Origin of the sequence: Thioalkalivibrio sp. HL-Eb18 (assembly GCF_000364985.1) — a bacterium.
Lineage (GTDB): Bacteria > Pseudomonadota > Gammaproteobacteria > Ectothiorhodospirales > Ectothiorhodospiraceae > Thioalkalivibrio.
Window position 1 is genome coordinate 1 of the sequence record NZ_KB822972.1, and the last position, 94535, is coordinate 94535.

The 94535-nt window shown below is 65.1% G+C and carries 83 protein-coding genes, 1 tRNA gene, 3 pseudogenes and 1 riboswitch; of the genes and pseudogenes, 52 read left to right on the forward strand and 35 right to left on the reverse strand.

The window, feature by feature from the left end:
• Positions 1–65: 65 nt before the first annotated feature.
• From F813_RS0110110 to F813_RS0110120, 3 genes and pseudogenes are all read left to right on the forward strand, one after another.
• Positions 66–1219, forward strand: a pseudogene (locus F813_RS0110110) (IS3 family transposase).
• Positions 1220–1338: 119 nt separating this feature from the next.
• A complete protein-coding gene (locus F813_RS13660) occupies positions 1339–1770 on the forward strand; it encodes a hypothetical protein (RefSeq protein WP_017926450.1) in 432 nt (143 codons plus the stop codon).
• Positions 1767–1952 (forward strand): annotated as a pseudogene (locus F813_RS0110120) (hypothetical protein); the annotation flags it as partial. The gene F813_RS13660 and the pseudogene F813_RS0110120, both read left to right, overlap by 4 nt.
• A gap of 380 nt (positions 1953–2332) precedes the next feature.
• Here the strand turns inward: F813_RS0110120 and F813_RS0110125 are convergent.
• The 5 genes and pseudogenes from F813_RS0110125 to F813_RS13665 all read right to left on the reverse strand — a co-directional run bounded on the left by F813_RS0110125 (position 2333) and on the right by F813_RS13665 (position 12399).
• Positions 2333–3418 (reverse strand): phospholipase D family protein, encoded by a 1086-nt coding sequence (locus F813_RS0110125; RefSeq protein ID WP_017926452.1) that lies wholly within the window; start codon positions 3416–3418, stop codon positions 2333–2335.
• On the reverse strand, positions 3412–6678 hold the full coding sequence (locus F813_RS0110130; RefSeq protein WP_017926453.1) for a hypothetical protein: 3267 nt from the start codon (positions 6676–6678) through the stop codon (positions 3412–3414). Before F813_RS0110130 ends, F813_RS0110125 begins: the two co-directional genes overlap by 7 nt.
• The gene (locus F813_RS0110135; protein ID WP_155995128.1) at positions 6668–8803 is read right to left on the reverse strand and encodes an N-6 DNA methylase; all 2136 of its coding nucleotides are present in this window, start codon (positions 8801–8803) and stop codon (positions 6668–6670) included. Before F813_RS0110135 ends, F813_RS0110130 begins: the two co-directional genes overlap by 11 nt.
• On the reverse strand, positions 8796–10661 hold the full coding sequence (locus tag F813_RS0110140; protein WP_196793826.1) for a DNA methyltransferase: 1866 nt from the start codon (positions 10659–10661) through the stop codon (positions 8796–8798). Before F813_RS0110140 ends, F813_RS0110135 begins: the two co-directional genes overlap by 8 nt.
• Positions 10662–11531: 870 nt before the next feature.
• Positions 11532–12399 (reverse strand): annotated as a pseudogene (locus tag F813_RS13665) (IS481 family transposase).
• Between the two features lie 284 nt (positions 12400–12683).
• Here F813_RS13665 and F813_RS0110155 point away from each other — a divergent pair.
• Entirely contained in the window at positions 12684–13808 is a 1125-nt protein-coding gene (locus tag F813_RS0110155) for a Fic family protein (RefSeq protein ID WP_017926457.1), read from the forward strand.
• Positions 13809–13952: 144 nt separating this feature from the next.
• On the opposite strand, the gene hslU is transcribed toward F813_RS0110155, so the two are convergent.
• The 8 genes from hslU to F813_RS14140 all read right to left on the reverse strand — a co-directional run bounded on the left by hslU (position 13953) and on the right by F813_RS14140 (position 20658).
• On the reverse strand, positions 13953–15287 hold the full coding sequence (gene hslU, locus F813_RS0110160; RefSeq protein WP_012981530.1) for an ATP-dependent protease ATPase subunit HslU: 1335 nt from the start codon (positions 15285–15287) through the stop codon (positions 13953–13955).
• A 41-nt stretch (positions 15288–15328) separates the two neighbouring features.
• On the reverse strand, positions 15329–15871 hold the full coding sequence (gene hslV / locus F813_RS0110165; protein WP_012981531.1) for an ATP-dependent protease subunit HslV: 543 nt from the start codon (positions 15869–15871) through the stop codon (positions 15329–15331).
• A gap of 178 nt (positions 15872–16049) precedes the next feature.
• Positions 16050–17000: a tyrosine recombinase XerC gene (gene xerC, locus F813_RS0110170; protein WP_017926458.1), complete on the reverse strand. Its 951-nt coding sequence runs from the start codon at positions 16998–17000 to the stop codon at positions 16050–16052.
• The gene (locus F813_RS0110175) at positions 16972–17712 is read right to left on the reverse strand and encodes a DUF484 family protein (protein WP_017926459.1); all 741 of its coding nucleotides are present in this window, start codon (positions 17710–17712) and stop codon (positions 16972–16974) included. Before F813_RS0110175 ends, xerC begins: the two co-directional genes overlap by 29 nt.
• On the reverse strand, positions 17709–18545 hold the full coding sequence (gene dapF, locus F813_RS0110180; RefSeq protein ID WP_017926460.1) for a diaminopimelate epimerase: 837 nt from the start codon (positions 18543–18545) through the stop codon (positions 17709–17711). The genes F813_RS0110175 and dapF overlap by 4 nt, the downstream gene beginning before the upstream one ends.
• Positions 18545–19219 (reverse strand): trans-aconitate 2-methyltransferase, encoded by a 675-nt coding sequence (locus tag F813_RS0110185; RefSeq protein ID WP_017926461.1) that lies wholly within the window; start codon positions 19217–19219, stop codon positions 18545–18547. Before F813_RS0110185 ends, dapF begins: the two co-directional genes overlap by 1 nt.
• Complete coding sequence (gene lysA, locus F813_RS0110190; RefSeq protein WP_017926462.1) at positions 19216–20520, reverse strand: diaminopimelate decarboxylase; 1305 nt, start codon at positions 20518–20520, stop codon at positions 19216–19218. Before lysA ends, F813_RS0110185 begins: the two co-directional genes overlap by 4 nt.
• Positions 20521–20658, reverse strand: a complete 138-nt coding sequence (locus tag F813_RS14140) for a lipoprotein (protein WP_017926463.1) — start codon at positions 20656–20658, stop codon at positions 20521–20523.
• A gap of 312 nt (positions 20659–20970) precedes the next feature.
• Here F813_RS14140 and soxY point away from each other — a divergent pair, with 312 nt between their 5' ends.
• From soxY to F813_RS0110255, 12 genes are all read left to right on the forward strand, one after another.
• Complete coding sequence (soxY, locus tag F813_RS0110200; RefSeq protein ID WP_017926464.1) at positions 20971–21444, forward strand: thiosulfate oxidation carrier protein SoxY; 474 nt, start codon at positions 20971–20973, stop codon at positions 21442–21444.
• A 46-nt stretch (positions 21445–21490) separates the two neighbouring features.
• The gene (gene soxZ, locus F813_RS13670; RefSeq protein WP_038060179.1) at positions 21491–21775 is read left to right on the forward strand and encodes a thiosulfate oxidation carrier complex protein SoxZ; all 285 of its coding nucleotides are present in this window, start codon (positions 21491–21493) and stop codon (positions 21773–21775) included.
• A gap of 150 nt (positions 21776–21925) precedes the next feature.
• Positions 21926–22519, forward strand: coding sequence for an imidazoleglycerol-phosphate dehydratase HisB (hisB, locus tag F813_RS0110210; protein WP_017926466.1), 594 nt, complete (start codon positions 21926–21928; stop codon positions 22517–22519).
• 28 nt (positions 22520–22547) lie between these two features.
• Entirely contained in the window at positions 22548–23204 is a 657-nt protein-coding gene (gene hisH / locus F813_RS0110215; protein WP_017926467.1) for an imidazole glycerol phosphate synthase subunit HisH, read from the forward strand.
• A 10-nt stretch (positions 23205–23214) separates the two neighbouring features.
• Positions 23215–23946, forward strand: coding sequence for a 1-(5-phosphoribosyl)-5-[(5-phosphoribosylamino)methylideneamino]imidazole-4-carboxamide isomerase (gene hisA, locus F813_RS0110220; RefSeq protein ID WP_012981542.1), 732 nt, complete (start codon positions 23215–23217; stop codon positions 23944–23946).
• 1 nt (position 23947) lies between these two features.
• Positions 23948–24739 carry an imidazole glycerol phosphate synthase subunit HisF gene (gene hisF / locus F813_RS0110225; protein WP_017926468.1) on the forward strand — a complete coding sequence of 264 codons (792 nt, stop codon included), beginning with the start codon at positions 23948–23950 and terminating at the stop codon, positions 24737–24739.
• Positions 24739–25116: a phosphoribosyl-ATP diphosphatase gene (locus tag F813_RS0110230; RefSeq protein ID WP_017926469.1), complete on the forward strand. Its 378-nt coding sequence runs from the start codon at positions 24739–24741 to the stop codon at positions 25114–25116. The genes hisF and F813_RS0110230 overlap by 1 nt, the downstream gene beginning before the upstream one ends.
• Before the next feature lie 73 nt (positions 25117–25189).
• Entirely contained in the window at positions 25190–25492 is a 303-nt protein-coding gene (gene tatA, locus F813_RS0110235; protein WP_017926470.1) for a twin-arginine translocase TatA/TatE family subunit, read from the forward strand.
• Between the two features lie 44 nt (positions 25493–25536).
• Positions 25537–26241, forward strand: coding sequence for a Sec-independent protein translocase protein TatB (gene tatB / locus F813_RS0110240; protein WP_017926471.1), 705 nt, complete (start codon positions 25537–25539; stop codon positions 26239–26241).
• A complete protein-coding gene (tatC, locus tag F813_RS0110245) occupies positions 26238–27422 on the forward strand; it encodes a twin-arginine translocase subunit TatC (RefSeq protein WP_017926472.1) in 1185 nt (394 codons plus the stop codon). Before tatB ends, tatC begins: the two co-directional genes overlap by 4 nt.
• Positions 27423–27560: 138 nt before the next feature.
• A complete protein-coding gene (gpmI, locus tag F813_RS0110250; RefSeq protein WP_017926473.1) occupies positions 27561–29111 on the forward strand; it encodes a 2,3-bisphosphoglycerate-independent phosphoglycerate mutase in 1551 nt (516 codons plus the stop codon).
• Between the two features lie 8 nt (positions 29112–29119).
• The gene (locus tag F813_RS0110255; RefSeq protein WP_017926474.1) at positions 29120–29476 is read left to right on the forward strand and encodes a cupin domain-containing protein; all 357 of its coding nucleotides are present in this window, start codon (positions 29120–29122) and stop codon (positions 29474–29476) included.
• A gap of 16 nt (positions 29477–29492) precedes the next feature.
• Here the strand turns inward: F813_RS0110255 and F813_RS0110260 are convergent, their stop codons facing one another.
• Both F813_RS0110260 and F813_RS0110265 read right to left on the reverse strand, forming a co-directional pair.
• Entirely contained in the window at positions 29493–31181 is a 1689-nt protein-coding gene (locus F813_RS0110260) for a serine/threonine-protein kinase (protein ID WP_017926475.1), read from the reverse strand.
• Positions 31182–31195: 14 nt separating this feature from the next.
• Positions 31196–31729 carry an FHA domain-containing protein gene (locus F813_RS0110265; protein WP_017926476.1) on the reverse strand — a complete coding sequence of 178 codons (534 nt, stop codon included), beginning with the start codon at positions 31727–31729 and terminating at the stop codon, positions 31196–31198.
• Positions 31730–31860: 131 nt separating this feature from the next.
• Here F813_RS0110265 and F813_RS0110270 point away from each other — a divergent pair, with 131 nt between their 5' ends.
• Together F813_RS0110270 and F813_RS0110275 are read left to right on the forward strand one after the other, a co-directional pair.
• Entirely contained in the window at positions 31861–32232 is a 372-nt protein-coding gene (locus F813_RS0110270) for a DUF5362 family protein (protein WP_017926477.1), read from the forward strand.
• A gap of 119 nt (positions 32233–32351) precedes the next feature.
• Positions 32352–33449, forward strand: a complete 1098-nt coding sequence (locus F813_RS0110275; protein ID WP_017926478.1) for a diguanylate cyclase — start codon at positions 32352–32354, stop codon at positions 33447–33449.
• A 30-nt stretch (positions 33450–33479) separates the two neighbouring features.
• On the opposite strand, the gene thiC is transcribed toward F813_RS0110275, so the two are convergent.
• Complete coding sequence (thiC, locus tag F813_RS0110280) at positions 33480–35369, reverse strand: phosphomethylpyrimidine synthase ThiC (protein WP_017926479.1); 1890 nt, start codon at positions 35367–35369, stop codon at positions 33480–33482.
• Between the two features lie 81 nt (positions 35370–35450).
• Positions 35451–35548, reverse strand: a riboswitch (TPP riboswitch).
• A gap of 100 nt (positions 35549–35648) precedes the next feature.
• On the opposite strand from thiC, the gene F813_RS0110285 reads away from it, so the two are divergent.
• Both F813_RS0110285 and F813_RS0110290 read left to right on the forward strand, forming a co-directional pair.
• Positions 35649–36329: a TIGR00153 family protein gene (locus F813_RS0110285; protein ID WP_017926480.1), complete on the forward strand. Its 681-nt coding sequence runs from the start codon at positions 35649–35651 to the stop codon at positions 36327–36329.
• Positions 36330–36356: 27 nt separating this feature from the next.
• A complete protein-coding gene (locus tag F813_RS0110290) occupies positions 36357–37613 on the forward strand; it encodes an inorganic phosphate transporter (protein WP_017926481.1) in 1257 nt (418 codons plus the stop codon).
• Positions 37614–37723: 110 nt separating this feature from the next.
• On the opposite strand, the gene moaA is transcribed toward F813_RS0110290, so the two are convergent.
• The gene (gene moaA, locus F813_RS0110295; protein ID WP_017926482.1) at positions 37724–38728 is read right to left on the reverse strand and encodes a GTP 3',8-cyclase MoaA; all 1005 of its coding nucleotides are present in this window, start codon (positions 38726–38728) and stop codon (positions 37724–37726) included.
• Positions 38729–38957: 229 nt separating this feature from the next.
• Here moaA and F813_RS0110300 point away from each other — a divergent pair, with 229 nt between their 5' ends.
• The 3 genes from F813_RS0110300 (at position 38958) to F813_RS0110310 (ending at position 43703) form a co-directional block, all read left to right on the forward strand.
• Positions 38958–41864, forward strand: coding sequence for a molybdopterin oxidoreductase family protein (locus F813_RS0110300; RefSeq protein WP_017926483.1), 2907 nt, complete (start codon positions 38958–38960; stop codon positions 41862–41864).
• A gap of 67 nt (positions 41865–41931) precedes the next feature.
• Entirely contained in the window at positions 41932–42627 is a 696-nt protein-coding gene (locus F813_RS0110305) for a 4Fe-4S dicluster domain-containing protein (protein WP_017926484.1), read from the forward strand.
• 26 nt (positions 42628–42653) lie between these two features.
• The gene (locus F813_RS0110310; RefSeq protein WP_017926485.1) at positions 42654–43703 is read left to right on the forward strand and encodes a DmsC/YnfH family molybdoenzyme membrane anchor subunit; all 1050 of its coding nucleotides are present in this window, start codon (positions 42654–42656) and stop codon (positions 43701–43703) included.
• Between the two features lie 134 nt (positions 43704–43837).
• Here the strand turns inward: F813_RS0110310 and F813_RS14600 are convergent, their stop codons facing one another.
• Entirely contained in the window at positions 43838–43972 is a 135-nt protein-coding gene (locus tag F813_RS14600; protein ID WP_017926486.1) for a hypothetical protein, read from the reverse strand.
• Positions 43973–44174: 202 nt separating this feature from the next.
• Between F813_RS14600 and rfaH the strand changes: the two genes are divergently transcribed.
• Complete coding sequence (gene rfaH / locus F813_RS0110320; RefSeq protein WP_017926487.1) at positions 44175–44681, forward strand: transcription/translation regulatory transformer protein RfaH; 507 nt, start codon at positions 44175–44177, stop codon at positions 44679–44681.
• A gap of 529 nt (positions 44682–45210) precedes the next feature.
• Here the strand turns inward: rfaH and F813_RS0110325 are convergent.
• Positions 45211–45287 (reverse strand) — tRNA-Arg (locus F813_RS0110325).
• Between the two features lie 189 nt (positions 45288–45476).
• On the opposite strand from F813_RS0110325, the gene F813_RS0110330 reads away from it, so the two are divergent.
• On the forward strand, positions 45477–46340 hold the full coding sequence (locus tag F813_RS0110330; RefSeq protein ID WP_017926488.1) for a c-type cytochrome: 864 nt from the start codon (positions 45477–45479) through the stop codon (positions 46338–46340).
• A gap of 66 nt (positions 46341–46406) precedes the next feature.
• On the opposite strand, the gene F813_RS0110335 is transcribed toward F813_RS0110330, so the two are convergent.
• From F813_RS0110335 to F813_RS0110345, 3 genes are all read right to left on the reverse strand, one after another.
• Positions 46407–47912, reverse strand: a complete 1506-nt coding sequence (locus tag F813_RS0110335) for a YifB family Mg chelatase-like AAA ATPase (RefSeq protein ID WP_017926489.1) — start codon at positions 47910–47912, stop codon at positions 46407–46409.
• Between the two features lie 62 nt (positions 47913–47974).
• Positions 47975–48229 (reverse strand): accessory factor UbiK family protein, encoded by a 255-nt coding sequence (locus F813_RS0110340; RefSeq protein WP_012981566.1) that lies wholly within the window; start codon positions 48227–48229, stop codon positions 47975–47977.
• Positions 48230–48286: 57 nt separating this feature from the next.
• A complete protein-coding gene (locus F813_RS0110345) occupies positions 48287–49009 on the reverse strand; it encodes a pteridine reductase (protein ID WP_017926490.1) in 723 nt (240 codons plus the stop codon).
• 133 nt (positions 49010–49142) lie between these two features.
• On the opposite strand from F813_RS0110345, the gene F813_RS0110350 reads away from it, so the two are divergent.
• Positions 49143–50276, forward strand: a complete 1134-nt coding sequence (locus F813_RS0110350) for a class I SAM-dependent methyltransferase (protein ID WP_017926491.1) — start codon at positions 49143–49145, stop codon at positions 50274–50276.
• Between the two features lie 70 nt (positions 50277–50346).
• On the forward strand, positions 50347–51357 hold the full coding sequence (gene tsaD / locus F813_RS0110355) for a tRNA (adenosine(37)-N6)-threonylcarbamoyltransferase complex transferase subunit TsaD (RefSeq protein WP_017926492.1): 1011 nt from the start codon (positions 50347–50349) through the stop codon (positions 51355–51357).
• 9 nt (positions 51358–51366) lie between these two features.
• Here the strand turns inward: tsaD and plsY are convergent, their stop codons facing one another.
• The gene (plsY, locus tag F813_RS0110360; protein ID WP_017926493.1) at positions 51367–51987 is read right to left on the reverse strand and encodes a glycerol-3-phosphate 1-O-acyltransferase PlsY; all 621 of its coding nucleotides are present in this window, start codon (positions 51985–51987) and stop codon (positions 51367–51369) included.
• Positions 51988–52092: 105 nt separating this feature from the next.
• Here plsY and F813_RS0110365 point away from each other — a divergent pair, with 105 nt between their 5' ends.
• From F813_RS0110365 to ccoS, 10 genes are all read left to right on the forward strand, one after another.
• Positions 52093–52839, forward strand: a complete 747-nt coding sequence (locus tag F813_RS0110365) for an alpha/beta fold hydrolase (protein WP_017926494.1) — start codon at positions 52093–52095, stop codon at positions 52837–52839.
• A 10-nt stretch (positions 52840–52849) separates the two neighbouring features.
• A complete protein-coding gene (gene bioC, locus F813_RS0110370) occupies positions 52850–53722 on the forward strand; it encodes a malonyl-ACP O-methyltransferase BioC (RefSeq protein ID WP_017926495.1) in 873 nt (290 codons plus the stop codon).
• Between the two features lie 206 nt (positions 53723–53928).
• Complete coding sequence (gene ccoN / locus F813_RS0110375) at positions 53929–55416, forward strand: cytochrome-c oxidase, cbb3-type subunit I (RefSeq protein WP_012981573.1); 1488 nt, start codon at positions 53929–53931, stop codon at positions 55414–55416.
• An 18-nt stretch (positions 55417–55434) separates the two neighbouring features.
• Entirely contained in the window at positions 55435–56169 is a 735-nt protein-coding gene (gene ccoO, locus F813_RS0110380) for a cytochrome-c oxidase, cbb3-type subunit II (protein WP_017926497.1), read from the forward strand.
• Positions 56170–56198: 29 nt separating this feature from the next.
• The gene (locus F813_RS0110385) at positions 56199–56417 is read left to right on the forward strand and encodes a cbb3-type cytochrome c oxidase subunit 3 (protein ID WP_012981575.1); all 219 of its coding nucleotides are present in this window, start codon (positions 56199–56201) and stop codon (positions 56415–56417) included.
• Complete coding sequence (gene ccoP, locus F813_RS0110390; protein WP_017926498.1) at positions 56414–57337, forward strand: cytochrome-c oxidase, cbb3-type subunit III; 924 nt, start codon at positions 56414–56416, stop codon at positions 57335–57337. The genes F813_RS0110385 and ccoP overlap by 4 nt, the downstream gene beginning before the upstream one ends.
• A gap of 160 nt (positions 57338–57497) precedes the next feature.
• Positions 57498–58898, forward strand: a complete 1401-nt coding sequence (gene ccoG / locus F813_RS0110395) for a cytochrome c oxidase accessory protein CcoG (protein WP_017926499.1) — start codon at positions 57498–57500, stop codon at positions 58896–58898.
• A gap of 271 nt (positions 58899–59169) precedes the next feature.
• Positions 59170–59997, forward strand: a complete 828-nt coding sequence (locus F813_RS0110400) for a FixH family protein (RefSeq protein WP_012981578.1) — start codon at positions 59170–59172, stop codon at positions 59995–59997.
• Between the two features lie 15 nt (positions 59998–60012).
• Complete coding sequence (locus F813_RS0110405; RefSeq protein ID WP_038060184.1) at positions 60013–62574, forward strand: heavy metal translocating P-type ATPase; 2562 nt, start codon at positions 60013–60015, stop codon at positions 62572–62574.
• Between the two features lie 31 nt (positions 62575–62605).
• Entirely contained in the window at positions 62606–62827 is a 222-nt protein-coding gene (gene ccoS, locus F813_RS0110410) for a cbb3-type cytochrome oxidase assembly protein CcoS (RefSeq protein ID WP_017926501.1), read from the forward strand.
• A gap of 292 nt (positions 62828–63119) precedes the next feature.
• On the opposite strand, the gene rpoH is transcribed toward ccoS, so the two are convergent.
• The 4 genes from rpoH to ftsY form a co-directional block, all read right to left on the reverse strand.
• Positions 63120–63989, reverse strand: coding sequence for an RNA polymerase sigma factor RpoH (gene rpoH, locus F813_RS0110420; protein WP_017926502.1), 870 nt, complete (start codon positions 63987–63989; stop codon positions 63120–63122).
• Positions 63990–64092: 103 nt separating this feature from the next.
• The gene (locus F813_RS0110425; protein ID WP_017926503.1) at positions 64093–65022 is read right to left on the reverse strand and encodes an ABC transporter permease; all 930 of its coding nucleotides are present in this window, start codon (positions 65020–65022) and stop codon (positions 64093–64095) included.
• On the reverse strand, positions 65019–65690 hold the full coding sequence (ftsE, locus tag F813_RS0110430; protein WP_017926504.1) for a cell division ATP-binding protein FtsE: 672 nt from the start codon (positions 65688–65690) through the stop codon (positions 65019–65021). The genes F813_RS0110425 and ftsE overlap by 4 nt, the downstream gene beginning before the upstream one ends.
• Positions 65687–66739 (reverse strand): signal recognition particle-docking protein FtsY, encoded by a 1053-nt coding sequence (gene ftsY / locus F813_RS0110435; protein WP_017926505.1) that lies wholly within the window; start codon positions 66737–66739, stop codon positions 65687–65689. The genes ftsE and ftsY overlap by 4 nt, the downstream gene beginning before the upstream one ends.
• Positions 66740–66828: 89 nt before the next feature.
• On the opposite strand from ftsY, the gene F813_RS0110440 reads away from it, so the two are divergent.
• From F813_RS0110440 to F813_RS0110460, 5 genes are all read left to right on the forward strand, one after another.
• The gene (locus F813_RS0110440; protein ID WP_017926506.1) at positions 66829–68217 is read left to right on the forward strand and encodes a pitrilysin family protein; all 1389 of its coding nucleotides are present in this window, start codon (positions 66829–66831) and stop codon (positions 68215–68217) included.
• Entirely contained in the window at positions 68217–69551 is a 1335-nt protein-coding gene (locus F813_RS0110445) for a pitrilysin family protein (RefSeq protein WP_017926507.1), read from the forward strand. Before F813_RS0110440 ends, F813_RS0110445 begins: the two co-directional genes overlap by 1 nt.
• Positions 69552–69579: 28 nt before the next feature.
• The gene (rsmD, locus tag F813_RS0110450; protein ID WP_255324805.1) at positions 69580–70146 is read left to right on the forward strand and encodes a 16S rRNA (guanine(966)-N(2))-methyltransferase RsmD; all 567 of its coding nucleotides are present in this window, start codon (positions 69580–69582) and stop codon (positions 70144–70146) included.
• Positions 70147–70328: 182 nt separating this feature from the next.
• On the forward strand, positions 70329–71954 hold the full coding sequence (locus F813_RS0110455) for a BCCT family transporter (RefSeq protein WP_017926509.1): 1626 nt from the start codon (positions 70329–70331) through the stop codon (positions 71952–71954).
• Between the two features lie 9 nt (positions 71955–71963).
• On the forward strand, positions 71964–72845 hold the full coding sequence (locus F813_RS0110460; RefSeq protein ID WP_017926510.1) for an NAD(P)-dependent oxidoreductase: 882 nt from the start codon (positions 71964–71966) through the stop codon (positions 72843–72845).
• A 4-nt stretch (positions 72846–72849) separates the two neighbouring features.
• Here F813_RS0110460 and F813_RS0110465 read toward each other — a convergent pair whose 3' ends face one another.
• The 3 genes from F813_RS0110465 to purH are packed head-to-tail and all read right to left on the reverse strand — an operon-like array spanning position 72850 to position 78245.
• Positions 72850–75336 carry a glycogen/starch/alpha-glucan phosphorylase gene (locus F813_RS0110465; protein WP_017926511.1) on the reverse strand — a complete coding sequence of 829 codons (2487 nt, stop codon included), beginning with the start codon at positions 75334–75336 and terminating at the stop codon, positions 72850–72852.
• A gap of 40 nt (positions 75337–75376) precedes the next feature.
• Positions 75377–76666 (reverse strand): phosphoribosylamine--glycine ligase, encoded by a 1290-nt coding sequence (gene purD, locus F813_RS0110470; RefSeq protein WP_017926512.1) that lies wholly within the window; start codon positions 76664–76666, stop codon positions 75377–75379.
• A 13-nt stretch (positions 76667–76679) separates the two neighbouring features.
• A complete protein-coding gene (gene purH, locus F813_RS0110475) occupies positions 76680–78245 on the reverse strand; it encodes a bifunctional phosphoribosylaminoimidazolecarboxamide formyltransferase/IMP cyclohydrolase (RefSeq protein ID WP_017926513.1) in 1566 nt (521 codons plus the stop codon).
• Between the two features lie 756 nt (positions 78246–79001).
• Here purH and F813_RS0110480 point away from each other — a divergent pair.
• On the forward strand, positions 79002–79820 hold the full coding sequence (locus F813_RS0110480) for a class I SAM-dependent methyltransferase (RefSeq protein WP_012981594.1): 819 nt from the start codon (positions 79002–79004) through the stop codon (positions 79818–79820).
• Positions 79817–80665: a methyltransferase domain-containing protein gene (locus F813_RS0110485; RefSeq protein WP_017926514.1), complete on the forward strand. Its 849-nt coding sequence runs from the start codon at positions 79817–79819 to the stop codon at positions 80663–80665. The genes F813_RS0110480 and F813_RS0110485 overlap by 4 nt, the downstream gene beginning before the upstream one ends.
• Before the next feature lie 24 nt (positions 80666–80689).
• Here the strand turns inward: F813_RS0110485 and F813_RS0110490 are convergent, their stop codons facing one another.
• Positions 80690–81430 (reverse strand): arginyltransferase, encoded by a 741-nt coding sequence (locus F813_RS0110490; protein ID WP_017926515.1) that lies wholly within the window; start codon positions 81428–81430, stop codon positions 80690–80692.
• A 150-nt stretch (positions 81431–81580) separates the two neighbouring features.
• Here F813_RS0110490 and metH point away from each other — a divergent pair, with 150 nt between their 5' ends.
• Entirely contained in the window at positions 81581–85372 is a 3792-nt protein-coding gene (gene metH / locus F813_RS0110495) for a methionine synthase (protein WP_017926516.1), read from the forward strand.
• Between the two features lie 75 nt (positions 85373–85447).
• On the opposite strand, the gene F813_RS0110500 is transcribed toward metH, so the two are convergent.
• The gene (locus F813_RS0110500; RefSeq protein ID WP_017926517.1) at positions 85448–86209 is read right to left on the reverse strand and encodes a sulfite exporter TauE/SafE family protein; all 762 of its coding nucleotides are present in this window, start codon (positions 86207–86209) and stop codon (positions 85448–85450) included.
• On the opposite strand from F813_RS0110500, the gene F813_RS0110505 reads away from it, so the two are divergent.
• Positions 86208–86864: a DUF4124 domain-containing protein gene (locus F813_RS0110505; RefSeq protein ID WP_231289550.1), complete on the forward strand. Its 657-nt coding sequence runs from the start codon at positions 86208–86210 to the stop codon at positions 86862–86864. The two genes, F813_RS0110500 and F813_RS0110505, sit on opposite strands and share 2 nt — an antisense overlap.
• Before the next feature lie 39 nt (positions 86865–86903).
• On the opposite strand, the gene argB is transcribed toward F813_RS0110505, so the two are convergent.
• Positions 86904–87782 carry an acetylglutamate kinase gene (argB, locus tag F813_RS0110510; RefSeq protein WP_017926519.1) on the reverse strand — a complete coding sequence of 293 codons (879 nt, stop codon included), beginning with the start codon at positions 87780–87782 and terminating at the stop codon, positions 86904–86906.
• Positions 87783–87951: 169 nt separating this feature from the next.
• On the opposite strand from argB, the gene hmpA reads away from it, so the two are divergent.
• Positions 87952–89133: an NO-inducible flavohemoprotein gene (hmpA, locus tag F813_RS0110515; RefSeq protein WP_017926520.1), complete on the forward strand. Its 1182-nt coding sequence runs from the start codon at positions 87952–87954 to the stop codon at positions 89131–89133.
• Here hmpA and F813_RS0110520 read toward each other — a convergent pair whose 3' ends face one another.
• Together F813_RS0110520 and F813_RS0110525 are read right to left on the reverse strand one after the other, a co-directional pair.
• Positions 89134–89928, reverse strand: a complete 795-nt coding sequence (locus F813_RS0110520; RefSeq protein WP_017926521.1) for a gamma-glutamyl-gamma-aminobutyrate hydrolase family protein — start codon at positions 89926–89928, stop codon at positions 89134–89136. It lies immediately after the preceding gene.
• 10 nt (positions 89929–89938) lie between these two features.
• Positions 89939–90931 (reverse strand): amidoligase family protein, encoded by a 993-nt coding sequence (locus F813_RS0110525; RefSeq protein ID WP_017926522.1) that lies wholly within the window; start codon positions 90929–90931, stop codon positions 89939–89941.
• Positions 90932–91042: 111 nt separating this feature from the next.
• On the opposite strand from F813_RS0110525, the gene folB reads away from it, so the two are divergent.
• The 5 genes from folB to F813_RS0110550 form a co-directional block, all read left to right on the forward strand.
• The gene (gene folB / locus F813_RS0110530) at positions 91043–91408 is read left to right on the forward strand and encodes a dihydroneopterin aldolase (RefSeq protein WP_017926523.1); all 366 of its coding nucleotides are present in this window, start codon (positions 91043–91045) and stop codon (positions 91406–91408) included.
• A 254-nt stretch (positions 91409–91662) separates the two neighbouring features.
• Positions 91663–92376, forward strand: a complete 714-nt coding sequence (locus F813_RS0110535) for a TorF family putative porin (protein WP_017926524.1) — start codon at positions 91663–91665, stop codon at positions 92374–92376.
• A gap of 65 nt (positions 92377–92441) precedes the next feature.
• The gene (locus tag F813_RS0110540) at positions 92442–92780 is read left to right on the forward strand and encodes a P-II family nitrogen regulator (RefSeq protein ID WP_012981610.1); all 339 of its coding nucleotides are present in this window, start codon (positions 92442–92444) and stop codon (positions 92778–92780) included.
• A 37-nt stretch (positions 92781–92817) separates the two neighbouring features.
• Entirely contained in the window at positions 92818–94071 is a 1254-nt protein-coding gene (locus F813_RS0110545; protein WP_017926525.1) for an ammonium transporter, read from the forward strand.
• A 226-nt stretch (positions 94072–94297) separates the two neighbouring features.
• A partial coding sequence (locus tag F813_RS0110550) for a transposase family protein (RefSeq protein WP_017926526.1) occupies positions 94298–94535 on the forward strand: 238 nt, incomplete at its 3' end.

The window sequence follows — 94535 nt, forward strand, 5'->3', positions numbered from 1 at the left end:
TGAAGTGGTCCAATGACAGCGGACACCCCAGTTAAGCCACACTAGATGGGTAACTGGAGGTGAATGTGAGCAAGCAGAGACGAGCGCGATACAGCCGGGAGTTCAAGGCCAACGCGATTGCGATGGTCGAGAGCCAGGGCTATGGCTGCACGGAGGCGGCCCGGCGGCTCGGGATCAACCGGAGCATGCTGTCCCGCTGGCAGCGTGAGGCGCGGCGCAAGGCGGCCGGCGAAGCCGTTACTGAGCCGGCCTCGAACGGTCAGGAACAGGAGTTGCGGCGGCTGCGCGAGGAGAATCGGCGGCTGCGGGAAGAGCGGGCCATCTTAAAAAAGGCGGCGGCCTTCTTCGCCAACGAGTCGGACTGAGATATCGGTTCATTGAGGCGGAGAAGGCGAACCATGCGGTGACCCTGCTGTGCCGGACCCTGCGGGTCTCCCGGAGTGGATTCTACCAATGGCGCCAGCGCGAGGATGCGGCTGATCCGATCCATGCCGAGCTGCTGTGGCATGTGCGTTCGGTGGACCAGCACTTACGCCACCGAGCGGGGAGCCGCCGGATGGCATATGAGCTGCGCCAACGGGACTTTGCCGTGGGACGGCACCGGGCTCGGAGCCTGATGCGGGAAGCCGGTCTCGAGTGTCAGCAGCGCCGTCGGCGGTGGATCTCGACGACCGACAGTCAGCACCGCTTACCGGTGGCCCCGAACGTGCTGCGGCGCCAGTTCCGGGCTGAAGGGCCCAACGAGATCTGGGTGGCCGATATCACGGCGCTGTGGACCTTCGAAGGCTGGGTCTATCTGGCGGCGATCCTGGACCTGTATGACCACCAGGTCATCGGTTATGCCCTGGCCGACGGCATGCCGGTGGAGCTGACCCTGGAGGCGCTGGAGATGGCGGTCCGGCACCGGCGACCGGCGCCGGGGCTCATCCATCACTCGGATCAGGGTAGCCAGTATGCCGCCACGCGCTACCAGGAACGGCTGGATGCGTTGGGCTTCGTGCCCTCCATGAGCCGCAAGGGCAACTGCTGGGACAACGCGGTGATGGAGCGCTTCTTCGGCGCACTGAAAAGCGAGTGGACCGACGCCCGGACCTACCGTACCCGCGAGGCCGCCCGACTGGATGTCGTGGAGTACATCGAAATGCAGTACAACAGCGTCCGACCCCACACGGCCCTGGGCCAACTTACCCCCCGGGAGTGGGAAAAGGCTGTTGCTTAGAATGGGTGTCCGTTCTCACTTGACCAGAACACCTGGTTTCGCAGGTGGCTCTCGCAGGGGAGACAGGTATCGCTACGGCCGTTTGGTGGCTTTCTGAAGGGGTTGCCGGCCGGCTTCCAATGATCGACACGATTGCCGAATCCCGTCGCGACACCGCGGGCATCCGGGCGGCCCTGGTGGCAGCCATCGGATTTCAGCCGTTTCTGTTCGTTTACCTGCTGTTCAAGATGTCCAGATCCGTGCGCCCCGAGCGGCCTACCGGTCTGGCGCTTCTGAAGCTCATTGGATCGCTCACCTGGTTTATTGCGTTTTTTGCTTTTGTCGTCTTCGCCCAACTGTATGCCGTTCTGCCAGCGGCAGGGCCCGAGCTATCGGGGCGCATGATCGAAACCTATGATCCCCTGTTCGAGATTCCGGCGGTCGCGGCGACTTCCTTTTTTTTCGTGCTGTACATATCCACGACGCTGGCTTCCGCGTGGCTCTGGATGCTGGGAACCCTGGCGAGCGATTCGTTTTCGGCGCGCGGGCAGAACCGGGGCAGGGGCGCATGAGCGGCGCCGGCCGGCTGGCCCTGATCGTGGCCGTCCTGGCCGCGATCTGGCTGGCGGGTTCCGCTCTGTGGTCGGGCCTCGCACGGCCCTGGCTCGCCAAGGTGGGGGTGTTCGACGCCCAGCACGAGATCTATGGCGACCCGCCGAGGCTCGAGATCCAGGAATTTGCGCCCCCGATCCGTTAATACCCGCTGCCAGAATGCACTGATGACCTGCGTGGCACGGCACATGGCCCATGTGCCCGAGTCCCGGCGTACTACGACCGCAAACGTGTTCAAGGCAAGACGCACAATCAAGCGGTACGAGCCCTCGGGCGTCACTTGATCCGAATGATCTGGACGATGCTCCGTCAAGGACGGGAGTACCACCGCCGCCCCACACGCGAGACGCCCAAGCCTTGAAAATCCGAGAGGGATGTTCAGGTCTTGCCTTTTGCCCTCTTCGGGCTCTGACGGGCGGCAAGAGGCAAGACCTAACCCCGAAAGGCACGCATTCGTCGAATGTCACTCGTAAGCCACCCCTGAACTGGCGCACCGACGCGCACGAGCGGTACGCCACGCGTCTATAGCAGCCCGACTACCCTGTTGGTCGCCACTGTCCCGAGGCGGAAGAGCGTCTGCCGCTGGGCGGATGCTTGCCTCCATGAGCGAGCAAGGTCGGAGTCCCACGGAGTCACGATCAGCTCAAACGAGCCGTTCGTTAGACGGCGGAACATAACAGCCGTATCGGCGTAATTGAATCCGCCCTGCGTAGCTGTGGGCAGGTTCATCCGTTCCATCTGATTATTGCCGTGCCACGTCAGACGGCGGTCATCCCAGACCCTCGAGGCGCTGCGGAGTATGGGCTGGCCGATTGTGAGATTGCGCGGGTATTCATACTGGTCAAAAATAAAGCCGAAGAACCGGTGGCCCCCGCGGGGCAGTTCCAGCTGGTTGCTTGATCCGCCCTGAAGGGCCTCGCCGTGAATCCACATGGCTGCGTAATCGGCAGGATCGACCTCGCGGCTTTCAATTGCGTGCCTGAACGCGCGCAGCTTGTGGCCTCCCACCGGCGCCGGTGCAGCGACGGGCTGCGCCTCCTGTTGAATTTCGGGCGGCGGCGGCTGAGCCTGACGGAGAGCCGCGTAGGTCGCCAGCAAGTTATCCGTGAGAGCGGTCGTTTCAAAACGTGCTTTTTCAAATGCTGAATCGATAGTGTCGCGCGGGACGCCATGCTGAATCCAAGCGGCCTCCGTGTTTACGCTGAAGCCGCGGCTGGTCAGGTTCGCAGAACCAACCATCATGCTGTACGTCTCGAGATTGTTGCTGATGGCATAGAGCTTGGGGTGGAATGCGCGCTTTGGCATAAGGGACCTTTGCGCCAATTCATGCGCACCTGATACCAGGACCGTGGAATTCTCCAGCCCACGCCAGTGTTGCAATGCTTGGGGGTCGGTGAGACCGAAGTCGAAGGATGTCACGAGGGTTTTGGGCATGGCAGCGAAGGCTGCCTTGCCTACCGATTTCTCAACGGCATCCAGGAGGATTTCTGCACCCGCCAGCGTGACATAGGCGGAAGCCACATGGATATCGGTGGTTCCTTCCGTGACCATGTCGACGAGCGCATTGCGCATGCTCGCCGGCTCCGTTGCGTTTTGTACGATCAGCATGTCGCTTCGGGCTCTTCACCGTCATCCCTGCCAGAGATCTCGAGGGGTGCAACCCCAAGAGCGGCTTCGGCAAGCGCCTCGAGCTGCGGTAAAAGCGGTGATCCTCCGATTAACTCGCGCAATTTCCGGCGTCGCGCCGGCAGAGCCTTTGCAGGGTTGTTCAGATAAGCGTCCGTTGTGCAATGGCCCTCGGCAATGGCAGCAAGCTTCTTTGCAAGATCGGCAATCTTCTGGTGGTCGGCATTTTCGGCGTTGTATTCGGGCATCATTCTGTACGGCAGGGTATGCAGATGTCTTTCACTGAAATCGCCCTTTGGATTGAACGGAAGGGTGGCCTTGGTCAGGGCTGCGCTGTTGAGCATGCCGACTTGGAACCACGCTTCCTGCTCATCCGCTAGGACCTTCCAGTAGAGAGTCTGGTCAACGACAATTTCCTTTGCCTCCGCGAGCGGAATGCAAGCAGCGCATATGTTTTTCCCCCCAGCGCCTGCCAGTAGGAGATAGCCGTCTGCGCCGAAGACCTGCTTGGACAGTTTGCCCCTTTCGTCGATCCGCTCTTGCAGCGACTTCCCCTTTCCGACCGTTCTGAGCTTTTGGTCTATCGCGGCGAATCGACGCGCGGTTTGGATAAATCCCTGTCGGCGTATGTCAGACTCTTCGAGGACATTCCATGTTCCATCAGGCCTGCGCAACGCAGGCAGGGCCACAGGTGCGCGATGCGTGCCGAGAACAAACGGAAGCAAATTTTCCGACTGAGCCATTTCGAAGATAAAACGGGGAGCAACATGGCCTGGGAAACGGTCAGCGGCCATCTGTTTGGCTGATTTGATTGTAAAACCCCATGGGGACGTGCGTGTCGGTGTATCGACTCGATATTCCGCCCCTGTACCCTGAATAATATCTAAGCACACCGCTGTGCGCGGCATGAGATCGGCCCCCTGTTGCGGCAGGGGGCCTTCGCCACCAGTTGCCGCCGGACTGCCGCCCTTTTCTAGCACCCAAGCGCTTCGCGCAGAACCAATATTGCGGACGGAAAAATCGGCCGATTCAAGGCCCACATCGGTCGCGACGAGGCCTGTAAAGGCACTCCGCGGAAGCCCGGTCGTGTCTGTCCTCTTATGGCCGATCAGTGCCGCGCCGGGATATTTGAATGTTCCAGGCGCGACCTGCCATACCTCGGCGATATCGAAAGGCACGGCGCGTTGGCTAGTCAGGAATGCATGTTGCCGCAGCCGCTCGTGATGGTCTCCGTTCAGCACTGTGCCCGGCACGAGGCAGGCGACGGAGGCATTCGGCCCGAGATAACGGTCGATGGCATGAAGGAGATGCATCGTTCCCAGCTCAAGATGGAGAAACGATTGCCCCCCCGGCTGGATACCATAGAGCTTTGCTCTACCTTTCAATAATTCTCTATACGGATTGTCGGCCAGCCCGCTCATCGCCAGCCACGGCGGGTTGGAAACAAGCCCGTTAAATTGACCGGACAATAAGCCCGGCCTATATGTGTTCCGTAATATAAATGCCCAAATGCCGTTGCGGCCATTGACGGCAAGTTCGGCCATACGATGCGCCAAGGGGTAAAGCGCGTCAGAGATCTGACTGTGAAGCTCCGGCGATAGGGTGACGCTGAACGCCGCGATGGCGCCGTCCAGGAAGGTGTCCGCATCCGCCTTGCTTAATCCCGTAACGGTACCGCGTTGCTGCGCTTCGCGCGCTTCGTCGTAGGCCCAGTCTACAATGCGATCAAAAAAGTCGCGGTATGCCGGCTGCACCAGCGCCGTGGGCAGCTGAATCGTGGTGCCGTCAAGCGATACGGGAATGGTATTGCTCTCTCCGGCCAGTGGCACGGATGCCGAAACTGGTGTGACGGCGAACAGTGAATCCGCATGATAGACGGGGATTACGATCGGCTTTGTTGCGGCCTTGATCTCTACCGAAAGGCTGACGACCCATGTGGCCTTGGCTAGGCTGACCGCTAGGGGGTCAATATCAAAACCGGTCACGACATCTTCCAGCCTGTCGATGGTGGCAAAGTGGAAACGGGCCTTTGTTGCCTTGATGACCTCAGCGAGCATCGTGCCGGATCCGCAGCACATATCGACGATCCGGGGGCTTTCACCATGAGGAAGACCATCGAGACAGCGATCTGCCAGTGAGCGGGCGAGCCAGTGGGGCGTCCATTCCTGACCGAGCAGCTTGCGGTGGCTGCGTCGGGCGAGCTGCGCCATAAGGCGGCCGAACAGGTCTTCCTCGGGATGCCAGCCGAAATCATAAGCATAGAGGTCGCGCTGTAGGTCGCGGGCTACATCCACAAGTCTGTCAAGGTAAGATGGGCCTAGAAGCCAGCCGAAATAGTCCTGCTCTACGACATTCTCCAACTGAAAATTGTGGCGGAAGAAATCGCCGTTGAGAATCGCGCGCAATTCGTCGTCCGTGCTCAACAGCGCCTTTCCCACAAGGACATTCGCGCTCAGTAGCCGCGCAAGAATGGTCACGTAAGCTTCGTCTACATACGCGACGGTCCGGAAGGTGCTGCCCGGTACTTCAAGGTGATCGACAAATCGCGACCAAAGTTCAGTGGCCAGACTTGCTGACGAATCGGATGTGCGCCCCTCGTCCACCAGTGACGACAGGCGAGCGGCACTTCTCTTGTACGCCACCGAGTCCATCCCGAGATCGGAAGCGAGGAATTCCGCGCGCAAAGGCCGGGATTGTTCGCGCGCGAGATGCTTGCGGATAAAGGCGCCGAGCTGTTCGGCGGAGACGGTGCTTTCATCGGTCAGCTTTAGTTGGTCGATTACAATCAGTGAGATGTCGGATGCTGTGCAGGCGACAGCATCAACCCCGGACGCTAGCACGGCATCATATGCATACCATTCGACGGTATCGGACAGCACACCCCTGACCGTTGAAATCGGTATACCGGCGCGTACGAGCCCCGCAGCCTGCTCTTGTACCTGCGCGTACCCGGTTTCGCGTTTCACGTTGTTGCGGAGGTCGGATTCGTATTCGATCGTGGTTGAGCCCACAAGGTTGTCGATGAATCGGGAGGCGGCCTTACCTGAAGCCGTGCCGACCTTGGTGTGCGCTTCCGCGCCTTCGGTATAGTTGTTGATCCAGGTTTCGTGCGTGATGTCTGGAAACATGAGCCGCAGCCGGCCTTGGAATTCCGCGCGCAGCACCGCTTCGACATGACCAGCATCGCGTAGCATGCGGCAGCGTCCGATGGTTTCACTTATGCGGGTTATATCAGCGGGCATGGGCGATCCTTTGGCGGGCCGCGCAAACGGCCTGAAGACGGGACTCGATGTGCTGCGTCGCCGCATTCAACTCATCTTCGTTGAGGTCGGGCAGCGCTGCGGCCAGGACAAACATGTCGATCTCGTGTTGGGCTGCCGGCGCGGATGCCGCAAGCTGCTGCCCGAGGGTCTCGAGTCTCTGGCAGTCCCGTTCAGAAAATGGCGGAACGGGGACTTGACGGATGTGCGTCGCTTCCAATTTGAGAGCGCCGCCACCAAGCGGCGTTCCGGCAGATTCCATGGCTGCACGGCACCAGCAGCTGTTAAACAGGGCATAGAGCGCGTGACGCGTCCATCCCTTCTGCTCCGCCCACACGGTCGAGAAATTGGCGTCAATCAGGATTGGTGGCTGCCTATTTAGCGTGACGGCCGGCGTCCCGTGATTGATGCGCGGAGTAAAGATTGCGGGCAGGTGACGGGCGCCAAAAGCTGGCAGCATGTACCAGAAACGCGGGATGCCAAGTCCGTTGGCAGGCTTGCGGATATTAGTGCGAACGGCCGATAGATCGGGAATGAGACGTGCCGGGTTTTTCGGGTCCGGTGCGTGGTTGGCTGCTAGCCGTACGAATGCCGCGAGTTCGGCGGGCATGACGCCGGGAACCAATTCGCCGCGCTTGTGGTAGGCCTCAGCCGCCTTCGCGACGACACCCTGGTGTTCCGGCAGAACCCAGTTCGACAGATCAAGTGCGCGTGTCGGTGGTAAGGCCCCCTCCCTAAAGGCTTGCATATCAGCCTGCCGATGTAGAACCGGCCGCAACGCTGCCGCTGGAACACGAAAATGCATATTCTCAAAGCTGTTCGAAGCTCTGACCGTTACATTCTCACCGTCACCGTCACCGTCACCGTCACCGACAAGCGAGACATAGAAGAACCGGTTGCATCCTGTGCGCAACCCTTGGCTTACCCAAATTCCTACTTGGTCGAGTGTTTGAAGGTGTCTCGGAACAGCTCCGAGAGGAAGTATGTTCTGCAGTCCTTCTGGAACTACAGCCGAACTTTCATCAACGCGCAGATAAAGCGGCAGCGTGGCGCACCGGTTTTCTGCTTTTTGAAACCAGGGCTTGCGGTCAAGGCGCTGCTCGAGGGTTCGCCATTCATCTTGCAGCGCGAACGGGCGTCTCTCGATGTCGCGTACGTGGCGAGTCTTCGCGACCGCCCATGCAGCGAATTCTCGCTCTGGTTCCGGTCCGGGAAAGGCGTTGCCGACAAGAGATGCCTCGCCGGCGGCTTCTGGCGCGATTTGCAGCCAGCATGCGGACGGCCAGGAAGACCGTTCAGCCAAGGGCACCGCCGCTTCATCCCAAGTTAGCCTCCGCGCGATCACAAGGTGCGTCCGTACCAGCGCATCGGAAAACCAGCCCGGCTGAGTGTCGGCGACGATGAGCTCAAGGCGAAAGAATCGCAGCAGCAGGTAGCGCACGACATCGGCGTAGTCTCGCGAACGCCAGGTGGCGGGAACGACCAACGCCAGGCGGCCGCCTGGGCGCGTCAGAAGAGCAGAGAGAAGCCAAGCCGGTACCGAGAGATCAGCTAGACCGGAGTAACCGGCAACAAGCGTTTGCCAGAGCGCGCGTTCGTCGCCTGACAGGTGCGCGTCCACGATCGTCGAAAGGCCGCGGCGCACGTCAGCAACACCTGCGCCGTCACCATTTTGCGACTGATATCTAACGTAAGGAGGGTTGGTGATGACAAGATCGTAACCGGGAGCATTGAGAGCGGCTATTTTGGAAGGGTCGAACGCGCTGCCCGTGACAGTGCGGGCAGCGGCGACGGCACCGTCTTCCTGCAATGCAGCAATCCTGCGATCACAGAAGGCGGAAGTCTCGGGGTCGAGCTCTATGCCATCTAGCCGGTCAAGCGAAATTCCCTGCTTCTTCGCTGTCGTCGCGGCAGCGTCAAGCAGGTCGCCATGGCCTGCCATTGGGTCAATTACGGAACGGCAGTCAAATTCAAGCGCAAGGTGCGCCAAAAGCGTTCCTAGCGGCAGGCCAGTAAAAAATTGCCCCAAACGTTTACGCTGAACCGGCGACAGGCTTGACTCGAAGGACCGGGGCGAGGGCCTAGTCGCGCCGGAACCGTCAATCATCGGCACTCCAAGAAGCTCCGGGCAGGGGTTGTTCCGCATACCAGCGGTAGAACGCTTCAGCATCGAGCGGGACTTGCTTATGACGGCTGAGGAAATGCGTCACAAGCCGCGAATAAAGCCTTTGCGCAGTTGCTTCGGCCGGATCACGCGCGGCGAGCGCATCGCGGTGCAAGGCCGTGGCGACGGTCCAGACGCTGTCGCCCGCGTCAGGTTTTTCTTCGACTTTGCGACGCGGCCCCAATAAAAGCACGGGGTCGCCCCGCACCGCCCCTTCCGTCGTGACTTGCTTGAAGCTGCCCTGTTTCTTGTCAAGAACCCCTGCATACTCGACGTCGAAACCCGCATCCTGATAGGCACGCTGTAACGCGTTCCAGACATCCGCAGATGCAGAATGAAACACCATCGTGGCCTTGCCGGAAGGCTTCAATATGCGGCGTGCTTCTTTGAATGACTGGGTAAGCAGTTCCCGGTACTCGTTGATAGATTTTTTCTGATCTGGACTGACGATGGCTTCGTCTGTCCGGTCAGTAAATGTCTTGAGCCACGCTTCGTTTATGAAGCTAAGTTCTGCATACGGTATATTGGCCCCGAAGGGTGGGTCGGTGAACACATAGTCGATGCTGTTTGAAGGAAGCTCGATTTTGCAGCTTGAACCGTTGACGACGTCTACCTTTCCGCCGCTTCTGTGAATGGTTTCGAATGCTTGTGAAATAGTTGTGAGTTTGCGCCGCAGGCCTGCAAAGAAGTTTTTCTCTACCGGAAGTCCACTAACATACAGAACGCCGGGTTGGGCGCTCGTGACAACCATGTCTTTCTGACCGGATTTTGCCACGACGCGCGTCATGAGGGTGCCGTGGGCCGCGTTGTAGCTCAAAAGCCAGAATCGCAAACCCTCGCGGAGCGCACCGCTATAGGATTCCACACGTTCCCACATGCGGGCGAAAATAATTAGATTCCGCCGCGTATAGAAATGATGAACGTGCGTGATTCCTTGATGGTAGCCTTTCCGGTAGAGGTCGCCCCAGGGGATGGGTGCCTGGGGTACGGAGGACGGGATCGGTTCAGCATCTATCTTCTTGAGAAGGGCTAGATCGGTGGTGGTGGCTGGTCGCGACCAGCGTTCTTTCCCGGTCGAACCGTACACACGGGCCATGGTGCGTCCGCGTAAAGCGCGCGTATCGCCCAAAACGTCATCACGTTCCTGAACAGAGACTCGCTGCAGGCCATCCGTGGACGTTTCATGACCGCATTTCGGGCAGGAGAAGGTCGAGGAAACATTCGCCGGATCAAGTGAAACGCACGCATCCCACAATGCAATAATGCCGCCGCAACGGGGGCAGCGCAGGTTGTCGCTCCAGATTACATGCCGGATCGAACCCTTCGCTCCGGAAGGGTCCTGAGCCTCATACATCCAGCCATCTTCGCTCTCGGCTGCGGCTAGCACGTCGTCGGCTGCCTTCCTAAATGCAACGGGATCAGGTGGGTTGGTCAGTGTTCGGCCTACAAATGCGCCGAGAGCACCCAGTTCGTACAGCACCGCATTGCGGGCGCCCCATTGTACGTTTAGGCCTAGTCGGACCGCTTCGGCGCGTAGTTCATCTGTCGGCTTCTCACATAGTAATGCGGCAAGGCCGGTGGTCCCGCTTCCCCCAAATCCATCGAATACGGTGTCGCCGGGATTTGTGTGTGCGGCGATATATAGGGCAATTGCTTCCGGCGAGATTTTTGTCGGATAGGGAAAGGCCCCGTAAAGGGCACCCGAGCGCTTGGCGGCCAGCGGCCGCCGGTACAGGGCGTCCAAGGACTTTTCTGGCATTGGCGGCGCTGACTTCCGTGGCTTGGACTTGGTGTGAAGCATGCGGTCGATTCCCCTCCTGGATTTTGGTTTGCCTCAAGTCCGCTATGGGATGGCTAGCCGATCTTCGGGGCCGGTCTCCGTGTTGTCCGTGCCAGTTGGTGATGCCCCCGCAGATCTGCGCGGACGGCCCACCGTAGCACCCGCCAAAGAGGCGCGTCGTTAGGTAACGTATCTAGTGTAATTCTCATGCGCGGGCCGAGGAAGAGGCCTTGTCCACCCAAAGCAGAGTTTTCCGCTTTCCTGGATCAGGTTCGCGGGGGAGGGGGGCCGCCCTGCCGCCGGGCGTGACTGGGTGCGGGCTTGTGGGTCGTTGGGCGGGAGTATGGCCGAGTCGGTCGTTTTCCAGAAGGCGACCGGCGGATGTGGTGCGGGGAGTTCACGCAGGACGCGAAAGGGCAGATCCTCGACGTCGAGCCGGAGCCGGAGCCGGAGCCGGAGCCGGAGCCGGAGCCGGAGCCGGATGGCGACATGGCGGTGGCCCCTGATGTGGACCCCGGTGCGCAGGGATCCGCGGGTTTTTTAAGGCGCCGCCGGAGATGCTTCCGTAGAAGCGCGAGGCCCTTGAGCCAAGCGCCAGTCTGCAGGATTGTTCGAGGGATTTCAGCGCAGCGGCCGAGGATTCAGTGGACTTGTGTCCGATCCAGATACGTCCGCACCAACCGCAAGCCCGGGAAGCCGTACTCGCTGATCATCTCGGCCGGCGCGCGCTAATCGAAGGCGCGGGTGCGGGTCCATCGGTAAGCCCGATCGCGTTCGTGCGGGAACATTAGGCGCAGGGCCTTGTATATGGCCAGCAGCTGCCCGGCCCGATCGGTTGGGGGACAGGGGCTTGCCTTTGCGGTAGCGCGCCAGCCAGGGGCACGGGTGGCTCTAGATGTGGAGTCTCACGAGGTTGTCCTCAGGTGGACCGAGGACGCTGATGGGTGGCTGCTTGTTCAGGCTACCGTGTGGGCGGTGCCAGTTGTATTCGTGGATCCATCGGGGGAGATGGTGTTTGCGTTCCTTTGACGTGGCGTAGGTGAAGGCGTAGGCCCACTCGCGCAGGGCGGTCTGGATGAAGCGCTCGGCCTTGCCGTTGGTTCTCGGCGTGTAGGGCCGGGTCCGGCGATGGCGGGTGCCCAGCGGTCGGCAGGCCTGGCTGAACGCCCGGGCGTGGTAGCAGGGTCCGTTGTCGGTCAGGACGCGCCGGATGGTGATGCCCAGGGTGGTGTAGTAGTGCACGGCCGCTTCCAAGTGTGAGATCGCATCCTGGGCCCGCTCGGCGGGATGGATCGCACTGTATGCGATGCGCGAGCGGTCATCGATCGCGACATGCACGTACTCGTAGCCGGCGCCGATCGAGTCCTTGGCGCGGACGCCGGTCACGCGGTGGCTCGGCCGGTTCCAGAGCACTCAGGCAATTCAGGCCCTCGCGCCGCAGGATGCGGCTGACGCTGGCCCTCGAGATTCGCGTAAAACAGGCGATGCGATCCATGGTCCAGCGCTGGCGCCGCAAGGCGACCACCTGGCGCTGGATCCGTTGCGGGGTTCGCCGCGGCTGGCTCCGCGGCCGGGACGAACGATCCACAAGACCCGAACGGCCGGCCTCCTGGAACCGCTGGACCCAGCGCTGCACGGTCTTCGGATCCACGCCAAAGGCGCGGGCCGTGGCCCGAAGGCCTCGGCCGTCATCCAGGACCCAACGGGCCATCTGCTCTCGACCGCGGGGACCCATTAAGGCATTTTGGTGAAGGTTCACGGGACGCCCTCCTTAGGAATGGCTCAGTCCGCAAACTCAGCATCCTTCGGAGTCGTCCCGTGGACAACCTATTGAGAGATCACACCTAGCGCCACTTGTTATCCGCAATTTCGGATGAGTAGTTAACAAGCTGGGTTGATGTTAGCGGAGCGTATCCAAGGTCGTTTGAATTTAAGATTCATACACTTATTGAACACAAGCGCTGTTTGGGGCGATTCATTGACGTCAACGGAGTTTGATGCTCACAATCAATCCAATATTAACTACTAATTGGGTTTCGAAGGATGAACATCGACTGCACTCGCGCCGTGCGTTATCACACGGGCGGGTTCCCGCCGCGTAACCTCGACTACAGCCGGCTCATGTCGCCGTTGCTGGCCGCAACCGATGCGCTGGCGCGCTACGATCAGACCCTGCAGAGCATCCACAACAGCGAAATCTTCCTGGCTCCGTTGCGTAGTCAGGAGGCGGTGATCTCCTCGCGAATGGAAGGAACCATCAGCACGCTGGACGAGATCCTGGAACTGGAAGCACAGCAGGGCGAGAACGACACCGGCGCTACCGGTCTGTACCGCTCGGACGTCGTGGAAACCGCTCTATATCGGCGAGCCCTCAACGTGGCACAGGCGCAACTCGAAGAGGGATATCCTCTCTCCGAAGGTCTCCTCCGGAGCATTCACCAGCAACTGCTCTCATTTGGGCGGGGGGCTGACAAATCGCCCGGCGAATACAAGGCGGAACAGAATTATGTCGGTGAACGCGGCAGCCGGGAGGCAAGCTTCGTCCCCGCCACGCCGGAACAGCTCCTCGATAGCATGCAGGCACTGTTCGAGTTCATGACCTCCGAGGACGTGCCCTTGTTGCTTCGTACCGCTGTGGCGCATGCGGAGTTCGAGGCCCTCCATCCGTTCAAGGATGGCAACGGCCGAGTAGGGCGGATGCTGATCCCGCTGATGCTGTGGAACGGTGGCGCAATATCCGCACCGCATTTCTATGTCAGCCGTTATTTCGAAGAATACAAGAATGAGTACGTGGCCCGGCTGCGGGAGATTTCGGCCAACGGCAACTGGGACGGTTGGTGCTGTTTCTTCCTGGACGCCGTACGCGAACAAGCCCAAAGCAACACGCACGTGGCCCGCTCCATCCGCGATCACTACGAGGCGATGAAGGTGCGTTTTGCCGAGGTGCTCGGCTCGCGGTATTCCGTCCTCGCCCTGGACTATGTATTCACCTGGCCGGTCTTTCGCAACAGTCACTTCACGCGAACCGCCGGGATTCCCCGACAAACGGCCGCGCGGTTCACCCGCGTGCTGCTTGAAGAAGGCCTTCTGCAGCCTGTACGCGAGGCTGCCGGCCGGCGTTCGGCCGTCTACCGTTTCGAGTCGCTCATGCAGTTGGTCCGTGTGTGAGGGCCTCGCACGAGAGCCCGGCGCGGACTGAAGCCGGGCTGCTGCGCGCCGCCCGCGAAAGCCTGAACGAGCGCTAAGGCGCCCTTCCCTTGGGAAGGCCGAGGTGGTCCGGCCGCTCGGAGTGGCGGGCGGCCGGGCCGGGCTTTAGAGGATGTAGCGCGAGAGGTCTTCGTTTTCGACCAGGTCGGCGAGGCGTTCGTCGACGAAGGCGCGGTCCACGATGACGGCGCCGTCGACGTCCGGGGCGCGGTAGGCGACGTCCTGCAGCAGGCGTTCGAGCACGGTGTGCAGGCGACGGGCGCCGATGTTCTCGGTGCGCGCGTTCACATCAAAGGCGATCTCGGCGAGGCGGCGCACGCCGTCTTCCTCGAAGCGCAGTTCCACGCCTTCGGTCTTCATCAGCTCCACGTACTGCTCGGTCAGCGAGGCGGTGGGCTCCGTCAGGATACGCACGAAGGCATCGGCGGACAGGGCATCCAGTTCTACGCGGATCGGCAGGCGTCCCTGCAGTTCCGGCACGAGGTCGGACGGCTTGGACAGGTGGAAGGCGCCGGAGGCGATGAACAGGATATGGTCGGTACGGACCATGCCCAGTTTGGTGGAGACGGTGGTGCCCTCGATCAGCGGCAGCAGGTCGCGCTGCACGCCCTCGCGCGAGACCTCGCCGCTGCTGCCCTTGTCGCTGCCCTTGGCGACCTTGTCGATCTCGTCGAGAAAGACAATGCCGCTTTGCTCGACACGTTCGATCGCGCGTTCCTTGAGTTCTTCGTCATTGATCAGGCGCGCGGCCTCTTCCTCGATCAGCAGTTTGCGTGCCTCGGCGATCTGCAGCCGGCGCGAACGGGTCTTCTGGCCGCCGAGGTTCTGGAACATCGACTGCAGCTGGCTGGCCATCTCTTCCATGCCCGGCGGGGTCATGATCTCGACGCCGTGCGGGTTCTGCTGCACCTCGATGTCGATCTCGCGCTCGTCCAGGTCACCCTCACGCAGGCGTTTGCGCAGCTTCTGGCGGGTTTCGCTGTTGGAGTCGTCCTGCGCGGATTCGGTGAAACCGGCGTTGCGCGGGCGCGGGAGCAGGGCATCGAGGATGCGCTCCTCCGCCGCGTCTTCGGCTTTGACGCGGTTTTCCTTGATGGCCTCGTCGCGCAGCTGCTTGACCGCGGCCTCGGCCAGGTCGCGGATGATTGACTCGACGTCCCGGCCGACATAGCCGACCTCGGTGAACTTGGTCGCCTCGATCTTGATGAAGGGAGCACGCGCTAGCTTCGCCAGGCGGCGGGCGATCTCGGTCTTGCCGACACCGGTCGGGCCAATCATCAGGATGTTTTTGGGCGTGACTTCCGGCTGCAGCTCCGGCGGCAGCTGGCGGCGGCGCCAGCGGTTGCGCAGGGCGACGGCGACGGAGCGCTTGGCCTCGTCCTGGCCGATGATGTAGCGGTCCAGTTCCTGGACGATCTCGCGGGGGGTCATGTCGGTCATGGCAAAGGGGCCTTGGTCGAATCAGACGGGGCCGGGGCGCGTTATTCGGCGTCCAGGCTCTCCAGGGTGATGTTGTGATTGGTGTACACGCAGATGTCGGCGGCGATGTTCAGCGATTTCTCCACGACGTCGCGGGCCGACAGGTCGGTATTCTGCAGCAGCGCCTGCGCGGAGGCCTGGGCGTAGGGGCCGCCGGAGCCGATTGCGATCAGGGCGTTCTCAGGCTCGATCACGTCGCCGTTGCCGGAGATCACGAAGGAGTTGTCGCGGTCGGAGACGGCCAACAATGCCTCCAGCCGGCGCAGGGCGCGGTCGGTGCGCCAGTCCTTGGCCAGTTCGACGGCCGCGCGGGTGATGTTGCCGGAGTGCTTTTCCAGCATGCCCTCGAAGCGTTCGAACAGGGTAAAGGCATCGGCGGTGCCGCCGGCGAAACCGGCGAGGATGCGGTCGTGATAGACGCGGCGCACCTTGCGCGCGTTGCCCTTCATTACGGTGTTGCCAAGGGATACCTGGCCGTCGCCCCCGAGGGTGACGGCGCCGTCCTTGCGGACGCATACGATGGTGGTGCCGCGAAACTGTTCCACGGGCGCTCTCCTTTGTGCTGCGGTCGGGGCCGGCCGCCTGCCGTGTGGCTTGCGAGGCCGCGTCGGGCGGCGCGCAAGGACCAAGGGACAGGATGTGGCGACGTCCGGCGTTTTTTCGGTCCGGACGCGATTGGGTCCCGGTCGTTTTTGTTGGTTCCCCGCCCGGAGAAAGCTGGACTCAGCGTTTGCCTGGCGAACGGTCTCTCCGGGCACGCGGGTGGGCGGCATCATACACCTGTGCCAGATGCTGATAATCGAGATGGGTATAGATCTGGGTAGTTTCAAGGTTGGCGTGACCCAGAAGCTCCTGAATGGCTCGCAAATCGCCGCTCGACTCCAACAGGTGGCTGGCGAACGCATGGCGCAGACGGTGCGGGTGCAGGCGTACGTCCAGCCCGGCACGGCGGCCGGCTTCGGCCACGCGACGCTGCACGGCGCGGTTGCCGATGCGCTGGCCGCGCCGGCTGACGAACACGGCATGCGTGTCCGGCGCGGCCCAGTCGCCGCGGCACTTCAGCCAGTTCCGCAAGGCGTCGCGCGCCATGCGCCCCACCGGGACGCTGCGCTCGCGGCGGCCCTTGCCCAGCACGCGTACGAGCCCGGCATCCAGGTCGAGATCGGTGAGGTCCAGTCCGGTCAGCTCCGAGAGGCGCAGCCCGGAGGAGTACAGCAGCTCCAGCATGGCCTGGTCGCGGGCGGCCAGGATTGGATCGAGATCCTCGGCCGGGGTCAGGGCCTGCTGGGTCTGGTCGACGTCGAGATCGCGTGGCAGGGCGCGCCCCGCGCGCGGTCCGCGCAGGCCGGCGGCCGGGTTGGCCGGCATGCGGCGGTGCTCGACCTGATGGGCGAAAAAGCCGCGCGCGGCGGACAGAAAGCGCTGGATCGAGCGCGGGTGGTGACCCTGGCGAGCCAGCTGCCCGGCGATACGCCGCATGTCGGCGGCCTTCAGCTGATCCCAGGGCCCGCTGTGCAGGCGGCGCAGGTGAGCCAGGTCGCGCTGGTAGGCTTTGATGGTATGCGGCGAATGGCCGCGAACATCGCGCAAATGGGCCAAAAAGGCCGCGATATCCGCATCATGGGCTGTGGTTTCGGCCGCCGCCTCAGGCGGCGGATTGGGTCCGCTCGACATGGCAGCGGATCGATTCGGCCAGCAGGTCGCCGATGTGCGTGACGAAATAGGTGCCCATGTCGGGCTGGAAGCGATCCACGGAGTCGCTGGCCAGTCCGAGCACGCCGATGCGGTCGGACTCGTCGCCCAGCGGCATCAGGATGGCGGAGCCGATACCGTCGGCGGAGTCGAACAGCACGTCCAGCATCTCGCCCGGCACACGGCCGCACTGGGCCTTGCCGCGCGCGAACAACGGGTCGAACGTGCTCAGCTCGCTGGATTCCAGGGCGTGCAGGTCGTCCACCTCGCGATCGGCCAGGCGGATGCTCACGCGCTCCGCGCCGAGTTCGTTGCGCAGGGCGTCCTGGGTCAGCGCGAGGACCGCGTCCAGGTTTTCGGCGCGCATCAGGGTCTTGGCCAGTTCGTGCAGGTGCTGGCCCATGCGCTCGTTGTCGCGGGCGCGCTCGACCAGCTCGCCCATGTGCTGCTCCATCGCGCGGTGCTTTTCGCGCAGCAGGGCGACCTGGCGCTCCAGCAGCGACACCGCGCCGCCGGCCGGGTGCGGCAGACGCAGGATATCGAGGAGCGGCAGGTGGTCCTGGAAGAAATCCGGGTGATCGCGCAGGTAGGCCTCGACGTCGGCCGCGCTGATCGTTTGGTTGTTCTTGTCGTCCGTCGCCTGCGGGTTGGGGGTCTTCGGAGTAGCAGAGGCGTTGGAGGATTGCCCAGTCATAGATCGATCCAGCCGTTGAAAACCGTGGTGGCCGGTCCGGTTAGCCAAACCGGGGCTTCGGCCTGTGCGTTCCAGCTTAGCACAAGGGTACCGCCCGGCAGCGAGACTTCAACCTCGTCGTCGACGAGGTTGCGTCGGCGCAGAATGGCCATCGCGGCGGCCGCGCCGCTGCCACAGGCCAGCGTCTCGCCGACCCCGCGTTCGAATACCCGCAGGTCAATATGGCCGCGGTCGCGCAGCGCGGCAAAGCCGACGTTCACGCGGCGCGGGAAGCACTCGTGCCGCTCGATCAGCGGCCCGACCTCGGCCACGGGCGCGCTCGCGACGTCGTCGACCAGTAGCACCGCATGGGGGTTGCCCATGGACACCGCGCCCAGTGTGATCGCGTGGCCCTGCACGTCCAGGGTGTAGGCATCAGCCTCGTGTTCGGCGACCAGCGGGATCTGTTCGGGCGTGAACACGGGCTGCCCCATGTTGACCCGCACGCGCTCGTCGTCCTCCACATGCAGCACGATGCGTCCACCCAGGGTCTCGACCGGGATCTCGCGGGCCTCGGTCAGGCCCTGCTCGCGCACGAAGCGGGCGAAGCAGCGCGCGCCGTTGCCGCACTGCTCCACCTCGGAGCCATCGGCATTGAAGATGCGGTAGCGGAACAGGGCCTGTGCCGGGTCGCCCGGGGGCTCCACCAGCAGGATCTGGTCGCAGCCGATGCCGAAGTGGCGATCCGCCAGATGGCGCAGCGTCGCCTCGTCGAGCCGGACGTCCTGGCGCGTGCCATCGATGACGACAAAGTCGTTGCCCAGACCGTGCATCTTGGTGAATTCCAGGCGCATCAGGCGGCCTCCGGCAGGTGCCCGAAGATGATCATGTGCCGGTCCGTGGTGGCGCGGACGGCGAAGCCGTCGAGTCCGGCATCGGCCAGCTGCTCGCGCACCTCGTCGGGCGTGAAGGCCGCGTGCAGGGAGTGTTCGAAGTCGCGGCGCAACACGTCCGGGTCCTCGGCTGCGTACTCCGCGACCAGGGCCTTGACCGTTTGCTCCGAGTCGGGCCGGCGCAGGTCCATCACGAACACGGCCGCGCCGGGTGCGCCATCGCGCCGGATGGTCTGCCACAGTACCGCGGGTTCATGCAGGTGATGCAGCAGGGAATTGCTGATGATCGTGGCATACGGGGCGCGCGGGCCGCGCACCTCGGGCAGGCAGCCCTCGGCCAGGTGCACGCGCGGCGCGGCCGGGTGGCCGGCCATCAGCGCGTCACCGGCGGCCAGCATCGCGGGCGCGCCGTCGAGCCCGTCGACCTCGCAGGCCGGGTAGCGTGCGGCGAAGCGCAGCGAGACATCGCCCGGCCCGCAGCCGAGATCCAGTACGGGGCCGGTGACCGGGCCCGGGAAGGCCTCTGCGAAGGCGTCCACGAAGCCTTCGTGCGGGGCGGCGAAGTCGGCCTCGGCATAGGCCCGGGCCTGCGCAGGCTCCAGCATCAGCTCCGGTTCCGGACGGCGCGGGATCACGGGCCCACGCTCCCGGGCGGGTTTTCGTCGTCCGGGTCTGCGTCTTCGGGGTCCCGGGGCAGCATGCTCTCGCGCATCATCAGGTGGTCGACCTGCTCGCGGCGGTTGATGATCTGGAAGTGGTCGCCGTCGACCATGATCTCCGGCGGGCGCGGGCGCGAATTGTAGTTGCCGGCCATTACATAGCCGTAGGCCCCGGCCGAGCGCACGGCGAGCACGTCGCCCGCGGCCAGTGCCAGTTCGCGTTCGCGGCCGAGGAAATCGCCGGTCTCGCAGACCGGGCCGACGATGTCGTAGGTGCGGGTCTCGGTGTTCTTGCGCTGCACGACCGGGATGATCTCCTGCCAGGCGCCATAAAGGGCCGGGCGCAGCAGGTCGTTCATCGCCCCGTCGACGATCGCGAAGTCGTGGGCCTCGGTGTGCTTGAGGTATTCCACGCGGGTCAGGAACACCCCGGCGTTCGCCGCGATCGCCCGGCCGGGTTCCAGCAGCACCTTCAGCGAGCGCTCGCCCATGACCTCGCGCAGGGCACTGGCCCAGGCGTCCGGCTCCGGCGGGGTCTCGTCACGGTAGCGCACGCCCAGCCCGCCGCCGACATCGATATGTTCGAGCTCGATGCCGTCGTCGGCCAGCTGGTCGACCAGCGCCAGTACGCGTTTCAGGGCGTCAGTGAACGGGTCGATCCGGGTCAGCTGCGAGCCAATGTGGAAATCGACGCCGGTGGCCTCCAGGTGCTGGCTGTCACGCACTCGGGCATACAGTGCCGGCGCCTCCTCGATCGCCACGCCGAACTTGTTCTCGCGCAGCCCGGTGGCGATATAGGGATGGGTCTCGGCGTCGACATCCGGATTCACGCGGATCGAGACCGGCGCGGTCACGCCCATCTCGGCTGCAACGGACTCCAGCCGCTCCAGCTCCGGGGCGGATTCGACGTTGAAGCAGTGGATGCCGACCTCCAGTGCCCGGCGCATCTCGGCCGCGGTCTTGCCGACGCCCGAGAACACGACCTTCGCCGGGTCGCCACCGGCGCGCAGCACGCGCTCCAGCTCGCCGCCGGAGACGATGTCGAAGCCGGCGCCCAGGCGCGCGAGCACGTTCAGTACCCCCAGTGCGGAGTTCGCCTTTACCGCGAAGCAGACCTGGTGCGGGGTGCCGAGCAGGGCCTCGCTGAACGCGCGGTAGTGGCGCTCCAGCGTGGCGCGCGAATACACGTAGGCGGGCGTACCCACCAGCTGGGCGAGGTGGTCCAGCGCCACGCCTTCGGCATGCAGCGTGTCACCGTGGTAGTCGAAGTAATCCATTCAGCGGCGCTCCTCGGCAGGGTCGTCGTCATCGGGCAGGTAGAGGTCGCCCTTCTGCCCGCAGGAGGCGAGCATCTGCATCGTGCCGAGCACGACCACGACCGCAATCAGGAGCCACTGGGCCTTGCATGAGCGCATGTTCGTTCCGGGGTGTCGTTGCAATGAAGGGCGATAGTGTGCCATTGATACGGCGCTGGCTTCAGGTTCATCCGCTGTCATTCACCCGATTTTGGACCCTTGGTGATTCGTTCATCATCGATTCAGCGAACTTTGGGAGGATGAACCTGCCAGACCAGCAGAAGACCACTGAAGCTGGTCAGCGATGGAGCCCGACCCCAAGGAATAGATCCCCGGGGGTCGCCGTCCAAAGCAACAGGCGTAAACGCGGGCAACCGCGAAAACGCCGCCGGATAACCCGGAACTGACCCAAAAAGATGAGAGGAGATCTCCATGATTAGCACCAAGCGTCGTGTCTTCCTGAAAGGCACTCTCGCCGCCGGCACCGTCGGCGTGGCCGTTGGGGCTGGCCTGCTGGCTCCGAGCAAGCTGCTGGCCGCCTGGCCGTCCTCCACGTTCGAGGCCCAGGGCCTGGACGCCGCGATGGAAGCTGCGCTCGGCTCCACCGACATCCCGGACAGCGACGACATCGATCTGAGCGCCCCGGAAATCGCCGAAAACGGCGCCGTGGTCCCGGTTTCGATCGAAACCAGCCTGGATGACGTCACCGAAATCGCCCTGTTCGCCGAGGAAAACGACTTCTCCGCGACCGCCCACTACATCCTGGCCTCCGGCACCAAGCCGAAAGTGTCCAGCCGTATCCGTCTGGGTGAGTCCTCGAACGTCGTGGCCGCCGTGAAGTCCGGCGACAGCTGGTACAAGGCGGTCCGCGAAGTGAAGGTCACGGTCGGTGGCTGCGGCGGTTAAGCCGCGCGTCCCTATCGCTGATCGAACCCTATTGGAGGAATAAGATATGTCTATTCGAGTTCGCGCCCAGGAAAGCAACGGCGTTGTTAACGTCCGCGCTCTGATGAGCCATAACATGCTGGTCCCGGATGATGACGGTGGCCCGCACTTCATCGAAACCGTGGAAATCAAGCGTAACGGCGAAGACGCCATTACCGCCTACTGGAACTTCACCGTCTCTCGTAACCCGTTCCTGCAGGTCGAGTTCGACGGTTCCGCCGGCGACACCGTGTCCATCTCCTGGACGGACAACAAGGGCGAATCCGATTCGACCGAAGTCGAAGTCGGCTAAGGAAGCCTCGCTTCCTGACGTCCAGCCGGGGCCTTCGGGTCCCGGCTTTTTTTTGCCAGTTACATGACAAGCGAATGCCCCGATCCGGTGTGCGTACCGGGCCGTGGCCAGCCTTGCTACACTGGGCCTTTGTCGTCTTGAATCGGAATCATGACTGAACGTACCGCTAGCGTCCGCCGCGACACCCTCGAAACCCAGATCACCGTCGAGCTCAACCTTGATGGCAAGGGCACAAGCCAGCTGGAAACCGGTGTCCCGTTCCTCGATCACATGCTCGACCAGGTGGCCCGCCACGGCATGGTCGATCTCTCGGTGCGCGCGCAGGGCGACCTGCACATCGACGCGCATCACACCGTCGAGGATGTCGGCATCACGCTCGGGCAGGCGCTGGCCAAGGCCCTCGGGGACAAGAAGGGCATTCGTCGCTATGGCCATGCCTACGTCCCGCTGGACGAGGCCCTGGCGCGGGTAGTGATCGACTTTTCCGGGCGCCCGGGGCTGGAGATGCACGCGGACTTTCGGCGGTCGCACATCGGCGAGTTCGATGTGGATCTCTTTCACGAGTTCTTCCAGGGGCTGGTCAACCACGCCTGGATGACCCTGCACATCGACAGTATTCGCGGAGACAACGCGCACCACGTGGCCGAGACCATCTTCAAGGCCTTTGGGCGCGCGCTGCGCATGGCGGCCGAGGCCGACCCGCGCGCGGAGGGGATTACCCCGTCGACCAAGGGCAGCCTGTAACGCGAATCACGGAAGGGATTTCCCGGCCATGGAAACAGTTGCCGTCATTGACTACGGCATGGGTAACCTGCACTCGGTGGTTCGCGCGCTCGAACACGAGTCCGGTGCCGATCAGCGCATCCTGCTGACGGACGACCCCGACACCCTGCGCGAGGCGGATCGCCTGGTCTTCCCGGGGCAGGGGGCGGCCGGCGATGCGATGCGGGCGCTGGCCTCGCGGGGGCTCGATCGCCTGCTGCCCGAGCTGACTTCGGATCGGCCTTTCCTGGGTCTGTGCCTGGGGCAGCAGATCCTGATGCAGCACAGCGAGGAGAGCGGCGGGGTCGATCTTCTGGGCATACTGCCGGGGCGGGTCGCACGTTTCCCGGAACGCGAAGGCCCGGGCGGCCGGCGCCTGAAGATCCCGCACATGGGATGGAACCGGGTCCTGCCGACGGGCGAGCACGCCCTGTGGCACGGCCTGCCCGAGACGCCGTGGTTCTATTTTGTACACAGCTATCGCGTGTTGCCCGAGAACGAGGCGGATATCGCCGGGCGCACCGATTATGGCGAGACCTTTGCCTCGGCACTGGCGCGCGGCTCGCTGTTCACCATGCAGTGCCACCCGGAGAAGAGCGCCGCCTGCGGGCTGCGCCTGTTGCACAACTTTCTGCGCTGGGACGGTGAGGGTCCCGGGGCTGCGTGAGGAGTCGAAGATGCTGGTCATTCCTGCAATCGATCTGAAGGAAGGCAAATGCGTGCGCCTGCGCCAGGGCAAGATGGAGGATTCCACCGTGTTCGGCGAAGACCCGGTCGAGATGGCGAAGCGCTGGGTGGATGCCGGGGCGGAGCGCCTGCACATCGTCGACCTGGATGGCGCCTTCGCGGGCCATCCGCGTAATGCCGAGGCCGTGCATGCGATCGCCGAGGCCTTCCCCGACCTGCCGATCCAGATCGGCGGCGGGATTCGCGACGAGGACACCGTGCAGGCCTACCTGGATGCGGGTGTCGAGTTCGTGATTATCGGCACCCGCGCGGTGAGCGCGCCGCACTTCGTTAATGACCTGTGCCTGGAGTTTCCCGGGCGCATCATCGTCGGGCTGGACGCGAAGGACGGCAAGCTGGCGGTGGATGGCTGGTCGAAGCTGTCGCACCACGATGTAATCGACCTCGCCCAGCATTTCGAGGCCGATGGCGTGGTGGCGTTCGTCTATACCGATATCGCCCGCGACGGGATGATGAAGGGTCCCAATGTCGAGGCCACCGCCCGCCTGGCCAGCAATGTGCGCGTGCCGGTGATCGCCTCCGGCGGGATCAGCTCGCTGGATGACCTGCGCCAGCTCGCCGAGAACGAGGAAGAGGGCATCACGGGGGCCATCGTCGGACGCGCGCTGTACGAGGGCGCGTTCACGCTCGAAGAGGCGCGCAAGGCGGCGTCCGGGGGCTGAGATGCTGGCCAAGCGCATCATCCCCTGCCTGGATGTCGATGCCGGCCGCGTCGTCAAGGGCGTGAACTTTGTGGGCATCCGCGATGCTGGCGACCCGGTGGAGATCGCGCGGCGCTACAACGCGCAGGGCGCGGACGAGATCACCTTCCTCGACATTACGGCCTCCAGTGACGACCGCGACACCATCCTGCATGTGGTCGAGGAGGTGGCGCGCGAGGTCTTCATCCCGCTGACCGTGGGGGGCGGCGTGCGAGCGGTGGAGGACATCCGCCGCCTGCTGAACGCTGGAGCCGACAAGGTCTCGATCAATACCGCCGCCGTGCATCGTCCGGAGCTGGTGCGCGAGGCGGCCGACTGGGTCGGCAGCCAGTGCATCGTGGTGGCAATCGACGCCAAGCGCGTCAGCGCGGACGGCGAGCCCCCTCGCTGGGAGGTGTTCACCCACGGTGGGCGTCGCGAGACCGGTCTCGAGGTGATTGAGTGGGCGCAGCGGATGGAGTCCCTCGGGGCTGGCGAGATCCTGCTGACCAGCATGGATCGTGATGGCACCCGGATCGGGTTTGATCTGGAGCTGACCCGGGCGGTCAGCGACGCCGTGGGTATCCCGGTCATCGCCTCCGGTGGCGTGGGCGAGTTGCAGCACCTGGTCGAGGGCGTGACCGAGGGGCATGCCGATGCAGTGCTGGCGGCCAGCATCTTCCATTTCGGTCAGCACACGGTGGGCGAGGCGAAGGACGCGATGGCCGCGGCGGGTGTACCCGTGCGGCCGAACGACGCCGGGGTGGCCGCCTGATGGCCGGGCGTGCGTCCGATACCCCGGCGGGTGCCGAGCTCCTGAGTGCGCTGGCCGAGGTGATCGAACAGCGGCGCCAGGCCGACCCGGAGCGGTCCTATGTGGCGAAGCTGCACGCCCGGGGGCTCGACGAGATGCTGAAAAAGCTCGGCGAGGAGTCGGCGGAGACCATCATCGCCGGGAAGAACGACGACAGCGACGCGCTGGTATCGGAGATGGCCGACCTGTGGTTTCATAGCCTTGTTGTCCTTGCCGCTCGGGGCCGTCACCCCGACGACGTCCTCGACGAGCTGGCGCGGCGGTTCGGATTGTCCGGTATCGCGGAAAAGGCCGCGCGCCGACGCAGTGGGCAGCGCTCCGATAAAAACGATAAATAAAACGCTGCGTATTGATTATGGGCCTGACGCCGTTCAGGCTTGTTTCAAAGTCGAATGATCTTGGAGAGAGTCCATGGGTATTGGTGGCATCAGCATCTGGCAACTTCTAATTATCCTGCTCATCGTCGTGCTGCTGTTCGGCACGAAGAAGTTGCGCAACATGGGTGGCGACGTCGGCTCCGCGCTGAAGAACTTCCGTCAGGCGGTCAAGGATCCGGACGGCGAGAACAAGCAGGGTGAAAACGCGGAAGGCCAGGATGGCGAGACCCCCGAAGTCGAGGACCAGACCGGCGACAAGGGGCGCGTGGTCGACGGTGAGGTGAAGAAGAACTCGGAGCAGGAAACCGAGGCCTCGCAGTCGGACAAGAAATCCTGATCCGCGCCCCGCGCGGAACGACCGGACTCGGGCGGCGCTAGCGCATGTTCGACATCGGTTTCTGGGAGATCATCATCATCGTGCTGGTCGCGCTCCTGGTCGTGGGGCCGGAGCGGCTGCCCGGCCTTGCGCGCGAGATCGGGCGCTGGGTGGGCAAGACCCGGCGTTTCGTGCACAGCGTGCGCTCGGACTTCGAACAGGAGCTGCAGACCGAAGAGCTGCGCAAGATGCTCAAGAGCCAGGAGCGCGAGATCCGTCAGCTCAAGGGCACGATGGAGGAGACCGAGAAAGATCTCCGCGAGGACCTCGAGGAAACCGAAAAGGATCTGCGCGAGGATATCGAAGGCAAATCCTCTGCCCGCAAGGGGCTGACGCAGGACCACCTGAAGGCCCTGGACGAAAAGCGCGCGGCGACGGAGAAAAAGGCGAACAAGCCGGCCGTCCGTGAGCGCCGCGCGCCGGATGCGGATGACGCGGAAGGCGAGGCCGGCCCCGAACAGGCCGAAGTGCGCCGGGTGCCGGCCCGCGCGGGCATGGACGGCAACCTGATGACCGATGACCCGGCGCTGGAAGCCGAACGCAAGGCGCGCGCCGGGGAGACTGACCGGCCCAAGCGCAAGAAGCCGGCCGTGCGCCCGCGGCGGACCGCGAAGTCGGATACCCCCGAGTCCGCGGACCGCCCGGATGCCCCCCCGGATCAGGCAAGCGACTCCACTCACGACGACCAGGCCCCCGACAAGCACTCATGAGCAAGACCAAGCCGGAGGTCGAACCGAGTCCGGAGGCCACCGAAACCCTGCTCACGCATCTGATCGAGCTGCGTGATCGCGTCCTCAGGATGTTCATCGCCATTCTGGTGGTGTTCCTGGTGCTGTTCCCGTTCGCCAACCCGATCTACACGTGGCTGGCCGATCCGCTGATGCAGCACTTGCCGGAAGGCACCAGCATGATCGCGATCGACGTGGCCGCGCCGTTCCTGATCCCGTTCAAGCTGGTCCTGCTGCTGGCCGTGGTGATCAGCATCCCGTATCTGCTCTATCAGGTCTGGTCGTTTGTGGCGCCGGGTCTTTACAGCCACGAAAAGAACATGGCCCTGCCGCTGGTGGCCTCGTCCACCATCCTGTTCTACCTCGGGATGGCCTTCGCGTATTTCGTGGTCTTCCCGCTGATCTTTGCCTTCTTCACCGCGACCGCCCCGGAGGGGGTGTCGGTGATGACCGACATCTCGCGCTATCTCTCGTTCGTGATCATGCTGTTCATCGCGTTCGGCATCGCATTCGAGGTGCCGGTGGCGACGATCCTGCTGGTCTCGCTGGGGGCGACCACACCCGACAAGCTGGCCAAGAAGCGTCCCTACGTGATCGTGGGGGTGTTCCTGATTGGCATGGTGCTCACGCCGCCGGATATCATCTCGCAGACGCTGCTGGCCTTGCCGATGTGGCTGCTGTTCGAGATCGGGCTGATACTCTCGCGCATCATGGAACGCAAGAAGGCCGAGAAGCGCAGCGCGCAGGGTGGCGACGAGGCCGATGACCTGAGCGATGACTCCGGCGATGGCCCCGACGACCCGGGCGGTGGGCCCGGCGGTGGCGGCAAGGGTGCGTCTGGCGCCTCTAGCCGCAAGGCCGCCACCGCCACGGCCACAGGCGGTGTGGCCACCTCCAGCGCGCGGGAGACCCCGGCCTCGGCGCGCGCGGGCTACACCCCGATGACCGACGAGGAGATGGATGCCGAGCTCGATCGCATCGAGGCGGAACAGGCCGAGCTCCAGCGCCAGAAAGAGGCACGCAAGTCCTCCGAATCGCAGACGGACGAAACACCAGACACCGATTCGGCGCAGGACGACACGCCGCAGGAACCCGCCCGTGACGATGCCCGGGGCGATGGGGGACCCTCGCAGGAAGACTATGACGAGGGGCGTTTCCGCTAGGAGATCATTGATCAATTTCCCCGGGAGACGCTCACTGTTTCACATGCCAGCGTCTCCTGGATCACCGCGGCATCCATCTGCGCATTGGAACTTGCTAAAATGCCCGGATAACCCATTGACCCAGGTAACGAACCCGCGATGGCCGACCCCCGTCCGACCCCCCGCCGCCCCGTCCTGCTGATCGTCATGGACGGGGTCGGAGTAAACCCCTCCAAGGTGAACAACGCCTACGCCGAGGCCAACACCCCGCGCCTTGACGAGTACCTGTCCACCCATGCCCATACCACGCTGGATGCCTGTGGCCGTGCCGTTGGCCTGCCAGACGGCCAGATGGGCAACTCCGAGGTGGGCCACCTGACCCTGGGTGCCGGGACTGTGATCAACCAGGATCTGGTGCGCATCGACGACTCCATCGCCGATGGCAGCTTTTACGAGAACGATGCCCTGGTCAGTGCCGCGCGCGCGGCCGCCAACAATGATCTGCCGCTGCACTTGATCGGCCTGGTCTCCGATGGCGGCGTGCATTCGCATATTCGCCACCTGCGCGCGCTGGTCGAGATTTGCCAGCGCGAAGGCGCCAGGCCGATGGTGCACATGATCACCGATGGTCGCGACACGGCCCCGCGTTCCGCGCTCAACTACCTCGACCCGCTGGAAGATGAGCTGGCCAACGCCGGTGGTGCCATTGCCACGGTATGCGGGCGTTATTACGCCATGGATCGGGACAAGCGCTGGAGTCGCACCGAAAAGGCCTTCCGCGCGATCGCCTACGCCGAGGGCGAGCCCGCGGCCTCGGCGCGCGAGGCCATCGAGGCCGCCTATGCCGCTGGCGAGGACGACGAGTTCATCAACCCCCGCATCATCAATGGCGGGGCCCCGCTCGGGCAGGATGCGGTTTGTGTGCTGTTCAACTTCCGCAACGACCGGCCGCGCCAGTTGACGGCCGCGCTGGGCCTGGACGACTTCGACGGCTTTGACCGTGGCGACTTCCGTCCGGTGGCCGAGACCTGCCTGACCGAGTACGACCCGCGGTTCCTGTCGCCGATCGCCTTCCCGCCCGAGCGCCCCTCGACCACCCTGGGGAGCACGATCGCCTCCGCCGGTATCCCGCAGTTCCACTGCGCGGAGACCGAGAAATACGCCCACGTCACCTTCTTCTTCAACGGTGGGAAGGAAGAGCCCTACGCCGGAGAACAGCGCGTGATGGTGCCCTCGCCGCCGGTGGACACCTACGATGAGCAGCCGGAGATGAGCGCGGTCGAGGTGGCCGACGAGACCATCAAGGCTATGGAAGGCGGACGCTACGGGTTCATCCTGGTGAACTTTGCCAATGGCGATATGGTGGGCCACACAGCCAAGCGCGAGGCCCTGATCGAGGCGGTCGAGGTGCTGGATCGCGAGGTCGGACGCGTGCTGGACGCGGCGAAGGATGCGGGTTACTCCGTGATCGTGACGGCCGACCACGGCAACTGCGACGAGTACATCGACCCGGTGACCGGCGACCCGCACACCCAGCACACGATCTACCCGGTGATGTGCATGATTACCGACTCGCAGCGCTGGCGCCTGCGTACCGGGGGCGGCCTGGCCGATGTGGCCCCGACGGTGCTGGAATTGATGGGGGTACCCAAGCCCGCCGCCATGGGTGGCTGCAGCCTGTTGCTCGAGGAAGTCCCCGGGCCGGCATGAGGCCGATCATGCATACGCGCTACGACGACATCCCGGCCTACGACACCAAGGACGGCTCCGAAATCCGCGAGCTGATGCACCCGGATACCCATGGCAACGCGACCCAGAGCCTCGCCGAGGCAGTGGTCGCCCCGGGTGCGACCACGCACCTGCATCGCCATGCGCAGACCGAGGAGCTTTACCACATCACCCGCGGACGCGGAGAGATGCGGCTCGGGGAGGAGACCTTCGAGGTGACGGTCGGGGATACCGTCTGCATCCATCCCGGCACCCCGCACAACATCCGCAACACCGGGGCCGAGCCGCTGCATATCCTGTGCAGTTGCGCGCCACCCTATTCGCACGACGACACCGAGCTCCTGTAGCCGGGGCCCGGCTTGCTCAAGCGGGGGGTGTCCGTTCCGGGCGGCCTGCCTCCCTCTCTTCTTCCAGTATCAGCGTCCGCTCGCTGTCGGATTCCGCTTGCGGGACTTGCCGTTGGGGTGTCGGGCGCTGCTTCATGCGCGCCTCCAGCGAGTCCGCCATCGCGTTGTAGGCGGCGTAGACCCGTTCGAAATCATCGCGTCGCCGGGCGCGGATGCGTGTGTCCAGCCGGCCCTGCCCGATCTGGTCGAGGGCCCCGCGCAGGGTGTCCAGCGGGGCCTGCAAGCGGCGTGCGAGTACGTAGGCGCCCAGCGAAACGGCAAGCAGCGTCACCAGCGCGAGCAGCGTCAGGGCCAGTAATGTGGTCTGATTGGCGGCCCGCAGCGAGCGCGTCGAGAGCCCCACCTGTAGCCGCCCGATCTCGATCTCCTGAAAGCGCACGGGTGCCTCGAACAGGAACATCTCGCGCCCGTCCGGGTCCTCCAGGGACCAGATCGCCTGCCCCCCGCGGCGGGTCAGCAGGTGCTCCTCCGGGGGCGATTCAAATGGGCTGCCAAGCGATGCGCGATCGCTGCTCGCCACCACGCGCCCCTGGTGGTCGGCCACGCTCAGCAGGGCAATCTCGCGATTGTCCTGCATGTCCTGCAGCCGCCCCTGTACGGCGATGGTGTCTTCCAGTAGCAGGTCCTCCGCGCTCTCCACCGAGATGATCTGCGCCAGCGTGGACCCGTAGTCGAAGGCCAGGTCCGTGATCACCTCGTTCTGTTTTTTCTGTACCAGGGCACCGGCGGCTGCCAGCGTGATGGCCACGGTCCCCACGAGGATTGCCGGCCAGCGCCACCGCAGCGGGATGATCCGCCGTCCGGCGCCAGCTCGCTCGCGCTCCATGCGCTCTTCGTCGAGCCGTTGCAGCTCTACCAGCAGCTCGCCGGCGGACTGGTAGCGCTGGTCCGGTTGTTTCTCCAGCAGCCGTGCGACCAAGTCGATCAGCTCTGGAGGGCAATCCTGGACGATCGGACGCAAGGGTGGCGGAGGGTCGCGCACCACGCGGGTCAGCAGTCCCTCGACCTCGTGCCCGCGAAAGGGTGTCGAACCGGTGAGCAGTTCATACAGGACGACCCCGACCGAGTAGAGGTCCGCGCGGGCGTCAGTGGGCAGCCCGCGAATCTGTTCCGGAGCCATGTAGTGGGGCGAGCCGGCGACGTAGCCATCCGAGTCGGACCGCCAGGCGGGGTCATTCAGGGTCTGGGCAATACCGAAGTCCATCACCTTGATGTTCACCGTGGCGCTGGTGACGATGATGTTCTCCGGCTTGATATCGCGATGCACCACGCCATTGCGGTGGGCGTAATCCAGCGCCTCGGTCAGCTGGATCGCGATCTTCAGGACGTTGCGCAACAGCAGCGGGCGGAACTGCTCAGCGAAGGCGGCGAGCGTAATCCCGTCCAGCAGTTCCATTGCGATGAACGGGCGGTCCCCGGATTCGCCGACATCGAAAATCGTCACGATTCCCGGGTGGGTCAGCGTGCCGGCTGCGCGCGCCTCGGCCAGAAATCGTCGGCGGTACTCGGGCCGGCGTGCGTAGTCATCCTGCAGGCACTTGATCGCAAGCTCGCGGCGGATCTCCGGGTCGAAGCCGCGATAGATCACGGCCATGGCCCCGCGACCGATCTCCTCGCCTACGCCATAGCGACCGATCCGCTGCACGCCGGACGGCTCGTTCAGGTGCTTTCAAGCAGGATGCGCGCGCCCGCCGCGAGCACCAGGATCGTGACTGCCACCCCGATCCAGCGCCAGGAGGAGCGCCGCACGCCACTGGTGGGTACCACCTCCGAGCCGTCATCCCGGCGCCGGAAGATGAACTCCGCGCGCCCGAAACGGACATGGTCGCCGTCATTCAGCGTGGCCTCGTGTACCTTGCGCTCATTCACCCAGGTGCCGTTCGTCGAGAGCAGGTTGACCACGCGACAGACTCCGCCGTCGTTGACCAGCCAGGCGTGTTGCGACGAGACACTGCCTTCCTGCAGCACAATGTCATTGTCGCCCTGCCGGCCGACGGACTGTTTGCCAGGCTTGAGGGTCAGGCGTTGCTGGCGGAAGGGTTCGACGACGCCCACCAGGACGGGGTGTCCACCGGGGGGCGTCTGCGACGGCTCTGCGGTGGCTTCCGTTTCCGGCAAAGTCGCGCCCTGGAACAGCATGGTCCCCTGCGGTCCACTACGCTCGCGTTCACTGTCTCGTCCCTGATCGCTCATGCGGCCTCCATTGCGCAGCTGCGGTGTACCGCCCGAGTATGCCTTTCGCCCCGATGGCGAACAATGCGCGGTGCCCCGGTCAGGCTGCTATGCTCGAAACCGTTACCAACCCAACGGGCAGGAGTATTCGCATGGAAGCAGAATCGACAGCTAATCCGCAGCTTCGCGAACTGATCGAACCGCTGGTCCGCGGCAAGTTCTGGATGCAGTTGATCGGCGTGATGCTGATCATCTCGGGCGTGCTTACCGCCCTGTCCATCGTCGGCATTTTGATCGCCTGGATCCCGATCTGGGCCGGGGTGGTGCTGATGCAGGCGGCGGGCGCCTCGCAGCGCGCGTTCGATAGTGCCGACCCGCTGGAGATCAAGTACGCACTGAGCCGGCTGCGCATCTACTTCACCATCTTCGGCGTGCTGCTGCTGATCTACCTGGTCCTGATGGTCGTCGGCATGCTGTTCGGTATCGGCATGATGGGTCTGGGCGGTATGGCCGGCGCCATGTAATCACGGCGGCAAGGGCTCGCCACTTTCAACTGGCATCTCGCCCGGCCCCGTTCGTTGTGTGCGTGGAAGGGATGCAGGGCCGCGCATGTGCGCCCGTGAACAATGAAAGGAGTCGGAGTTTGGAGAACACCAGGCGCCTGAGGGTCCTGGCGGATCCGCTGCACCGGGAAGACGCGACCGTTCGACGTGCATTTGACGCCTGGCACCGCCAGGTGCGGATTCCGCAGGTCCGCTATATCGCGTTTCTGACGGCCCTGATGTACCTCCTTTATGCCGCCGTCGAACAGTCGGTGGCTACCGACCTGCAGGCCCCAAGACTGCTGGCTCACGCAGTGCTGGTCCCGGGGCTGCTGCTGGTCGTAGCCGCCATGAGCTTCCGTGCACGCCTGCAGCGGCCGATGTGGGCCCTGCTGATGGTGGCGCCGGTGATTGCGAATGGCGCCAATCTCTACCTGAATACGGGGTCGCCGCAGTTTCTGGTCTTCGCCCCCGAGATCTATCTCAGCATCATGTGGACCTTCGCGATATCGGGTCTGCCCCTGCGCCAGGCCTCGATGGCCGCCCTCGCGATTGTCGTGCTGGTGATTGCGGCTGCCTTCCGCAATGCCATGCCGGGCGAGCTGATCCAGCTGCATCTCCTGTGGGTGCTGGCCGCCTTCTCCTTCGGTGGCATGAGTGCCTTTATCCTGGAAAAGGCCCACAAGCACACTTTTCTGCAGCAGCGTCAGCTGGCCCGTTCGGCACAGATCGACGAGCTGACCTCCCTGTGGAACCGGGCGCACATCGAGCGGTTGTTCGAGGAGGAGCGGGCCCGCGCCGAGCGCTACGGGCAGCCGTTTTCGGTGATCCTGGTCGATATCGACCACTTCAAGGCAGTGAACGATACCTGGGGCCACAGTGCCGGCGATGCGGTGTTGCGGCAGTTCGCCGAGCTGCTGCGCCAGAACCTGCGCGAGGTGGATGCGATCGGCCGCATCGGGGGCGAGGAGTTCTTCGTGCTGCTGCCGCAGACTCCCGTCGCGCAGGCACAACTGGTCGCCAGTGGCCTGCAGGCCCGCATCAATGCCTTTGACTTTGAGACGGTCGGGCGGCGCACCGCGAGCTTCGGCGTGACCGAATACCGGCCGGGTGAAAGCCGGGTCGACACCTTCGATCGTGCCGACCAGGCCCTGTATGCGGCGAAGGAGAACGGCCGCGACCGCATCGAGGTGCGCTAGCGCGGCCTCACCCGGGCCAGGCCCGCCGGCTTACACCTCGCGGTAGATCTTCGCGCCCTTCTCGACGAATTCGACTGCCTTTTCCTGCAGGCCCTTCTTCAGGGCCTCGTCCTCCGAGAGGCCCTGGGCCGCGGCGTAGTCGCGCACGTCCTGGGTGATCTTCATCGAGCAGAAGTTGGGGCCGCACATGGAGCAGAAGTGGGCGACCTTGTGCGCCTCCTTGGGCAGGGTCTCGTCGTGGAATTCGCGCGCGCGCTCCGGGTCCAGCGCCAGGTTGAACTGGTCCTCCCAGCGGAACTCGAAGCGCGCCTTGGACAGTGCATTGTCCTGCAACTGCGCGCCGGGGAAGCCCTTGGCCAGGTCGGCGGCGTGGGCGGCAATCTTGTAGGTGATGATGCCGTCGCGCACGTCCTGCTTGTTGGGCAGGCCCAGGTGCTCCTTGGGGGTGACGTAGCAGAGCATCGCGGTGCCGTACCAGCCGATGTTGGCCGCGCCGATCCCGGAGGTGATGTGGTCGTAGGCCGGGGCGATGTCGGTGACCAGCGGGCCGAGGGTGTAGAACGGCGCCTCGAAGCAGTCCTCCAGCTCCTTGTCGACGTTCTCCTTCACCTTCTGCAGCGGCACGTGGCCGGGGCCCTCGATCATCACCTGCACGTCGTGCGCCCAGGCCTTCTGCGTCAGCTCGCCCAGGGTCTCCAGCTCGCCGAACTGCGCGGCATCGTTGGCATCGGCCAGACAGCCGGGGCGCAGGCCGTCGCCCAGCGAGAACGAGACGTCAAACGCCTGCATGATCTCGCAGATCTCGTCGAAATGCGTATAGAGGAAGTTCTCCTGATGATGCGCCAGGCACCACTTGGCCATAATCGATCCGCCGCGGGAGACGATGCCGGTCACCCGGTCGGCGGTCAGCGGCACGTACTGCAGGCGCACACCGGCGTGGATGGTGAAGTAATCCACGCCCTGTTCGGCCTGTTCGATCAGGGTGTCGCGGAACAGCTCCCAGGTCAGATCCTCGGGCTTGCCGTCGACCTTCTCCAATGCCTGGTAGATCGGCACGGTGCCGATCGGCACCGGCGAGTTGCGCAGGATCCACTCGCGGGTCTCGTGGATGTTCTTGCCGGTGGACAGGTCCATCAGGGTGTCGCCGCCCCAGCGTGCGGACCAGACGAGCTTCTCCACCTCCTCCTCGATCGAGGAGGTGACCGCGGAGTTGCCGATGTTGGTGTTCACCTTCACCCGGAAGTTGCGGCCGATGATCATCGGCTCGAGCTCCGGGTGATTGATGTTCGCGGGGATGATGGCACGGCCGCGGGCGATCTCGTCGCGCACGAACTCGGGCGTGATTTCGTCCGGGATGGAGGCCCCAAACGACTCGCCGGCGTGTTGGCGGAGCAGCTTCTTGTAACGCGGATCGGCGCGCAGCGCCTCGAGGCGGTTGTTCTCGCGGATGGCGACGAATTCCATCTCCGGGGTGATGATGCCCTGGCGGGCATAGTGCATCTGCGAGACGTTCACGCCGGCCTTCGCGCGGCGCGGCGGGCGGAGGTGTTCGAAGCGCAGGCTCGCCAGTTCCGGATCGGCGGCGCGGGCGCGGCCGTACTCCGAGCTCGGGCCGTCCAGCCATTCGGTGTCCGCGCGCTCGTCGATCCACGGGCCCCGCAGGTCCGCCAGGCCTCGGTGCAGATCGATGGTCGCGTCCGGATCCGTGTACGGTCCGGAGGTGTCGTAAACCGGGATCGGGGGGTTCTCTTCCGGGGTGCCGGAGGTCAGCGTGGGGCTTTGTGCGACCTGGCGGAACGGCACGCGGATGTCCGGGCGCGAACCCTGCACGAAGACCTTCTCGGAACTGGGGAACGGGCGCGTGACGTCGGCAGAGACCTGGGCGGTCTTGCGGGCGAAGGACTCGGGGATGGCGCTCATACGATGACCTCTGCAACTCGGGCGTGGTGGCAGAGGGATCGGAACGGGCCGGACAGACTGCGAACGGGTCGCGCGCGGACTGGAACGAGCACCGAGCTTCCCTCCGCCAGTGTGAACTGGTTCAGGTTCAAGGGGACTCTCTCAGCCCGCATCCATGGCGGGCACCCCCAGCTCTGACCCGCGAGTGTAGCGCACGCCGCGCACATTCGCCCGTGTGGAACAGGGTGTTCAGGGTTGTTTTGCGGTACATTGCGCGCTTGTGACATTCTTTGCGCCGCCATGAGCCCCAAGAACTTCGTTTTCGAGCTATTCGGCCGTTCACCGGTGCGCCCCCTGCAGGCGCACATGGAGAAGGTGCGTGCCTGCATCGCCGAGCTCCCGCCGTTCATCGAGGCCATGGCCCGGGACGATTGGGACACCGCGCGCGTGCAGCAGAGGAAGATCGTCAAGCTCGAGCACGAGGCCGACCGCCTGAAGAAGGACCTGCGGCTGCACCTGCCCAAGGGGATGATGCTGGCGATGTCGCGCCGCGACGTGCTCGATACCCTGCTGATCCAGGACCGTATCGCGAACATGGCCAAGGACATCGCAGGGCTGATGCTGGGCCGACAGATGCAGTTCCCGGCCAACATGCAGGATCCATTGCAGCGCTTTCTGGACCGCAGTGTGGATGCGGTGAATCAGGCCGGGCGCGCGGTCAACGAGCTGGACGAGCTGGTCGAGGCGGGCTTTCGCGGGCACGAGGTCGAGGTGGTCAACGACATCCTGACCGAGCTGGACCAGATCGAGCACGAATCCGACGAGGCGCAGCGCGAGGTCCGCGAGATCCTGTTTGCCCAGGAGGCGGAGTTGCCCCCGGTGAACGTGATCTTCATGTATCGCGTGATCGACTCCATAGGCGAGCTGGCCGATCTGGCCCAGCGCGTGGGCAGTCGCCTGCAGCTGATGCTGGCCAAGTAACCACCCGCACCACGTACCGAGGACCGCATGGAATACGGCACCCTGTTGCTCGGCCTTGCAGTCATCTTCGGGCTCTTCATGGCCTGGGGCATTGGCGCCAACGACGTCGCCAACGCGATGGGCACCTCGGTCGGCTCGCGGGCCCTGAACATCCGCCAGGCGGTCTTCGTGGCCGCGGTGTTCGTATTTGCCGGGGCCTGGCTGGCCGGCGGCGAGGTCACGCAGACCATACGCAGCGGGATGGTGGACGCCGCCCTGCTCGCGGACAGTCCCTCGCTCCTGGTCTACGGCATGCTGGCGGCGCTGGCGGCGGCGGGCACCTGGCTATTGACCGCCTCCTATTTCGGTTGGCCGGTCTCCACCACGCACTCCATCATCGGCGCGATCATCGGCTTTGCGGTGGTGGGCCTCGGGTTCGAGGTGGTGCGCTGGGAGCGCGTCGGGACCATCGCGATCTCCTGGGTGCTGTCGCCGATGATCGGCGGCATGATCGCCTTCGCGCTGTTCCGCAGTATCCAGCTGCTGATACTCGACACGGTCGACCCGTTGAAGAACGCCAAGCGCTGGGCGCCGCTGTATATCTTTCTGACCGCCTTTGTGACCGCGCTGGTTACCATGTTCAAGGGACTGACGCACGTCGGGCTGGACCTGACTACCGGCCAGGCCTATAGCCTCGCCGTTTTGATCAGCGTGGCAGTGGTGGTGGTCGGGCTCTTTGCGATCCGGCGCTTGCGGTTCGAGGAGGTCACCCCGCAGGCCCATGGCTCGCATTTCAGCGATGTCGAGAAGGTCTTCGGCGTGATGATGGTCGTCACCGGCTGCGCGATGGCCTTCGCGCTGGGCTCCAACGATGTCGCGAACGCGGTCGGTCCGCTGGCTGCGGTGGTGGACGTGATCCAGACCGGCGAGGTGGACCCGGAGACCGTGGTGCCGATGTGGGTCCTGCTGCTGGGTGGTTTCGGGATCGTGTTCGGGCTGTTCACCTATGGCCACAAGGTAATCGCCACGGTCGGCACCGGCATCACCCAGCTCACGCCCAGCCGCGGTTACGCGGCCACCGCGGCGGCAGCCGCGACCGTGGTGCTGGCCTCCGGTACCGGGCTGCCGATCTCCACCACCCATACGCTGGTGGGGGCGATCCTCGGGGTCGGCATGGCGCGCGGGATCGCCGCGATCGACCTGCGCCTGGTGCGCATGATCTTCATGTCCTGGATCGTGACCCTGCCGGCCGGGGCGATCCTGGCCATCGTGTTCTTCTTCATCCTGCGCGGGGTGCTCGGCTAGTCAGCTTTTCCTTGGCCGCACCAGTGCCCAGCCCGGATGCCTCAAAAGAAAGGCCCGTCCAGCGAGACGGGCCTTTCTTTTTGGTCTTTTTGGGAAGCCTTGAGGTGGTGTCAGCCGCCGGTCATGGACATGAACCGCATGACCTTCTCCGGGCGTTCCGAGAACTCGTGACGCTCGGGCTTCAGGTTGATCGCCTGGATCACCAGCTCTTCCAGCTCCGAATCGCTGCAGCCTTCGCGCAGGTAGGGACGCAGGTTCAGGCTGTGGTCGTTGCCCAGGCAGGTATAGATGGTGCCGTCCACCGACAGGCGCACGCGGTTGCAGGTGTCGCAGAAGTGCTGCGAGATCGGGGTGATGAAGCCGATGCGTACGTCGGTATCCGGGATCTGCATGTAGCGCGCCGGGCCGCCGCCGGGCATCACGCCGGGCACCAGGTTGTAGCGCGGCTCCAGACGGGCGCGCACATCCTGCAGGTTCACATAGTGCCCCTCTTTCGCCTCGCGCCCGGTGTCGCCCATCGGCATGGTCTCGATGAAGCGCAGGGTGAAGCCGTGCTCGATGCAGAAGTCGACCATGTCCTCGACTTCCGGCTCGTTGATCCCGCCCATTACCACCATGTTGATCTTGATCGGGTCGAGCCCGGCGGCCTTGGAGGCCATCAGGCCGTCCAGCACCTTCTCTAACTTGCCGCCGGTGATCTCCTTGAAGACCTCGGGTTTGAGCGAGTCGAGGCTGACGTTGATGCGGGCGACCCCGGCATCTTTCAGCTCCTGGGCATGGCGCGCCATGCGTGTGGCATTGGTGGACAGCGAGATGTCGTCGATACCGGGCAGGGCGTTCAGGCGTGCGGCCAGGTCCGGGAGGTTCTTGCGTACCAGCGGCTCGCCACCGGTCAGGCGCACCCGTCGGGTGCCGAGCCGCCCGAAGGCCCCCATCACGCGTTCGATCTCGTCGAAGCTGAGCCAGTGCTCCGGTTCTTCGAAGTCGCGGAAGCCCTTGGGCATGCAGTAGAAGCAGCGCAGGTCGCAGCGGTCGGTGACCGAGAGACGGACATATTCGATGCGGCGGCCGAAGGCGTCGACCAGGGCGTTCTCGTCCTTGAGGGGCTGTTGCATACGGTGTCCCGTCCTGTCGCTGGGGGCGATATGTTTCATGGTACACATCGTAGACCACTTTTCCGCGATTGCCACAACAAGGCCCCAAATTCGATGCGGCAATAAATAAATTCTCTTGTAGATTATTTTTGCTTATTTCTAGATAAGAACTTTTCGTTGGTCAAAAGCCTTCTTTATGGCCAATATGCCCAGCGTGAATAAGCAAACCATAATCTATGGGGTCGCCTGAATGAGTGCCTTACCCGAGTTCGAGAACCACAGCGAGCAGGAGATCAAGTACACCACCTGCTACATGTGCGCCTGCCGCTGCGGCATCAAGGTTACGGTCCAGAACAACAAGGTCCGCTATATCCAGGGCAACCGGCACCACCCGATCAACAAGGGTGTGCTGTGTGCCAAGGGCAATGCCGGCATCATGAAGCAACAGTCCCCGGCGCGCCTGCACCAGCCGATGCGCCGCAAGCCGGGCACCGAGCGCGGCGCCGGCGAGTTCGAGCCGATCTCCTGGGACGAGGCCCTGGACATGCTGTCCACGCGTCTGCAGAAGATCCGCGAGACCGACCCGCGCAAGCTGGCGTTTTTTACCGGCCGCGACCAGATGCAGGCCCTGACCGGCCTGTGGGCGACCCAGTTCGGCACCTACAACTGGGCGGCCCACGGTGGCTTCTGCTCGGTCAACATGGCCACCGGCGGTCTGTACACCACGGGGTTCGCGTTCTGGGAATTCGGCGACCCCGACTGGGACCGCACCAAGTACCACATGCTCTGGGGCGTGGCGGAAGACCATGCCTCCAACCCGATCAAGATCGGGCTGGAAAAGCTCAAGCGCCGTGGCGGCAAGTTCGTCGCGATCAACCCGGTGCGCACCGGCTACCAGGCGATCGCCGACGAGTGGGTGGGCATCAAGCCCGGTACCGACGGCCTGTTCGCGCTGTCGATGCTGCACGTGCTGCTGAAGAACGACCAGTTCGACTGGGACTTCCTGGTGCGCTACACCAACGCCACCCAGCTGGTCGTGCAGACCCCGGGGCAGAAGGGCGATGGCCTGATCCTGCGTGACGAGGCCGGCAACCCGCTGGTCTGGGAACTGGAGCAGGAAGCGTTCGTCGACGGCACCCAGGTCGACATCAAGCCGGCGCTGTTCGGCGAGTACACCGCGCCTGACGGCCGCCCGGTCAAGACCGTGATGACCCTGCTGGCCGAGCGCTACTTGTCGGAGGAGTACGCCCCGGAGAACACCGCCAAGGTCACCGGCGTGCCGGCCGACCAGACCGAGCGCCTGGCGCTGGAAATGGCCCACGTTGCCTTCAAGGAGACGATCGAACTCGACATCGAGTGGACCGACTCCTGGGGCCGCAAGCATGACAAGGTGTTCGGCCGCCCGGTTTCCATGCACGCGATGCGCGGCATCTCCGCGCACTCCAACGGCTTCCAGACCTGCCGCGCGATCCACCTGCTGCAGATCATGCTCGGCTCGGTGGACTGCCCCGGTGGTCACCTGGCCAAGCCGCCGTATCCGAAGCATGTCCCGCCGGGCATCAAGCCGGCAAAGGAATGCGCGCCGAATACCCCGCTGAAGAGCCCGCCGCTCGGTTTCCCGACCGCGCCGGAGGACCTGGTCATCGATGACGACGGCAATCCGCTGCGCATCGACAAGGCCTTCTCCTGGGATGCCCCGATCTCCAACCATGGCCTGATGCACATGGTGGTGACCAACGCGGTCAACGGCGATCCCTACCCGATCGACACGCTGATCTTCTTCATGGCGAACATGTCCTGGAACTCCTCGATGAACACCGCCGAGGTGATGGACATGCTGCGGGCCAAGGACGACAGCGGCGAGTACAAGATCCCGTTCCTGGTGGTCGCGGACGCGTTCCACTCGGAGACGGTCAACTTCGCCGATCTGGTGCTTCCGGATACGACCTATCTGGAACGCTACGACACCATCTCCATGCTGGACCGCCCGATCTCCGAGCCGGCCGCGGCGGCGGATTCCATCCGTCATCCGATCCTTGAGGTCGACCGCGATGTGCGTCCCTGGCAGGAGGTGATGGTGGAACTGGCCGGTCGCCTGAAGTTCCCGGCGTTCACCAACGACGACGGGAGCCGCAAGTTCGCGGACTACAAGGACTTCATCGTCAATTACGAGAAGGAGCCGGGTATCGGCTTTTTGTCCGGCTACCGCGGCAAGGACGGCAAGACCCACCTGCGTGGCGAGCCGAACCCGAAGCAGTGGGAGGCGTACATCGAGAACCAGGGGTTCTTCGTGCATCACCTGGCGCCGAACCAGCAGTTCTACCGCTTCGCCAACAAGGACTATCTGGAGCTGGCCAAGCACGCCGGCTGGGTGGGCAAGACCGATCCGATCACGATCGAGCTCTACTCCGAGACCCAGCAGCGCTTCAAGCTGGCCGGCCAGGGCCTGTATGACGGCCCGCAGCCGACCAAGCAGGAGCACAAGGACCGCCTGACCCAGTTCTTCGATCCGCTGCCGATCTGGCACAAGCCGCTGGAGCAGACCCGTATCGACGAGGACGAGTACCCGTTCTATGCGGTCAACCAGCGCCCGATGTTCATGTACCACTCCTGGGATTCGCAGAATGCCTGGCTGCGCCAGATCTGCGCCCAGAACTACCTGTACATGAACCGTGGCAAGGCGGAGTCCATGGGCATCGAGGACCTGTCCTGGGTGTGGATGGAATCGCATAACGGCCGTGTCCGCGTGCAGGTCAAGCTGATCGAGGGCTGCGAGCCCAGCACCGTCTGGACCTGGAACGCCATCGGCAAACAGAAGGGCGCCTGGGGCCTGAAGCCGGAGGCGAACGAGTCCAACAAGGGCTTCCTGATGAACCACCTGATCAGCGAGCTGCTGCCGAAGAAGGGCGATCCGGTGGACAACATCACCAACTCCGATCCGGTGACCGGCCAGGCCGCGTGGTACGACCTGAAGGTGAAGATCACCCCGGCCGATCCGGAAGAGACCAGCACCTGGCCCGACTTCGAAACGGTCAAGCCGGCCCCCGGCATGTCCGAGGCCCCGGATCAGCTGCGCTACGCCGCACACAAGCCGGTGCACCTGAATCGTTCCATCCGTGACGTGCTGACCCGCGGCTCGCTGGACGAAGACCGCTAGGTATCACGGATCCGGGCTATGCCGCCGGCCCCGGCCGGCGGCCCGAGAGAATTTGAGGAGTAGTTGTATGCGACTTGGACTCGTAATCGACATGGACACCTGCGTGGGCTGCCACGCCTGTGCGGTGGCCTGCAAGCAGTGGAACACCAGCGGCACCACCGGTGCGCTGACCGACTATCGCCCGTATGGCGAGGACCCGAGCGGCGTCTGGTTCAACCGTGTGCGCCACTACGAGGTCGGGGACTACCCCAACAACAAGACCGTGAACATCCCGATGTCCTGCATGCACTGCCAGCATGCCGACTGCGTGAACGTCTGCCCGACCGGCGCCTCCTACAAGCGTCCGGAAGACGGCATCGTGCTGGTCGACCAGGACAAGTGCATGGGGTGCAACTACTGCGCCTGGGCCTGCCCCTACGGTGCGCGCGAGCTGGACCGCGAAGACGGTGTGATGAAGAAGTGCACGCTGTGTGTGGACCGCATCTACGACGAACAGCTGCCGCCGGAAGAACGCCAGCCGGCCTGTGTGATCACCTGCCCGGCCCATGCCCGGTTCTTCGGTGACTTCGACGACGACAACTCCGAGGTCAGCCGCCTGGTGCGCGAGCGCGGCGGTGTGAAGCAGATGCCGGAGCTGGGCTACAAGCCGGTCAACACCTATCTGCCTCCGCGTATCACCCGCCCCATCCCCATCGACGACGTGCGGGCCAACCGTCTGGTCAGCTCGGTGAAGGACTGGGTCAACAAGATGGTCGCGCGCTAGGCGCGGCCCGATCGGGAGAATTCATCATGCATCCGGCATTTTCCGTCATCCTGTTTACCGTCATCTCCGGTGCGGGCTATGGCCTGTTCATCCTGCTGGCGGCCTTTCATCTCGCGGGCATCGGCCCGGCCATGAGCCACGGCGAGCTGCTGGCGCACGGCGTAGTGGCCCTGGGGATGATCACCCTGGGTCTGGTCTTCTCGACCGGCCACCTGGCGAACAAGAAGAACGCCTGGCGCTCGTTCATGCGCTTCAAGACCTCCTGGCTGTCGCGCGAGGCCGTTTTCGCGGTGCTGTTCTACCCCTTCGCCGGGATCTACGGACTGGGCGTCCTGCTGCAGGGCGCGGCCATCGGGCCGCTGCCGGCCCTGGCAGGCGTGATCGCCGCCGTGCTGGCCGTGGTCACGCTGTTCTGCACCGGGATGATCTACGGCTGCCTGAAGACTATCCGTCAGTGGAACACCGCGCTGACCCCGGCCAACTACATCATGCTGGGTATCGCCACCGGCACCACGCTGTTCGCCGCGATTGCCACCGTGTTCGGTAATGCCACGACCCTGCATGCGGGCGTTGCGATGGTCGCGCTGGTCGCCGCCGCCGTGCTCAAGGGGATCTACTACTTCTGGATCTCGCGTGTGAACGGCCCGACGATCAACACCGCGACGACCTTCAATCGGGCGACCGTGCGTCTGCTGGATACCGGCCATACCGCCGGCACCTTTCTGACCGACGAGTTCGGCTATGACCCGCGCAAGGACACCATCGACAACATCAAGATGGGTGTCTTCCTGCTCGGATTTGTCGCCCCGGTCCTGGTGTTCGCGTCGATCCTGTCGGGTGCCCCGGCTGGTATCGCCTGGCTGGCTGCCGTCTCGAGCCTGATTGGCATCGGCATGGAACGCTGGCTGTTCTTCGCCGAGGCCAAGCACGTCGTGCGCCTGTACCACGGAGCCCAGACCTGCACCAACTCCCTGGCCGAGCCCGCTCGCGGCCGCGCCGCGGTTGCGCCGGCCGCCGACCCGACCGACGCGCGCCGCTGGGAACTGGGGGATACCCCCGGGGGCTCCGGTTCCTGATGACAGCCAGCTTCCGGCGGTTATCCGGCGCATTGCCGAGCAGCCGCCGGGAGGCTGGCAAGGGAACACACGATGGAAAACGGGCCGGCATGCTGGCCCGTTTTTTTTGTGGTATTCGGCTACCCTGCGGCGAGCTATTTCGCCTGGTCGTCCTCATGCATGCCATGCAGGATGAAGTACCCGACGTACACGAAGAACGCCACGATGCCCACCAGGGTCAGGATCGTCAGGATCCCGATGGGCGACTGAAACATGATTTCCGTCAGCATCACGTACTCCCGTTTGCGGTGTGCTCACGCTTACGCTAGCGCCGCTGCCGGGGGCTCCGTTTGATCTGGATCAAGGGATTGGTCGCCCCGTGATGTGTAATGGGTCCCATCGCGCAGGCCATGCCATGTACTACGCTGGATGGTGCGCGTGGGCTTGTTGGGTCCCGGGGCGGGCCGAATCCGGATTCGGCGGGAGTATGCGTTGAAACACTGGTACATCGTGCACTGCAAGCCGCGCGAAGAATCGCGGGCCGAGGAGCACCTTCTGCGACAGGGGTACGCCACCTTTCGTCCCCTGTTGAAACGGCCTGTCCGTCGCGGCGGCCGTCCTGCCACCATCACGGAATCGCTGTTCCCGCGCTATCTGTTCGTGGAGCTGTGCGACGCGCGCGAGGATTGGGCCCCGATCCGTTCCACCCGTGGCGTGATCGGACTGGTTCGTTTCGGGATGCATGCTGTGCCGGTCCCGGGCGTGGTAATCGACGGCCTGCGTGCGCGCGTGGACGAGACCACCGGCTGCCTGGACCTCGTGCGCAATCCCGGGCTGCGACCGCACCAGCGGGTCACCATTGCCGAGGGGCCATTCGCGGGCCACGACGGCCTGTTTCTGGCGCGTAGCGGCGAGGAGCGCGTGATCGTGCTGATGGAGATCATGCGCCAGCAGCAGCACCTGGAACTGCCGGCCAAAGCCGTGGTGTTGGCGGGGTAGGACAGGACGTGCGCGGCGCAGGGTTCAAACGGAAGTCCTGGGCGACGAGATCCGCGGCTTTTGGGCGTGCGTTGCGGGCTTCGGCCTGAATGGAACCCGGGCAAATGATTGCCAAGGGCATGTTCAGGTCTCGCGCCCGAGAGGGTGAGCCGGGGTTTCGCGAAGCACGGGTTCGCGCCGGCGAACGCCCCGAGGCTATCGCCGAGGGGCCGGACTGGCTGCGTGCCCTTTGGTCGCTTGGCCCTTCGGGCCGGCACCGCCTGCGGCGGTACCGCGCGTCGGCCCGCGTTGCGGGCCTCGGCTCGAACGGGAGGCATGGGGTTGAGTTCCGGGGTGTTCGTGCTTCGCGCCCGAGAGGATGGCTTCGCCGCCTGCGGCGGCTCGGTCCTTCGGACCGGCACCGCCGGTTGGCGGTGCCGCGATGTCGGCCCGCTGCGCGGGCCTCGGCTCGAACGGAGGTTCGAATCGGGCCCTCGGGGCACACCCCCATAAAGAAGAAGGGCCCGCTCGGGGCCCTTCTTCTTTATGATGGCGCGCCCGAGAGGATTCGAACCTCTGACCTCTGCCTCCGGAGGGCAGCGCTCTATCCAGCTGAGCTACGGGCGCAAGACGGGTAATGATACGGGGCGCCGAATGGGTCCGTCCAGCGCATTTTTTGACTGCCCTACTGGGTTTGTGGTCTCGAGCGGGACGATGCCCTATACTCGGCGCCCGATTTGCGCGCCAGGCGCGTGGGAAGACTTGGGCTAGGAACCTACGGCCGCGCGCGGCCCGCACCTTTCGGAGGGAGATCAAGTGGCGAATCAACCGATCAAGATGGACACCGGTAACAAGGTGTTGCTGTTCATCGCGTCCGTGGCGCTTGTTGCCACCCTGATTTTTCTGGTCAGCCACCTGGCGAGCTTTATCGGTCAGCTGAAGTTGGGTGAGCCGAGCGAAGCCGAGCGTGACCGGATCGCCGAGCGCATCCAGCCGATCGGTCGTGTGACCTCCGGCCCGGTCGACGCTGCGGAGGAGACTGCCGACCTGAGCCCGGGCGACATCTACAGCAATGTCTGTGCGGCCTGTCACGATACCGGTGCCTCCGATGCCCCGCGCAAGGATGACTCCGACGCCTGGGCTGCCCGCCTCGACGAGCGCAGCCTCGATGAAGTATTCGGCAACGCCATCAACGGCATGGGTGCGATGCCCGCTCGTGGTGGTGATTCCAGCCTGAGCGACGAGGAAGTGAAGCTGGTGGTTGCCTACATGCTGGACGAAGCCGGCATTGATCATGGCTGGGAGCCGGAAGACGCCAATGGCGACGAGAATGGCAACGGTGACGAGAACGGCAACGGCGAGGCCGTGACCGAAGATGACGATGCCGCCGTCGAGGACGATGGCGCACTGGAAGGGATCACACTGGACGCCGGTGACCCGAGCCGTGGCGAGTCCCTGTACAGCACCTGCATCGCCTGCCACGGTGCGCAGGGCCAGGGTTCCCCCGCGTTCCCGAAGATCGCCGGCCAGACCGCGGAATACATCGCCGACAAGCTGGTTCGCTATCGCGCCGGCGAGACCGTGGGTGACCGTACGGGCCTGATGGCACCGAATGCCGCCCGTCTGTCGGATGAAGATATCGCCGACCTTGCGGTCTTTATCGCGGCGTTTGACGACTGATCGGGTCTGACCCGGTCCCGAGGCCCGCGTCGGCAGCCGCCGCGCGGGCCTTTTCTTTGGGTGATCTTACTGCGTTCGCCAGTGATCGAGCGCGCGATAGCTGAGCGCCTCGGTCAGGTGGGCGGTCGTGATCGGATCGCTGGGCTCGAGGTCGGCGATCGTCCGCGCGAGGCGCAGGATGCGGTGGTAGGCGCGCGCCGACAGGCGAAAGCGCTCCGCCGCCCGGTCCAGCAGTGCGCGGTCTCCCGTCTCAAGGGTGGCGTGCTGGTCCAGCGCCTGGCCCGCCAGTTCGCGATTGAGGGAGCCCTGGCGTTGCCGCTGGCGTTCCTGCGCCAGGGCGACGCGTTGTGCGACGGTTTTGGAGTCTTCGCCGGGGGTGCCGTGCGCGGCCAATTCGGGCGGCGGGATGCGCGGGACCTCGATCGCCAGATCGATACGGTCCAGTAGCGGCGCGGACAGGCGCCGCCGGTGGCGCGCCATCTGTTCCGGGGAGCACTGGCAGCGCGCCCCGAGGTCGCAGTCGAAGCCCTGAGGGCAGGGGTTCATCGCGGCCACCAGCTGGAACCGCGCCGGAAACTCCGCCTGCCGGGCGGCCCTGGCAATATGGATCGTCCCGGTCTCGAGTGGCTCGCGCAGGACATCCAGCACGCTGCGCTGGAATTCGGTCAACTCGTCCAGAAACAGTACGCCGTGGTGCGCCAGCGAGATCTCGCCCGGGCGAGGTGTGGAGCCGCCACCGACCAGCGCGACCCCCGAGGCCGTGTGGTGGGGCGAGCGGAACGGACGGGCGCGCCAGTCGCGCCGCAGGTGGTCGGTGTCGCGCAGGCTGTGGATCGCGGCGGTCTCCAGCGCCTCCGCCTCGGACATCGGTGGCAGGATGCCCGGTATGCGTGCGGCCAGCATCGATTTGCCGCTACCGGGCGGGCCGACCATCAGTAGGTGGTGGCCGCCGGCGGCCGCGATCTCGAGAGCCCGGCGTGCCTGGTGCTGCCCGCGCACGTCGGCCAGGTCGGGGTAACGATCCGGCTCCGCTTCGACGGGTCGGCCCTCGTCCAGCTCGCACTGACCCTGCAGCCCGGCGCAGACCGCGGTCAGGTGGCTGGCGGTGCGCACCCGCGCGGCGCTGGCCAGCGCCGCCTCGGCGCCGTCCTCGGGGTTCAAGATCAACTCGCGCGCCTCAGTAGCGGCTGCCAGTGCGGCGGCCAGCGTGCCGCCGACCGGTCGCAGGGTCCCGTCCAGCCCCAGCTCGCCCAGAAACTCGCGCCCCTCGAGGACGCTGCCAGGGATCTGCTGGCTGGCGGCGAGGATGCCCAGTGCGATGCCCAGGTCGAAACGCCCGCCATCCTTCGGCAGGTCGGCCGGGGCCAGGTTGACGGTGATGCGGCGGCGGGGAAAGTCGAAGCCGCTGGTCTGGATGGCCGCGCGCACGCGGTCGCGGCTTTCGCGCACGGCCGCCTCCGGCAGGCCGACGATCTGGAACGACGGCAGGCCGTTGGCCAGATGCGTCTCGATGGTGACCAGCGGTGCCTGGATGCCGGCGACCGCGCGGGCATGGCTGATGGCTATGGGCATCCTTGCCCTCCGTAGATTCGCGGGTCCGGGCCTCCGTGCCCGGCGGTTCTATGTGGAGTGTGTTACTCCGCGGTCTTGCGCTCGGCTTCGAGTGCCTCCACGCGGGCTTCCAGCTCGGCCAGGCGTTCGCGGGTGCGTTCCAGCAGTGCCACCTGGACGTCGAAGTCCTCGCGGGTGACCAGGTCCATGCGCTCGAAGCCGTGTTGCAGCGACGAGCGGACCTGACGCTGGACATCCTCCTGCATGTGACGCACGGATTCCGGCAGGCTCTCGGTGATCCGGCGCGCGAGATCGTCAAAGCGTTTGGGGTCGATCATGGGCCGTTCTCTTCTCTTGATTCGGGATGTATTCAGTGTAGCGCGTCACGCTGATCGTTACTGCGAGGCGGAGCGTCCGCCATCCACCGGGATCACCTGCCCGGTGATGTAAGGCGCATCCAGCAGCAGAAAGCGCACTGTGCGCGCGATGTCGTCCGGGTGACCCTCGCGCTTGAGCGCGGTGCGCTCGACCATCGCCTCGTGCGTGCCGGCATTGGTCGGGTCCTCGGGCGAGAGGATCGCGCCGGGCGCGACGCCGTTGACGCGCACGTCCGGGCCCAGCTCGCGGGCATAGGCCTGGGTCAGGGCCCAGAGTCCCGCCTTTGCCGCGGAATATACGGGATAGCCCTTGAGGGGTCGCAGGGCATGGATGTCCACGATGTTGACCACCGCGCCCCGGGTGCGCACAAGTGCCGGGGCGCAGGCCTGGGTCAGAAACGTGGGGGCCTTCAGGTTGGAGCCGACCAGGTCGTCCCATGCCTGCGTATCGATCTCGCCGACCGGGGTCGCGTAGAAGGTGGAGGCATTGTTGACCAGGTAATCCAGCCGCCCCCAGGCCTCTTCGGCCTCGCGCGCCAGGTGCTGGATGTCGTTCAGGTTCAGCAGGTCCGCCTGCAGGATGCGTGCACTGTCCTCGCGCCGGGCATTCAGCGAGTCCGCCAGTGCGGCCGCGTCGTCGCGCGATCCGCGATAGTGGATCAGTACGCGCAGACCCTCGTCGTGCAGCCAGCGCGCGATGGTCGCGCCGACACGGCGCGCGGATCCGGTAACCAGTACCACTCCTGCGTCCTGTGGTGCTTCCTGTGTGTGTTCCGTCACGTCATGCCTCGCCTTGGTACCATTTGTCGCCATGCTGCCGCCGAAACCTAGCACAACCACGCCGGACGACCCGGCCGCCGCCATCGCGCGGCAGATGCACGACTCCCTGCAACAGAGTATCGCCGAGCACGGCGGGTTCCTCCCGTTTGTCGATTACATGCACCAGGCGCTGTACGCGCCGGGGCTCGGCTATTACGTGAACGGGGCGCGCAAGTTGGGTGCGGGCGGGGATTTCGTGACCGCGCCGGAGCTGTCCTCGCTATTCGGCGAGACCCTGGCCAGCTGGCTGTCCCCGCTACTGCGCGACGAGCTGGCGGGTGGTGGGCAGCTGCTGGAGTTTGGCGCGGGCAGCGGGCGGTTGGCCGGCGATGTGCTCGTAACGTTGCGCGAGCTGGGCGTGGGCTGGCAGCGCTACAAGATCATCGAGGTCAGCCCGGACCTGCGGGCCATGCAGCAGGAGCACCTGGCCGAATGCCTGGAGCCGGAGGAATACGCCCGGGTGGAATGGCTCGATGCCCTGCCCGAGGAGCCGATCCGAGGTGTGGTGCTCGCCAACGAGGTGCTTGATGCCCTGCCGGTGGAGCTCTTTCGCTGGCGCGAGGGCCAGCCCTGGCAGATGGGTGTCACAGTGGATGCCGGCGGTGCGCTCGTGCTTGCGGAGCAGTCCGCCCCCGAGCCACTGGCGGAAGTCGCGCGCGAGCTGCAGGCGGCACACGGCCCCTGGCCCGACGGGTACACCTCCGAGTGGCGTCCGGCGCAGGCGGCCTGGGTCGCGAGCGTGGCCGCCTGCCTGGAACAGGGTGTGGCGCTGCTGGTCGACTACGGTTTTCCGCGGGCCGCGTATTACTCCGCGGAGCGCCACCAGGGCACGCTGGTCGGCTATTACCGTCAGCAGATGATGCTGGATCCCCTGGCGCAGCCCGGGCTGATGGACCTGACGGCCAGCGTCGATTTCACCGCAGTGGCCGAGGCGGCGGATGCAGCGGGGCTCGATGTGCTCGGCTATGCCGCGCAGGGCGAGTTTCTGCTGGGTGCGGGTCTGGCGCAGCGCTTCGAGGCGCGCGTCGGCAGTGGCGAGGATGCCCGCAAGACCATGCAGGCCGCGCAGGCCGTGCGCATGCTGACCCTGCCCGGAGAGATGGGCGAGCGTTTTCAGGTGATGACCCTGGGTCGCGCCTGTACCGCGCTCGATTTCACCGCGATCCCCGATCGGCGCGGCCGCCTGTGAGGGACTCGCAATCCCGTCCGGTTCGCCCGGAATCCTTCCCCGCACCCGTGCCCCGAGGCATGCTGCTCTTATGAAAGTCTTGGGTATCGAGACCTCCTGCGACGAGACGGGCGTGGCGCTGATCGATGATCAGCGTGGCCTGCTCGCGCACCGGCTGTACAGCCAGACCGACCTGCACGCGGTCTACGGCGGCGTGGTCCCGGAGCTTGCTTCGCGCGATCACATCCGGCGCCTGCTGCCGCTGCTGCGGGCGGTGCTGGACGAGGCGGGCGTGACAGGGCCCGAGTTGGATGCAATCGCCTATACCGGGGGGCCGGGACTGCTCGGGGCCTTGCTGACGGGGGCTTCGGTCGCGCGCTCGCTCGCCTGGGGCTGGGGTGTGCCGGCGATGCCGGTGCACCACCTCGAAGGCCATCTGCTGGCCCCGTTCCTGGAAGATGCCGGGCTTGATTTCCCGTTCCTGGTGCTGCTGGTCTCCGGCGGGCACACGCAGTTGATCCATGCCCGGTCTCTGGGTGACTACGAACTGCTGGGCGAGAGTATCGACGACGCCGCCGGCGAGGCCTTCGACAAGACCGCCAAGCTGCTGGGGCTGGGGTATCCCGGCGGTCCCGCCCTGTCGCGCCTGGCCGAGGAGGGGGAGAGCGACGCGCTGCGCCTGCCGCGCCCGATGCTCGACCGGCCGGGACTGGACATGAGCTTTTCCGGCCTGAAGACGGCCGTGCTGACGGCACTCAACAAGCAGGAATACCGCCCGCAGGATGTCGCCCGCGCCTTCGAGGAGGCGGTCAGCGAGACCCTGGTGGAGAAGACCCGCCGGGCGCTGGAGCAGAGTCAGGCCCCGGCGCTGGTGGTCGCCGGCGGGGTGGCCGCGAACACCCGGCTGCGCGCGGGCCTGCAGGCGATGGCCACACAGCAGGGGGTGCCGGTGTATTTTCCGCGCATCGAGTTCTGCACGGACAACGGCGCGATGATCGCGCTCGCCGGGCTGCGCCGCCTGCAGGCGGGCTGGACGCCGGACGATCAGGCCCCGGCGATCACGGCCCGTGCCCGCTGGCCGCTGGCGGAACTCTCCGCCTGAGGCAAATGGCTAGTCTCGCGGCGGTTCTTCCGCCTCGTCCTTCTTGTAGCCGATCTTGCCTTCCTCGCCGCGCATCAGACGGCGGATGTTGGTGTCGTGGCGGATAAACAGCACCACCGCCATGGCCGCCACGATCAGCGCGAGCCAGAAATCCGGTTCCAGGAACACGAAGTAAACGGGTGCCAGGGTCGCCGCGACCAGGGCCGACAGGGAGGAGTAGCGCCAGATCGCGGCGACCACGAGCCAGGTCAGCAGCGTGAGCCCGCCGACCAGCGGGTTGAGCGCCAGCAGTACACCCAGCGCGGTAGCCACGCCCTTGCCCCCACCAAAGCGGTAGTACACGGGAAACACGTGCCCGAGGAAGGCGGCCAGACCGATCAGCCCGAGGGCCCAGGTCGGAAAGATGCCAAGCTGGGCGGCGACGAACACCGGCAGCCAGCCCTTGCCGACATCCCCGATCAACGTGATGATGGCCGCCTTCTTGCCGCCGTAGCGCAGCACGTTGGTCGCGCCGGGATTGCCCGAGCCCGTGTGGCGTGGGTCGGGTAGCCGCAGCATCTTGCTCACGATAATGGCGGTGGAAAGCGCCCCCAGCAAATACGCGATAACGATGCCCAGTACAATGTCCATGCAAGTTCGACCTGAAGGTTCGGGTGGGTGGCCTGGGGTGCAGGCCGGCGCCCATGATACGCAAGCCGGGCCCTCGCGGTCAGGGGCCGGGCGGGTTTGAACACGATGTCGTACCCGACACTGGTACTACTACACGGCTGGGGCTTTTCACCGGCGATTTGGACGCCACTGCGGACCGCGCTGCCCGCGTTCGAGATCCACACGCCGGCCCTGCCCGGACACGGGGGACTGGCCGCTGGCGAGGCCCTGGGCGATCCTGCCATCACCCGCGAACACATCTGCGCGCAGTTGCCGGACACCCTGCGCAACCCTGTCTGGGTAGGTTGGTCGCTGGGCGGGTTGGTGGCGTTGGGGCTTGCCCAGGACCTACCGCAAACGCGTGGGGTGATCCTGCTGGGGAGTACGCCACGTTTTTATGCGGGGCCGGGGTGGCGCCATGCGTTGCCTGTCGAGGTGCTTGCCGATTTTCGCGGCGCCCTCGCGGCGCCCCGTCCGCAGCTGCACCGGCGGCTGGCGATGCTCTGTGCCCGGGGTGGGCCGGGCGCCGCTTCGCTCGCCACCGAACTGGTGGAAGAACTGGCTCGTGCCCCGGCCTCTGAGGCTGGACTCGCGACCGGGCTGGCCTGTCTGGAAACGGCGGATCAGTGCGGCGCCTGGCAGTCCATCCCGGCGCCAGTTGGGGCTTGCCTTGGCGCATCGGATGCGCTGGTGCCACCTGCGGTAGTGGATGACCTGCGGCATCTGCGTCCGGATGCCCGCCTGGCCGTGTTCCCCGGCGGGCATGCGCGGTGGTGGCGGGACCCGGCGCCCGTGGCGGCCTTTATAAACGAGTTTGTAGCGGCACTGGAGTGATCGGCGATCCATGACGGGGGCGGATGAATACGCACTGGACAAGGCGCGCGTACGCGAGGCCTTCGGGCGGGCGGCCGCGGGCTACGAGGCCCATGCGGTGCTGCAGCGCGAGGTCCAGGGACGGTTGATCGAGCGCCTCGATCTGGTCAAGCTGCAGCCGGCCCGTGTGCTGGATCTGGGCTGCGGAATCGGGGAGGCGCTGGATCTCCTGGCGCGGCGCTACCGCAAGGCCGAGCTGACTGGCGTTGATTTTGCCCCGGGGATGGTCGCGGCGGCGCAGCGCCGCGGCCGCTGGTGGCGCCGGCCGCGGGTCGTGTGTGCGGACATCGAGGCATTGCCCCTGCCGGAGGCGCACTACGATCTGGCGGTCTCCAGTGCGGCGCTGCAGTGGTGTTCCAGCCTCGATCAGGCCTTCACGGAGGTGCGGCGTGTGCTGGCGCCGGGGGCGCTGTGGACCTTTTCCACCTTCGGCCCGGATACCCTGCGCGAGCTGCGCGCGGCCTTTGCCGAGGTCGACGGCGGGGGCGCGCAACACGTGAATGCCTTTGTCGATATGCATGACATCGGCGACGCCCTGGTGCGCGCGGGGTTCGCGGACCCGGTAATGGACCAGGAGACCCTGACGCTCACCTACGGCGATTTCCAGACCCTGCTGCGGGATCTGCGCGGGGTGGGGGTGCGCAATGCGCTGGCCGGGCGTGCGCGCGGACTGCTGGGCCCGCGTCGGTTGCAGGCTGTGGCGGAGGCCTATGCACGGGCGTTCGCAGTCGAGGATCGCCTGCCGGCGACCTGGGAGGTTGTGTACGGTCACGCCTGGGTGCCGGAGGCCCCGCCGCCCTCGAAACCGCAAGGCCGGGTGATTCCCGTTCGGCCGGTCTCTTGATCCAGATCAATCCGGGGCGATCGGCCCCTCGCAGAGCAAGACCATAAAGATGTATTCTCTCTGGCGCTGAAAGTTCCGCCTGACTTGGGGCTATTTCCGAGTGTTACAGGCGGTCTTGGTTTTTTGTGCGTCTGGAATGGGGTAAAGTTCACGCCCCCCGAAACCATCGGGACATCCGTGTTCCCCGCAGCAAGGTGGAAAAAGTCATGTCGCAAGCAGCCACTACGGCGGGTTCCGTACCCGCAACGTCAGTCGCTTCAACCGAGCAGTACAACTACGCGATCGTCAAGCGTTTCGCGATTGCCGCCGTCCTCTGGGGCGTGTTTGGCATGGCGGCCGGGGTCTGGATTGCCTCGCAGCTCGCATTCCCGTTCCTGAATTTCGATATCGCCCAGATCACCTTTGGCCGATTCCGTCCGGTGCATACCACGGCGGTCATCTTTGGTTTCGGTGGTAACGCCCTGTTTGCGACGTCCTACTATGTCGTCCAGCGCACCTGTCAGACACGGCTGTATGGTGATTCGCTGGCGAGCTTCACCTTCTACGGGTGGAACCTGGCGCTGATCCTTGGCGTGATCACCTACACCATGGGGATCACCCAGGGTCGCGAATACGCCGAGTTCAACTGGCAGATCGACATCATCATCCTGGTCGTGTGGGTGGCCTACTTCTGGATCTACCTGCAGACCCTGCTGCGTCGGAACCAGCCACATATCTATGTGGCGAACTGGTTCTTCATGTCGTTCATCCTGGCGACAGCCCTGCTGCACATCTTCAACAACCTCGAGGTGCCGGTCGGCATCTTCCACACCGATTCCTACCCGCTGTTCTCCGGCGTGCAGGACGCGATGCGTCAGTGGTGGTACGGCCATAACGCGGTGGGCTTCTTCCTGACGGCCGCGTTCCTCGGGATGATGTACTACTTCGTGCCCAAGCAGGCCGGTCGACCGATCTACTCGTACAAGCTGTCGATCATCCACTTCTGGGCGCTGGTGTTCCTGTACATGTGGGTGGGCGCGCACCACCTGCACTGGACCGCCCTGCCGGACTGGGTCTCCACCCTGGCGGCGACCTTCTCCATCCTGCTGCTGCTGCCCTCCTGGGGTGGCATGATCAACGGCATCATGACCCTGTCGGGGGCCTGGGATAAGCTGCGCACCGACCCGATCATGCTGTTTTTGATTACCGCGCTGTCGTTCTACGGCATGTCGACCTTCGAAGGTCCGATGATGTCGCTGAAGAGCGTCAACGCGCTGTCGCACTACACCGACTGGACCGTCGGCCACGTGCACTCCGGTGCGCTGGGCTGGGTGGCGATGATCACCTTCGGTTCGCTGTACCACCTGATCCCGCGTCTGTGGGGCGTCAACCTGTACAGCCTCAAGCTGGTGTACGTGCACTTCTTCCTGGCGACCATCGGGATTGTGCTGTACATCACCGCGATGTGGGTGGCCGGTATCGGTCAGGGCCTGATGCTGCGTGCCTTCGACCAGTACGGGAACCTTGCCTACACCTTCACCGAATCGGTGGTGTTCCTGCATCGTCCGTATGTGGTGCGTGCCATTGGTGGCGGGTTCTTCCTCGCCGGCATGCTGATCATGGCCTGGAACATCGCCATGACCGTCCGCATGGGCATCAAGTCCGAAGCTCGCGAGCGTGAAGAAGCCCGCGCGGCCGAAGCCCGCACGGCCTGATAGGGAGAGACTAGATCCATGAAGCACGAAAGCGTTGAAACCAATGCCGGCCTGCTGATCATCCTGACGCTCGCGGTGATCAGTGTGGGCGGCCTGGTCGAGATCGTCCCGCTGTTCTACATCGACGACACGATCGAAGAAGTGGACGGCGTGCGCCCGTACACCCCGCTGGAGCAGCGCGGGCGGGACATCTTTGTCCGCGAGGGCTGCTACACCTGCCACTCGCAGATGGTGCGCCCGTTCCGTGACGAGATGCTGCGCTACGGCCATTACTCGCTGGCGGCGGAGTCCAAGTACGACCATCCGTTCCAGTGGGGCTCCAAGCGCACCGGGCCGGACCTGGCGCGCGTGGGCGGCAAGTACTCCAACGAGTGGCAGGTCCAGCACCTGATCGATCCGCAGTCGCTGGTGCCCGAGTCGATCATGCCCGGTTATCCGTGGCTGGCGACCACACCGCTGGACTACTCCGATGTCGCGGCGCGCATGCGGGCCCTGAAGCGCGTCGGCGTGCCGTACTCGATCACCGAGGAAGAGTACGAGGCCAATGTCGAGAAATTCGGCGAACAACACGCCCGGATGTTCGACATCAACAACGCCGAAGAGATGCTGATCGAGCAGGCGCAGGCCGAGAACTTTGACGGCGACTCCTCGTTCATCTCCGAGATGGATGCCTTGGTGGCCTACCTGCAGGTGCTCGGCACCATGGTGGACTTCAGCGAATACGACGACGGCCACTTCGCCGAATTCCGTTAGGGAATTCGGCCCGGCCAAGGTTGGGAGAAATGGCAGCAGCCTGGGAATGGATCACGGATCTCGGCAACAGCAAGATGTTTGCGCTGGTGCTGTTCATGAGCACGTTCATCGGGATCGTGATTTACCTGTTCGCCAAGCCGAGCCGGGCCAGGAAGTTCGAGACGTATCGCTACATTCCTCTGGAAGAAGATGATTCGCACCTGGAGCCCACGGCCCGGCGCGACAAAACCGAGAGCGAAAAGCAATGAGCACACAGGACAACCGCGATAAGAACCAGGTCGAGACCACCGGGCACGTCTGGGACGGGGACCTTCAGGAATACAACAACCCGCTCCCGCGCTGGTGGCTGTGGGGCTTCTACGCCACGGTCGTGTTTGCGCTGGTCTACTGGCTGATCTATCCGGCCTGGCCCATCGGCGACAGCTTCACCAAAGGCTTTGCCACCATCACCTACGAGGTGAACGGCGAAGAGCGCACCACGCACTGGAATACCCGTGCCCTGCTGGCCCGCGACATGCAGACCGGCGAGTACGCGGTGCGCCAGCGCGAGATGCTGGAGCAGGTCGCCAGCCAGGACTACGAGACGATCCTGGCCGACGCCGACTCCATGAGCTTCGTCAACGCCTACGCCCAGGGCTCCTTCGGGACCTGGTGCGCGGCCTGCCACCAGGTCGGCGGCGCGGGTGTGATCGGGCAGTATCCGAACCTGCGTAACGACCACTGGAAGTGGGGCGGCACGGTCGAGCAGATCGAGCACACCATCCGCGAAGGTCGTCTGGGCTACATGCCGGGCTATCGCGACACGCTGACCGGCGATCAGATGAACGAAGTGGCGGCCTATGTCCTGTCGCTGAACGATTACGATGTTGACTCCGACCTGGCGGATGCCGGCGAACGGATCTTCACCGGCATGGAGGGCGGCTGCTTCCAGTGCCACGGCGAAGATGGCCAGGGCCTGGCCTCGCAGGGCGCGCCGAATCTGACCAACAACATCTGGGGTCTGATCGACGTGCAGGGTGCGGACAGTGACGCCGAGCGCCTGCGCCTGGTGGCCAACTTCGTCCGCGATGGTATCCAGCGCGAGATGCCGGCGTTTGCCGACCGCCTGTCGGACGACGAAATCAAGATGCTGACGGCGTACGTCCACTCGCTGGGTGGCGGTCAGTAAAGCCATTACTCCCGGGGTTCACCTGCGGGTGAGCCCCGGTTCGCACTACAGGGGTTCCGAACGGGTTTCTTGACGGCCGTACGGGCCCCTGCTTCCGTTGGGGAGACACTCCCTCGCACATGGTGGTGTGCGTACGCCGGGTTCATGCCCGGGAGGATTCATGGCGCAAGGCCAGCCAATCTACGAGGCTCGGATTCCGATCCACCCGCGATCGGTCAAGGGCCGTTTCCGCAATCTCAAGACCGGGATCCTTCTCCTGGCCTACGGGGTATTCTTTGGCCTCCCCTGGCTGCGCTGGGACCGTGACTACGGTCCCAGCCAGGCGGTTCTGTTCGACATCCCCAACCGGCAGTTTTTCCTGTTTGATCTGGTCGTCTACGCCCAGGACATCTTCTGGCTGGCGGGCTTTCTGGTCCTCGCGGCATTGCTGCTGTTCTTCGTCACCGGCGTGCTGGGCCGGGTTTTCTGTGGGTATTTCTGCTTCCAGACACTGTGGACCGATGTGTTCATGTACCTGGAGCGCAAGATCCAGGGCGAGCGGCCGGCCCGTATCCGGCTGTCCAAGCAGCCGTGGAACTTCGAGAAGGTCTGGAAGCTGGGGGCCACCCACATGTCCTGGCTCCTGGTCGCATTCGCCACGGGCCTCGGTTTCGTCCTGTACTGGGCCGATGCCCCGACCCTGGTGCGTGACTTCTTTACCGGTGATGCCCGGTTTGCCGCCTATGTGACTGCGGGACTTCTGACCGCCACCACCTATACCTTTGCCGGACTGGCGCGCGAGCAGGTCTGTACCTTTATCTGTCCGTACGCCCGATTCCAGAGTGTGATGTTCGATCGCGATACCCTGATCGTTTCGTACGACCAGAACCGCGGCGAGGGAACGGCCGGTCGCGCGAAGGTGAAAGCGGGTCTGAAGACCCGCGAGGAGCGTCAGGCCGCCGGGGTCGGTGACTGCATCGATTGCGGGTACTGCGTCCAGGTATGCCCGACAGGGATCGATATCCGGGATGGGCTGCAGGTCTCGTGCATCCACTGTGCGCTGTGCATCGATGCCTGCGACACCATCATGGACAAGCAGGGGTGGCCCCGCGGCTTGATCGCCTATTCGTCCGAACGCGAGCTCGAAGGCGGCAAGACCCGCTGGCTGAAGGGCAAGACGCTCGGGTATGGCGCGGCGGTGCTGGTGGTCATCGGCGCGCTGGTGTTCAGCATTCTCGAACGCCCGCCGGTCGATGTGAACGTCAACCAGGTGCGCCAGCCGCTATTCGTGCAGATGTCCGACGGTCGTGTGCAGAACAGCTACGAACTGCGCCTGAACAACGTCTCCGACCAGGAGCTCGATTTTACGCTCGATATCGACGGCCTCGAGGGTGCGACGCTCGACCTGGGCCAGGTCGAGCAGATCCGGCTTGAACCCGGCCAGCGGCTGACTGTGCTAGCCCGCGTGCGCCACGACGTGGAGGCCGGAGCGGGTTCGCCGATTCGCTTCTATTTCGTGATCAGCGATCGCGAGGGGCGGATCGACCCGGTCGAGGCCGATGCCCGCTTCAGCCACCGCTAATCGCGCGGGAGACGCTGCATTATCGGTGTGTCCCCGCGGCACATGGACGTGCCGCCGGAGATCGACCACCGCAGGTGGTTGATTCCGAAGCAAGCTGAAAACCCCTTTGCTCGTGCAAAGGCATCAAGACGGTGAAGCGCCGCGTGCGGCTCTGAAAGCCAGGAAGGCTTTATTTGGCGCTTTTGTAAGTTACGACAATCCGGCTGGCGAAACTGGCGCGCCGCCATCCGAGTGATACCCTGCTGCGCCGGAACGACACGATGAAGACATCATGAGCAATCTCGTCATCTCACTTGGACTGGGCAGCGCCGCGCTCGCGTTGCTGTTCGCGCTGATCTACAAGTTCACCCGTCTGCGCGCCTACAACACGGCGGCCGTAGTGGTGGCGATCATGCTGTTCGTGTTCATCCCGACCTCCATCCTCACCTGGCAGGGCGCGGATGTATTCGCGATCCATCTCGCGCTGTACATCATCGTGCCCTACGGGCTGGGAATCATCCTTACGCAGAAGGAGGCCGAAGCCGAGGATGGGCAAAAGGGCTCGTTCAGCCTGCACTGGGCGCCGCTGGTGATTGTCGGATTCTTCACGATCATCGCCTCCGTCCAGGCGGTGCTGATCACGCTCGCCCACAACGGCATGCCCGAACGGTTTATCGGCACCCTGCTGCCCGAACCGGAAAATCCTGCCGAACGCGTGACGTCAGCCTTCCCCGGGACGGTGGGCGGCATCCAGGAGCGCGACGAGGCCCTCGCGGTGCACCGCATGACGCGGCTCCAGGAGCAGCGCGAACTCGGCTGGCAGGTGCGCCAGGGCTGGGTGGAAACCCCGGTCGAAGGGGAAACCGCCACGTTCCAGGTGGAGGTCCTCGATGCCGAAGGACGGCCGATCTCTGACGCCGACATTCGCGGCACCTTCATGTGGGTCGCCGACGAGCGCCGCGACCAGGCCTTCGATATGCAGCCGATCGGTGAAGGGCTCTATCAGGTCGAGCTGACGCTGCCGTCACCGGGGCGCTGGGACCTGCGCTTCCATGTCGAGCATGACGGCCAGCTGGTCGAACAGCAGGCGCGTACCCGCGTTCGCGGCCAGTCCAGCTAGTCTCGCCGACCGCCGGTGAGCGGATCTCGTCCCCAGGTGGAGTCCACGGGCACGCCCGCTGACGCGGACGGTGGCTGTTTTCATTGTGGCCTGCCGATTCCGGGTGGCGCGAACTACCCGGTCCAGTTCGAGGGACGCGAGCGGCCCACCTGCTGCCCCGGCTGCCAGGCTGTCGCCGGGGCCATCATCGAGCGCGGCCTGGGCGCCTACTATCACCACCGCCCGGCGCCGCCCGGGCAGGCCGGCGAGCCCCTGGTCCCCGACGAACTGCGGGAGCTCGAACTCTTCGATACCGAGGCCGTCCAGCGCTCGTTCGTGACCCCGGCGTCAGACGCCGCCACCACCGGCGGGTCCCGGCTCGAGGCGGCACTGATCCTCGAGGGGATCACCTGTGCCGCCTGCGTCTGGCTGAACGAGCGCCATGTGCAGTCACTGCCGGGCGTGATCGCCTTCAGCATCAACTATTCGACCCACCGCGCGCGACTGGTCTGGGACCCGGAGCGCATTGCCCTGTCCGCAATCCTCAAGGCGATCCGCGATATCGGTTACCACGCCCACCCCTACGACCCGGGCACCCGGGAAAAGGCGATTGCCCGCGAACGCGGTGTAGCCCTGCGCCGGATCGGGGTGGCCGCGCTCGGCATGATGCAGGTGATGATGCTGGCACTGGCCATCTGGCTGGGCGAAGACGATGCCCAGCATGCCGACCTGATGCAGTTCATGCGCTGGGTCGCAGCGGCCCTGACCACCCCTGTGGTGTTCTACTCCGCGATCCCCTTCTACCAGAGCGCCTGGCGCGATCTGCGTCAGCGAAGGCTCGGCATGGATGTCCCGGTCAGTCTGGCAATCATCGTCACCTACGTGGCCAGTCTCTATGCGGTCCTGCTAGGGACCGGCGAGCATGTCTATTTCGAGTCGGTGGTCATGTTTGTGTTCTTCCTGCTGACCAGTCGCTACCTCGAGCTGGTCGCGCGTCAGCATGCGAGCCAGGCCATCGATCGCCTGGATCGACTGGTGCCGGCGCTGGCCCATCGTCTGGATGCCGGTGGGCAGGAGGAGCCCGTGGCCCTTGGTGACCTGAGCCCCGGCGACCGTGTGCGCGTCCGGCCTGGCGAATCCGTTCCGGCCGATGGCGTCGTCGTCCAGGGGCGTTCCACCATTAATCGAGCCTTGCTGACCGGCGAACCGGACCCCGAGCCGGTTGCAGCAGGCGACGGAGTCGTGGGTGGCACCGTCAATGTCGATGGGCCACTGGTCGTGGAGGTTCGCCGCGTCGGCACCGAGACCACGCTGGCCGCGATCCAGCGCCTGCTCGATCGCGCGCAGAGCGAGAAACCCCGGATCGCCCGTCTCGCCGAGACTGGCACCGGCTGGTTTGTCGGGGCGGTCCTGGTGCTGACCGCGCTGGCCGGCCTCGTCTGGTATGCCTGGATCGATCCCGGCCGGGCCCTGTGGGTGATGGTGGCGATGCTGGTCGCCACCTGTCCCTGCGCGCTGGCCCTGGCAACACCCGTCGCACTGACCGCAACGACGGGCACGCTCTCGCGCCTCGGACTGCTGGTGACACGCGGTCGTACCCTGGAGGCCTTGGCTCGTGTCGACACGGTCTGCCTGGACAAGACCGGCACCCTGACCGAGGGCCGCCCGCGCCTGGTAGCGCAGCACGATCACGTGGCGCCGCCGCCAGGTCAGGACTGGCGCGGCTGGGCGGCCGCGCTGGAGACCCATTCCGAGCACCCGCTGTCGCGTGCCTTCCGCGAGGCCGTGCCCGCTCCCGGTGTGAGCGCGCAGGCGGTGCATAACGAACCGGGAAGCGGCCTGCTCGGGCAGATTGACGGGCATGAGGTGGCGATCGGAGGACGCGCCATGCTGCCGCACGGGGAGCCCCCGACCGCCGAGGCCCCGCCGGACAGCCCGTTTGCATCCCCGGTCTGGCTGGTGGTGGACGGTGAGGCGGTAGCCACCTTCTGGCTGGCCGATACGCCTCGGCCCGAGGCGGCCGCGACCGTTGCGACCCTGCGGGCCCGCGGGCTCGAGGTGCTCCTTCTGACCGGGGACCGGCCGGAGGCGGGGCAGCGCTTTGCCGAATACCTGGGTATCGACCGGTTCTATGGTGGCCTGACGCCGGAGGACAAGCTGCGCCACGTACGCGAACTCCAGGCCGAAGGCCGCACGGTGCTGATGGCCGGGGAGGGGATCAATGACGCGCCGGTGCTCGCGGGGGCCGACGTCTCGCTGGCCATGGGGGGCGGCACCCGCCTGGCGCAGACCCAGGCGGATCTCGTTCTGACCTCCGATCGGCTCGATCGGTTGCCGGAGGCCCTGGACCAGGCCCGGCGCACGACCCGCATCGTGCGCCAGAACATTGCCTGGGCGATTGGCTACAACGTGGTCGCCCTGCCGTTTGCCGCATCCGGGCTGCTCACCCCCTGGCTGGCCGCATTGGGGATGTCGATGAGCTCCCTGCTGGTCGTGGGGAATGCCCTGCGCCTGCGTCCCGGGCGTGACCGTGTCGAGCCTCCGCGCGAACACGCCGCGCGGACGTCCGCCGAGGCCTCGGTTGCTCCCCCGGGTTGAGGCTCGGCACAGGACGCGTAGACTGCTGGTTATGTCGATTCTTTACCTGCTGATTCCCCTGGCGATGCTGTTTGCCCTGGTCGTGGGGATGGTCCTGCTGTGGGCGATACGGTCGGGGCAGTACGATGACCTTGAGGGCCCGGCACACCGCATCCTGATGGACGACGACGACCCGCGGATCCCAACAACGGACGACGAGGAGAAGGACCACACGTCCGACGAGACGCGGCACCCGGAAGACCGACCGCGCTGATCCGGAAACTTGCGCCGGGACCTACTCCCGCTTAACCTTTACCCATTCTTAAATCGATGTGTGTTGAGGGCTTTGGCTATGCGTGAGTGGTTTACCTTTGCGAACTTCCCGTTGACGTTCACCGCCGCCCTGATCATCTGGTCCTGGATCAGCTTCTTCTCGGTGATCCTGTTCGGCGGCTGAGCCAGCAGGGATTCCCGCGCGCCGCCTGAGCGGCGTCGGAAGCTATGAAAAAGGCCCCGATCGCGCAAGCGGTCGGGGCCTTTTCGTTGGGTGCAGCCGGGGTGTCGCGTCAGTCGGCGAAGGCGGTGCGGATGCGCTTGATCGCGTTGTTCTCGATCTGCCGGATGCGCTCGGCGGAGACGCCGTATTCCGCCGCCAGTTCGTGCAGCGTGGCCTTGGGCTCGCTCATGTAGCGCCGCGCCAGGATGTCGCGGGAGCGTTCGTCCAGCTCGCCCAGGGTGCTTGCCAGCCGCTCCTGATAATGGCGATCCCAGTCCTCGTCCTCGGCCACCTGCGCCGGGTCGTCGCTCATGTCCTCGAGGCTCAGGCGCTGGGCCGGGGCCAGGTAGGTGTGCTCGTCGTCGCTGTCGGGCGCGGGGTCAAAGCTCGCGTCCTGACTGGACAGTCGCCGCTCCATCTCCCAGACGTCATTCTCGGATACTCCGAGGTCCCTGGCGACGGCCGAGACCTCGTCGTTCGACATCCAGCCGAGGCGCTGCTTGGCGCTGCGCAGGTTGAAGAACAGCTTGCGCTGCGCCTTGGTCGTCGCCACCTTCACGATGCGCCAGTTGCGCAGGATGAACTCGTGGATCTCGGCGCGGATCCAGTGCACCGCGAACGAGACCAGGCGCACCCCCTGGTTCGGGTCGAAGCGCCGCACGGCCTTCATCAGGCCCACATTGCCCTCCTGGATCAGGTCGCCCAGGGGCAGGCCGTAGCCCTGGTAGCCGCGCGCCACATGCACGACGAACCGCAGGTTGTGCAGGATCAGCTGGCGCGCCGCGTCCAGGTCGTTGCGTTCGTGCAGCGACCGGGCGAGTTCGCGCTCGTGTTCCGGGTCCAGTACCTCGATCCGGCTGACCGCCTGCATGTAATGGTCCAGGTTCCCGACGGGAACGGGCAGGTCTGCATGCACGGTTGCCAGGGCCTTGCTGCTCATCGTGATGGATGCCTCCTGATAATAAAGTCAAAGATTAGCACTCGTGTACGTAGAGTGCTAAACCCGCTGAAAGTTCCGGGAGTTTTTGTGGCTCCGCGCGCGCTCAGGGCGCATCGCGCAGGGCATGGCCGCTGCCCAGGCGCGCGCCCAGCCAGCCCAGTATCAGGCCCACCAGTATCAGGCCCAGCAGATCCCCGGCATGCGGCAGGCGCAGGGTGAACTCCAGATCAAACGCGGCGGCCGCCTCGGTCAGCGGTTCGCGGCTCAACGCAACCCCCACCAGCAGCAGGATAACGCTGAAAATACCCCCACCGAACCCGGTCAGCACACCCCCGTACAGCGACGGGCGGCGCAGAAAGCGGTGGGTGGCGCCACTGATGCGCGAGATCGCGATCTCTTCCTGCCGCTCGCGTAGTTCCGAGGCGGTGGCGAGCGCCAGGATCAGCACGGCGCCGAGGCCCAGCAGCGCGGCAACCACGGACAGGATGCGCAGGCCCAGCTCGTGCAGGCTGTTGAGCTGGCGCACCCACTCGTCGTCGGCGACCACCCCGGCCTCGGGCGCCAGCGCCCGCAGGTCGTCACGCAACGCCGCCACCGTAGCCGGCTGCGTGCTGGCGGGAACGACATCGATTACGTCCGGCAGCGGGTTGTCCTCCAGCCAGTCCAGCAGCTCCGGGTCCGGCAGGCTGTCGCGGTAGGCGCTCAGTGCGGTGTCGGCGTCGATGCGCTCCCAGCGTGCAACGCGCTCGTCGTCATCCAGCGCATCCTGCAGCCGTTCGGCGGTCTCCTCGTCGACCTGGTCGAGATAGAGTGCGATACGCGGGTCGTGGTCGACATGCGCCGACAGGGCGCGCGCGTTGTCCAGCAGTACCCAGAGGTAGGCGGGGAGTGCGAGGATGAAGCCCAGCACCGCGATGGTAATCAGGCTCAGGACCGGAGCCTGCAGTCGCCGGCCAAGGCTTCGCCGGGCGGCATCGCGGTGGCTGTCCAGCCAGGCGGGCAGGGCATCGAACAGGCGGCGCCCGGGCCTCATGCGCTTGCCCCGCCGCGGGCCTCGATGCGGCCGTTCTCCAGGTGCAGCACCGGTTTACCCATGCGGCCGATCAGTTCAAGGTCATGACTCGCGACCAATGCAGTCATGCCCACGCGGTTGAAGTCGTCAAACAGCGCGAGGATCTCTTCCGACAGGGCCGGGTCCAGGTTGCCGGTTGGCTCGTCCGCAAGCAGCAGCACGGGGCGGTGCACAATGGCTCGAGCGATGCCGACGCGCTGTTGCTCACCGGCGGACAGGGTGCGCGGGTTCGCCGTCTCCTTGTGCAGCAAGCCGACCTTGTCCAGCGCCGCGCGCACCCGCTTGCGCATCTCCGGACGGCGATAGGCCAGGATCTCCAGGGGTAGCGCGACGTTGTCGAACACGGGGCGGTCGAACAGCAGGCGATGGTCCTGAAAGACCAGGCCGATGCTCCGGCGAAAACGCGGGATGGCGCGCGCGGACAGGCGGTCCAGTTCGTGTCCGTTTACGCGGATGCGGCCGCGGGTCGGGCGTTCCAGCCCGGCGATCAGGCGCAGCAGGGTGCTCTTGCCGGCCCCGGACGGGCCGGTGACAAAGGCCATGGCGCCGGCATCCACGCGCAGGCTGACATTGGACAGCGCATCGGACGCGCTGCCAAAGCGCTTGGTTACGCGCTGCAGCTGGATCATGCCGACTGGCTATCCTCGCGACCCAGGAGAGCGCGTACGAACGCGTGGGCATCAAAGCGCTGCAGGTCCTCGGCCTTCTCGCCCACGCCGATAAACCGCACCGGTACCCCCAGTTGCTCCGCCAGCGCAAACAGGATGCCGCCCTTGGCGGTCCCGTCCAGCTTGGTGACCACGATCCCGGTCAGCCCCAGGGCCTCGTGGAACTGCCGTGCCTGGCTCAGCGCGTTTTGTCCGGTCCCGCCATCGACCACCAGCAGCACTTCGTCCGGGGCGCTTTCGTCCAGTCGGCCCATCACGCGCTTCACCTTGCGCACCTCGTCCATCAGGTTGGTCTGGGTGTGCAGGCGCCCGGCGGTATCGGCGATCAGGATATCGGTCCTGCGCGCCTGGGCCGCCTGGAGGCCGTCGTAGATGACGGAGGCGGAGTCGGCCCCGGTCCCCTGGGCGATCACCGGGACGCCATTGCGTTCGCCCCAGGTCTGCAACTGCTCGACCGCGGCCGCGCGGAAGGTGTCCCCGGCGGCCAGCAGGACCGAGCGGCCCTCGCCCTGGAAGCGATGCGCGAGTTTGCCGATGGTGGTGGTCTTTCCGGCACCGTTGATGCCGACCACCAGGATCGAGAAAGGCCGCTCCGCCTGCGGTATCTCCAGCGGCCGCGAGACCGGCTCCAGGATCTCCACCATCGCGGTCTCGAGCGCGTCCATCAGCGCGTCGGCGTTGTCCAGCTCGCGCCGTTTTACCTCGCGGGTGATACGATCCATGATCCGCTGGGTCGCATCCAGGCCGACATCGGCCAGGAGCAGGCGCTCTTCCAGTTCCTCGAACAGCTCGTCGTCGATCTTGCGCCGGAACAGGCTCTTGAGGTCGCCGCCGAGGGCCTGGCCGGTCTTGGCCAGGCCCTGGCGCAGGCGCTGGAACCAGCCGCCACGGGCCGGTTGCGCGTCGGGTTCCGGCTCGGGCGCCGCCGCGGTTTCCGGCGGGGCCTCCGGCGTGGTTTCCGGGCTGGGCGTGGCGGAGTCTTCGGATTTCTTCTTGCGGAAACCGAACATGTTTCAGGTGGTCCAGTAGAAAGTGTTCATGCTAGCACGGGGATCGTATTGCAATGCGTAGAGCAGTGCTCGGAAGTCTCGTTGGATGGATGGCCGTCTGGCTGCTCAGTGCCAGTGTCGTGGCCGGGGAACTGAAGATCGAATCGGATGTGGTCGAGGCCACGCTCGACAACGGTCTGACCGTGCTGGTGCTGGAGGACCGGCGCGCACCCGTAGTGGCGAACATGGTCTGGTACCGCGTCGGCTCGGCTGACGAGCACAGCGGCATCACCGGCATCTCGCACATGCTGGAGCACATGATGTTTCGCGGCACGGAAAAGTACGAGCCGGGCGAGTTCTCGCGCATCGTCGCGCGCATGGGTGGGCGCGAGAACGCCTTTACCGGTCGCGACTATACCGGCTATCACCAGGTGATCGGCTCCGACCACTGGGAGACCGTGATGGCCATGGAGGCCGAGCGCATGCAACACCTGAAGCTTCAGGAGGACGAGTTCCGTCCGGAGCTGCGGGTGGTGCAGGAGGAACGGCGCCTGCGTGTGGAGGATCAGCCCAACTCCCTGCTGCGTGAGCAGCTGATGGCGACGGCCTTTTTCAACCATCCGTACGGCCAGCCCGTGATCGGCTGGATGACCGACATCGAGGCCTACACCCTGGAAGATCTCCAGGACTGGTACGACCGCTACTACCACCCCAGCAACGCGGTGGTCGTGGTCGTCGGTGATGTCGACGCCGACGAGGTGATCGCGGCCGCCGAGAAGCACTTCGGTGCCATCCCCAGCGGGAACGTGCCCGAGGCCAAGCCGCGCCGGGAGACCCCGCAGTCTGGAGAGCGCCGGATTACCGTGCAGGCGCCGGCCCAGGTCCCGTTTCTGATGATGGGCTGGAAGACCCCGGTGCTGAACACGCTGGACTCGCACGAGGACGCCTACGCCCTGCTGGTGGCCGCCGGGATCCTGGATTCGGGCGAGGCCTCGCGCTTTGCCCGCGAACTGGTCCGGGGGCAGGAGCTGGCGAGCGCCACCTCGGCGCGCTACAGCCCGTTCGCGCGGCTGGATGACCTGTTCATGGTGGCCGCCGTGCCGACCTCGGACACGGAAATCGAGACCCTGGAGCAGGCGCTGCTGGACGAGATCGAACGGCTGGCAGAGGAGCCGGTGGATGATCGCGAACTGGAGCGCGTGCAGGCGCGGGTGATCGCCTCGGAAGTCTACGAGCGCGATTCCGTGCGGGCCCAGGCCTTCCAGCTGGGCATGCTCGAGACCGTCGGTGTCGGCTGGCGGGAAAACGATCGCTTCCTCGAGCGGGTGCGCGAGGTGACCGCCGAGGACGTCCAGCGCGTGGTGCGCGAATACCTGGTGCCTGAACGGCGCACGGTCGGGATCCTCGATCCGCAGCCGATGGAGGACGAGGGGGCCTCGGCGCCCGGGCCGTACGGTGCCCCGGATCTCGATGGTGGCTATCCGGAGGAGGGTCACTAATGCTGCACGCAATCCAGAAGCTTTCCCGTCAGTCCCTGTTCGCGGGGCTGGTCCTGGTGCCGCTGACCCTGCTGGCGATCCCGGCGCAGGCGGTGGAGATCGACCGCTGGGAGACCGACGAGGGACTGCGGGTCCTGTATGTCGAGGCGCCGGATCTGCCGATGGTGGACCTGCGCCTGACCTTCGATGGCGGGGCGGCGCGGGACGGTGACCTGCCCGGACTGGCCATGATGACCTCCCGCGGTCTGCGTCATGGCACCGAGGACATGGACGCCTCCGAACTCGCCGAACGCTTCGAATCGGTCGGCGCCCGATTCGGTACCAGCTCCCTGCGGGATATGGCGATCGTCAGCCTGCGCACGCTGACCGAGCCGGACTGGATGGAGACGGCGGTCGGCACCCTGGCCGACGTGCTGTCTGCGCCGGCCTTCCCCGAGGGCGATTTCGAACGCAGCCGCCGCCAGGCCCTGCAGTCCCTGCAGCGCGAGCGTCAGGAGCCGGCCGCGGTGGCCACCCGGCGTTTCTACGAGCTGATGTACGAAGACCATCCGTATGGCAGCTGGCCGGGCGGCGAGGTCGATACGCTGGAGGCGATGACGCGCGATGACGCGCGGGCCTTTTTCGAACGTCACTACGCGGCGGGGAACGGCTCGCTGGCGATCACTGGCGGGGTGAGCCGCGAGCAGGCCGAGGAACTGGCCGCCCGGATTTCGGCGGCGCTGCCCCGTGGCGATGCGGTCGATCCGCTGCCGCCGGTGCCGATGCGCGAAGAGCCGGTGGAAGAGCGCATTGCGTTCCCGTCGGAGCAGGCGCATATCTTCATGGGGGCCCCGGCCTTGCGCCGCGGCGACGAGGCCCATTTCGCCCTGACACTGGCCAATCATGCCCTGGGCGGGGGCGGCTTTACCTCGCGTCTGTTCCAGGAGGTGCGCAGTGCCCGCGGCCTCGCCTACTCGGTGCACAGCCGCTTCCAGCCGATGGCGGTCGAAGGCCCGTTCGTGATCAACATGCAGACGGGCGTGAATCAGGCGGATGATGCCGTCCAGGTCCTGCGCGAGCAGGTGCTGCGCTGGCATGCCGAGGGGGTGGATCCTGAAGAGATGGAGGCCTCGCGCGAGAACGTGATCAACTCGTTCCCGTTGTCGCTCGCTTCCAACAGCGACATCGTCGGTCTGCTTGGCATGATCGGTTTCTACGGACTCTCCGATGACTATCTGGAGCGCTATGTCGAGCGCATGCAGGCGGTGGAGCTGGAGACCATGAACACCCAGCTGGCCGACCGTCTCAATCCCGAGGCCCTGGTCACGGTCATTGTCGGTGGCCAGGAAGACTAGGCGCGGTCCGCCAGGGCGCAGCGCGCGTATCCGCATCATTGGCGGGGCCTGGCGCCGCCAATGGCTGCCGGTGCCATCCGTCGGGGGGCTGCGCCCGACCGCGGATGCCCAGCGCGAGACCCTGTTCAACTGGCTGCAGCCGCAGCTGCCGGGTGCGCGAGTACTGGACCTTTACGCCGGCACGGGTGCCCTGGGCTTCGAGGCCGCCTCGCGGGGTGCGCGCGAGGTCTGGCTGGTCGAGCGCGACGCACGGGCGGCGGCCCAGCTCGAGGCCAACCGTCAACGCCTGGGGGCCCCCCAGGTGCACATCCGGCGCGACGATGTGGGCCGTCTGCTGGGCCAGCTTCCGGAGGGTGGCCCCTTCGATGTCGTGTTTCTCGACCCTCCCTTTGGCCAGGGCCGGGTCGCCCCGACGCTCGCCGCGCTGGCCGCCCAGGGCTGGCTGAGCCCCGGGGCACGCGTCTACGCGGAACTGGAGTCGGAGGTCGACCCGGGCTTGGTGGAGAAGGACGGCTGGGCGATCGAGCGCGAACGCGTGTGCGGGCAGGCGCGGGGCCTCCTGCTTGCGCGCAGTCCCGCCGAGGACGACTCGTGAAGCGCTTTGCAGTTTGCCAGGTCATTGGCTACGGTAGGAGCGTCGTCCGTCGGCACCGTTTTGCCGGCTGAGCGCGTCCCCGAACGTCAGGTGCACGGGAAAGCTCGGGATGCAATGTCCCGAGGTGTGCCGAATACGCCGGTGCGGCGTTCAAGCGCAACACAAGAATAGGGGAGCCAAGCATGGAAGAACCGTCTTCAAGCCCGGGGCTGAACCAGACTCGGATCGCCGGCTTCGGCATCATCTGCAGCCCGGTGTTCTGGATTTCCAGTGCCGTGATTGCCGCATTCGTTCTGTTCGGGGCGGTTTTCCCGGACACAGCGGAGGAAATCTTCGAGAAGTTGCAGACCGGTATCTCCGAATACCTCGGCTGGTACTACATGCTGGTGGTGACGGTCTTCCTGATCTTCTCTCTGTACCTGATGTTTTCGCGCTACGGGGGCATACGGCTCGGCGACCAGTTCGAGGCGCCGCGTTTCAGCTACGCCGCGTGGTTCGCGATGCTTTTCTCCGCGGGCATGGGGATCGGACTGCTGTTCTGGAGCATTGCCGAGCCGATGTACCACTACCTGGATCCGCCGCATGCCGATGGCGAGACCAGCGCGGCCGCGACCGAGGCGATGCGCTACACCTTCTTCCACTGGGGGCTGCATGCCTGGGCGATCTACATCGTCGTTGGTCTGTCGCTGGCCTACTACGCCTACCGGCACAACCTGCCGCTGCTGATTCGTTCCTCGCTGTATCCGTTCATCGGTGACCGCATCTATGGCCCCTGGGGGCACCTGATCGACATCCTGGCTCTGTTCGGGACCATGTTCGGGGTGGCCACCTCGCTGGGTCTCGGGGTCATGCAGATCAACTCGGGCCTGAACTTCGTGTTCGGGATCGAGGAATCCACGGCCATGCAGATCATCCTGGTCGCGATCATCACCCTGATCGCGGTGGGTTCGGTGGCGCTGGGGATCGACAAGGGCATCAAGCGGTTGTCCAACTTCAATATCGGGCTGGCGGTGATCCTGCTCGCGCTGTTGCTGATCATGGGGCCGACACTGTTCATCCTGCGCGTGCTGGTGGAGTCGACCGGCGTCTACGTGCAGCACTTGCCCGAGATGAGCCTGTGGGCCGATACCATCGACGAGACCGGCTGGGCCACCGCCTGGACCATCTTCTACTGGGGCTGGTGGATCTCCTGGGCGCCGTATGTCGGCATGTTCATCGCCCGCGTCTCGCGCGGGCGCACGATCCGTGAATTCGTGGCCGGCGTGCTGCTGGCCCCGACCGCTGCCGCCTTTGTCTGGCTGGCCGTGTTCGGCGGTACCGCGATGGGCTACGAGCTGGGTGGCGTGGCCAATATCTCCGGCGCGGTCGAGGAGAGCGTGTCCACCGCGTTGTTCGCGACCATCGAGGCGATGCCGTTGTGGGACTGGCTGGCAGTGCTGGCCATGGCCGCGGCCACGGTGCTCATCGTGACCTTCTTTGTCACCTCCTCGGACTCCGGCTCGCTGGTGATCGATACCCTGGCCTCGGGTGATGTGCGCAACCCGACCGTGACCCAGCGAGTCTACTGGGCGATCCTCGAGGGGGTTGTGGCGTCGATCCTGCTACTGGCGGGCGGTCTTGCCGCCCTGCAGGCGGCGGCGATCAGCGTCGGCCTGCCGTTCTCGGTGGTGATGCTCGTGATGGTGGTCGGGCTGTGGAAGAGCCTGCATTCCACCGAGGCCGTGACGCCCACCAAGTATCAGAAAGAGGCGCCACCGCCGCATACCCTGCTGGGGTATACGGAGGATCTGGACGACAAGATCAAGTAGGAGGTCACTATGGCTGCGTCCCGCGTGGCGCTGCTGGGCTGCGGGCTCATGGGGCAACCCATGGGCCTGCGTCTTTTGCGCGCCGGTTTTTCCGTCGAGGCCTACAACCGCACCCCGGAGCGTGCCAGCGACCTGGCCAGCGAGGGGGTGACGGTACACACCGTGCCGGCGGCGGCCGTCGCCGGGGCCGATACCCTGGTGCTGATGCTCTCCGATGCCGCCGCAATCCAGGCAGTGCTGAGGACGTTGCCGGAAGGCGCGTTGAACGGGCGCTGTGTGATCCAGATGGCGACGATTCTGCCGGCCGAGAGCCGCCAGCTGGCCGAGCACCTGCGCCGCTCCGGGGCCTGTTATGTCGAGGCACCAGTGCTGGGGTCGATACCGGAAGCGCGTGAAGGGCGGTTGCTGGTCATGGCCGGCGCCGATACGGAGGCGGATTTCGAGCGTGCGCGTCCGGTCCTCGCGGCGCTGGGCGAGAACCCGCGGCATGTCGGTCCGGTGGGGCAGGGCGCGGCCCTGAAGCTCGCGTTCAACCAGCTGATCGCCAGCCTGACTGCAGCCTTCTCTCTGAGTCTGGGGCTGGTCCGCCGAGAGGGGGCCGAGGTCGACACCTTCATGGAGATCCTGCGCGAGTCGGCGCTGTATGCGCCGACCTTCGACAAGAAGCTGGACAAGATGTTGTCCGGTGACTTCGGTACCGCAAACTTCCCGGTCAAGCACCTGCTGAAGGACGTGCGGCTAGTCGAACGCGCCGCGGAGGACGCGCAACTGATCGGCCCGTGGCTCCCGTTGCTGGCACAGCTACTGGAGCAGGCGCAGGATCACGGGCTGGCGGACGCCGACTACTCCGCGATCTACAGCGCGATCGCCCCCGAACCCGCGGCACACTGACCGTTCACGCGGCCCCGTTGGTCTTGGAGGGGGCCACCGGTTCCGGGGTGACGTCCCAGATCTGGTTGGCGTAGTCGCGCACCGTGCGGTCGATGGAGAAAAAGCCCATGCGAGCGACATTGTGGATCGCCGCCTCGGCCCAGGCGGACGGGTCCGCGTACAGGGCATCGGCCCGTTCACAGGCCTCCGCGTAGGCCGAATAGTCGGCCAGCACGAAGAACGGATCGTCCTCGCGCAGGTAACGCCCCAGTTCGCGGTGGGTATCCGGGTCGTTGCAGGTAAAGAACCCCGATTCGATCATGTCCACTGCGGCTGCCAGGCCGGGTGTGCGCTCCAGGATGGCGGATGGTCGTTCGCCACGGGCGCGGTGCTCGACTACACCCTCGGCGGTCATCCCGAAGATGAAGACGTTCTCGTCGCCAACCGCATCGCGGATCTCGATGTTGGCGCCGTCCAGCGTGCCGATGGTCAGGGCCCCGTTCAGGGCCAGTTTCATGTTGCCGGTGCCGGAGGCCTCGAAGCCGGCGGTGGAGATCTGCTCGGAGATGTCCGCGGCCGGGATGATGATGCTGGCGGCGCTGACTTCGTAGTTCGGAAAGAACACGCACTTCAGGCGGTCGCCGACGGCCGGGTCGTGGTTCACGATGTCGGCCACTTCGTTGATCACCTGGATGATCGCCTTGGCACGGACGTAGCCCGGTGCCGCCTTGCCGCCGAACAGCACCACCCGCGGCGGGATGTCCTCGCCGGCGCGGATGCGGCGGTAGAGGTCCACCACGTGCAGGAGCTTCAGCAGCTGGCGCTTGTACTCGTGGATGCGCTTCACCTGAACGTCGAACAGCACGTCCGGGTTCAGCTCCACGCCGGTGCGTTCGCGCACCAGGTCCGCGAGCCGGACCTTGTTGGCGCGCTTCACCGCCATGAATTCCCGCTGCAATTCCGAATCGGTGGCGTAGGGTTCCAGTGCGCGCAGGCGCTCCAGGTCGTACTGCCAGTCGTTGCCGATACGCCGGCCCAAAAGCTCGGTCAGGGCCGGATTGGACTGGATCATCCACAGTCGTGGCGTCACGCCATTGGTCACGTTGACGAAGCGTTCCGGCCAGAGCTCAAAGAACTCCTCGAACAGGGTCTCCTGCAGCAGGCGCGTGTGCAGCGCGGCGACGCCATTGATGTGGTGCGAGCCGACCACCGCCAGGTGCGCCATGCGGACCCGGCGCTCGCCTTCCTCGTCGATGATCGACAGGCGCGCCAGGCGGTCGTTGTCCCCCGGGTAGCGGTGCCGGACCTCTTCCAGAAACTCGTGGTTGATCTGGTAGATGATGCCCATGTGGCGCGGCAGCACATGCTGCATCAGCGGGACCGGCCAGGTCTCCAGCGCCTCGGGCATCAGGGTGTGGTTGGTGTAGGCGAAGGTCCGCCGGGTCAGATCCCAGGCGCGATCCCAGGGCACTTCGTGGTGGTCGACCAGCAGCCGCATCAGTTCGGCCACGGCGATCGCGGGGTGGGTGTCGTTCAGCTGGATCGCGGCCTTGTCCGGCAGGGCGTCCAGCGGGTAGCCCAGCCCCAGGTGGCGTTCGAGGGCGTCCTGCAGCGAGGCGGAAACAAAGAAGTATTCCTGCTTCAGGCGCAGTTCCTTGCCGATCGCGGTGGCGTCGTTCGGGTAGAGCACCATGGAGATGGTCTCGGACTCGTTCTTGTCCGCGACCGCCCGGATGTAATCCCCTTCATTGAAGTAGCGCAGGTCGAAGTCGCGGGTCGCCTTGGCGGCCCACAGGCGCAGGTTGTTCACGTTGCGCCGCCCGTAGCCCGCGGTCGGATAGTCGTAGGCCATGGCCAGGACTTCCTCGCCGTCTTCCCAGGTGTAACGGGTCTCACCGTTCGGATGGTGGTGCTCGACCACGTGGCCGTAGAAGTGGATCGAGTATTTGCGATCCGAGCGCGGGAACTCCCAGGGGTTGCCGTACCGCAGCCAGTTGTCCGGATGCTCCACCTGGCGGTAGGGCTCGAACTCCTGGCGGAACATGCCGTATTCGTAGCGGATGCCATAGCCATAGCCGGGATAGCCCTGGGTAGCCAGCGACTCCAGAATGCATGCCGCGAGTCGGCCGAGGCCGCCGTTGCCCAGGGCCGCGTCGTCCTCGAGATCCAGGATCTGGTCGAGCTCCACGCCGAGATCGCTCATCGCCTGGCGCGCCTCGTCGAGGATGCCCATGTTGCGCAGATTCGCCTCGAGCATGCGCCCGATCAGGTACTCCATCGACAGGTAGTAGACGCGCTTGACGTCCTCTTCGGCGAACTGACGGCGGGTCAGCAGGCGGCGCTCGACCATGCGCTCGCGGATGGCGAAGGCCAGGGCCTCCAGCCAGTCACGGTGGGTGGCTTTGCGCGGGTCTTCGCCCACCACGCGGACGACGGCATCGCGAATCGATTGCCGCAGGCCTTCCACGTCGTTGGGGAGGTGGGGCAGGTGTGTCACTTCGGGGGCGGCCATCAGATGGTCTCCAAAAAAAGGGTTGAGCCGCCGTCCGGGGTTACCCCTCGCGAGCGACGGCGCGATAGCCGATATCTGTCCGGCAGTATATATCCTCGAAGTGGATCCGGTGCACGGCCTCGTAGGCCTTTTTTTGAGCGGATCTTACGTCCCTTCCAAGGCCCACGACGCAGAGCACGCGGCCCCCGGCGGTCACGACCGCGCCGTCGTCGCGCGTGGCGGTCCCGGCATGAAATACGTAAGCCTCGGGGTCGTTCTCCACCGACTCGAGTCCGGTGATCGCGTCGTCCTTGCGGTAGGCGCCCGGGTAGCCCCCGGCGGCCAGTACTACGCCCAGAGCCACGCGGGAATCCCAGTGGGCCTCGATCTGGTCGAGGCGCCCGTCCAGCGCGGCCTCGACCAGGTCGGCGAGGTCCGACTCCAGGCGGCTCAGGATCGGCTGGGTCTCCGGGTCACCGAAACGACAGTTGAATTCCAGCACCTTCGGATTGCCATCGGCGTCGATCATCACGCCGGCATAGAGAAAGCCGGTATAGCGTTCGCCGTCTTCGGCCATGCCGCGCACGGTGGGTTCGATGACCTCCCGCAGGATACGCGCATGCAGTTCGTCCGTGACGACGGGGGCCGGCGAGTAGGCCCCCATGCCGCCCGTGTTCGGGCCCTGGTCGCCGTCGTCGCGGGCCTTGTGGTCCTGCGAGGAGGCCAGTGGCAGCACATGCTCGCCGTCCACCATGCAGATGAAGCTTGCCTCCTCGCCGCGCAGGAATTCCTCGATCACCACGCGATGTCCCGCCTCGCCAAAGGCGTTGCCGGCCAGCATGTCGCGCACTGCAGCGCAGGCCTCGTCTTCGGTCTGCGCGAGGATCACGCCCTTGCCGGCGGCCAGGCCGTCGGCCTTGACCACGATCGGAGCCCCGTGGGCCTGGATGAAGTCCAGTGCGGCCGCCTCGTCCTCGAAGCTTCCGTAGGCGGCGGTGGGGATGCCGTGGCGCTGCATGAAGTCCTTGGCGAAGGACTTGGAGCCTTCCAGTTGTGCCGCCTTCGCCGTGGGGCCGAAGCAGCGGCGCCCGGCCGCGCGGAAGGCATCTACCACACCGGCGACCAGTGGCGCCTCCGGGCCGACCACGGTAAAGGCGATGTCCTCGCGCTCGGCCAGGGCCAGCAGGCCATCGATGTCGGTGACGTCCACCGCGTGGTTCTCGCACTTGTTTGTGCGCGCGGTGCCGGCATTGCCGGGGGCGACCAGCACGCGCTGCACGCGCGGGGACTGGGCGAGTTTCCAGGCCAGGGCATGCTCGCGGCCGCCGTTCCCGATTACCAGTACATTCATGATGGGTCCCGGATCAATGTCGGAAGTGGCGCATGCCGGTAAACAGCATCGCGATGTCGTGCTCATTGGCGGCGGCGATCACCTCGTCGTCGCGCATCGAGCCGCCCGGCTGGATCACAGCGGTGATTCCGGCCTCGGCCACCGCGTCGATGCCGTCGCGGAACGGGAAAAAGGCGTCCGAGGCCATCACCGAGCCGGCCACCTGCAGCCCCTCGTCGGCGGCCTTGATCCCCGCGATCCGTGCGGAATAGACCCGGCTCATCTGTCCGGCGCCCACCCCGATGGTTTGTTCGTCTCGCGCATAGACGATCGCATTCGACTTCACATATTTCGCGACCTGCCAGGCGAAGCACAGGTCCCGGGTCTCCTGCTCGGAAGGGGCGCGCGCGGTCACGGTCTTCAGTTCCACATCCGCGAGCGATCCGCGGTCGGCATCCTGCACCAGCAGCCCGCCCCCAATCCGCTTGTAGTCGAGACTCGGGGCTGTGGCGGCCGGCGGAATCTCCAGCACCCGGACGTTCTTCTTGGTGGCGAGGGCGCGCAGTGCACCCGGGGTGATCTCCGGGGCAATCACGACCTCCACGAACTGGCGGCTGACGATCGCATGTGCGGTGTCGCCATCCAGCGGGCGGTTGAAGGCGATGATGCCGCCGAACGCCGAGGTGGGGTCGGTCTGGAAGGCGCGTTCGTAGGCCATCAGCTGGGTCGGGGCGACGGCAACGCCGCAGGGGTTCGCGTGTTTCACGATCACGCAGGCCCCGGCCTCGAACTGGCGCACGCATTCCCAGGCAGCGTCGGCATCGGCCAGATTGTTATAGGACAGGGACTTGCCCTGGTGCTGGCGGTAGCTGGCCAGCGAGCCGGGTGCCGGCGTGGGATCGCGATAGAACGCGGCGCGCTGGTGCGGATTCTCGCCGTAGCGCAGCGCCTCGACCCGTTCGAAGGTCGCATTGAGCTGACCCGGGAAGGGTTCGGCCTCGCCGTTCTCGTCCAGCGCCGAGAGGTAGTTGCTGATCGCCGCGTCATAGCGGGCGACATGGTCGAAGGCCGCCACCGAAAGGCGAAAGCGCAGACGCGCCGGGACCTCGCCGTGCTCGGTCAGGGCATCGACGATGGCACCGTACTGGTCCGGGCTGGTGGCAACGGCCACGTCGCGATAGTTTTTGGCCGCCGCGCGCAGCATCGCCGGCCCGCCAATGTCGATGTTCTCGATCGCGTCCTCCAGCGTGCAGCCGGGGCGGGCGACGGTGGCCTCGAACGGATACAGATTGACCACCAGCAGGTCGATCGGCGGGATGTCCTGCTGCTCCATCACCGCGGCATCGATATCGCGCCGCCCGAGCAGGCCACCGTGGATGCGCGGGTGCAGGGTCTTCACCCGGCCATCCATGATCTCGGGGAATCCGGTGTGCTGCGAGACCTCGGTCACCGGCAGGCCTTCCTCGGCCAACAGGCGGGCGGTGCCGCCGGTGGACAGGAGTTCGACGCCCCGCTCGTGCAGGGCGCGCGCGAGCTCGGCCACGCCGGTCTTTTCGGATACGGATAACAGGGCTCGGCGGACGGGGCGGCTGGCGGTCATTCGGGGCTCCAGGGAAACACTGTTTAAGGTACACGCTCGCGCTCGAGTCGCTTTTGCGTGCGAACAAGGCGCGGCGACTGCCGTGCAGTCATTCTGCACAAGGGAGCCGCAACGCCGTTCCCGCGCAAAAGCGGCCGAGCCCCTGCATTGAATGACTTGTGGGGTTGGTACCCCAGGTTTTCCGATCCTGCGTTGCACCGCTTGCGGGTAGAACCACTACCCGCTGCACGACGCGCCTTGCCTCGGAAAACCTGGGGTACCAACGCGAGCGTGTACCTTAATCAGTGTTTCCCTTGGGGTCGGATCAAAAACCCCCATTATAGCGAAGCTGGCCGGCTTGGGTGGCCGCGCAGGCCCCGCCGCATGGCGGCCGCCAACTTGTAATTTTTGTGCAAAACCTTCAGGGTATAAAAACGATTTCGGAACCAATCGCCCGCGACCCGACGCGTTGCGAGGCGCCGTTACCGTTTCCTCGAACCAGGCGGGTGGGCCCGCCAGACCACGGTTCGGCATCCGGGCCCGATTGCCCTTCCGGATGCGAGGGAAAACCGGCTTCGGCCGGCCGCAGGCGCTGCCCGACAACGCGCTTGTGGGATAGGACGCCTGATCGCCGGGCGCAGTCAGCCCGGTCCGGATCATCGTCGATGTGCCGCCCGAGCGAGGTGCGCGACGGCGTCCGGTGGGCTTGGTTCCGGCGGTTCGGCCGAAGGTCGGCCGGACCGCGTGAATAACGCAGCACAGCCAAGAGGAATCAGCATGTCCGCGAACATCAAGAATGATCAGGATTTCGGCGAGAAGCCGACCGAGCGTCGCGATACCGAGAATTATCGCAACGAGTACACCACCGGTTTCGTTGACAAGTGGGATGACCTGATCGACTGGGACAACCGCGCCAAGAGCGAAGGCACCTTCTTTATCGAGGAGCTGAAAAAGCGCGGCGCCAAGCGCGTGCTGGATGTAGCGGCCGGTACCGGCTTCCATTCCGTGCAGCTGCGCGAGGCGGGTTTCGATGTGGTCACTGCCGACGGCAGCCCGGAGATGCTGGCGAAGGCCTTCGAGAACGGTCGCAAGCGAGGCCACATCCTGCGCACCGTGCAGGCCGACTGGCGCATGCTGAACCGCGACATCTACGGCCGTTACGACGCGGTGGTCTGCCTGGGTAATTCCTTTACCCACCTGTTCAACGAACATGACCGCCGCAAGGCCCTGGCCGAGTTCTACTCCGCCCTGAATCACGATGGCGTGCTGATCCTCGATCAGCGCAACTACGACACCATCATGGACCACGGTTACTCGTCCAAGCACACGTACTACTACTGCGGCGACGACGTTCAGGTGCAGCCGGCGCATGTGGATGAAGGCCTGGCTCGCTTCCAGTATCGCTTCCCGGATGGCTCCGAGTACTTCCTGAACATGTTCCCGCTGCGCAAGGCCTACGTGCGTCGCCTGATGCGCGAGGTCGGCTTCCAGCAGATCGAGACCTACGGCGATTTTCAGGAAACCTACCGCGAGACGGATCCGGACTTCTTCATTCACGTCGCCGACAAGCGTTACATCGAGGACGAGAACCGATGAGCAACCAGTATTCCGACGTCGTCGAGACGGCGCGCGATTACTACAACAGCGAAGACGCCGATACCTTCTACAAGCTGGTGTGGGGGGGTGAAGACCTCCACATCGGTATGTACGAGTACCAGGGTGAGCCGATCGGTGACGCCAGCCGGCGCACCGTCGCGCATATGTCCGACCTGCTCGGCGAGCCGCAGCCGGAATGGCGCGTGCTCGACATGGGCGCCGGGTATGGTGGCGTGGCCCGCTACCTGGTCGAGAACTACGGCTGTGACGTGACCGCGCTCAACCTCTCCGAGAAGGAGAACGAGCGGGATCGCGAGATCAACAAGGCGCGTCATCTCGACCACAAGATCACCGTAGTCGACGGCTCCTTCGAAAAGGTCGACGAGCCCGATGCCTCCTACGATGTCATCTGGTCGGAGGACTCGTTCCTGCACAGCCAGAACGACAAGAAAAAGGAAGTGATCAAGGAGGCCGCGCGCCTGTTGAAGCCGGGCGGCTGGCTGATCTTTACCGATCCGATGCAGACCGACAATTGCCCGGATGGCGTGCTCGATCCCATCCTGGCCCGCATCCACCTCGACTCGCTGGCCAGCCCCTCGCTGTATCGCGAGGCGGCCAAGGAAGCGGGCCTCTACGAGGTCAGCTTCGAGGAGCACTCCAACCAGATCGCGACACATTATGGTCGTGTGAAGCAGGAGCTGGAGTCGCGTGAAGAGGAACTGCGTGGCTATATCTCCCAGGACTACATCGACCGCATGAAGCAGGGTCTGCAGCACTGGGTGGACGGCGGCCAGTCGGGCTATCTGACCTGGGGCATCTTCCGCTTCCGCAAGCCGGCCGAGTAAGTTGGGCGGGAGGGCTGGCGTCCGCTACGGGCGGGCCGTCAGCCGCTTCCAGACTCCGCTCACCCGGCCCTCGATGGGCCGGAAGCGGGTCTTGTAGGCCATCTTCGGGGCCTGGTCGATCCAGTACCCGAGATAGACATGCGGCAGGCGCAGCCGCCGAGCATGCGCGATCTGCGTAAGCACGGCGAGGGTGCCCAGGCCGCGATCCGGGGTCTCCGGATCGAAAAAACTGTACATGGCCGACAGCCCCTGTGGGGTGCGGTCGGTGAGCGCAACGGCCACCAGGTTGTGGTCCCGGCGGAATTCGAGGATATCCACCGGACCGTTGCGGTGGCTGAGCATGCCCGCGTAATCGTCGCGCCCCATGCGCTCCATGCCGCCGCCGGTATGGCGATGGGCGAGATAGCGCGAGAACAGCGGCATGTGCTCGTCCAGGTCTGCGCAGGGTGTGTGCCCGGGCTGGTCCGGGGGGCGCGTAATCGTGACCGCGAGATCATGATTGCGTTTCAGGCAGCGGCGCTGGCTGCGGCTGGGTGCGAAGTCCGCAACCGGGATACGCACCGGAACGCAGGCCGCGCACGTCGGGCAGTGGTGGCGATAGACGAACTGGCCACTGCGGCGAAAGCCCTCGGCGAGCAGCTGCCCGTAGCGTGCCCCGCCCAGGCTGACCGCGGGGTCGACCAGCAGGCTCTGCATCTCGCGGTCGCCCAGATAGGGACAGGCCTGCGGGGCCGTAACAAACCAACGGATCGGGTGCTCCTGCATGCCGCTATCGTGACACGACTCGCGACCGGCGCAAAAGCAGGAGGCCGGACCTGCACAGCAACATCGGAACTCGGCCTGCAGGGCGGGTTCCCGCCGGCCTTGGAAGCCGGCCACAACAATGAATCCATTCAACACAATGGTGTACCGCACATGACGGCAACGCGAAACGACATCGAGAAGGCGCTGAAAGAGCGCATCCTGATCCTGGACGGCGGGATGGGCACGACCATCCAGCTGTACAAGCTGGAGGAGGCCGACTATCGCGGGGAGCGCTTCAAGGACTGGGAGTCCGACCTGAAGGGCAACAACGACCTGCTGTCCCTGACCCGTCCGGACATCATCGAGCAGATCCACAACGACTATCTCGAGGCCGGTGCCGACATCATCGAGGCCAACACCTTCAATGGTACCCGCATCGCGATGGCGGACTACCACATGGAGGATCTGGTCCCCGAGCTGAACCGCGAATCCGCGAAGCTCGCGCGCAAGGCCGCCGACGCCTGGACCGAGAAGACCCCGGACAAGCCCCGGTTTGTCGCCGGCATCCTCGGCCCGACCAACCGTACGGCCTCGATTTCTCCGGACGTGAACGACCCGGGCGCGCGTAACGTCGACTTCGACACCCTGGTCGAGGCCTACAAGGAAGCGGCCGAAGCACTGGTTGAGGGCGGCGTGGACCTGCTGCTGATCGAGACCGTGTTCGACACCCTGAACGCCAAGGCCGCGATCTTCGCGGTGAAGACGCTGGAAGACGAGCTCGGGAAGGACCTCCCGATCATGATCTCCGGCACCATCACCGACGCCTCCGGTCGTACCCTGTCGGGCCAGACCACCGAGGCGTTCTGGAACTCCGTGCGCCATGCGAACCCGATCTCCATTGGCCTGAACTGCGCGCTGGGCGCGAAAGAGATGCGCCAGTACGTCGAAGAGCTGTCGCGTATTGCCGACACCCATGTGTCCGCGCACCCAAACGCGGGCCTGCCGAACGAATTCGGGGACTACGACGAATCCCCGGAGCAGATGGCCGCGGACGTCGGCCCCTGGGCCGAGCAGGGTCTGTTGAACATCATCGGCGGTTGCTGCGGCACGCTGCCGGAGCATATCCGTGCGATGCGCGAGGCGGTGGAGAAGCACCCGCCGCGCAAGGTGCCGGAGATCGCCCCGGCCTGCCGCCTGTCCGGCCTCGAGCCGTGCAACATCACCGACGACTCGCTGTTCGTGAACGTCGGCGAGCGCACCAACGTGACCGGCTCGCGCAAGTTCCTGCGTCTGATCCAGAACGAGGAATTCGATGTCGCGCTGGAAGTCGCGCTGAACCAGGTCGAGGGCGGCGCCCAGATCATCGACATCAACATGGACGAGGGCATGCTGGAGTCGCAGGAGGCGATGGTTCGCTTCCTGAACCTGCTGGCTGGCGAGCCCGACATCGCCCGTGTCCCGGTGATGATCGACTCCTCCAAGTTCGAGATCATCGAAGCGGGCCTGAAGTGCGTGCAGGGCAAGCCGGTGGTCAACTCGATCTCCATGAAGGAGGGCGAGGAGAACTTCATCAAGCAGGCCCAGCTGTGCCGTCGTTACGGTGCCGCGATCGTGGTCATGGCCTTCGACGAGGACGGCCAGGCCGATAACGAGGACCGCCGCGTCGAGATCTGCACCCGGGCTTACAAGCTCTTGACCGAGAAGGTCGGCTTCCCGGCCGAGGACATCATCTTCGACCCGAACATCTTCGCGGTCGCCACCGGTATCGAGGAGCACAACAACTACGGTGTGGACTTCATCGAGGCCACCCGGCGCATCAAGAACGACCTGCCGCACGCGCTGGTCTCCGGTGGCGTGTCCAACGTGTCGTTCTCTTTCCGCGGCAACGAGCCGGTGCGCGAGGCGATCCACGCGGTGTTCCTGTACCACGCCATCAAGGCGGGCATGGACATGGGGATCGTCAACGCCGGCCAGCTGGCAGTCTACGACGACATCGACGAGAAGCTGAAGGAAGCGGTCGAGGACGTGGTCCTGAACCGTCGCGACGATGCGACCGAGCGGCTGCTGGACCTGTCCGAGGAGTACAAGGGCCAGGGCGGCGGCAAGAAGGAAGAGAACCTTGAATGGCGCGAATGGGACGTCACCAAGCGCCTCGAGCATTCGCTGGTCAAGGGTATTGACACCTATGTGGTCGAGGACACCGAAGAGGCGCGCCAGCAGTACGACCGTCCGATCCAGGTGATCGAAGGTCCGTTGATGGATGGCATGAACGTGGTCGGCGACCTGTTCGGCGAGGGCAAGATGTTCCTGCCGCAGGTGGTCAAGTCCGCCCGCGTGATGAAGAAGGCCGTGGCCCACCTGATCCCGTACATCGAGGCCGAGAAGACCGGCACCGAGAACAACGGCAAGATCCTGATGGCCACGGTGAAGGGCGACGTCCACGACATCGGCAAGAACATCGTCGGCGTGGTGCTGCAATGCAACAACTTCGAGGTCATCGACATCGGCGTGATGCAGCCGGGCGCCGAGATCCTGAAGGCCGCCAAGGAACATGACGTGGATGTGATCGGCCTGTCCGGGCTGATCACCCCGTCGCTGGAGGAGATGGCCAACTTCGCCGCCGATCTCGAACGCGAAGGCATGACCACGCCACTGATGATCGGGGGCGCGACCACGTCGCGCGCCCACACCGCGGTCAAGATCGAGCCGAACTACTCCGGCCCGGTGGTCTGGGTGAAAGACGCCTCGCGTGCAGTGGGTGTGGCCCAGAGCCTGATCAGCCCCGAGCTGCGCGAGAAGTACGCTGCCGAGATCCGCGAGGAGTACGAGAAGCTGCGCGTGCAGAACGCCGGGCGCAAGAAGAAGACCCAGTGGGTCACCCTGGAGAAGGCGCGTTCCAACAAGCCGCAGATCGACTGGTCGAGCTACACCCCGACCAGGCCGAAGGCGCTGGAGACCGACAAGCTGCCGGGCGAGCCGAAGCTGCTGCACCCGCATGGCGACGGCTCCGTGCTGCTGCGCTTCGACGACTTCGACCTGAACGAGGTCAAGAACTTCATTGACTGGACGCCGTTCTTCCACTCCTGGCAGCTGCACGCTGCCTACCCGCGCATCCTCGATGACGAGAAGGTGGGCGAAGAGGCGCGCAAGCTGTTCAAGGATGGCCAGGAGATGCTCGAGCGCATGATCGAGGAGAAGTGGGTCACCCTGCGCGGTGTGGTCGGCTTTTTCCCGGCGAACACCGTCAATGACGACGATATCGAGGTCTACACCGACGAGAGCCGCTCCAAGGTACTGAAGAAGCTGCACCACCTGCGTCAGCAGACCGAGAAGCGCCGTGGTCAGCCGAGCCACTCGCTGGCCGACTTCCTGATGCCGAAGGAGGCCGGTGGCCCGGACTACCTGGGCGCGTTTGCGGTCAGCGCCGGTGGTGACGTTGATGCCAAGGCCAAGGAGTTCGAGAAGGCCAACGACGACTACCACGCGATCCTCGTGAAGAGCCTGGCGGACCGTCTGGCGGAGGCCTTTGCCGAGTGCATGCACCAGTACGTGCGCAAGCACTACTGGGGCTATGTCCCGGACGAGGCGCTGGCGAACGAAGACCTGATCGACGAGAAATACCAGGGTATTCGCCCGGCCCCGGGCTATCCGGCCTGTCCCGAGCACACCGAGAAGGGCACGCTCTGGGAACTGCTGCAGGCCGACGAGCACGCGGACATGACGCTCACCGAGAGCTACGCGATGCTGCCGGTCTCGGCTGTGTCCGGCTGGTACTTCGCCCATCCGGAGTCACGCTACTTCGGTCTGGGCAAGATCAACCGCGACCAGGTCGAGGACTACGCCAAGCGCAAGGGCATGTCGTTCGAGGAGGCGGAGCGCTGGCTCGCGCCGAACATCGGCTACGACGACAGCGACGAGGCCAAGGCGGAAGCCAGGGCCGAGCGCGAGGCCCGGTCCGCCTGATCGGCCTTGCTGATCTGGTGTTGAAGGAAGCCCCGCCCCGTGCGGGGCTTCTTTTTGTCCGTGTTTCGACCTTGATCAGGGCACCGGGGCCAGCAGCGCGATCCCGGTCAGCACGGTGACCACCTCGAAGGTGCGCTTGACCAGCCGGTTGCCGTAGCGATGGGCCAGGGCCGCCCCCAGATAGCCGCCGATGAAGCTGCCGATCAGCAGTGCCGGCAGCCAGTCCCACTGGACCGTGCCGAAGGTGCCGAGCAGCAGGGCCCCGGCGCCATTCCAGACGAGCCCCACCAGCACCATGGTATATCCGACGGCCTGGGTGTAGCTCATGCCGTACCAGCGCACCAGCCAGAGCGTCACCATCAGCCCCGTGCCGGAGGCCAGCGAGCCATTCAGGATGCCGATGATGAACAGGCCCAGCGCGCCGATCAGGGCATGCTGCAGGGTCTTGTCGGTCTCGCGCACGGCCTGGCCCAGCTGTGGCCGGCGCCAGGAGTACCAGCCCAGGGCGATCGTCAGCAGGCCCAGGGCGATCTCGCCGGCCCGCGGGGGTATGCCCAATACCAGCCAGGCACCGATCAGCACCCCGGGAAGACCGGCCGCAAGAATGACGGCTAGGCGCGCCGGTTCGAATGTGCTTTGCTTGAGGTGCCGCAGACTGGCCCCGGCGCCCAGCGCAACGGTGGCGATCTTGTGTGTGGCCAGGGCAACGGGATAAGGGAGTCCCAGGAAAATGAGGACCGGCAACTGCAAGAGGCCGGCTCCGCCGCCCGCGAGGGCGGAGAATCCATTCGCCAGGATGGCGATGAAAAGCAGGCCGAGGTGTTCGAGTATGGTCATGTCAGGGGGCGGAAAGCGCGGTTTCGTGTGGTGGCGCGGCGTTTTTTGGGGGCTGCTGGTGCTGGTGCTGGCGCTGGTGCTGCCGGCTCATGCGGATATCTATCGCTGGGTCGATGATGACGGCACCGTGCACTACTCGAACACCCCGCAGCCCGAGGCCAGCCAGCGCGAGCGGCGCGTGTTTGATTCCCACGGCCTGATGCGGGAGATCATACCCGCTCCCCCTACCGCCGAGGAGCGTGAACAGGCCCGGGCCGAACAGGAACAGGCGCAGCAGGAGCTGGAGGCCGCGCGCCAGGCGCGGGCCGACCAGGCGTCGCGCGAGCGTCAGCTGCGTCAGGCCTACGAGAATCTGGACGAGATCGAAGAACTGCGCGCGCGTCGCGAGGCGGCCATTGGTGCGGATATCGCGCGTTCCGAGGCGCAGGAAACGACGCTGTTGCGGGAACGCGAACGTATCCGTCAGCAGTATGCCGACAGCGAATCGGCGTCGTCACGGGAGCGGTTCAAGGTCCAGCTTGATGATCTGGAAGATCGGATTGCCCGCGAACGTGCCTACCGGCAGGGGCAGGAAGACCGACTGTCATCCGTTCAGCAACGGCTGGATCTGGACCGCGAGGACTATCAGCGGCTGGTGATCGACGGCGAAGGCTAGAAGCTTTCCGTAAATCAACTCCTGGTGTCGACAGCCCCGTTAACGACTGATCAGGGTGCCCACGCCCTCGTCGGTCAGAAGCTCCAGCAGCACCGCGTGTTCCACCCGGCCATCCACGATATGTGTGGCGTTCACGCCGCTGCGCACGGCATCCAGCGCGCAACGGATCTTCGGGATCATCCCGCCGTGGATGGTGCCGTCGCGGATCATCTCGTCGACCTCCGGGGCCGTCAGCTTGGGCAATAGTTCGCCGTTGCCGTCCAGTACGCCCGGGGTATTGGTCAGCAGGAATAGCTTTTCCGCATCCAGGACCACGGCGAGCTTTTCTGCCGCGGTGTCCGCATTGATGTTGTAGGCCTTGCCGTCACGGTCGAAGCCGATCGGTGCAATCACCGGGATGAAGTCGCTCTCGTCCAGCGTGTGCACGATCGCAGGGTCCACGCCCTCGACCTCGCCCACATGCCCCAGGTCCACGGTCGGCTGGCCCTCGGCTGCGCCATAGTCGCGCAGGGGGGTCGCGCGAATCATCTGGCCATCCTTGCCGGTCAGGCCCACCGCGCGCCCGCCGAAGCGGTTGATCAGCGAGACGATCTCCTGGTTTACGATCCCGCCAAGAACCATCTGCACCACGTCCATGGTCTCGCGGTCGGTCACGCGCAGGCCGTTGACGAACTCTGTCTGTTTTCCCAGCCGTTCCAGCAGCTGCCCGATCTGCGGGCCGCCGCCGTGCACCACCACCGGATTCACGCCCACCTGCTTGAGCAGCACGATGTCGCGTGCGAACGAGGCCTTCAGGTGGTCCTCGGTCATGGCGTTGCCGCCGTACTTGATCACGATCGTCTTGCCCGCGAAGCGCTGGATATAGGGCAGCGCCTCGATCAGGACATGGGCTACGGAATGGGCCGTCTGGGTATCCATGGCGGTTCTGGCTGTTCAGGAATGCGGGCGCGCAGTTTACCACCGTGACAAAGGCAGAGGCCTGTGGTGCCGGTATGCGCATTTAAAGTGCATACAGAGCACATCGTTTGACGGCAGGGAACCGTTCCCGTATAAAGCTGTGCATCTAATGCAACAAATGGAGAGGTACATGCTGTCGGACGACCACAAGGCCATCATCCAGAAAACGGTCCCCATCCTGGAATCCGGGGGCGAGGACCTGACCCGCCACTTCTACAGCATCATGTTCCGCGACTACCCCGAGGTGCGGCCGCTGTTCAACCAGGCCCATCAGGCGAGCGGCCAGCAGGCGCGGGCACTGGCGAATGCGGTGCTGCAGTACGCGCGGCATATCGACGAGATGGAGGCCCTGGGCCCGCTGGTCGGGCAGATCGTGAACAAGCATGTGTCGCTGCAGGTCCAGCCGGAGCACTACCCCATTGTGGGCGAGTGCCTGCTGCGGGCCATGCGCGAGCTGCTGGGCGAGGAGGTTGCGACCGATGCTGTGCTGGAGGCCTGGGGCGCGGCCTACCAGCAACTGGCGGATATCCTGATCGCCGCCGAGGAGGATGCCTATCGGCAGGCCGAGGCGCGGGCGGGTGGCTGGCGCGGGCTGCGTTCGTTTGTCGTGCGTCGCAAGGTGCCGGAGAGCGAGGAGATCACCTCCTTCTATCTGGAGCCCCGGGACGGCGGTCCGGTGCCCCCGTTCCAGCCCGGTCAGTACATCGGGCTGAAGGTCGACATTGATGGCGAAGAACTGCGCCGAAACTACTCGCTCTCCATCCCGCCGGGTGCGGACGGGCTGCGCATCAGCGTGAAGCGGGAGCCGGAGGGCCGGGTGTCGCGCTTTCTGCACGACCGCATCCAGGAGGACGGTGTGCTGGAGCTCACCCCGCCGGCCGGTGATTTCGTCCTGCGCGAAAGCGACCGTCCGCTGGCCCTGATCTCGGCGGGTGTGGGGATTACCCCGACCATGGCCATGCTGGACCCGGCACTGCAGGCCGGACGCAAGGTGCACTTCATTCATTGCGCTCGCCACGCCGGTGTCCATGCCTTTCGCGAACAGGTCGAGGCGCGGGCGCGCGAGCACGATCACCTGCGCCCGTACTTCTGTTACAGCGAGCCTGCCAACGAGGATGTTGCCGACGCGACCGGTTTCCTGACCCGGGACAAGCTCGCCGAGTGGCTCCCCCATCGCACCGAGGTCGACGTGTATTTCCTGGGTCCGACGCCCTTCATGCGGCAGGTCCGTCAGCAGTTGCGTGAACTGGGCGTGCCGGACGAGCGTTGTTTCTTCGAGTTCTTTGGCCCGACTCGAGCCCTGGAAGCCTGATCAGGCCGACTGCGTGGCCGCTACTAGCGCCCGGAACAGGCGCTGGTGGCGGGTCTTCTGCGGCAGGTATTCGGGGTGCCACTGCACGCCGATACACCAGCCGTGTTCGGCCTCGATCGCCTGGACGACACCTGTCTCCTCGCGCCCGACGATCCGTATCCCCTGGCCCAGTTGGTCCACCGCCTGATTGTGCAGCGCGTTCACATGGATCGTGTCCGCGCCCAGTATCTCGGCCAGATGGCTACGGCCGTCGAGCATGACCGGCTTGACCGGCAGCAGGCTGCGGGCCTGTGGGGTCTCGACATAGAACTCGGCCAGATCCTGCTGTAGCGTCCCGCCGCGCACCACGTTGATCAGCTGCATCCCGCGGCAGATGCCCAGTATCGGGCGGTGCTCGTCCAGCGCGCGATGGATCAGCGCCTTTTCCAGACGGTCACGCTCGACGTCCAGCACGCCGCCGTGCGACTGGAACAATCGGCGCAGTAACCAAAGCGCGGGATAGAACAGATACCCGATCAATCGTTGTGACAGACGGCGTTCCGCGCCGCGAATGGCCTCCGGATTCGGGCCCTGAGGCAGCGACTCCCCGTACAGTTCGGGGTCAACGTCCGCACCGCCCCCGACCACCAGCGCGTCGAATGTTCGATGGGGGCGCGGCTTGCCGGGGCGTACGCGCAGGGGGCGTCCGCCGGCGCGCCAGACGGCCAGTGCGGTGAACAGCCAGGTCGGGCCCCCGCCCTGGTCGGGGCCGGTGATTGCGACCACCGGACGCCGAACCGGCCCGGTGTGGCTCATGGCGTCGTATTCAGAACCAGCCACGCAGCTTCCTGGCCCAGTCGTCGGCCCAGCGGCCCAGTGCCTGGGTGGGGCGTTCCAGGTATTCACGGCTCATTCGCTGCAGCCGTTCCCGGTCCGCGGCGAGCCGTTCCACTTCGACCCAGCCGTTAAAGGGGTGGGCCAGGCTCCATTCGGGGTCATCGATCTCGCAGTTAGGCAGGCGATAGTGGAACGCGGGCCGGGCCTTGACCAGCTCATGTTCTACCGGGGCCGCGTCGATACGTTTCGGGTCCAGTTCGGCATACAGCGGCAGCATGTCCAGCGGCCGATTGCGCGTGGTGTTGTGCGCGAGGTAATGGTCGATCAGCTCGCCCTGGTCCGGGTGGAAGTCCGGGTTCAGGGTCTCGCGTACAAAGGTGCCGGGGAATGCGCGGATGTAGGGGGACAGGCGTCTCGCCAGGTCGATCTCGCCCGCGTTCGCCAGCATCTCGTACAGCAGCAGGAAGGCCCGCAGGACATCCAGGATCCAGGCGGCCTCGGAGCTGTGGATCTCGATATTGAGCTGCAGCCCGAACGCGTAGAGCAGCGAGCGTTCTGTCCCAAGGGCACCGGCTTCCTGCAGTGCGGCCCGAACGCGATCCAGGCGGGGAAGCGCCGAGGCCGTTATCGGCGGTGCGACGATCTCGTGCGGTACCAGCCGCCCGGCGGCATCGGCCAGCCAGCGGTCCAGCGCGGCCTCGTCGGAATCGTCGAGTTCGATCCCCAGCCGCCGCAGGTGGCTGCGGTATGCCCGGTCCTTCAGTACCCTGGCATCCAGCTCGACCTGGAAATCACCCTGGTCCGTATCGCAGACCCGGGCGACGAACGGGCTTTCACAGCGGACCTGCCCGCCGAACTCGGCGCGGATCGCCTCGGCCATGCATTCGAGCGAGACGCCGGCCATCTCGATCTCCACGCCCACCCTTCGGGGGGACCCATCCGGATTGTCTGGCCAGGGCAGATCGTGAAAGCGCTCGGGCATCGGGAGTGTCCTTCGGAAGCGGCCGCGCCATGATAGCGGTTCGGTGTACCTGTTGTGGGCAAGCCAGTACGATAGGCGCCGGCCACCACGGCCGGACCGCGAAGGTACGAGATGGATCGAATCTACCTCAAGGATCTGCGCATTGATGCCGTCGTCGGCGTCTATGACTGGGAGCAGCGCATCCAGCGCCCCCTGCGCTTTGATATCCAGCTGGCCACCGACACGCGTATTGCCGCCCATTCGGGCGAGATTACCGACACGGTCGATTACGAGGCCGTGGCCAACGCGGTACGCGCGATCGTCACCCGCGAACCCCACGCCTTGCTGGAGTCCCTGGCCGAGGAGGTCGCGGAGGCCCTGATGGCCGAGTTTCGCACCCCGTGGGTGCGCATCGAACTGGGCAAGCCCGGTGCGGTCGCCGGTGTGGCCGAGGTGGGTATTGTGGTCGAACGCGGCACCCTCCCGGCCTCCGCCTGATCCTTTTGCGTCTGTTCCTGTCCTAGTTCGCCTCGACCCCGGCCGTGCGGCCGGTCACAGATCCCTCATTTATTGAACCAATATGGTGCGTGTGCACTTTTAGTGCGCACCGTTTTCGTGCGCGCCTGCGTCGTTCTACCGCAACAGGTGTTGTGAAAAGCCGATCTGGCTCCGTTTTCCCGATATGGCACGGCCCGTGCAAGGACCGGGTGTCGACTACGCGACACTCGATTGCACAACTGGGAGAACACAATATGAAGAAGTTCACTCGTTCCGCGCTGGCCGCCGCCATTGTCACTGTCGGCTCCACCGGCGGTGTGGCCTTTACCTCGACTGCCACCGCGGAGCTTTCCGTGAACATTGGGGCAGTCTCCAACTACTACTTCCGCGGTTATTCCGAAACCGATGATGGCGCCGCAATCCAGGGCGGCATTGATTACGAACATGAGTCCGGTTTCTATGTTGGTACCTGGCTCTCCAATGTCGATTTTGGGGACGACACCAGCTACGAGATGGATCTTTATCTCGGTTTCGCCGACGAGTTCGATAATGGCTTCGGCTACGACGTTGGCTACCTGTACTACGCCTATCCCGATGCCCGCGACGACAGCGGTTCCCTGAGCGCCGATTTCGGGGAAGTTTATGGCGAGGTTTCGTTCGATACGGGGCCGGTTGGGCTGTACACCGGTATGGCGTATGTCGTGAATGACAGCAGCGACTCGGCGCTCGAGAAAAAGGACATGTATTACTACGCCGGTCTGGACATCCCGTTCATGGATGTCTACAGCGCCGGTTTCCTCGTGGGTCGCACCAACTTCGATGACTCCGATCTCGACAACTACACCCACTACACCGCCAGTCTCGCGCGCGATGCCGGCGACTGGGGCGAGTTCAGCTTCAACCTCGAATACGTCGACGAATCCGACGAGGACGTTGGCGCCTGGGTGGGCTGGACCAAGACGTTCTAAACCCGGCTTTTCCACTCAAGTAACCGCGGGGCTGCCATTCGGCGGCCCCGCCCAAGGAGCCCGACATGAAGATGATTACCGCCGTGATCAAGCCGTTCAAGCTTGATGATGTTCGCGAGGCGATCTCGGAGATCGGCGTGCAAGGGATGACCATGACCGAAGTCAAGGGTTTTGGTCGTCAGCGCGGCCATACCGAGCTCTATCGCGGTGCCGAATATGTGGTCGATTTTCTGCCCAAGGTGAAACTGGAAGTGGCTGTCGACGAAAACCTGGTCGATCAGGTGGTCGAGGCCATTTCCAAGTCTGCCAGCACGGGCAAGATCGGCGACGGAAAGATTTTTATCACCCCGGTGGAGCAGGTCGTGCGTATTCGCACGGGCGAGACCGGCCCGGAAGCCCTTTAAGGGTTTTCGCTCTTCCATCGAATGAGGAATTTCAATCATGGAAATTGAACAACAAGTTGTCGAACTCGCCTATGCGATGGACACCTTTTACTTTCTGGTGGCCGGTGCACTGGTGATGTGGATGGCCGCGGGCTTTACTATGCTCGAGGCCGGGATGGTGCGCACCAAGAGTGTCGCCGAAATCGCGACCAAGAACATCGCCCTTTATTCGATCGCCAGCATCATGTACATGCTGATTGGCTACAACATTATGTACGGCGATGGCCTGAGCTCCGTGATCCCGAGCCTGGGCTTCCTGATCACCGGTGACAATGCCGTAGGCGAGGTGCTGGGTAGCGGTGGCGACATCTACTACTCCGATCGTGCGGACTTCTTCTTCCAGGTCGTGTTCGTGGCCACCGCGATGTCCATCGTCTCGGGTGCCGTGGCCGAACGGATGAAGCTGTGGGCCTTCCTCGCCTTTGCGGTCGTGCTGACCGGCTTCATCTACCCGATCCAGGGCTTCTGGAGCTGGGGCGAGGGCTTCCTCGACCAGATCGGCTACCTCGACTACGCCGGCTCCGGCATTGTCCACTTCACGGGTGCCGCCGCGGCGCTGGCCGGTGTGATCCTCCTCGGGGCGCGCAAGGGCAAGTACGGCAAGGACGGCCAGATCAACGCGATCCCGGGTTCCAACATGCCGTTGGCTACCCTGGGTGTGCTGATCCTGTGGCTGGGCTGGTTCGGCTTCAACGGTGGTTCGGAGCTGAAGGTCTCGGACATCGAGTCCGCCAACGCCGTGGCCGCCGTGTTCGCCAACACCAACCTGGCCGCGGCCGGGGGTGTGGTCGCCGCCCTGATTACCACCCGTCTGGTGTTCGGCAAGGCCGACCTGACCATGGCGCTGAACGGCGCGGTCGCAGGTCTTGTGTCCATCACCGCCGAGCCGCTGATGCCCAGCCCGTTCCTGGCGATGATCATCGGTGCCATCGGTGGCGTGATCGTGGTGTTCTCGATCGTCGCGCTGGACAAGCTGAAGATCGACGACCCGGTCGGGGCGATCTCCGCGCACGGTACCGCCGGTATCTGGGGCGTGATGGCGGTGCTGCTGTCCAACCCGGACGCGACCTTCTTCGGCCAGATCGCGGGCCTGCTCGCCATCTTCGCCTTCGTCTTCACGGCTTCCCTGATCGTCTGGGCGATCCTGAAGGCGGTGATGGGCATTCGCCTGAGCGAAGAGGACGAGGACATCGGTGCCGACATTACCGAGTGTGGCCTCGAGGCCTACCCGGAGTTCACCGGGAAGCAGTAAACACTCGAAACGCGAGTAGGGGTTCGGCCTGGAGGGCCGGGTCGAACCCCCAAAGTGTCTCCTCCGACGCCGACAACAACAGTCTCCCAGGACTCAAGGATGTTGGCTTTCAGGGCGCCTCCACGGCGCCCTCTTTTTTGGTTCATCGAAGGATACCGGGGAGGTATTCGTGCGCTGAAGGGCATCGTAATCTCGCGTGGAGCCGGGTTGGACACGGGAGAGGGGGATGCTGGACAAGAAGACGCTGCAGAAGCTGGGCGGCTGGGAAGGCTATCGGCTGGAACGTGCGGTATGGCCGGACGAGGCGGGCGGCACGCTGGAGTTGCACCTGAAGCCGACGCGGCAGTGGATGCACTGCGAACGCTGCGGCCACCGGACGCGTCAGGTGCACGAGACGACGCTGCGGCGGGTTCGGGATCTTCCCCTGTTCGAGTACCGGGTGGTGCTGGTGGTGCCGCGTCGCC

Bases quoted from the DNA above. Each gene is read 5' to 3' on its own strand.
- F813_RS0110290 (WP_017926481.1), top strand. From the start codon at position 36,357: ATGGAATACGGCACCCTGTTGCTCGGCCTTGCAGTCATCTTCGGGCTC.
- F813_RS0110440 (WP_017926506.1), top strand. From the start codon at position 66,829: ATGGCCGTCTGGCTGCTCAGTGCCAGTGTCGTGGCCGGGGAACTGAAG.
- F813_RS0110505 (WP_231289550.1), top strand. From the start codon at position 86,208: ATGTCAGGGGGCGGAAAGCGCGGTTTCGTGTGGTGGCGCGGCGTTTTT.
- xerC (WP_017926458.1), bottom strand. From the start codon at position 17,000: ATGTCGAGCGGACCCAATCCGCCGCCTGAGGCGGCGGCCGAAACCACA.
- F813_RS0110350 (WP_017926491.1), top strand. From the start codon at position 49,143: ATGCACGACTCCCTGCAACAGAGTATCGCCGAGCACGGCGGGTTCCTC.
- folB (WP_017926523.1), top strand. From the start codon at position 91,043: ATGGATCGAATCTACCTCAAGGATCTGCGCATTGATGCCGTCGTCGGC.
- soxZ (WP_038060179.1), top strand. From the start codon at position 21,491: ATGTCTATTCGAGTTCGCGCCCAGGAAAGCAACGGCGTTGTTAACGTC.
- tatB (WP_017926471.1), top strand. From the start codon at position 25,537: ATGTTCGACATCGGTTTCTGGGAGATCATCATCATCGTGCTGGTCGCG.
- F813_RS0110385 (WP_012981575.1), top strand. From the start codon at position 56,199: ATGGCAGCAGCCTGGGAATGGATCACGGATCTCGGCAACAGCAAGATG.
- F813_RS0110525 (WP_017926522.1), bottom strand. From the start codon at position 90,931: ATGCCCGAGCGCTTTCACGATCTGCCCTGGCCAGACAATCCGGATGGG.
- F813_RS0110255 (WP_017926474.1), top strand. From the start codon at position 29,120: ATGCATACGCGCTACGACGACATCCCGGCCTACGACACCAAGGACGGC.
- hslU (WP_012981530.1), bottom strand. From the start codon at position 15,287: ATGACCGACATGACCCCCCGCGAGATCGTCCAGGAACTGGACCGCTAC.
- F813_RS0110400 (WP_012981578.1), top strand. From the start codon at position 59,170: ATGAGCAATCTCGTCATCTCACTTGGACTGGGCAGCGCCGCGCTCGCG.
- tatC (WP_017926472.1), top strand. From the start codon at position 26,238: ATGAGCAAGACCAAGCCGGAGGTCGAACCGAGTCCGGAGGCCACCGAA.
- F813_RS0110300 (WP_017926483.1), top strand. From the start codon at position 38,958: ATGAGTGCCTTACCCGAGTTCGAGAACCACAGCGAGCAGGAGATCAAG.
- metH (WP_017926516.1), top strand. From the start codon at position 81,581: ATGACGGCAACGCGAAACGACATCGAGAAGGCGCTGAAAGAGCGCATC.
- moaA (WP_017926482.1), bottom strand. From the start codon at position 38,728: ATGCAACAGCCCCTCAAGGACGAGAACGCCCTGGTCGACGCCTTCGGC.
- F813_RS0110535 (WP_017926524.1), top strand. From the start codon at position 91,663: ATGAAGAAGTTCACTCGTTCCGCGCTGGCCGCCGCCATTGTCACTGTC.
- ccoN (WP_012981573.1), top strand. From the start codon at position 53,929: ATGTCGCAAGCAGCCACTACGGCGGGTTCCGTACCCGCAACGTCAGTC.
- F813_RS0110455 (WP_017926509.1), top strand. From the start codon at position 70,329: ATGGAAGAACCGTCTTCAAGCCCGGGGCTGAACCAGACTCGGATCGCC.
- lysA (WP_017926462.1), bottom strand. From the start codon at position 20,520: ATGGATTACTTCGACTACCACGGTGACACGCTGCATGCCGAAGGCGTG.
- F813_RS0110155 (WP_017926457.1), top strand. From the start codon at position 12,684: ATGAACATCGACTGCACTCGCGCCGTGCGTTATCACACGGGCGGGTTC.
- F813_RS0110265 (WP_017926476.1), bottom strand. From the start codon at position 31,729: ATGAGCGATCAGGGACGAGACAGTGAACGCGAGCGTAGTGGACCGCAG.
- F813_RS0110460 (WP_017926510.1), top strand. From the start codon at position 71,964: ATGGCTGCGTCCCGCGTGGCGCTGCTGGGCTGCGGGCTCATGGGGCAA.
- purD (WP_017926512.1), bottom strand. From the start codon at position 76,666: ATGAATGTACTGGTAATCGGGAACGGCGGCCGCGAGCATGCCCTGGCC.
- F813_RS0110130 (WP_017926453.1), bottom strand. From the start codon at position 6,678: ATGCCCGCTGATATAACCCGCATAAGTGAAACCATCGGACGCTGCCGC.
- F813_RS0110230 (WP_017926469.1), top strand. From the start codon at position 24,739: ATGGCCGGGCGTGCGTCCGATACCCCGGCGGGTGCCGAGCTCCTGAGT.
- F813_RS0110270 (WP_017926477.1), top strand. From the start codon at position 31,861: ATGGAAGCAGAATCGACAGCTAATCCGCAGCTTCGCGAACTGATCGAA.
- F813_RS0110545 (WP_017926525.1), top strand. From the start codon at position 92,818: ATGGAAATTGAACAACAAGTTGTCGAACTCGCCTATGCGATGGACACC.
- hisA (WP_012981542.1), top strand. From the start codon at position 23,215: ATGCTGGTCATTCCTGCAATCGATCTGAAGGAAGGCAAATGCGTGCGC.
- F813_RS0110140 (WP_196793826.1), bottom strand. From the start codon at position 10,661: ATGCTTCACACCAAGTCCAAGCCACGGAAGTCAGCGCCGCCAATGCCA.
- hisB (WP_017926466.1), top strand. From the start codon at position 21,926: ATGACTGAACGTACCGCTAGCGTCCGCCGCGACACCCTCGAAACCCAG.
- tsaD (WP_017926492.1), top strand. From the start codon at position 50,347: ATGAAAGTCTTGGGTATCGAGACCTCCTGCGACGAGACGGGCGTGGCG.
- ccoP (WP_017926498.1), top strand. From the start codon at position 56,414: ATGAGCACACAGGACAACCGCGATAAGAACCAGGTCGAGACCACCGGG.
- F813_RS0110485 (WP_017926514.1), top strand. From the start codon at position 79,817: ATGAGCAACCAGTATTCCGACGTCGTCGAGACGGCGCGCGATTACTAC.
- soxY (WP_017926464.1), top strand. From the start codon at position 20,971: ATGATTAGCACCAAGCGTCGTGTCTTCCTGAAAGGCACTCTCGCCGCC.
- F813_RS14140 (WP_017926463.1), bottom strand. From the start codon at position 20,658: ATGCGCTCATGCAAGGCCCAGTGGCTCCTGATTGCGGTCGTGGTCGTG.
- F813_RS0110480 (WP_012981594.1), top strand. From the start codon at position 79,002: ATGTCCGCGAACATCAAGAATGATCAGGATTTCGGCGAGAAGCCGACC.
- thiC (WP_017926479.1), bottom strand. From the start codon at position 35,369: ATGAGCGCCATCCCCGAGTCCTTCGCCCGCAAGACCGCCCAGGTCTCT.
- plsY (WP_017926493.1), bottom strand. From the start codon at position 51,987: ATGGACATTGTACTGGGCATCGTTATCGCGTATTTGCTGGGGGCGCTT.
- ccoO (WP_017926497.1), top strand. From the start codon at position 55,435: ATGAAGCACGAAAGCGTTGAAACCAATGCCGGCCTGCTGATCATCCTG.
- bioC (WP_017926495.1), top strand. From the start codon at position 52,850: ATGACGGGGGCGGATGAATACGCACTGGACAAGGCGCGCGTACGCGAG.
- F813_RS0110310 (WP_017926485.1), top strand. From the start codon at position 42,654: ATGCATCCGGCATTTTCCGTCATCCTGTTTACCGTCATCTCCGGTGCG.
- F813_RS0110135 (WP_155995128.1), bottom strand. From the start codon at position 8,803: ATGATTGACGGTTCCGGCGCGACTAGGCCCTCGCCCCGGTCCTTCGAG.
- F813_RS0110365 (WP_017926494.1), top strand. From the start codon at position 52,093: ATGTCGTACCCGACACTGGTACTACTACACGGCTGGGGCTTTTCACCG.
- F813_RS0110305 (WP_017926484.1), top strand. From the start codon at position 41,932: ATGCGACTTGGACTCGTAATCGACATGGACACCTGCGTGGGCTGCCAC.
- F813_RS0110520 (WP_017926521.1), bottom strand. From the start codon at position 89,928: ATGAGCCACACCGGGCCGGTTCGGCGTCCGGTGGTCGCAATCACCGGC.
- F813_RS0110490 (WP_017926515.1), bottom strand. From the start codon at position 81,430: ATGCAGGAGCACCCGATCCGTTGGTTTGTTACGGCCCCGCAGGCCTGT.
- hisH (WP_017926467.1), top strand. From the start codon at position 22,548: ATGGAAACAGTTGCCGTCATTGACTACGGCATGGGTAACCTGCACTCG.
- F813_RS0110340 (WP_012981566.1), bottom strand. From the start codon at position 48,229: ATGATCGACCCCAAACGCTTTGACGATCTCGCGCGCCGGATCACCGAG.
- tatA (WP_017926470.1), top strand. From the start codon at position 25,190: ATGGGTATTGGTGGCATCAGCATCTGGCAACTTCTAATTATCCTGCTC.
- gpmI (WP_017926473.1), top strand. From the start codon at position 27,561: ATGGCCGACCCCCGTCCGACCCCCCGCCGCCCCGTCCTGCTGATCGTC.
- F813_RS0110285 (WP_017926480.1), top strand. From the start codon at position 35,649: ATGAGCCCCAAGAACTTCGTTTTCGAGCTATTCGGCCGTTCACCGGTG.
- F813_RS0110465 (WP_017926511.1), bottom strand. From the start codon at position 75,336: ATGGCCGCCCCCGAAGTGACACACCTGCCCCACCTCCCCAACGACGTG.
- F813_RS14600 (WP_017926486.1), bottom strand. From the start codon at position 43,972: ATGCTGACGGAAATCATGTTTCAGTCGCCCATCGGGATCCTGACGATC.
- F813_RS0110425 (WP_017926503.1), bottom strand. From the start codon at position 65,022: ATGAGGCCCGGGCGCCGCCTGTTCGATGCCCTGCCCGCCTGGCTGGAC.
- ccoS (WP_017926501.1), top strand. From the start codon at position 62,606: ATGTCGATTCTTTACCTGCTGATTCCCCTGGCGATGCTGTTTGCCCTG.
- F813_RS13660 (WP_017926450.1), top strand. From the start codon at position 1,339: ATGATCGACACGATTGCCGAATCCCGTCGCGACACCGCGGGCATCCGG.
- F813_RS0110175 (WP_017926459.1), bottom strand. From the start codon at position 17,712: ATGACTGGGCAATCCTCCAACGCCTCTGCTACTCCGAAGACCCCCAAC.
- hisF (WP_017926468.1), top strand. From the start codon at position 23,948: ATGCTGGCCAAGCGCATCATCCCCTGCCTGGATGTCGATGCCGGCCGC.
- dapF (WP_017926460.1), bottom strand. From the start codon at position 18,545: ATGCGCCTGGAATTCACCAAGATGCACGGTCTGGGCAACGACTTTGTC.
- F813_RS0110445 (WP_017926507.1), top strand. From the start codon at position 68,217: ATGCTGCACGCAATCCAGAAGCTTTCCCGTCAGTCCCTGTTCGCGGGG.
- F813_RS0110540 (WP_012981610.1), top strand. From the start codon at position 92,442: ATGAAGATGATTACCGCCGTGATCAAGCCGTTCAAGCTTGATGATGTT.
- F813_RS0110335 (WP_017926489.1), bottom strand. From the start codon at position 47,912: ATGCCCATAGCCATCAGCCATGCCCGCGCGGTCGCCGGCATCCAGGCA.
- purH (WP_017926513.1), bottom strand. From the start codon at position 78,245: ATGACCGCCAGCCGCCCCGTCCGCCGAGCCCTGTTATCCGTATCCGAA.
- ftsY (WP_017926505.1), bottom strand. From the start codon at position 66,739: ATGTTCGGTTTCCGCAAGAAGAAATCCGAAGACTCCGCCACGCCCAGC.
- argB (WP_017926519.1), bottom strand. From the start codon at position 87,782: ATGGATACCCAGACGGCCCATTCCGTAGCCCATGTCCTGATCGAGGCG.
- F813_RS0110125 (WP_017926452.1), bottom strand. From the start codon at position 3,418: ATGCTGATCGTACAAAACGCAACGGAGCCGGCGAGCATGCGCAATGCG.
- rpoH (WP_017926502.1), bottom strand. From the start codon at position 63,989: ATGAGCAGCAAGGCCCTGGCAACCGTGCATGCAGACCTGCCCGTTCCC.
- F813_RS0110500 (WP_017926517.1), bottom strand. From the start codon at position 86,209: ATGACCATACTCGAACACCTCGGCCTGCTTTTCATCGCCATCCTGGCG.
- ftsE (WP_017926504.1), bottom strand. From the start codon at position 65,690: ATGATCCAGCTGCAGCGCGTAACCAAGCGCTTTGGCAGCGCGTCCGAT.
- ccoG (WP_017926499.1), top strand. From the start codon at position 57,498: ATGGCGCAAGGCCAGCCAATCTACGAGGCTCGGATTCCGATCCACCCG.
- hmpA (WP_017926520.1), top strand. From the start codon at position 87,952: ATGCTGTCGGACGACCACAAGGCCATCATCCAGAAAACGGTCCCCATC.